Genomic DNA, 115,343 nt, shown 5'->3' on the forward strand with positions numbered 1-115,343 from the left:
TTCCTGATGCCGCTACTGTCAACGCAGTCGCTGTTGCATCGATACAATAGGTCGCCCCTACTGGTGCTGTTGTTATTGCTGTCGCTGGAGTAACCTCTACCGCTACTGCTGCTGAGGTTGCTGGCTTACAGTTACCATTTACAACCACGTAATAATATGTAATACCAACAACTGAAGCGCTTGGCTTGTAAGTAGAAGTCGTTGCCCCGGAAATCAATTCACCCCCAGTATTTGAATTAGTAGTATTGCGATACCACTGATATGAATTGGCTCCTATTCCTGATCCTGTAGCCGTAACGCTCAAGTTGGTCACATTTCCAGGCAAAGTCCCTTGACAATAGGTAGCCCCTACTGGTTGACCAGTAATCACCACTGCGTCCAAGTTATTAGTGTCTGTGATCGTAATCTTATAATCCTCTACCTCTCCATTGTCAGCCGTGCCTCTAGGTGTCAAATTATTGACTGTACTGATTCTTACTCGTAAATAGGAAGTTCCTGGCACTGCGTCACAAGGAACTGATACAACCACAGAATTATTTGTATTTGAACCTGAAACAGATTGGTTAACAATAAACTGCTCACCAACATCCAAAAAATCACCATCACGGTTCCAGTCTATCCAGCCGCTCATAATACCTGTGCCCCGTGTATTCACTCGTATTGTTTTTGTACCTCCTGCATTGAAGGAACCACTTAGAGTAGATCCATCCCCATTGAATACCCCATCCTCATCATCTACATTTCCAATATTTGCTAAATCTACCGATGAGTTATCATCCCCGTCTGCATTTGGTGATGGTAAAGCAACTGGCTCCCTATCTACAATATTCCCAAATCGCGGGGTTGAATTAATATTTGTACTATTTGAAATTAAGTGATTTGGAGCACCATAAGTGACAGGGGCATCACTGTAATCCCCTTCTGCAGGTACAAAACCAGGTATACATAGAACATAAAACGAGAAAAGTCGGTCACTCTGAGTTCCCGAACCAGTACCTCTATAATTAACACCAAACTTCCACTTGAAAGAAGAAACATCTGTAAACTCTATTCGGACCATTCGGTCAAAAACGTTAATTGGAATACCATCAGCCGAGCCCTGCGTCTTATCCTGATACCTGTTTAAAAAAGGTGCCGGGTCGGTCAACGTCTCAATATTCGCTGCTGCACCTTGTCCAAAAGTAGCTGTTCCACCACCCGTGACCGCCTGGAATTCATTCACAGAAGAAACTCCATCCACATCGACCAAATAGGCATTGAAAGCGGGGATCTGAATAGGTGAAAAACCAGTTATTTCGCCTGTTGACGTGTTATAAGTCCCAGTCCCAAATTCAAAGTTGAAAATACCAAAGCCTTGTCCTGAACTCGTACTGGAATTAGGTCTAAAAGATGGCTGCAATGCACTTGGATAACCAGCACTGGTATTGTCAAAAAGCGAAATTTGACCATTTGTCTCTTGCTCAATAGTAACACGGGCGTGAACTACAATATTCCCCGGTAAGGTGACAACATTCCTAAAAGTATAAACATCATTGACTTGATATCGACTTGATAACGAAGAAGAAGACGGATTCCCAGAACCCAAAACCTTTATCCCATTCTCAAAATTCAAATTAAAAATCCCTTGACAAAAATCAGGAAAGTCTTCCAATAACCTCGCATTTGTCTGATTCGAAAGCATCCTCGCTCCCGATCGATTATTCCCCAAATTTTGAAAATCAACATAAGGAATGACATCCTTTTCTCCTTCGGATGATACTAACCCTTTGGTTTGAGCCTGACCTAGCACAGGTAAAACTATCCCTCCCAAAAAAATCAACCAAACAGCTAAAAGTTTGATAATTCCTGAAAAATTTCTAGCCAGAATACTTAATCCTTTTTTATCTAGGCTTGGACTAGTGTGACAATTGGATATAATGTCCATATCGTAAGTTGTTAAAATTTCGATTTTGTAAAATCCTATCAATAATGAATTCTATCAGAATTATAAAACACTGAAATGCCTTTAAACAGAATAAAATTTCTATTCCAAGATCAAAATAAAATTTTATAAAGGTTCAGACCCATGGGTTCCGCTGCTTTCATTAAAACAATTGGCAACAGGTCACCACTATTTTGCCATAAAAATACAACTTATTGTATTTCATATACAAGTAAGTAACAGAAAAATTTATTTGAAATGCATTTTTATGCATACTTTCTATTTCTTAAAATTTATGATTCGGTAGAAAACTAACTTTCTACCCATAGTTTTTAAACCCAAAAAAGGTTGGATTATGACTGGCAAAGAATTCTGTACCTTTATTATCTAACCTAAAATCATTTTTCTATTATGATTGACCAGCAAACGACAATTTCCAAACAAGACAGTGCAAAGGAGATTTTTCAATCCCAGAAAAAAACCGCTTTGGACTGGCGGCTTTCTACCTTTAAAGAAAGAATAGCTAGAATAAAGCTTATTCGAGATTGGGTTAAAGAGAACAAAGTAGATATCCAAAACGCAATTTTCGAAGATTTCAAAAAACCAGCAGCAGAAACAGACCTATCTGAAGTATTTCCAATTACCTCGGAGATCAATCACACCATCAGTAAATTAGGATCATGGATGAAGCCACAAAAAGTGGGAACCCCACTTGCAATGATTGGCACAAGTGGTAAAATAATCTATGAACCAAAAGGAGTTTCGCTGATAATTGGCCCTTGGAATTATCCATTTAACCTGACCATCGGCCCTCTAATATCCGCATTGGCTGCAGGTTGCCCTGTTATTATTAAGCCTTCGGAGCTCACACCACACACGTCTGAGTTGATCCATAGAATGATCTCTGAATTATTCAAACCTTCAGAGGTCATGGTTTTTCAAGGTGGAGTAGATATGGCGAAGTCTCTTCTGGCTTTGCCTTTTGACCATATATTCTTTACTGGTAGCCCAAGTGTAGGAAAAATAGTCATGGAAGCCGCTGCCAAAAATCTTACTTCTGTGACTCTCGAGTTAGGCGGGAAATCTCCGGTTATCATTTCCCCTGAGGCAGATCTAAAAGATGCCGCTGAAAAACTAATTGGGGGTAAGTATATCAACGCAGCTCAAACCTGTGTCGCTCCAGATTATATTTTTGCTCATTCTGAAGTAAAAGAAAGACTCATTCTAGAAATGAAGTCAGCTATTCAAAGAATGTATGACCCAAACTTTGAAGGCATTGAAAAATCCAAGGATCTCGCCAGAATCATCAATGAAAAGAATTTTGATCGATTGAATGCTATGCTTAAGGATGCGATTCAACTTGGAGCAAAGATCGAGTTTGGAGGAAGTGTAAATCAACGGGATCGATTCATTGAACCCACCTTGCTGACTAATATCAATCATTCTATGAAAATCATGCAAGAGGAAATATTCGGGCCACTCCTACCAATACTGGAGTATTCAGAGCTAGATCATGCCATATCCTTTATCAATGCTAACCCGAAGCCACTTGCACTTTATTATTTTGGAAAAAAGGGCCAGGAATCATCCAGAGTTCTAAAAGAAACTAGTTCTGGAAACGCGGTATTAAATGATTGCGTGATACATTTTCTTCACCCAAACCTACCGTTTGGCGGAGTGAATAACAGCGGGATTGGTAGCGCTCACGGACATTTTGGGTTTCTTGCATTTTCTCACCAAAAAGGTGTTTTATCTCAAAGGGTGGGCTATAACAATGTATCCTTAATGAGACCTCCCTACACCACCGCAACTCGAGAATTGATCAGCAAGCTGATCAAATGGCTTTAATCATCTCTAAACTATGAATGGGGTTTTTCAAAAAACAAGTTTAATTGCAGTAGTTGCTCTTTTCCTATTGAGTTGTGACAGGAGTACTGATGCTTTTCCAGATGAAGCAACTGCAATCGATCTGTTAGATCAACCTTATGGGGCAAATCCTCGGCAAAAAATGGATGTGTATTTGCCGGCAGGCAGATCTCAGAAAGACACCCCGCTACTAATCTATATACATGGAGGAGCTTGGATTGAAGGCAGCAAAGAGGAATTTAATGAATTTAGATCAGCCCTTTCTACAGCCTTACCGGAATATGCATTCGCTTCTATCAATTATAGCTTATTCAACTTAAATACTGGTGCTAATAAATTTCCTACCCAAGAAAATGAGATAAAAGAAGCCATCACCTATATCCAAAGCAAATCACTTGAATGGAATATTTCAGACACTATAATACTTGCAGGCGCAAGTGCGGGTGGACACTTAGCTTTATTACATGCCTATAAGCATGCGTCAATAGGAAATATTAAAGCGGTAGTCGCCTTTTTCTCCCCTACAGACTTAGCAGAATTGTATGACTTTAATTTTCTTACCGTCGCTGGACTTAGAGGTTTACTCGGAGGAAATCCATCAGAGAACCCCACTGCTTATGCAGAATCCAGTCCTATTACCTTTGTTGACGAGCAAGCTGTGCCCACCATATTTTTTCATGGGACAGTTGACCAGGTGGTTCCTATTTCACAAAGTGAACTGCTGGCCATAGCACTATCTGAAGCTGGGGTGCCTCATGAATTTATTAAAGTACCCAATCAAGGGCATGGCTTTACGCCCGAAACCTATTCAGCTTTATTTCAGCAAGCTGCACACTTTTTAGCGGAATTTTTAAACTAAAAAACCCTGCAATTGCGGGGTTACCATGCTTTCAGACTCGCTCGAGTCCCGTAGATTTTGCGCTCATCTTGATGGCTCGTACTACTTTTTCTGAAGGTTGAAGCTGGATTTGATCCATTTGCTCTATTGTGCTCAGCATCTCCACATATTCTTGCATCAGTGAGTCATCACTATGCAAGGCTTGCACTAAGAGTTCTTGCTCTACCTCCGGCATTTCTTGGTAAATATACCTTACCAAGTCATTTGGGGTAAATGGTTTTATCATATGCGAAATTTAGTTGTTTCATCTTCTTCCTTAAGTGAATAAGCGCGTATCGCATTCTTCCTAAGGCGGTATTTATACTCACTCCTGTCTGATCTGCTATCTCCTGGAAACTCAAATCCAAGTAATGCCTCATGATCAAAACTTGCTTCTGAGCATCAGGAAGCTCTTCTATCAAGCGCTTCACCAATTCAATATTTTCCTCTCTAACTTGACGGTCTTCTACATTTTCTTCGGCAAATTTCAACGAATTGAAAATGTTCGAACCATCCTCCATCAGAATAGTCGGATATCTCTTGGCTTTCCTGAAATAGTCAATGGCCAAGTTATGAGCTATCCGCATCACCCACGGCTGGAACTTCCCTTCCTCATTGTACTTGTCAGAGTTGAGAGTTTTGACCACTTTGACAAATACATCTTGCAGCAAATCCTCGGCTACCTTCTGATCCTTGACGATCAGAAAAATGGTGGTGAACATTTTACCTTGATATCGATCTACTAATAGATCAAAGGCAGCATCACTACCATTACGATACTGTGCTATCAATTCGCTGTCCTTTGGACCAATTCGTTTACTCATTTTTAGTTGGTTTATTATAAACGTAAAGGTCTAGGCCATAGTATTCAATAAGAGTGAAAGAAAAAGATTATGCTTTAAAAGTAGGACTTCAAAAACAACTGTCCAAAGAAAATTTGAGGATTTTAACTCAAAGAGTGAAGTCAAAAGACAATCCAAATTATATTTCACAAAGTTGACTAAATGCAAATTATAACTAATAGAAATCAACACTCCAGAGCCTACAATTACCAATGTTTATGCCAAAAAGTATTATCATCAACTTCCAAGAGAAAGTAATTTGAAGGGAATCGAGCAGAACAATTCGAGCGCATTACCTATCTTCGCGGTGACAGAAATAAAAAAATACGACAATGGAATTGAGTGGAAAAGTAATTCAAAAACTACCCGAAGTAGGTGGAAATTCAAAAAGTGGAAATGCCTGGAGAAAGCAGGAATTCATCATTGAAACTGGGGGACAATACCCTAAAAAAGTCTGCGTGTCTCTGTGGGGAGATAAAATCGATCAATTCTCAATAGCTGAAGGTGCCAACGTAACTTTGGGCATAGATGTCGAAAGTAGAGAATACAATGGACGCTGGTACACGGAAGTCAAAGCTTATAAGGTAGAACAAAGCGGAGGCAGATCAGCTGCACCTTCAGATATGCCAGAGATGGACACTTTTCACTCTGATGGAGAGGAAGACAAGTTGCCTTTCTAAGACTTAACTGCCATGTGGGACGATGACGATGAGGCTGATTGGGATGAAGATGATGAGTATGATGCGCGCAAGGAGCATGAGAAAATCTATAAACATCCTTTGATGAAGAAAGCCAAAGATATTTTTGCCTTGACCCGAGCTCTGGTAGGAAGTCTAGATGAAGCAAGGAAAGAACTCTATGGCAACATCATGATGGAAGATGCAATGGTAATGAGTGCCAAATTCGCAGGTGCCGAATCGATCTCTGATTACGTATTGAAGATGGAAAAGGCCGTAATCATGAAAGTCCACGCAAAAAGTCTCAACTCTATGACTTATCAATTGGCGATGGAAGAAACCCACGCCGAAGAGCACTTGGAGCTTCTCCGAGAGGCTATTGAAGAATATCGAAAGTTATTTCTCGAGTGGCAGAGAGGTTTTGACCGTTCGGAAAAACTTGATGATGGCTGGGGAATCTTTACAGATTAGCCTCTTCCAAATTGAAAACCAAAATAGGCGCCGAGTACCATCAATACTAGTGTGATCACGCCCAGAAGAACGAGTACATCCAGTGGCACCTCCCAAGGCACATCTCCAATCTTAAATTTTATTATCCTCTTCCAGTTCATGGCAATAAATTTAAAATGCGGCTCCATAGCCGCATTTTCTATTTATTAAGTATTTCTTTCCAACCTTTCGCTTCTAACAAAGCTGCTGATTCTTCTACCTTTTCTTTCAATGTCTTCTTATAGGCGTCCAGATTTTCTCCTACTCTAGTATCAAAAGCTCCTACCATAGAGGCTGCTAGAATTCCAGCGTTTTTCCCACCGTTCAAAGCAACAGTAGCAACAGGAATACCGCCTGGCATCTGTAATATCGACAAAATACTATCCCAGCCATCGATAGAATTCGAGCTTTTAATCGGAACTCCAATCACAGGCAAACTAGTCATAGATGCTACCATCCCTGGCAAATGAGCCGCACCACCTGCACCGGCAACGATTACCTTAATTCCTCGATCACGAGCTGAATGTGCATAATCTATCATCCTCTGCGGTGTACGATGTGCCGAAACTACTGTCAATTCGTACGCAACACCTAGCTCTTCGAGCATTTGTGCAGCCTCAGCCATGATCGGCAGATCTGATTGGCTGCCCATGATTATTCCTACTTGTGGATTCATTGTATCGCTTTGATTTTAATTAATTCTTTGATTCGTTGTGCTTTTTCCTTTAAATCTGAAACCGAATCAGACAATAAGGTGACATGTCCCATTTTTCTAAAAGGCTTAGTGATCTTCTTTCCATATAAATGAATATAAACACCCTGCTCAGCCAGCGCTTCTTCTTGACCTTCCACAAGCACGGGACCCGTGAATCCATCTTCTCCCAGCAAGTTAATCATAGCTGCGGGACATCTTAACTCAGGATTGCCAAGTGGCCAATTCATCACAGAACGTAAGTGCTGCTCAAATTGGGAAGTGAAATTCGCCTCAATTGTATGGTGACCGCTATTGTGCGGACGCGGTGCCACTTCATTGACTAGAACTTCTCCTTCTTTGGTCACAAACATCTCAACAGCTAAAATACCCACCATGCCTAATTTTAAAATCACATCCTTAGCAATCTCCTCTGCTTTTGTGGCGATCTCCTGAGAGATTTCAGCTGGCGCAAAAAGAAATTCCACCAGATTAGCTGTAGGGTGAAAAGCACATTCAACTGCCGGATAGGCAATCAAATCACCCGCTTCATTTCTTGCCACCGTAACAGCTATCTCCCGTTCGAAATCAATCAGCTTCTCAAGCAAGCCTGGCGCATCAAATGCATACTCCAAATCCTTATCACTCCTCAATACCTGAACCCCTCGACCGTCATAGCCTTCCTTTCCAAGTTTATTTACCGCTGGAAGAAAATCAGCATTGTGGATAACTTCAGCCTTATTTTCTGTGAGGATAAAATCAGCTGTTGGAATATTGTGTAGCTGATAGAATTGTTTCTGTTTCCGTTTGTCTTTGATAAGACTAAGAATATGAGGTTGTGGATAAACCTTTTTTCCTTCACGCTGTAATTGCTCAAGCGCTTCAGTATTAACGCTTTCAATCTCCACCGTGATCACATCACATCCATGACCAAAAGCATAAACGGTATCGTAATCTTTCAGCGAACCGACAGAGAAACGCTGAGATAAATCTTTGCAGGGTGCATTTGGATCGGGATCCAAAATGTGGATATCCTGATTGTAGTTGATCGCTGATTGAATAAGCATTCTGCCCAATTGACCTCCTCCGAGGACTCCCAATATGCGTGGTTGAGATGGTATTGCCATAGTGTTTAAGTAATCAAAAATTGAACTAGTATATCTGAATGAGCGTATCCGTGGCTAGTTATTAAAACGAATGCCCATCAATTCCATGAGTTTATGCGCATTAAAACTAGGACATGCTCCTCGTTTTATTTTGTAATCAAAATCAATGGTCTGATCATGAATTTCCGAATGAAAACTGTAATTCTTTACGGTATCCATACGAGTTTCCAAGTCGGCCAACTCAATATCATGTGTACTGATGATACCCATCCCACGAGTGTTATTGACTTGGCTGATGAGCGCTTCCGATCCAGCTATTCGATCTTCTGTATTAGTGCCTTTTAGAATTTCATCTAGCAAAAAGAATATCTCTTCGCCACTTTCTATTCTATCGATAAGCTGTTTGATCCGGCTTAGCTCAGCATAAAACGAACTCACACTTTCACCAAGATTGTCCGTATTTCTCATACTCGTATAGAGTTGAAAATTACTGAATCCAAACTCCTCCGCAAAAGGACTCAAGCCTAGGTTCACCAACACACAATTAACCCCCAGCGTTCGCATGAAGGTCGTTTTCCCACTCATATTTGCGCCCGTAAGTAAAATCAACTGTTGGTTGGCATTGATCATGAAGTCATTCGCTACCGCCACCTGAGGGTGAAGTAGCGGATGAGCAACCGCCCTACCAAGCAGCCCTTTTTCCACGGAAATCACTTTTCCCTTACCCCCAACTTCATATTCGAAAGCCCCCAGGGAAATCATGACTTCCCACTCGGTCAGTTGAGCTGGAAAATGAGCAACCACCTGACCGTGCTTCTTTTTCCAAGAAATCAGCCTGAGAAATAAAAATAGATCTGTCCAAAAAAGTAGGTTCAATGGAATATAAAGGAGGTTAATTCGATTCTCCACCCAAAGCCCCAAGCTATCCAACTGATCAAAAAGTGTGGAAGCTTTGAGCCCATCGGTAAGAAATGGAGCTTGCATTTTTTTTAGAAGAGACGATTCAAACTTTTCACCCTCCAGAATTGCCAGCCAATACCGGTAGGTTTTTAGCTGATTTCTACTTGGCAAAGACTCTGAAGCATTTTTTAATGGGTTAAAAACCAAGCCTAAAAACACCAATCCTATCAAAACCCACACCCCAACCAATGCGCCTGGAATAATGCCTAGAAAACTCAAAACTAAGACCGAAATCCCCCCGAGTGGCCCTACAAATGCAAAAATGGAAATTAAGAAGGTACTTTTCTCCTGCTGATTGAGCCAGTTGACCCAACCTGAATTCACTTTTTCCTCAGTATAAAAAGCTAACCCAATACTTTCCATTGCTTGGAGAACTCTGGGTTTTGTGGACAATTCTGAGGAGGCCATTCGAAGCGGATCTGCTTTCTTCAAATCAAAATCTGCCTTCATTTTGGCTGCAAGCGATTCCTTCCCCTTTTTGGATACCGTATGATTGAGCAGTTGAAACAAAGAATGGTCACCAAACAAGTCCAAGTCATTGGAAAAAGGATGTTTCTTATCTTGAAATTCACTCCCCATTTCCAGGTCATTCAGCTTCCTTTCTACTCGCATTGCCCTGTTAAGATTCATTGTCTCCAGAGCTAAATAAATAGCCTCTTGATCTTTCTGAACATTATATTTCCTGATCAAGCTGATAAAAGCATATGCCGCAGCCAAAAAACCAAAAAATAAATAAGGACTCTCAGAAATAGACAAAACGAACAACGCACCCATTGCAAAAAACACAATCAACCGCAATAATGATAGTGTTGACGCCTTTTTTTTTACCGTTTTCAGCTTCTCTTCGAGACCAGAATTTTCAAAATCAAACCCATTCATGCCCAAAGATAGGAATTGAACCAAGCTTAGTATTGAAATTGGCGCAATCCTTGCCACATATTCAAATTTTAGCCAGGATGAGTCGTTTGTACAGTATCAAAAAGAAAAGGCATGAAAAAGAAAAACGATAAAAAAGAAGCAGAAAAAGAAATTGAAATCGAAGATTGGGAAATGTCTGAAGGAATGGGAATTTTACCTGATGATGTCCCATTTACTCAAAATATCGGCTGCGTAGGTGGAAGTACCAAAGTCCCCACCAAAAAACCTATAAAGAAAAAATCATAAATTAATCTCTCATGAAATCGAGCATGACGAATAACGTTACACACTGGGATGATTATAACCATGCGAGATTCCATATGGCCATTAAAGTTAAAATTATAAACATATGAAAAACACCCCTAAATTTCCATTTTTGGCTTGTGTGCTTATCGCATCAATGCTAGTGTTCAGTTGTGACATGAACGATAGTCCAGAGGCTCCCGTACCTGAATTATCTGTAGTCGAAGAAAATAGTCAGGTAATCAGCACTTTCGAAGACGTCGATTACATCACTCTTTCTGCCTTAAGTAGCTCTGGACTAAACGCCAGAACAACCGTGGATCTTCCTGGAGGCAATCTATGCGAAGGGACTATCATCAAACTAGATAATGCTGCCAAATTGATCACCATTGATTTTGGAGCTGGCTGTACTAATAACTACGGCGTGGTAAGAAAAGGAAAAGTGAAAATAGCCTATACAGCCAACTTGCTTTTTCCTGGCTCAGAAATCACCACAACTTTCGAAGGTTATGAAGTAGATGGCCTGAAAGTAGAAGGAACTAGAAAAATCACAAATAAAGGTGTAAACGGGGGGAACAATAGCATTACCCTGGGCGTCTCCATTCAGAATGGAAAAGTGACTTGGCCGAACGCTACCTTTTTTACAATCAATAGCGAGCAACAGCGGGTTATTACACTTGGAACTCAAGGTGCATACGAAGTTTCTATCACAGGAACTGCCGCTGGAAAGAGCCGAGAAGGGGTTGACTATATTACATCCACCAATGAACCATTGATCTATACAAAAAACTGCATGGATTCTGGCATTACTTATCCTATCGGTGGAATTCAGAAATTTCAATTCTTAGGTATTGAAGTCTCAGTAGATTACGGTGATGAGACATGTGACAAACTCGCCACAGTCTTCTATCCCGGAGGATCAAAAGCGATCACACTAGACTAATTCTCTCTAATATCTTAAATCAAAACGGCTATCTTTCGAGGTAGCCGTTGTTGTTTATGGAAAAGAAAAAAATTGAGGGTTTTGAGCATATTCGGTATGAACGTCCGCAGCTCAGCCAAGAAGAAATGATCCAGCGCTCCGAGCATTTTTATCAAGAAATGGATCAGCGACGAACCGTTCGGGAGTTTGACCCCAGACCTGTTCCACTAGAGGTGATGGAAAATATAATCCTCACAGCTAGTACAGCCCCATCTGGAGCACACAAACAGCCTTGGACTTTTTGCCTTATTTCTGATCCCAGTATCAAAAAGAAAATCAGAGATGCAGCCGAAGAGGAGGAGAAAATTAGCTATTCCACTCGGATGCCGGAAAACTGGAAAGCTGATCTCAAACCTCTAGGTACCAACTGGGAAAAGCCATTTTTGGAAGAAGCTCCCTATCTGATAGTAGTTTTCAAGCAATCTTATGGATTGGAAAACGGCCAGAAGTCGCAGCATTACTATGTCAACGAATCGGTGGGAATCGCCTGCGGTTTCCTGATAGCTGCAATTCATCAAGCTGGGCTGACGGCTGTCACACACACGCCTAGTCCCATGAATTTTCTCAGCGAAATACTTGAACGACCATTCAATGAGAAACCCTATCTATTAATTCCTGTAGGCTATCCAAAAGCAGAAACCTATGTGCCAGCTATTGAAAGAAAGCCGCTTCATGAGGTAATAAAAAGATTCTAAACTAAAAAAGGCGATCAATAGTGATCGCCTTTTCTAGTTTAGAATGAGTTTTTAAGAGTTGGCTTCCTCCTCGGCAGCCTTCTCTTTGATTTGATGTACCACGCGCTGAGGGAAAGGAATTTCTATTCCTGCCTTCTCAAATTCAGTATTTATAGCTTCCATCCCATCAAAATAAACTGGCCACATTTCAGAAGATTTTGCCCAAACTCTCACGACCATATCAAGTGAACTATCTCCAAAATTTTGTAAAGCGACAAATGGAGCAGGATCTTGCAATACCCTAGGATCATTATTGAAGATGTTCAGAATAATTTCTTTAGCTTTTTTAATATTGGTACCATAGGCTACTCCAACTTTGATTTCAGCTCTCCTAGTTTCCTGCGTACTCATATTGACGATATCGGAATTCGCCAGACTACCATTTGGTATGATCACTTCCTGATTATCAAAAGTCATCAGATGGGTATAAAGAATCTGTACTCTGTTCACGGTTCCGGTATGTCCTTGCGCCACGATAACATCCCCAACTCTGAACGGCTTAAATGCTAAAATGAGTAGGCCTCCGGCAAAATTCGATAGTGATCCCTGCAAGGCCAAACCAATGGCTAAACCGGCAGCACCAAATATGGCTAAGAATGAACTTCCCGGTACACCCAAAATCATAAGGACACCCACAATTAGAATAGCATAGAGCAAAATTTTGGCAAAACCATATAGAAACTCATTCAATGAGGGAGAATCGTCTCTTCGCTCCAAAAATCTCCTTAGCCCTATCAGCAATTTTTTGATGATAGCTCTCGCTACAAAATAAAAAATCAGTGCACCAATAATACTCAGTGCGATTGAAACTGCTAGACTTATCCCATCTGCATATAATGCATCAGCTGTTTCTTGAGATATTCCAAAGTCTTCCATTGTAATATATTTTTTGGTTGAATAATGATTTTTAATAGGTATGACTATCCGTAATAATTCCAATAGCTAGTATTCCCCAACTCATCCGGATAGAAGTCCGAAGACAGGGGACCAAAGAGGCCTCAACTCTTAAGTTAAGCAAATCCTATCTAACTTTTTGCCTTAGACATGACTGGTGACAAAGTGGATATACATGCATTAAAATATAATATTCACTTGCCAGCGAAAAGCCCAATGCCAGCTAATTTCATAGTGTTTGATTTGGGCAGCTTTCAAAATCCTTTCCCAATCTGACCTAGAAAAGCTCCTCAATACCGATAAAGAGGCGTCATGCTGGACCATCTTTGATTTGCTAAATACCCGCGTCAGCCATTTGATGCTGTAATACGCAAAAGGATGGCGGTGCAAATCGTTGATCACTATTCCCAGGCGTGATTTTTCTCGTAGGGATTTTAGTAAGGATACTAGCTCGCTATCGTTAAAATGATGTGTAAAGAGCGTACAAGTAGAAATATCTACTTTTTCTTCTGAAAATTCAACGTCAAAAACATTTTGAACCCTCCAGGTAATTTCGGGTAAGTCAGCTAATCTAACCGCAGCAAGTTCAATAATGTTCCTGTTGGCATCGATTCCTGTGAAATTGAGTGCTTTTTGGTGGTTTTTCGCCCAGTCATCCATCACCCGAATCATATCCCCACCTCCACATCCTATATCTGCTATGTAATAAGTTGGTTGTGGAAAACTCTTGAAAACCTTGGCCAGTCCGGAAGTCGTCACATAGTTCCCACCCAGCCAGCGATTGATGGTTTTCAGCTCACGCAAGGTTTGATTTAGCTCTTCACCCGAGCAGTTGAGGTCATCCATGAGTTCTTTTTCCTCACTTCGCTGCGCAAAAATACTCATGACTTATCCAGCAGTAGAGTTTCCAAAGTAAGCCCCGGCCCAAATCCCATGGAGAGTATTTTTCCCTGAATCTCATCATCGTGAAGCATTCGCTCCAGGACAAAAAGTATGGTAGCCGAAGACATATTACCAAACTGATCTAGTACTCGCATCGCATGCGCATTCACGGACTCAGACAAGCCAAAGGCTTCTTGCACCTTATTCAAAATCTGTTTGCCACCGGGGTGAATGGCGAAGTTATCCACAGAGGACAACTGGAACCGCTCTTCGAAGTCTGCCTTTAACTTGCCAATGCCCTGATCCAGAAGGCTAGGAATATACTTGCTCAGCCTCATCTCAAAGCCAAAATCACCGATTCCCCAGGCCATATCTTCTTCGCCTTCCCGTAGGACCTGGCTGAGATAGGAGTGAATTTTCAAGCCAGAATCAGAATTCATCACCAAAGCCGCGGCGGCTCCATCCCCAAAAAGTGAATTAGCCAGAATATTATCTTCCACATACTCCTTCTGAAAATGTAGGGTGCAAAGCTCCACTGAGACCAGCATTACCTTGGCAGCAGGCTCTGCTTTCACTATTTTGTCGGCAAGCTTCAATCCCGTGAAGCCTGCATAACAGCCCATGAAGTGAATACAATACCTCTCCACCGCATCATCCAAATCCAAAAGCTTCATCAATTCCAACTCTACTCCTGGTGCTACCATCCCCGTACAGGAAACCAAAATAAGATGGGTAATTTCTTCGGGTTTGGTTTCAGTTTTAGCGAGGCAATTGGTCACTGCATCTCTGCAAAGCTCTGGAGCCGTTTTCCTGAAAACTTCCATTCTAGCTTTGGTACTGGGAAAAGGCTCAAAGTCTTTACTTTTAGGAAAAAAAGTAAAATCCTCCTGATCAGATTTTTCAAAATCACTCAAAACAGAATGGCGACTGGAGATTCCAGATTTTCTATAAAGAAAACTCAACTTCCTAGCTTCGAGCTCATCCAGTTGATGGGCTTTCTGCATAAAACTAGCAATAGAAGATTGAGCTATTGGTTTTCCGGGATTCGCCAAACCGATACTGACGATTGCTGTACTCATATATAAAAAATTGATCGGTGAGAAAGTATGACCATGGTTTGTTTTTTAGTGGTTTAGGTGAAGTTCAATTTCGAAAAAGATGCCAACTTATCGCTAGATAAGTTCCCGTTGTTTCAATCAAGTTAATCGAATATTTCTAAATTGGCTGAATACAGGTAACCATCTCTCTCCAGAAAAGTTATTCTTCCAACTCACTTACGACATGATTACAACTTCTAGCCTTAGGCATCTCCGCATTCCTTTTTCTCTATTTTTGATGCCTGTCTTCTTTTTTGCGCTAGCACTTACGCCTAATCACAATGAATCCAGAATCTTATGGGTTTTCCTAGCCCTGCATCTTTTTCTATATCCTTCGAGTAACGGCTACAACAGCTATTTTGACAAAGATGAAGAGAGTATAGGTGGACTGAAGCATCCACCAAAAGTCACCAAAGATCTCTATTGGCTTTCCCTGGTATTCTTCCTAGTCGCTCTTGGAATAGGAGCCACGATTAATTTCAGTTTTGCAGGCATGCTGTTGGTCTATGGCTTGGTGAGTATGGCTTATTCTCACCCCAGCATTCGTCTCAAAAAATACCCTTGGCTGAGCTGGTTCATCGCGGGTTTATTTCAGGGATATTTCACGTTTGGGATGGCTTATGCCGGTCTCAGCAATCTAAGTTGGGATGTGTTGACAAAGTCCCATGTGCTGCTACCCGGACTATTGACCAGCTTGATGCTGTGGGGAAATTACCCGCTGACACAGGTCTATCAGCACGGGGAAGATAGCCGTAGAGGAGATCGTACGCTGAGTTTGGTGTTGGGAATCAAAGGCACTTTTCTCTTCGCAGCTTTGGTTTTTATGTGCACCGGAGCTGCTTTTGCTTGGTATTTTTTAGCCAGAAATCAGACTCAAATCCTTTGGATCTACCTTGCCGCCATGACTCCCATCATGCTATACTTTTTGACTTGGTTCAACTTTGTCCGGCTAAATCCTGAGAAATATGCCAATTACTCCTGGGCCATGGGCATGAATTATTTCTCTGCGTTGGCACTCAATGCATTCTTCATTTATTACTTTCTGAAAAACACGCAGATCTTACAGGCGTTGGGAGTTTAAAAAGGTTTTCCATGAGTGTTTTTGATGAGTTGGCCTGCGGCAAAAGGCACGTATTGAATAAGCCTTCGCGCAAAAATCGAAGCCTTTGTAGTTCCAAAAAGCCGTTGTATAGTTCTTCCCAGCCAAAGCCTTTGCTTGAAGAATGAATTCCATGAGGTCTCGTAAAGTGCCTCCACTTCCGCTCTCTCTTTTCCTGACAAAATCGCTTCAGCCGCTAACTTTCCCGATTGAATCGCCATAGCCATGCCATTACCACAAAGAGGCGTGATTAATCCAGCGGAATCTCCAGCCATCAGGATGTGATTCTCCACTGGATTTTTTCGCTCGAAGTTCACCTCATTGATTACTTCAGGCTTTTCAAAAAGAAAATCACTATCCAAAAAATAGTGTCTGAGGTTCGGATTTTTCCACAACACCTCTTTTTCTAATGCTTGTATAGAACCATACGCCCTCAATTGATCTCTGTCTCCCAGATAGCAAAGGTTTACTTTCCCATCCTCTATGGCATTCAGCCCACAATATCCACCGTCAAAATTGTGGAGCGCAACAGAAGAGCTATCAAAATCCGTTTTGATGTGATATTTCACTCCTATATACGGGCTGCGCTTTTGGATAAAACTTCTTTTCAAAACCTTATCCAATTTAGACCTTTTGCCAAAGGCACCAATCACATAGTCCGATTGATACGTATCCCCTCCCGCTACCTCGAGGTGGAAAACCTGACTATTTTCATCAAAATCAACAGACTCCACCTGAACACCCGATTTTACTTCCCCTCCTTTTTCCAAGACCCTCTGAAAGAGATGCTCATCCAGCACGTATCGACTGATTCCAAAACCTCCCAAATCTAAAGGGGTGGATACACTTTTGCCTGTGGTATCCGAAAAAACAAATTTGGTCACCTGGGGAAATGCATAATCCGGTGGCAGCAGATTTTCCCGAGTCAAAAAATCGAGGACTTCATTTGACAGATACTCTCCGCATACCCGGTGAAACGGGTACGCCTTCTTTTCAATCAAAAGAACTTGATGTCCGCTTTTGGCTAGCAAATAGGTAGAAATTAAGCCCGCTAAGCCACCTCCAATTACTATCGTACTGTACTTTTTCTTCACATTTTAACCTTTAAATCCACAATTACACCGCTCATCAAATATGGACACTCCTTACAGATGCTTTAAAGAAATTCACGGTTTAGAAATCAAATAACCAAATAATAACTATGAGAAATACCCTACCCAAATCACTGAGGAGATTGACATTATTCTTAGGTGCGATGGGTGTGATGTTTTATTCTACGGATACTTTTGCTCAGAAAAAGAACAAAAAGGACGCAAAGAAAGAAACAACCACTCCTGCAGCTCCTGCCAAACCAAAAGGTAACGATTCAGATCCAAAACCTTACAAAGAGGTAATCACTGCTAAGGCAAAGTCCAAGGATGGCCTTTTCAAGGTTCACCAGATTGAAAACAAATACTACTACGAAATCCCTGATTCTTTGCTAGGCAGAGACATGTTAATGGTCACTACGATCGCCAAAACTGCCACTGGGATTGGTTATGGCGGTGAGCGTACCAACACGCTGATGCTTCGCTGGGAAAAGAACAACAACGATATCTTCTTAAAAGTTATCTCTGTTAACAACTATGCTGCAGATTCGCTTCCAATTGCATTGGCTGTGAAAAACTCCAACTTGGAGCCATTATTGCAGAAATTCCCTATCAAATCCCTTGGAACGGACTCTACTGGCATCGTCATAGAGGCTACAGATCTATGGGCAAAGGACGTACAAGCGCTTGGTTTGCCAAAAGGACAGCGTACCCAATACAAAGTGAGCCGTTTGGACACAGACAGATCTTACATCGAGCATATCCATACTTATCCGATCAACATCGAGGCAAGATATGTGATGACTTACCTGGCTAGTGATCCTCCTTCAAATAGCTCTACTGGATCTATCACTTTGGAGATGAACTCTTCCATGCTGTTGCTTCCAAAGACACCAATGATGCAACGTCTGGGAGACCAGCGGGTGGGTTGGTTTAGCAGATCTGTGGTAGATTATGGAGCAGATGCTCAGAAAGCTGCTAATCGTACCTTCTTGGATAGATGGAGATTAGAAGTGAAGGATGAGGATATGGCCAAATTCAAAGCAGGTGAGCTTGTAGAGCCGAAGAAGCAGATCGTTTATTACATCGATCCAGCTACTCCTAAGCAGTGGGTTCCTTACTTAATCGCAGGTGTAAATGACTGGCAGGTAGCTTTTGAAGCGGCAGGTTTTAAAAACGCCATTATTGCCAAAGAAGCCCCTACTAAAGAAGAAGATCCAGATTGGAGCCCGGAAGATGCTAGATATTCTGTGATCAGATACTTCGCTTCTGATATTCAAAATGCGTATGGACCGCACGTATCTGATCCTAGGTCAGGCGAAATCCTAGAATCTGATATCGGATGGTATCATAATGTGATGAACCTTTTGAGAAACTGGTTCTTTATTCAGACCGCAGCTATCAACCCAGATGCGCAGAGCGTACAATTCAAAGATGAAGTGATGGGAAGATTGATCCAGTTTGTTTCTTCTCACGAAGTAGGACACACTCTTGGACTTCCACATAACTTCGCTTCTTCTCATGCTTACCCAGTAGAGAAATTGAGGGATGCGGACTTTACCCAAGAATATGGAACTGCGCCATCTATAATGGATTATGCTAGATTCAACTACATCGCACAGCCAGGCGACAAAGGTGTAAGCCTGATGCCAAACGTAGGTCCTTATGATAAGTATTCTATCGCTTGGGGTTATAGACCTATTCCTGATGCTGCTACTCCAGAAGACGAATTAGCGACTTTGGACAAGTGGATCTTGGAAAAACAAGGTGATCCAATTTACAGATATGGACGTCAGGGAAATAGCTATGACCCTACTGCACAAAGCGAAGACCTAGGTGACAACTCCATGAAAGCTTCTGAATATGGTATCGCCAATTTGAAGCGCATCATGCCCAACCTAATGGAGTGGACTGCTGAGGACAATAAGCCTTATAAGGACTTTGATGATTTGAAAGAAATGTATGGTCAGGTGATCACTCAATTCAATAGATACATGGGCCATGTAAAAACCAACGTGGGTGGTGTAGCTGAAGTCTATAGAGCTACGGGTCAGGATCTTCCTGTTTATACCCATACTTCCAAAGACATCCAAAAGTCTGCAATTTCCTTCCTGAACAAAGAACTTTTCACTACTCCTGAGTGGATGATGCAAGATGATATCTTCGCTAGAACAGAAGATTTTGGTGCATTGGAAAGAATCCGTGGCGTGCAAGCAGGTACTTTGAATTCGGTTCTTGACCTGGGAAGACTTGGTCGAGTGATCGAAAACGAAGCTCTTAACGGTGATAAAGCATACAAAATGACGGAGCTATTTGACGACCTGAGAAAAGGCATCTGGTCTGAACTTCCTGCTGGCAAAACCATCGATGTTCACAGAAGAGCATTGCAAAGAGCTTACATTGAGCGTATGGAGTACCTGATGACAAGCGATGGACCGAACATCCCAGCTGCAGCAAGAAGCTTCTACGGCCCTCAAATCAACGCCTCTCAGTCTGACATCAGACCTATGGCTAGAGGAGAATTGAAAATCTTGCAGAAAGACATCAAATCTGCAATCTCTAGAACCTCAGACAGAATGTCTAAGCTTCACTTGGAAGATGCGTTAGAAAGAATAAACGCTATTCTTGATCCTAAGTAAGGATAAAAGCTGGAAGACCGAAAAGGAATGACTGAACTAAGGGTAAACTTAATGTTTTACAAAAAAAGTCTCTTTTAGCCTTGTAGGTTTAAATCTAGATTTATTCAATTAGTTGAATGGGCGCCAGAAAATGGTGCCCATTTTTTTTAAAAAAATCTCTCAACGCCGCAACTGCGTGATCTTTTTTGTTTTAACAGCTGCCTAGAATATTAAATTAAGATTATGCCTAAAGGGTTTTGAAAAGAATATTTTTGAGTTTTTAAAGCTAGGACGCCGGGAGTCTAGTAGTCATGTAATCTGTTTCAAAACGTTGCGCCGTCGCGTCGTTGCGAGAAAGAAATCAATTTTTGATTAGTTTTGTTTCAAACCCATGCCTATGTCATCACCACTAGCTATCCTACAAAGTCACAAACTTCGCATCACAGATTGCCGCCAAGAGATAATTCGTGAATTTTTAGATAAGCAAGTTGCTTTGGCACATTCGGATCTTGAAGAATCTCTGCAAAGCCAGTTTGATCGGGTAACGATCTACCGTACGCTAAAAACTTTTGTGGAAAAAGACGTGGTGCACAAAGTACTAGACGACAGCGGTGCAACTAAATATGCGCTTTGCTCACATGATGAAGAAGTCCATAACCACGAGCACGTTCATTTCAAATGTGAAGTATGTGGGGAAACGACTTGTTTAGAATCAACCAGTTTACCGTCAATCAAACTGCCTAGTGGCTTCAAAAAGAAAGAAGTGAATCTACTAGTGCAAGGGATCTGCAATAAATGCCATTAAAATTCCACCGGCTCATGAATTCTTGACTTGGGCGAATCACTAGGCCACTGCACTCCAGGTGGTAGATCAATTTTTGGAGGAGTAAGATCCTCAATTCCGCCATCACCATCATCCTCGCTGCTCCCCCCTTTTTTTATAGAGTTGTGGGTCATAGTGGCCATGACATAAATCAGAATGACATAAGCCAAACCACAGAGGATCAAATCAATTACTAGACTACTCATCGCTAAAAATTTGAGATAAGATAAATGAATACAAGATTTAAATCAATGGTAATGCCGATTTGTTTCTGGAAAAGTACATTTTTATGAGTTAGGCGGACTTGTTAAATCCCCCGGATAGGTGGATATTTGCGCTCTGAAAAAGACAAGTGATGATCGTAAAAACTAAAAAATATCAACTCCCAACTGGCACCTATATCAAAATGGCCCTCGTAAATGTGCTTAAGGAACAGTGGTGGGTAATTCCAATCGCACTCGTAATAATGTGTGGTTATTTTTGGATTCCTTCCATCTGGTGGATAATCGGCGGATTACTAGCTTACGGCTTATACGTGCTTTTCTGGGCGATTCAATTCACTGGAGTCACCCAAATGGAACAAAATAAGGTGATATTTGATAAGATGGCTTACGAAATCGACAGCCGTCAGATTTTAATGAAAATCAATACAAAGCAAGGCATGCCTGTGCAGTGGAATATGATCAAAAACGCTGAGGTTAGAAAAGACGCCTATGTACTTTACATGTCCAAAGCACAATTCATCCATCTTCCATTCCGAATATTCAATTCAGAAAATGAGCGAAAATTCATGGAAACGATTCTAAAGCGCAAAGAACTGATCAAATAAGTAGATCCCCAATACATAGCAAAAGCCTCCCAAATCGGGAGGCTTTTTGCTTCAATAGAATTTTGAGGGGAGTCGATTGATGTCTTTAAAAATCTTCTCAACCTTGCCAATACCCGACATGTCTAGGCTTTTCCAGACAAAAGACCGGTAACGCTAGCGGCCTCAATTCTTAAGTTGACCAAATCCTATTGTATTATAGGCTCTATATTGGAAAAAAAGCGGATATACATGAAATATAGCTGTGCAACTTTTTGCAGCTTGAGCATCCTGACTAGGGATCTCCTAAAACAAGGCAAAAAAAGCCTGTCCAAATGAACAGGCTTCCTTAATACAAGATAAGTCTTGAATTACATTGATGGCATGATAACCGTATCGATCACATGAACCACACCGTTATCAGCTTCAATATCAGCTGTAGTTACAGTTGCGTTGTTAATCATAGCTTTGCCATCCTTTAATGTTACCTTGATAGAGCTTCCTTCTACTGTCTTCGCCATTTGACCGTTTTTAAGGTCTTTTGACATTACTTTTCCTGGCACTACATGGTAAGTAAGGATTTTAACCAACTGAGCTTTGTTCTCAGGCTTCAATAAATTCTCTACCGTTCCAGCAGGTAGCTTAGCAAAGGCTTCATTTGTAGGTGCAAATACTGTAAATGGACCATCTCCTTTCAATGTACCCACTAAATCGCCAGCCTTCACTGCTGCTACTAAAGTGGACAAGAAATCCTGTGAGATCGCAAGGTCAACAATATCAGCGTCGAATTTCGTCTCATGCACTGAAGTTGTTTTGGTGGTGAAAGAGGATGCTAATACGAGCATCGCTAGCATCATTACTAATCCTAATTTTTTCATGGTTGTTAATAGTTAGTTGTTGTATTTGGTATAATGGGGTAATAACACAGCGGGTGTGTAATTGTTTTCATTTTTCTGAAGCAGCACTACCCAACAGCAACTAGGTCACTCACATAACCTTCTAGGACAAACTCACCTATTGATCTAATCTATACATAGAAATTTTGGATATTTGAACATGCAAATCAAACTGATAGCCATCGGCAAGACGGATAACAAAGCCATCCTCACCTTAATAGAGGAGTATAGCAAGCGATTAAACTTTTACATCAAATTCGATTTTGAAGTCATTCCAGACTTGAAAAACACCAAGTCTCTTTCCGAACTACTTCAAAAAGAAAAGGAGGGTGAGCTGATTCTAAAAAATATCATCCCTTCCGATGAAGTGATTTTACTAGATGAGCGAGGCAAAAGCTATAGCTCGATTGATTTTTCCGAGTTTCTTCAGAAAAAAATGAATGCTGGGCTAAAACAACTGATTTTTGTAATCGGAGGTCCATATGGCTTTTCAGACCAAGTCTATGCTCGAGCAAATGCTAAGCTGTCCATCTCCAAGATGACCTTCTCTCATCAGATGATACGCCCATTTTTTATAGAGCAAGTATATCGTGGATTTACAATACTGAGAAATGAACCGTACCATCATGAGTAAGCAGGTTGCAGTCGCAATGATCAGCACTCAGATTCCAAAGACTGTAAGCTGATCACTGAATCCTAATCTCCTATCATTTCGCTCATAATCTTCGCAGAAAGCAAACAAAGCGGAATTCCACCTCCAGGATGTACAGAACCTCCACAGAAATACAGGTTTTTTATCGAAGAGGAGTAATTTGCATGTCGGAGAAAGGCTGCAAACTTGTTGTTTGAGCTATTTCCATAAAGTGCCCCTTGGGCAGAGGAAGTTTTCGATTCTATAGTTCTAGGATCCAGAATTTCCTCCACTTCGATCAGCGATTCTATGTCTGTTTTGAGTATTCGATTCAGCTTGTGAATGATATTCCGTTTAGCTTCAGCGATCAAATGATCCCAATCCTGCCCTTGATTATTGGGCACATTGATCATCGTAAACCAATTCATTCCTCCCGGGGGAGCATCATCAGCTTTGTGTGTAGAAGTGATATTCACATAGATGGTAGGATCTTCATAGATAGTCCCACGATTGAAAATATGGTCGAATTCTACCGGATAATTAGCTGAGAAGAAAATATTATGAAGATCTAATTCAGGGAAGTCCCGCTTGATCCCCCAATAAAAAATTAACGCAGAGCTGGATTTTGGCTGGCTGAGCAAAAGCTTGGGTTGCTTCTGATCTTTAAGAATGGTCTTGTAGGCATTGACCATATCCATATTATTTACCACCAGATCTGCGAAGCGGTCTTCCCCCTTTACTCGAACTCCTTTTGCCTCGCCGTTTTCAACCAGAACCTTTTCCACTTTCTGCCCGAAATGATACTTGACTCCAAGATCCTTTGAGAGTTTGTATAAGCTCATCGTGATATCGTGCATACCTTTTTTTGGAAAAAAAGCTCCGATGTTGAACTCCAGATGAGGAATGATATTCAGCGTGGCAGGAGTTTCGAAAGGGTTTGACCCGTTGTAAGTAGCGTATCGATTGAAAAGCTGAACCAGTTTGGGGTGGTTAAACTGCTTTTTATTTGCTTCATTCATGGTGGAGAAAATCCCCAGTTTCCCCATTTTCAGATAAGACTTCATCGCCTGGGGATTTGTCCAAGTATTCAACTTGTGCAAAGAGCGATTCATAAAAAGTGGAGCCAGACTATCATAAATGAATGCGGATTTTCGAAGTGCTTCTCGAATATGCCCACTTGGTTCGCCCAATTTTGTTTGTACTTCCTCAGCAAAGAGATTCAGATCAGCAAAAGCTTTGAGCCTTGTCCCATCTTCCCAAAAATAATGACAAGCCACCTCAAGCTTTTCATATTCGAAGTAGTCTTCAGGCTTTTTTCCCGCCAAGCGAAAAAGTGCATCCACCTGCTCGGGAAGTGTGAAAAGTGAAGGTCCTGCGTCAAATCGGTAACCTCCCAAGGTTATCTCGCTAAGTTTTCCACCTGGATAATCATTCGCTTCATACACTTCGACGGCGTAACCTTTTACTGCTAGTCGAATAGCTGAAGCTATCCCTGCGATACCTGAACCTATGATAAGTACTTTCTTTGTCATCTTAACCTTCTTCAACTCAAAACTAGCATATTTAAATATTGTTAGTTTACTTATAGTAATCATCCGTTCGCATTTGTACTGATCTTACAATTGAATCCCTTTTATGAAAAACATTCTACACCTCTTTTTATTAGGATTTATGTTCTTTTCCTGTGAAAAACTCGATGAACCCGAGATCTTAGGAACTTATGTCCATAGGATGGAAGGCTGCGAGCCGAGCGGCGGCCTTATGTTTCCTTGTAGTAGAGTCATCACGTTCGCTGCCGCCGGAGTAGCTGATGTAGTTGGTGGAGATATGATTTCCCGAACTTCCTATAAGATCGAAGGAGATAAAATCAAAGTTGAAAAAAGTGATCAGTTTGGATTGGAGTTTATTTTTAAACAACTGAGTGACGGATCACTCCAAGAGGAAAGTGACAAATCTATCTGGATAAAGCAGTAGAATAAAACACTTAAAATCAAAAAAACTCACAGCTCGTTTTCTGCGGCTAAACTGTGAGACAAAGCATTTCCCTACGGTACATGAAAAAGCCCGTCTGAAGAATTCAAACGGGCTTTTTGCATCGGTCATCGGACATCAAGCGCCCGACCTTAAAGCTTCTCAAACACTCTTCTGAAACTTGTCGCTTCAGCAATTCTTCCATGAAGCTCAGCGATAGAAACTCGCTCCTGCTCAGTTGTGTCACGATGACGGATAGTCACGGTATTGTCTTCTAGCGTCTGGTGATCTACAGCGATACAGAATGGAGTTCCGATCAAATCCTGACGTGCATATCTCTTACCGATGGAAGCCGCATCCTCATAGATGATATTAAAATCATATTTCAACAACTCCACGATCTCCTGACCCTTTTCAGGCAAACCATCTTTTTTCGTGATCGGAAGAATTGCTGCTTTCACAGGCGCGATAGCTGGGTGAAGTTTTAAGAAAGTTCTGCTTTTCTCCTCTGTATTCTCTTCAGTATAGGCGTTGCAAAGTGTCAACAAGAACAAACGATCTGCTCCGATAGAAGTCTCGATCACATATGGAATGTAATTCTGATTCACTTCCGGGTCGAAGTATTGCTGCTTCTTTCTGGAGAATTCCTGATGCGACTTCAAGTCAAAATCAGTTCTGGAGTGAATACCTTCCACTTCTTTAAAGCCAAATGGAAAGTCAAACTCTATATCCATGGCTGCATTTGCGTAGTGAGCTAGCTTCTCGTGATCATGCTTGCGAAGCTTTTCCGCAGGAATCCCAAGTGCCAAGTGCCACTTCATGCGCATATCTGCCCACTTCTGGTACCACTCCAACTCAGTGCCGGGGCGCACGAAGAATTGCATTTCCATCTGCTCAAACTCACGCATACGGAAAATAAACTGACGAGCTACGATCTCATTTCGAAAGGCTTTACCAATCTGAGCGATTCCAAAAGGAACTTTCATCCTGGCAGTTTTCTGCACGTTTAGGAAGTTCACAAAAATACCCTGAGCCGTCTCGGGTCTCAAATAGATAGTCGTAGAATCTTCCGCCACAGACCCCACTTGAGTAGAAAACATCAGGTTGAACTGACGAACATCTGTCCAGTTGGAAGTCCCGGAGATAGGACATTTGATACCTTCGTTGGTGATCAAATCTCTCACGCCATCCAGATCTTCAGCTTCCAGTAATCTCGCCAAAGCTCCTGTCAAAGCATTCGCTTTTTCCACATCTCCTGCTCTTTCAAATACTGCAGCATGCTCTTCGACAAGGACGTCAGCTCTGTATCTTTTCTTAGAATCCTTGTTGTCGATCATCGGGTCGTTAAAGGAATCCACGTGACCGGAAGCTTTCCAGGTGGTAGGATGCATAAAAATCGCTGCATCTATCCCGACGATATTGTCCTGCACTCGAGTCATGGTCTCCCACCACAGACGCTTCAGGTTGTTTTTCAACTCTACGCCATAGGCACCATAATCATAGACAGCTTGCAAGCCATCGTAGATCTCAGAGCTAGGGTAAACAAATCCATACTCTTTGGCATGGGAAATAATATCTTTCAATTGCGCGTTTTCCGCAGGAGTTGCTGTTTTTGCCATAGCGGCAAAATTAAGGAAACTAATTGAAATCTAAGGGCGGTCAAAATTTCAATTTCTTCAAAACATGCTCAAATACTGATTCAAAAAATAAAGGTCAACTCATCGATGAGTTGACCTTTTTGGTTGGTGGTGGTTTTATTTTTTCATCTGAAGGTATATTTTACTCCAATACCCCCTCTGAGGTAGGTATCGTGGTGATTTGCAATTACCGGCGCTGCTTCAATTAAAAAGCCTAAATTCTTGGTATCAAATGGAGTAATCAATACGCCTACTGGTATAGCGACATAGATATCATTGTGATCTTCATGATGCTTGTGGTGCTTGTGGTGATGGTCTCCCAACAGGCCCAATCCTAAACCAACATAGGCATTGACCTCGCTTTTTCTCATGAAATTATAGCCTCCCATCAATTCAAGACCGATATCGTGGCCAATGCCTAGTCTTGCTTCTCCGAAGAATTCATTATTGGGATCAGAGCCTACGGTGATAAACGTATCAGAAGTCTGGAAATTGATACCAACTGCTACTTGCCCTTGAGAAATCGATATACATGCAAAAAGAGCAAATGCTAATAAGAATACTTTTTTCATAATTCAGTTTTTATTCTGAATCGACGTATCCAAAACTTCAGCCAAAAATAGCCAGAATTACCAGCCTCCTTCTTCTCTGGAAATCCTCATACCTAGTTCATTACTCTTGAAAGAGGCCTCAATTATCTTCAAAACGCTGATGGTCTGTGGTATGGTAATGTGTAGGGAACTGCCTTTCAATATAGCGTCGGCAACATTTTGGTAGAGAATTCTATAATCTCCCGGGATTGTTTCGTAAGCTTTGGTTTGATCATTGAGAAACAATTTCCCCCACTTCTCCTCAGTCTCTACACCCCAAGTTGTTCCATGTGGCTGTAGCCCGGCTTTGAAAGCTGCTTCTTGCACATCTAGCCCAAACTTTTGGTAGGAACCTTTTTTCCCTAAAAGCAAAAACTTGGGAGTCGGCACATTGACGAGAACACCCGCAGTCACCCTTGCTTTCAAAGAACCATAATCCAAATTAATATCGAAGTAATCGTCAGCTATAGCTCCAGTTCTCTGCTTGCGAATATCCGCTTGGATCCAATTAGGCAAACCAAAAAGTAAGACAACCTGATCAATCAAATGCGATCCGAGATCGAAAGTTATTCCATTTCCAGGAACTTCTTTTTCCCTCCAATTCTCTGTCACTTCTGGACGGAAGCGGTCAAAATGAGACTCCAAATAAACCAAATCTCCAAGATCACCCTCTCTTACTAACTTCTGCAAAGTCATAAAATCCCCGTCGTAACGGCGGTTATGAAATACCGAACAAATCAAGCCTTTCTTCTCAGCCAATGTATTTAACTCCTCCGCTTCATGGGAGAAAATAGTGACAGGTTTATCTACGACCACGTGTTTACCAGCTTCCAGGCATTTTTTTGCCATCGGGAAATGGAATTCATTAGGCGTTGTGATCACGATCAGGTCTGCTGCATTAGCCTCGAGCAATTCATCCAGGCTTTTAAAAGTGGTGATTCCCGGATAGATCGATGCACATTTGGCAGCATGGCGCTCTACAGTAGCTACTAGCTGAAGTTCAGCGCAGACATCGATTAGTGGTGCGTGCATTTTTTCGGCTACAGAACCGAAACCTACAATGGCTGTTTTGATCGGGTTGCTCATTGGTAGAGGTTCATTTCGTGGGCTTTGTTTACCAGCTCAATCCGGGAACTGACTTGTAGTTTAAGATGGATGTTCTTGCGGTGCGTCTCTACGGTCTGCTTGCTTAGGTTGAGCAAAACCGCAATTTCCTTATTTTGGACTCCGTCTTTGATGAGGTGGATGATTTCAGTTTCCCTTCGGGACAGCTTATATTTTACACGAAAGGCATCAAAATACGCTCCTTGAAGTGCTTGCTTTTTGACTCGGTCGAAATTAAGCACATGGCGACCTTCAAAAACTTCACGAATGGTAAAAATCAACTCGTCTGGATCGGCGTCTTTTAGGATAAAAGCATCTGCTTTCAGATCAATGCATTGTTTGTAGATTTTCTCCTCGTCGTACATGGAGAGCACAACCACCTTCAGCTCAGGGTGAGCTTCCTTGCAGTGATTCAACACGCCAAAACCATCCATTATCGGCATATTCAAATCTGTCAAAACTACATCAATCTGATTTTCAGCTATGTAGTCACAAAGATCTTTGCCGTTAGGAAAAACGCCAACAACCATCAGATCAAATTCTTCTTCCAGAATTCCTTCTATTCCTTTTGCAAATAATTTATGGTCATCAGCCAAGGCAATCCTGATCATTAGTATTAGGGGTTTTGAATTTCGAGGTGAGTAGTCTAAAATTATACTCTTAATTCTAATTAGGCAAGGTTAAATTGATTTCTGTACCTTTTCCGACAACAGACGTCAAGTCAAATCCACCTCCAATCGTCTCCATTCTCTTTTTGAGATTGTACATTCCACTACCATTTGATTTTTGAGTGGAATCAAATCCCTTCCCATCATCTTTAATCAGGATTTGTCTTTTACCATCAATAGATCTCATTTCAATCTTCAGATGATCTGGAGATGCATGTTTTATTGCATTATTCAGCGACTCCTGAATAACCCGAATTAGGACAAGTTTTTGATCCTTGGGCAAATCAACCAAGTCAAATTCTGCCTCTAAGGTAGTTTCACAGAAACCTGTGTTCTGGATTTTTGTGAGCTGCTGTGCTACAAACTCGTTGATGCTGATGGACTCCACCCAATCTAAATTAAGCTGTTTGGATAAGCCGCGCACTTCTTGTATCGCCTGGCTAAGTATATTTTTTCCCTCCTCTTGCTTCTCTGGCTTAATAGAACCAAAATTTAGCTTTGCCAAAGAAAGTAGCTGACCGATGTTATCATGGAGCTCACGACCTATATGAGTGAGGGTCTCTTGTTGAATTTCATTCTCAATATTCAGCAAGGTCTTCTCATGTTCAGACTTGATATGATCGAGTTTCTGCTGGTTTTGAGCTTGCCGCTGCCTATGGATAAAGACCATGGATATCACGAATGTGGACATGATACCACCCAAAAACAACGTAGAAAAGATTATTATGTAAACTTGGCTCTCAACTGAATCCATAAATTGGCTCTCTTTCAAATAGTTTAGGAAGCTTAGGCGAAGCGATTGTCAGCAGTAGGATAATCTTAGTTAAAACTCCCAATACAATATCAATTTGTATAAGAGATCTACCTAGATCTTCATTAAATGTTAAAAAAAATTCCAATGCTATAGAATTAATGTAGGATAAGGAATAGGTAAATAACAGAAATGTCATCTGCCAAAAGGAGATCAACTTCAATGGATTGGAATTTAGAAATGTTTCATCAGTGATCAACCCAATGAAATAAAGTCCGATGCCTATAACCATCATATTCGCACCTATTGCAAATATGATCGGCTGAAATGAATAAACAGGCTCTATATCAGTGATTTGAAAATAAAATGCAACACTTATAAAAACCACAAGCATCCAGGTGATATATTTCTTTTTAGAGGGTTTAAGCCAGGATTTTATTAAAAAGAGATACAAAATTGTACTGATTTGCTTATTGGCAATGTTGTACAACCACAGATTGTATCTAGGATTCTCAGTGTTCCCAAAGAAAGCATTTACTTCCTTATTGAATGCTGTATTATAATTGCAATAGGCCCCCATGTTTTCAAAAAAACATGTGAATAATAATATTACCAAAGGCAGCCAATAACTAGTATTGGCTTTTTGTTCCTTTGGCAACATGCAGAAGTAGATGATTCCAGTTAATGAAAGTATATCTAATACAACTAAATATGGCATTAGAAAAGCTTCGAAAAATCTAGGCTCCATTTTTAAGTATCAGTAGGTTCTGGTTCACAGTGATAAGGACATTGAACCCCATTATTTTGGTATTCATCCTCTTCTCCTAATTCAATTTTCACAAATTTATTATCCTTCAGGTTTGCAGCTCGCATCACTAAAGTCATCTGACCTGTATAGGCAGCTGCCTCTTTAGGATATACTTTCTCTGCAGTTTCTTCTGTGTACTGAGTGAAATAAAACTGAATTCCACCAATACTGGGATCATTGTCAGTTTTAGCCAATAAATTTTCTAAGGTACCTCTGTCAAAAAATATCCAGCCGGTCTGGTTATCCTTGTCTTTGCCATTCTTTCCTTTGCCTGCCTTACCTTTTTTGACTTCCTTGTCATATTTAGCTTTCATGCTTTCGAAGTCTGCTTTGCTGATTTTCATGGAAAAGTGATTTTTTAAAATGTGGATTTTAACTGTGGAAATAATACCCCAAAAGATAAGCATATTATCTACCACTAGGCAATAAAAAAGGAGTGAGATTATGTCTCACTCCTTTATGAAAAATAACAATGTATTTAATTAAGCAACTTTCTTCGCTTCTTTGGATGCATTCTCGTTGTCGATTTCTCTTTTCATCAGATCCACTACGATCGGCGTAGCGATATAAATGGAAGAATACGTACCAACCAGAATACCGATGAACAACGCAAAAGAGAAACCTCTCAATACTTCACCACCAAATATCAGCAACACAATCACTACAATCAAGGTAGTGAATGAAGTGATCAAGGTACGACCAAGCGTCTGATTGATGGCATCATTGAATACTTTCACCAACTTATGAGTTCCTCTATTCTCGATATTCTCACGAATACGGTCAAACACGATCACGGTATCGTTAATCGAGTAACCTATCACCGTCAATACCGCCGCTATGAATACCTGATCAATCTCAAACGTAGCTCCAAATGCACTTGCGATAGCAAAAGCTGCAATCACAAACAAGGTATCGTGAATCAAGGCTATGATAGAAGCCAAAGAGAACTGCCACTTACGGAATCTCAATAAGATATAAAGGAAGATAGCAACTAGAGCTACGATCATCGCTTCGGCAGAAGATGCTTTGATATCATCTGCCACAGTAGCGCCTACCTTGGAAGAACCAGTGATAGCGAATTGTCCAGAAGTTAATGCTTCTGCGTCATCTGTATAGGTCAATCCAGTCACAGAAGCAATTCCTTCTTTCACTTTGCTTTCTACTTCAAGATTTGACTCAGCATCATCCTCATTTACCAAGTAAGATGTAGTCACTTTCAAAGTATTGTTAGCTCCGTAAGTTTTCACCTCTACCGAACCGTCAAACTCTCTATCCAAACCTGATTTCAACTCAGAAGCGGCTATCGGCTCGTCAAATGCAACGATGTACGAACGACCTCCAGTGAAGTCAACACCGAACTTCAATCCATTGACAGCAGCGATGCCTAGACCTACTACGATGATGGCAGAAGAGATCAAATAAGCTACTTTTCTTTTGGCCAAGAAATCAAAATTCAATGTGCTCAATGCGTTCTTAGCAAAAGGAGAAGCAAAGCTAATTGAGCTATTGTCGCCTTTTTTGCTCATCCATGACACTATCACTCGAGTGATAAATACGGAAGAGAAGAAGGAAGATGCGATACCAATCATCAATACGATGGCGAAGCCTTTCACTGGACCTTGTCCCAAAGCAAATAAAATCGCACCAGTAAGGAACGTCGTAACGTTGGAGTCAAGAATAGCAGAGAATGCTTTGTTGTAACCTGCATTGATCGCGGCGATCAAGTTTACTCCATTACGAAGTTCTTCTTTGATACGCTCAAAAATCAACACGTTAGCATCTATCGACATACCAATAGTCAATACTATACCAGCAATACCTGGCAACGTCAACGCTGTTCCTAGCTGGGCTAGAATTCCTAGGATGAAGAAGATGTTGAAAACCAATGCTGCAATAGCGACAAAACCACCCTTAGCATAATACGCTACCATGAACAAAACCACAATAACTAAACCTGCCACCATGGAGATCAAACCTTGGTTCAATGCTTCTTTACCCAAGGTTGGGCCGATAATGCTTTCCTCTACAATCTGTGTAGGAGCTGGAAGAGAACCAGACTTTAGGATGTTTGCCAAATCCTGAGCTTCCTGTAAAGAGAAGTTACCAGAGATTTCCGATTGTCCCGTTGGGATCTCACCATTTACCACAGGAGCAGTATATACATAGTCATCCAGCACTACAGCAATTCTTCTCCCGATATTCTCAGCAGTTAGTTTTCTCCACTTTCTAGCACCTTCTGCATTCATTTGCATAGATACAGCTGGTCTTGATGTTTGATCTAGCGTTTGGCGAGCGTCAGTGACTACATCACCTTCAAGCGGAGCTTCGTCAGTTCCTCTCTCAGCTTGGATAGCATATAGCTCCAATGTCTCCGTTCCATCTTCTGCTTCAAATGGCTTTACACCCCAAAGCAACTTGATATCTCTTGGCAATAGTGACTTATAGTCTGGATTTTTGATGATCCTGTTGATAGCCATGGTATCACGAAGCTCATATGCCAAGCCATAGTTAGGCTTCAACAAGCTAAACAATGGAGAAACGCTATTGTCTCCAGAAGCTGGATCGATCTCTGCCAGTTGTTTTTCAAGCGCATTTCTTAATGAATCTTCTCCCGTAAGCTCTTCTGTAGAAACTGTATCAGCAGCAGCTGGCTCGGAAGATGCATTAGCAGCTACCCAAGCACTGTTTACTGTTTCCAGTGCAGCACCGATTTCATTAATTTCTACTACTTGCCAGAATTGAAGTTTAGCTACACCCTGAAGAAGATTTCTAACTCTTTCTTGGTTGTCCACACCTGGCAATTCAATCTGAATACGGCCAGAACCTTGAATTCTCTGAATGTTTGGCTGAGAAGTACCAAATCTATCGATACGAGTTCTTAGGATGTTGAATGAACGTTCGATCGCATTTTCTACTTCATTATCGATGATCTCAAGGATCTCAGAATCCGATGATTCCAAAGAAATTCGACCTCTGTTAGCAGCAGTAGCGAAAATTGAACTTAGATTCTTACCTGCACTATTTTTCTGCCAAGCGGCATAGAATAGATCCACATATTTGGTGGTGGAAGTTTTTGCTTCTTCACGAGCTTCCTCTACAGAAGCATTGAAAGCAGCATCTTTAGGATTACCAGCCAGTCCTTTTACAATTTCCACTGGGGAAACTGCCAAGGTCACGTGCATACCGCCCTGAAGATCCAGACCCAATCCTAGTTCGGTTTCTTTTACCTCTTGGAAAGTATAATCTGCCCCTAAGAAGCTATACACCGGAGCTCTCCAGATGGAATCCAGATAGCTTTGTCTTTTAGAAAAATCCACGTTGCCAGACGCATCTGTTGCGTACTCTTGCGCATCTTTTTGGATATTATTTGATACAAATGTGAATGACAGATAGTACAGACAAAGTGCTGTAACGATCACTGTCAAAAACACAATGACACCTTTGTTTTGCATGAGAAATTGAAATTATTTATTGATTGTAAATACAGATAAATGGCTTCACTGTGAATCAGGAAGCACTAAGGAAATTCAGAATTGAAGAGAAATCAGGGTCCTTTGGTGGATATTATTCGCTCAAAAAGTATTTCTACGAGCTGATTCGGCTGAAAGACAGAAGTTGATTCGGTGATGAAAGTAGCCCCTTCAAAACGGATAATTTCATAAATAAGGTAGAAGGCGTTATGCGATACGTTTACCACAAAAGGCACTACGGCATCCAACGCTACATTCAAAAAAGTTTGATCCTGGTCGTTAGAAGCAGCTTTGTCTTGATTTTCTACTTTCGCTACTCCACTGTTTTCAGGAATATATTCTACACTGGAAATAAACAAACATAGTAGCAAAGCCAGCACCACCGTTAGGCGTTGTTGGAATAGGTTGCTATTTCGTTTAGTTTGTTTCATGCGGGGCAAATATAGCCAAATATTTAAAAGGAGTGTTTCAACGCTAAGATTTTCTGATAGTCCAACACAAAATCAATAAAGGATATGAAAATGAGCTGACTATCGCTAGTCTGGCTAACTGTTTCAAGCCGTTTTCGCTCTCAGATAAGTACGAATGACCTCGAGTGCTTTGTCAAAATTGTGATTATTTGGCACAATCAAATCGGCATCATTCATAAAAGGCTTGATGTACTTCTCGTAAGTTGGCATCACATGCTGCTCATAGCGATAAAGCACATCATCCAGATCATAGCCCCGCTCCACTTTATCTCGGATGATCCTACGCTTGAGTTTGATATGATCCTTAGCATCGATGAAAATCTTAAGATCAAGCAGATTAGCCAATTCTGGATAATACAACACAAAAATCCCTTCCACCACTACGACGGGTGCTGCTGTGAAAGTTAACAGCTTGGGCGTTTTGGCCGCATTATTAAAAGTGTATTCCTCACGCTGTACAGTCTCTCCAGCTTGGATCTTGCGAATGTCTGAAGCATATTCTTCAAAGTCTATGCTCTCCGGCCTGTCAAAATTATGAACACCATGCTCATCAATCGGTTGTAATTCTCGAGGTCGGTAATAATTGTCCTGGGAAATCAAACAAACCTCGCCTTCATCAAAGGAATTAAGTAATCGCTCTAAAAAAAGTGTTTTTCCGGAGGCCGATCCGCCTGTAATACCGACGATGAATGGTTTTTGCATGGGGCAAAGTTAAACTGATTTTCTGCTTATTACAGAATTATCTATGGTTAAGAAAGGTAATGAGCTCCGCGACAGCTTTCCCCCGATGGGAGATCTGATTCTTTTGCTCCATAGTCAATTCGGCAAATGATTGGGTATATCCAACAGGACGAAATATGGAATCGTATCCAAAGCCTCCATTTCCTGTGCGCATGGTAAGTATCTCTCCCTCTGCTACGCCCTCAAATTTGTATTCATCACCCTCAAGTAGCAGTGCAATGACGGTTTTAAATCGTGCGGTCCGTAACGACGTATCTCCTAGATTTTTTAATAACAAATCAATATTTCGTTCGTCACTTCGAGGCTCACCGGCATATCTACCAGAAAAAACTCCCGGCTCCCCTTGAAGCGCATCTACCTCCAACCCAGTATCATCTGCAAAGCAATCCAACCCAAAATGTTCCTTCACATACCTAGCTTTTTGAAAAGCATTGTGCTCAAGCGTGTCTCCCGTCTCTGGAAGCTCATCCGAGCAGCCTATATCTTTTAGAGAAACTATCTCAAAACTATCTCCCAAGGCAGCTTTTACCTCTTCAATTTTCTTCGGATTGTTGGTAGCAAAACATATTTTCATGATTCAAAAATAGCGTTTAATGAATACTTGCCATGATGCCGTTAATATAATTACCCTAAATGAAGGGCTAACAGACCGAAATCGAGAGACCGAAGCTGCTTCAACAGTAGTGTTTACTATCGATAAAGAGGACCTTCTTGATACTTTTGAACACTTTTTTGTTCAACTCTAAACCAAAACACTATTTCTTCCATAACCATTAAGCTAGTGTAAAAACTTCCTTGAGCCTGTGCATTAAAAAATAGAAACGAGTAATTTCGAATTTAACGTTGAATTAAATCCTATGAAGAAAATCACCATTTACTGCGGTTCACGAAAGGGCGATAATAAAGTCTATGAAGCGGGCGCACGTGCCTTGGCGCAGGAAATGATCAAGCGTGACCAATCCCTAGTTTATGGAGCCGGAAGAGTGGGATTGATGGGCGTGATAGCGGATGAAATGCTAGGTGCTGGCAAACAGGTATTGGGAATAATTCCTCAGAAACTGGTAGATAGAGAAGTGGCTCATCGTGGCTGCACCGAATTGATTATCGTGGAAACGATGCGTGATCGCAAGTGGCTGATGGCCGAGCGTGGTGATGCTTTCATCGCGATGCCAGGCGGTATCGGCACACTGGAAGAACTGTTTGAGATCATGACGCTGAACCAACTTCACTACATTCAAAAGCCGCTGGCACTGTATAATGTGAATGGATATTACAATAAGCTAATCGCTTTTTTGGAACATGCGATGAAGGAAGGATTTATGTATCCGGAGCAGGAAGAGCTATTGATTGTTTCCGATGATCCTGCTGATTTGTTGGATCAAATTGATAAATATGAGGCGAGACGGCCGGCAGATTGGGGATGAGATGCTGGGTGCCAGATGCCCGATGTTGGATGTCTGGTAATTGATGTTTGCCTGAGCGAAGTCGAAGACAGTCTAGAAACCCAAATGAGGATAAAATTTTGATCTTTAATGTCCTGCTTCTGGAGAAGCAGAACAACTGTGAGATTTTTACTAATGAATGTAAAATGTTGGAGTTTCGGAAAGGCACCGGGCATCCGACACCTAACATAATAAACTATTTAAAACCATCTTAAAAAGATAATTTCTTATTTTTGCCCAGGCATGATCCAGAAACTCTTTCCATTAGACAAAAATTACATCCTTCGGCAAGCGCAATCCGTGCTTGAGGAGGAATTAATTGATCGAATGATTTTTGAATTGAAGCGCTCCTATACTTCTCTGTATAATCCGCTTCGGTTGATGGATGCCACCTATGCTCAAATTCTTGACACATTTGATTTTCCTCGAGATCGAGTTCGCATGATTTACCGTCAGCTTTGCGGTATCTATCGTTTTAAACATGGAGATAATCAGCTCGAGATGCTTTTTGATGGGAGAACTCATCTAGAAAAATTCCAAGAGGATTGGTCTGCAGCTCTTGTGGGATATGTGAACGAGCTAGGGATTTACGAGCAATATGTCAAGACAATGCTTCGGATGACCATTCTTTTTGATTCGGATTCTCGCGCTGAATGGGCCGAAAATCATTGCAAAGCTTTTATCAATCAGCACTTCGATCTGAAAGTGGTGAAAAGACATGGCGAACTTCGCCTAAAAGTAGGATAGGTTTTCTCAAGGCGACAGACTACTTCAAATTGATCATTTTATATTGATCCTCTTTCTGAAATCGTTCAGGAATTGACAACAAAATTGATTTTCGAATAGCGTGTATCAAAACATTCTTGGTGAAGTTTTTGGTCACTACTAAGCTGATTTCCCGTACAGGTTCGGGCGAATCAAATCGTTTCAAAACCTCCGATTGTTTCTGATCTATCACCGCCATCTCCGGGACTAGTGTATAACCGACGCCTTTGTCCACCAATCGCTTCAGCGACTCTATGGAGCCACTTTGAAACTCAAATCCGAAGTTATTTTTAGTCGCTTTAGCATTGCAAATAGAGAGAATCTGATCTCTAAAGCAGTGGCCTTCGTCCAGCACTAGGACTTGATTAGGGTCCAACATCGCTGGGATAAGATGCTTCCTTTTCAAAAAAGGATGGCCTTCCGGTAGGTACAAAAGAAATGGCTCGTAAAATAAGGGAACTTCCCGGATGGATTTTTCCTCCAGCGGAGTGGCCAACAGCCCGATGTCTAGCGTTCCGCGTTGCAATTCCTGAATGATTTCGGTGGTCTGCATCTCGCGAATGATCAACTTGGTCTGCGGATTTGCTTTAACAAACTCGGGCAAAAACAGAGGAAGCAGGTACGGAGAAACAGTGGGAATCACACCAAGGGTAAACTCACCTTCTAACGATTCCTTCTCCGTGAGCACGAATTCCTTTAATTCTGAGACTTCTTTAAGAATTTTTCTGGCTTTCATCAGTATCAAATTGCCAGCAACTGTCGGACTGAGTGGTTTTGTGTCGCGATCGAAAATTTTGACACCTATCTCTTCTTCCAATTTTTTCACCTGTGTTGTCAGGTTTGGCTGAGAGACATTACAGCTTTCTGCCGCAGTGACAAAATGCCTGAAATTGTCCAGGGCTACAATGTATTCAAGTTGGGCTATGGTCATATAACCCAAAGTTATAAATAGATAAGAATTATTAATTTGATTGATGAGAAAATGTGGAGCAACTTTGTATAACAATTTTGAAAACTAAACCTTACAATATTATGACAAGCCGTATGCTTGGTTTGGGAGCTGAATTCCCAGCCTTCGAAAAAACCGCAGTAGTATCAAGAGAAAAAGGACAAGAATTCAAGACGATCAGCAATGATATCCACACTGTCGATGGCAAATGGATGGTGATGTTCTGGTGGCCAAAGGATTTTACTTTTGTATGTCCAACTGAAATCGCTGAATTCAACAAAAATGCAGGTGAATTCTCAGACAGAGACGCTGTTTTGGTAGGAGCTTCTACTGATTCTGAATTCGTTCACTTGGCATGGAGAAACAACCACGAAGATCTTCGTGACCTTAAATTCCCAATGCTAGCGGATACTTCTAAGTCTCTTGCAGAAGAACTTGGTATCCTGGAAGCATCTGAGAAAATCGCTTACAGAGCTACTTTCATCATCGATCCTCAAGGAATCGTTCGTTGGGTATCTGCTTACGATCTTTCTGTAGGAAGAAATGTAGAAGAAGTATTGAGAGTACTTGATGCGCTTCAGACTGATGAGCTTTGCCCTTGCAACTGGGAAAAAGGAGAAGCTACGTTGAACCTGAACTAATTCAGATCTCAAAATTATTTGCTGCAAAGGAGGTCTCAGGATCTCCTTTGCTTGTTTCAAACCTTAATCTGACACCATGGAAGTATTAAATATTAATCAATCAGTAGCCGAACTATTAGAAGTAGTTGGCTTGAATGAAGAATTTACCAATGAATCTTTGAGAAATCTGGGCGATGCTGATTCCAGATATGTGAAAGATTTGAAACTTAACTTCAAGACTATCCTCAAAGGCGATAAGCTAAACCAAAAGGAAGTTGCTTTGATGGGCTTGGCACTTGCAGCTAACGCGGCAAACAATCCCCTCCAGATATTTTTTAGAAAATTAGCCGAGGAAAACGAAGCTACTATTGCCGAGATCGGTGAAGCGGTAGCCTGTGCTTCTTTGCTTAGCAGCAATAACGTTTTGTACAGATTCCGCCACTTTGTGGAAAAGGAAAAGTACGGTCAAATCCCTGCCAGACTTCGCATGAACATTATGATGAATCCTGTGTTAGGCAAAGAGTTCTTCGAATTGATCTCTACGGCAGTTTCTGCAGTAAATGGCTGCCAAATGTGTGTGGCTTCTCACGAGAATCACCTAATCGAATTGGGAACTAGTGAAGAAAGAATTTTTGAATCTATCCGTATGGCTTCTGTCATCACGAGCATGGTAAAAGTGATCTATTAAGAATTATAGTCCGGTATATAAATGCAAAAACCTCCTGAGCGATCGGGAGGTTTTTTTGTTGCTTTAACCGCAGAGAGCACAGAGGTTTCGCAGAGAGCACAAGGAGATATTTTGTAGCTGTTGTCCTGCTTTGCAGAAGCTGGAAACCACCAATCTCTAAAACCTATCTTTCATAAACCGAGGTACTTGGAATGAGTAAATTCAAGTTCCGGCTACTACTATCCTAATTTTTATACAGCCAACAGCTCTTTAATGTCAGCTTTTTGCTTCGGTAAATGATTAATAAGAATCGACCAGATGTTTTCATCTGATATATTGTCATAGGCATGAATTACTTGATTTCTAAGTCCAACAATGGATCTTGCAGTTTTGATTTTATCTTCAAAAGAAGGATCTCTTTTCAAAATGCGATTAAATGCTTCACCAATTATTTCAAGATGTCTCTCTACAACTCTTTTTCGCATTGAGTTTTTCCTAAAATCAAAAAAATTCTATTCTTCAGATGGGAAATAACTCTCAATTTCCTGAATCGAAAAATGAATATCATATAGCCATTTTTCAATTCTCTCATCCATATATCTGCTGCTTATTGCGATCGATTGACCTTATTAGTACTGGGTTTTTTAGTGTTTGTTCTTCGACTAAGTCAACTTTTCGTTTGAGCAGCTTCTCCAATTTATTTTTCAGATCTAGGTAATTGTCAAAATAATTGAACAAATCTATCTTTTGGAAGGACACCAGTAGATCAATATCACTTTTGGGATTAAAGGAATCAGATACGACAGAACCAAAAACATAGAGTTTATCTACTTTATGGCTGACACAAAGCTGATTGATCTTATCAATATTGGTTTGGATAATTCCCATGCTTAAAAATACGAAATACTCTGAAATAGACTAAACACAAAAGCTCGCCAATATTTTTAGCGAGCTTTTGCATACTGTGACTGAAAACTGATCACTGACCACTGCCAACTCCTATTTCCCCCATTCCGTATGGAAAATTCCCTCACGATCAGTTCGCTCGTAGGTATGTGATCCGAAGTGATCTCGCTGAGCTTGGATCAGGTTAAGTGGAAGTTTTGTAGAGGTATAGGCATCAAAATAACTCAATGCAGAAGATAGTCCCGGAACAGGAATTCCGTTTTTCGCAGCAAAAGCAACTACCTCACGAACTGCTGGCAAAGTACCTTGTACTTTAGGAACGAAAGAAGGAGAAAGCAGCAAATTTGGAATGGAATTATCCGCAGTGTAAGCTTCCGCGATATCGGCCAACAATCCGGCACGGATAATACAACCTGCTCTCCAGATCTTAGCAATGGTGGACATATCCAAATCGTATCCGTACTCCTTCGAAGCGTACATCAACTGATGCAAACCTTGTGCATAAGCGATGATAAAAGAGAAATAAAGCGCTTGTTCTGCCTGAGCGATCAACTCTTCTTTTGCGATATGCGCTACTTCAGGGCGGGAATACAATTCGTCCGCCTGGACTCTCTCGTCTTTCAACGCAGAAATCTCACGCATACTTACCGCCATATCGATGGTCGGAACAGGAATTCCCAAATCCATCGCATTCTGAGAAGTCCATTTCCCTGTTCCTTTTTGCTTGGCTTTATCTAGAATCATATCCACCAAATCAGCTGAAGTCAACTCATCTTTTTGTGTGAAAATTTCCGCAGTGATTTCTACTAAGAAAGATTGCAAACGGCCTTTGTTCCACGTGTCATAAACTTGGTGAAGTTCTTCATTCGATAGATCACAGGACTTTTTCAGCAGGTCATAGATCTCAGAAGTCAGCTGCATCATGGCGTATTCTATGCCGTTATGCACCATCTTGACATAATTTCCCGCTGATTTCGGGCCCAAGTAAGCGACGCATGGTTCGCCTTTGTATTTTGCAGAAACTGCTTCGAAAATTGGCTTCACATACTCGTAAGCTTCTTTGTCCCCACCTGGCATGATGCTAGGACCTTTTCTAGCACCCTCTGCTCCACCAGATACTCCAGAACCGAAGAAGTGAATTCCCTTCTCTTTCAAGTAAGCTTCTCTTCTGTCGGTATCGGTAAAGAATGAATTCCCTCCATCTATGATGATATCACCTTTGTTCAGAAGAGGCAAAATATTCTCAATCGCATGATCTACGATTTTCCCTGCCGGCACTAAAAGCATGATTTTCCGTGGAATAGACAAAGCCTGAATAAATGTTTTGACATCCGTGGTAGCTTTCACATTATCCATGCCCTCAGCCTCCACTTCCATAGCTTTCACCTGACCTTCGCTGAGGTCATATCCAAAAGCTGTGAAATTATTGTCAGCAACATTCAAAATAAAATTTCGCCCCATCACCCCAAGACCAACTAATCCAAAATCATACTTGCTGTACTCCATCGTTTCTATTTGTTGTTTTTCAAATTTTATTCTAAGCCCATACTGCTTGCAAGGTTAGAAATAAATATGCGTTATTTTTGCTTCTCTGCCTTCCAAAATTAATGGATTGACGGTTGGCATTGTAGTAAGATTGATAAATTTGTGCTCACCCAAAGTCGGGTTTTGATACAAAAACCTTAAAAATAAGTCCCTACCAATGAAAAAAACACAAAACCAGATGCTTATTATTTTTGGAGCATCAGGTGATTTGACTGCACGAAAACTGGTTCCGGCTATTTATAACCTGTACAAGGGTAAACACCTTCCTGAGAACTTCGTGGTTTTGGGAGCAAGTAGAAGCGCGATGACGGATGAGGAATTTCGTTTGAAAATTATTCAGGAAAGTAAATTCTTGATCGATAAAATCAGCAAGGAAGAAAAGGCTTACATAGCTGCTTTTGCTGAAAAAATGTTTTATGAAGATCTTGGCGATGCTTATGACAGCGAGTATAGTGGTCTAGCTAAAAGAATCAAAAAGCTGAATGATGAGAAAGGCTGTGAAGAGAATTATATCTTCTATCTCTCCACCCCTCCTAGCTTATATGAAGTTATCGCTAAGAATCTGTGCGAAGCGGGTCTTACGACGGAAGAAAATGGCTGGAAGAGAATCATCGTCGAGAAACCATTCGGATACAGTCTAGAGACGGCGAAGGAATTAAACGAAGGCTTGCATAAATATTTCAATGAGCAGCAAGTGTATAGAATCGACCACTATTTGGGCAAAGAAACTGTCCAGAATCTATTAGTAACTCGTTTTTCTAATTCGCTTTTCGAGCCTATATGGAATCGTCGATACATTCATCATGTGGAAATCACCAATGCTGAAACCGTAGGTGTAGAGAAGCGTGGAGGCTATTATGACAAGTCAGGGGCTCTTCGGGATATGTTTCAAAGTCATTTGCTACAGGTCGTATCACTCATCGTGATGGAGCCACCGATCAATTCGAGTGCGGAAGAAATCCGTGATGAGAAAGTGAAGGCGCTGAAGTCGCTTCGAATCATGGCTAGTGACAAAGAGCTATCCACGCATACGATGAAGGGACAATATGTCGCATCGACTATAGATGGTCAAAAAGTAAAAGGCTACCGAGAAGAAGATGGAGTTGATCCGGATTCTAAAACGGAGACTTTTGCCGCGGTTAAGTTTTTTGTGGACAACTGGCGTTGGAAGGATGTACCATTTTACGTGCGAACTGCGAAGTACATGCCTACCAAAGTAACTGAGGTGGTGATTCACTTTAAGTCTCCAGCACATGAGGTGTTCAAAAGTCAGGATGTGTACAAGAAAGACAACAAAATCATCATCCGAATTCAGCCTGATGAAGGGATCTTGATTAAGTTTGGGGTGAAAGTTCCTGGCTTGGGCTTCCATGTGGAGCAGGCAAATATGGATTTTTATTACTCGGATCTTGACTCGGCAGAAATCATGGATGCTTACGAAAGACTGCTCTTAGATGCGATGCAAGGCGATGCGACGCTTTATGCAAGAGCGGATGAGGTGGAAGCAGCTTGGAAATTCGTAGATCCTATTTTGAAATATTGGGAAAATGAAGATGTGCCTACCTACGGCTATGCGGCAGGAACTTGGGGACCAAGAAACTCAGACGACATGTTCGATGGACATTTCGGTTGGAGAAATCCCGGTAAGCGGTTGACTGACGAGACCGGATTCTGCATACTCTAACTTATTTTCCTTTCTTTAGTATCAGATATATCCGCTGTATCATCAGTAAAGAAGCAAAAGTAACCTATAAAAAATCAAACTTAAGAGTTGAGGCAGCTTCGGTTACCGGTTTTCACTCTTCCTATAGGATTGGCAAGGAATGCAAGGAGACTGGCATCATTGAGGATAATCAGAATTAGTAAGTAGTATAAATCTCTCACCAATGAATATTATTGTTTCCAATACCAAGGAAAGTCTGGCAGAAGAAGTTGCCTATCTATTAAAAGATATGTCCGATACAGGCGAAAAAATCCACGTGGCGCTGTCTGGTGGAAGCACCCCTAAAGTGATTTTCGATTACATCGCAAGAGAACTGAGCGAAGAGATATTTTGGGATAATATCAACTTTTATTGGGGAGATGAGCGCTGTGTTCCTCCCACTGATACAGAGAGTAACTATAAGATGACGGTGGATCATTTGCTTTCAAAAATCGATATGCCTGAAGAGAACATTTTCAGGATTCAGGGGGAAAATGACCCCGAAGAAGAAGCTATTCGCTATGGTAAGCTACTGAATGAAGAACTTCCTACAGCGAATGGGATTCCTCAATTTGACCTAGTCATGCTTGGGCTCGGCGACGATGGACATACCGTTTCTATTTTTCCAGACTCTATACAGCTATGGGATGCTAAAGCAAACTGTGTAGTGGCAACTCATCCTGAATCCGGCCAAAAAAGAGTAACCATCACAGGAAAGGTGGTCAACAACGCCAAAACAGTTGCATTCCTAGTCACTGGAGCTGCCAAGGCCGAAAAGGTCAAAGAAATCATCAAAAAGGAAAAAGACTTTGCCCTTTATCCTGCTCACCTAGTTCAGCCCTCAGATGGGGAATTGATCTGGTTTTTAGATGAGGAAGCAGCCCGAGGGATTAGCTGAAAAACCAGCTTTTGGTTTGATTAATTTCTTTTACCCCGTAGGATGAATTTTGATAAAAGGATCTTCATTTAGGCCAAGTCGAGATTCAAAAAAATATTTCAGCTCTACTCGATCATATTTTTACTGCCTGCAGACCAAGTGATGGATGAACTTCATTTTCTCCACCACGGCGTGACTCACCACGAAGGGATAGGCATCTGGAATCCCCATGGAGCGATTGAGGCTATTGATGGAAAATGAAATGGGAGCCCAAGCGTTGTAAATAGTAAGGAAGTCTTGAACGGTGTAAGGATCAAAATCAGCAGATCCTCCCAGTGCCATATTCTTCACCTTCGGACGTACAGCTATCCCAAAATAATAAGCAGTCTCGGTCATGTCCATGATGTGCAAGTAATGCGCCCAAGTCTCAGCCCAATCTTCCCAAGGATGAGAGGTGGCGTACTGACTGATACAGCTATCTTGCCAGTTTTCAGGAGCTCCATTTTGATAGTACGTTTTTAGCGAAGCAGCATAATCTGCTTGTTCATTTCCGAAAATAGCCCGAAAATCACCAAGTACTTTTTGGTCTCTATTAATTAGTCTATCCCAAAAGTAATGTCCTACTTCATGCCTAAAATGTCCAATAAGCGTTCGATAAGGCTCTGAAAGCTGCTTGCGCATCTGCTCTCGATGAACCGAATCTGCCTCGGAAAGTAGGATAGTCACTACACCATTGGCATGGCCAGTCATGATTTTGGAATCTCCCTGTCTGGCAATAAAATCAAAGCATAGTCCAATTTCAGGATTCGTCTCCTGCGGCAGTATTTCTAATCTAAGAGCAAGCAGTTGATAGACCAAGCGATGCTTGGCCACTTCTAGCTTTTGCCACTTCGAGAAATTCTCGGAATCACTTAGGTTGGGAATGGTCCGATTGAGCTCACAGGCAGGGCAAAACTCTCGATTATCTTCTGCAGGGATCAGCCAATTGCAAACTCCAAATTCCCGATTTTGGCAATACTTATATGCTATGCCTTTTCTGTCCGAAACTAAAGGATGTGTGTTAGGCTGAAAGGTCAACATCTCCGCACTGAGATGATCGTATCCTGTGAGGTGCCCACATTTCTCACAACTTAAGTTTTCGAAAAAAAGCGTGTGGGAGCAATTTCCGCATTCAAATAGTTTCATTTTTAGCCGACGGTTAGATGAAAGATAAGAAGAAGTTTCACACAGGTATCAGGCCAAATGGATGAATTCTATTTTTAAAAGCATTGTGAAAGCCTCTACCAGTGAAAACAGTATGATGTTAGGTTCAGTGACATAGGTAGTGAAGACATTTGTGTTTTTAACGATTACTCTGAGTTCTACCTATCCCAAATCCCCAGCTGGATTTGATGGATTAGCAATTAAAGTAGTTCATGTGCTGCTACATGTTATCCATATTTCTGTGAGAAATATTTCTGTCAATCCTGCTATAAGCACTTCTCCAGCCATTTTTGCGGGAGGAATCAAGTTAAAACAAGTGTGGTGGTTTTGGCTGGTGTTGGTTATAAATACCACTCCGCAAATGAATAAATTCTTAAAAAAGCTAATATTTGTGAATCGATAATTTCAAACTATTATTTAACCCTTATTAATATGAAGTATTTAAAGATTTTATCTCTAGTGTTGTTTTTTGCTCTAGTTGGTTCACTTGAAAGCCACGCGCAAGAGCTGGGTATTAGATTCGGAAACTTTGCCGGCAACAACGTCGCAATCGACGGAGTGTTTGAGTTAGGACAGTTCAGCAGAGTACATGCTGATGTTAGTTTTGGTAGTAACGGCGTAGGAATTGATGCTTTATGGGATTTCGTTTATAGACCTATTGGTTCTAGTGATTTCGATTATTACATCGGTGCAGGACCTTCCTTATTTTTAGGTGATCCTTTCGGATTGAGTGCAGCTGGAGAAATCGGTGTGGAATATGCTTTTCCTGATGTACCTCTTGCCATTGGATTTGACTGGAGACCTACCTTCAGGATTGTTGAAGACACGGACTTTTTTGTTGATGTCTTTGGATTAAACGTTCGATACGTTTTCGGAAGAGTAACTGGGAATTAAATCTCAAAAAACCATAATTTAGAGCAGGCCAAAACCTGCTCTTTTTTTATGCAGCTGATTGTAGAAGGACCACACATACTCGAAAAATTCCCTGGTAAAGGGGGATGGACTTACGTCAAAATCTCCGGAGAACTCATCACTACAGGCAAGGCCTTTGGTATGATGGAGATCTCCGGATCACTAGACAACATTACTTTTGAGAGTAAACATTTGATGCCTATGGGCAATGGTTATGTTTTTTTGCCTGTAGCCAAACCTATCCGAACAGCTCTAGGTAAAGAAGAAGGTGACGAGGTATTTATTAGATTTTTTAGAAAAGAAATCCCTAACATACTTCCGCAAGAACTAGTCGATTGCCTCAATGATGATCCAGGAAAGCTAGAGTTATTTGAAAAACTACCCAAAGAAAAGCAGCAACACTGGATCGAACACATCTATGAGACAGGAAATATCGAAGCCAGAACTGCCAGAATCATCCGATTACTCGCATCGCTCCAGCACTAGGATCAAAACTCCACAATGATTCCGACTGTGGGAAGAACAGTCCCTGCTGGATTTTCTAAGTAGCGCAAGAGATAGCGACTTGGATCTGATGGATCTACGAGGATATTTCCTTCCATATCCCGCTCAGGCACGAGCGAGGGTGGTTGCTCAGCCTTGAAATTGTAGGCATTTTGGATGTCTATGTACCAATTCAGATTCCATTTTTTGAAATAATATTTTTTATCCAATCTCAAATCGAGTTGATGAAAACCACCCAATCGAACTGCATTGATCTGAGTGTAATCTAGAATTGGCTGATTTCTCAAATCCCAATTCGAAATCAAACTGGACTCGTCATAATCAAAAGGAGTATAAGGCGTACCCCCTACAAAGCGCCATCTGGCTCCCAGTTCCCAATTGTTACCAAAACGTTTTCCGGCAGTGAGACTGACGATCACTCTGTTGTCCCATGAGCTAGCGATGTATCCGTCCGTATTCGGATTGGTAAACTCACTTCTAACCAGCGTAAGGGATGCGATTCCATAAAAGTTATTGAAAAGACGTTGCTGTGCCAAAAACTCCAAACCGTAGGCTCTGCCTTTAGAATTGGATTCTACGGGTTCATTACCAATCACTCCAAAATCAGCCCCCAAATTAGCTAATGAGATCCCATTTCTGATGGATGAGGGGTAATTGCTGTAGTATTTATAAAAAGCCTCCGCAGTAAATCTTCGGTTTTTGGAAGGAGACTGAACCTCAATCCCGGCGATCAATTGGGAATTGCGGATGAATTTCACATCATTATTCTGATTCACCAATTCCCCTCGCTCACGATATCCTAGCACGGTGTAAGGGGGCTTCTGGTAATAAATACCTGCGTTGGCGGTTAGGAAAAGATTGGATCGAAGCTGGTAAGAAGCTGAAAATCTCGGACTGATCTGATTTAGTGGATTTTGGGCTGATTTACCAAAATCCGACCCATCCATTCTAATTCCTCCCGTCAATAACAGTCTTTCGTCGAGTAGAGATTTACTTCCAGAGACAAATGCACCATAGGAATTAAAAAATGAAGTGGATCTTTCTATCACCGTCTCTCCCTGAGAAGCTAATGTAGCTCTGTCAAAATTCCGGATGTAATAGCGAGAGTATTCATAATTCCCCCCGTATTTCAATGTATAGCCATTCCCAAAAATGCTGTTTTCTGCTCGGAATTTATTCTCGGATTCTTGTGAGGTATAGTTGAAAAGCAAATTCTGTTCAGAACTTTCATCATTTCCTGCATACTTCACGGACTCATTATTCAGCATATTTCTACTGAGCACGAAAGTCCAAAACCCATTTTCTCGGAAGCGCTTTAATCGAAGTCCGGTCGTGTAATTCCATTGATTCTGAACAGGTAAGACACCAAGCAAATAGAGCCGATCATCTCGCTCATCCTCCGTCTCATTATCTGGTACGTCCTCATTCAGTACAAACTTATCTATAGCGCCTACACCTATGAAAGTCAGTTCTGTTTTATCATTGATCTTGGTAGTGGTCTTCAGTTGAAAATCATTGAACGTAGGCAAAAAAGGCAAACCAATTACTCTAAATAAACCCTGTAAATAAGAGCGGCGTGCCGAAAGTAGGTAGGTAGTCTTCTCTCCAATGGGACCTTCGTTGGAAAGTGTCAGTTCCGAAGCTCCAACTGTCAGCTGGGTAGCCATCTTATCCCGGCGACCTTCTTTGAGCTGAATCTCAAAAAAGGAACTAAGCGCATTCATCCGGTTAGCTGCAAAGCCACCAGCCACCAAGTCCATGCTTTTGATTAGATTCACATTCAATATCCCCACCGGACCGCCTGACGACCCTTGCGTAGCAAAGTGGTTAATCACCGGAACCTCTATATCATCTACGTAGAACTTATTCTCATTTGGCGCACCTCCACGGATCAAAATATCATTTCTAAAACTTGGGGTACTCGCCACTCCAGGCAATGCTTGAATTACTCTAGAGATATCTCGATTGCCACCAGGATACCGCTCAATTTCGTTAGCAGTCAGCTTTTTCACAGAAATGGGTGTTTCTTCGGATCTAGAAAACTCTGAATTCACCACCACTTCCGAAAGCTCGGACGCATCTTCTTCTAACTCGAAATCCAGTTGCACAGGACGGGCTAAGGTCACACTTATCTCGAAAGTTGTTTTGGGTTTGAACCCTACGAAGCTGGCCCGCACATTGTATAATCCCGTTGGTACATTATTTATTTCATACAAGCCGTTTTCGTTTGAAACTGCTCCTAGTTCTGTTCCCAGTACTAGCACATTAGCGAAAGCGACCGGCTGATTATTTACAGGATTGGTAATTTTCCCACGAATAATTCCTTGCGAAAAAGCATGGAAAGAACAGAACACAAGTGTTAAAAGAAGTATATACGATTTCATTAAAACAAAAGGGATTAAGAAGCAGATTCTTTCACACGCCACAGTCTCCACCACGGAGTTCCTGGAGAATCATGATGTTCGTAATGATAGCCAAAGAAATAACAAGTAATAAATGCCCAAAAGTGGTTTTTCGGCTGAGTAGATGAATGGTGTTTATTGAGATTCTCTCCTTTGTGCGGTATATAAGTACCAAAATAGAAAAGCTGAAATGTGGATAATACGGCAGGGAGCATCCAGAAAAGGATTAAGTTTTCCACAGGAAGGAAAAGCTTCAAAATATTAAAAGTAACCGCCATCAATATGAGCTGCCAGATGCTAACGTACTGTTTGATAAAGCTGAAATACCAAAGGAAGAAGTTGCCCGAGGCATGGTAATCAGGATCTTGGTCAGTGGCGACAAAGCGATGATGCTCATGATGCTTTGGGAAAAGCCTACTGTAGAAATTAAAGGAGAACAACAAAGCAGTGAACCATCCAAAAGCAGTATTTAGCGGTTTGTTAGAAGACACCAAGCCATGCATGGCATCGTGTGAGGTAATAAATAATCCTGTGTAAAGGTGCATTTGTACCAACACTCCCAAATAAACCAATGGATCTGTCCACCTAATCTGGTAATTCAATAAAAAAATCAAGCTAGTAAACCACAATCCTATAATAATCAATGCGATTAAAATTCCTTTCGGGTCAACTGGCAGACGTGCTTTTTCTGAATTCATAGGGACAAGTTGGGAATGTTTTCTCAAAAAGTCAGAATCCTTTCCTTCACTTGCTCCATTAACCACATCGGTGTAGAAGTGGCTCCGCAGATTCCTACGCGATCATTTTCAACAAACCAATCAGGTTCAATCTGATCAGAATTAGATACAAAGTAGGTATTGGCATTAGTATCCTTGCAGACATTGAAGAGCACTTTCCCATTAGAGGATTTGGTGCCACTGACAAAAACAATTTTGTCAAACTTGGTAGCAAAATCCCTTAGCTCTTTATCTCGGTTAGAAACCTGCCTGCATATCGTATCATTGGTATTGACTTCGATATCATTGTCCTTCAACACCTTATTGATTTCATAAAATTTGTCTGTGCTCTTGGTAGTCTGGCTGTAAAGCGTGATGTTTTTCGGGAGTTTATCCAAGTCCAACTCCGAAATATCCTGAAATACTACCGCTTCGTTATTGGTCTGACCCAGCAGACCAATAACTTCTGCATGGGCATGCTTTCCATAGATATAGATGGAGTCGCCCTTATCGAAGGAATTCTTGATCCTATGCTGTAGCTTCAACACTACTGGACAACTGGCATCGATCAAAGTCAGGTTATTTTTGATTGCTAATTCATACGTAGAAGGAGGCTCGCCATGAGCACGTATCAGTACTTTTTCATCCTGCAAATCCTTCAAAACTTCATGGTCAATAATTCTCAGACCCTTTCTTTTGAGTCGATTGACCTCCTCATCGTTATGAACGATATCTCCAAGGCAATACAAATATCCATCTTCCTCTAGCATGTCTTCTGCCATTTCTATGGCATAGACTACCCCAAAGCAAAACCCAGAGTGGGTATCAATATGAACGTGAAGATTCTTCATAAGCTGATAACCTGAAGCCTGTTGAATTGTTTTCTAATTACTAAATATCCTGATTTTGACTCATTTAATGCACCGAAAACCCAATATACATTCATATCCGTCAATTGACAGCTAATTTTAAAACCTGACAGATCAACAAGTGTAGAAAGAGATTTTTGAGAATTTTGAGCCTGAGTAGTTTCATTTCCACTTACTGAAACGGACTTCCTGCAATTTGTGAATGTCAATAGGTCACCACGATTATCGTCCGCTACCTGAATTAGATTTTGAAGAATTACTTTTTGAAAAAAACTTAACGTGTAATCCGTAGGAGAAAAAAAGGATAGAAGAACTTCACGAAGAGTTAAGAGGATTTTACTGGCAGATCTGAAGTCAATCCCAGATAAAGTAGGGAGGAGCAAAAATCTTATGAAAAGTACTCTGCCAGTAGGTGGATGCTTTTCCATAATCAACTTAATCCTAGTTTGCTTCCAAAATAGGTTCCAATTAACAGAGAGAATTTCTGAGAATTGGGGATTCGGATTCGCTCATGCGTAATCGTATCAGCTGAAAGCCCCTTGATTTTGTCAAACAACTTTTGGTAATAAAGGTAAGCTACTTTTACCCCAAGTTTAGCTCCCTCAGGAAGTTGTTTGATTCCTATTAAAGATTCGTCAAAATCATGCTGAATGTCTTGCTCGATAAGAACTTTTTTAGATTTATCAAACTCTTCAAAAGAAACCCCAGGGAAATACACTCTGCCTCGCTCCTCAAAATCGCTTTTGATATCTCGTAGAAAATTGACTTTCTGGAAGGCCGAACCCAACATTTGAGCCGGCTTTTTCAACCGCTGGAACATCCCATCATCTCCTGCCACGAACACTCTCAGACACATCAAACCCACCACCTCGGCAGATCCATAGATGTATTCTGCATAACGGCTATCGTCATACGTGCTAAAATCCAGATCCATAGCCATGCTTTTGAAAAACGCCTCAATAAACTCAAGGTCTATAGCATACTTGTTTACCATCAACTGAAAACCATGCAACACAGGGTTCAGCGATAGTTTGGTTTCTATTGCTTTGTAGGTTTCTAATCTAAATTCTGCTAGGAGCTCAGCTTTGTTGTGCTCGTGAAAAGTATCAACGATTTCATCTGCGTAGCGCACAAAACCATAAATTGCATAGATCGGCGCATGGAATTTTTTGTCCAGTGTTTGGATACCCAGCGTGAAGCTGGTGCTGTAGCGCTGGGTGATCAGCTTACCACAATCCAGACTTGTTTGGTCATATAACCCCTTTGCATCCATAAGTTTTAATATACTATAATCTTAAGAAATTTCCTTAATTACTTCATTGGCAACAACATATCCCGAAATAAGCGAAGGAGGTACTCCTGGGCCTGGAACTGTCAACTGTCCCGTATAGAACAGGTTACTCACTTTTTTATTTTTCAATGAGGGTTTTAAAATCGCTGTTTGCTTCAATGTGTTTGCCAATCCATAAGCATTCCCTTTGAATGCATGATAATCGGACTTGAAATCAGAGTGGGCATAGGACCTTTTATATACCACATGAGAGCGAATCTCTTGACCGGAAAGCTTTTCCAATCTATCCATGATCATCCCATAATACTTCTCTCTAATCTCCTCTGAATCCTCCAAATCCGGTGCAAGTGGAATGAGCAAAAATAAATTTTCCATTCCTTCCGGAGCTACTGTTGAGTCAGTGACAGAGGGTACACAAGCATAGAACAAAGGAGCTTCAGGCCATCGGGGATGGGAGTAGATCGCATCTGCATGAGGTCCCAAAGGTTCATCAAAAAACAAATTATGATGCAGCAAATTAGCTAATTTCTTATCGACACCTAAGTAAAAAAGCAAGCTTGAAGGTGCCAGAACGCGCTTGTCCCAGTAGTCCTCACTATAATTGCTGTACTTTGGATTGATCAAATGCCTATCTACGTGGTGATAATCTGCCCCAGCAATGACTACATCCGCAGTGATTCTTTCACCAGAAATTAACCTAACTCCCTTTGCTTTTCCTTGTTCGATTTCGATTTCTTCTACCTCAGCATTACATCGGATTTTCACACCCTTTTCTTGAGCGAGCTCTACCATACCCGAGATGATCTCGAACATACCGCCCTTGGGATACCAAGTGCCCAAGGCTATATCTGCATAGTTCATCAAGCTATACAAAGCAGGAATGTTTTCGGCCGTTTCCCCAAGGAAAAGAACCGGAAACTCCATCAATCGGATTATTTTATCAGACTTGAAGAATTTGCGAACATGAGCTGACATAGACTGAAAAACATCCATGCGTAGTACATCCTTCAGCAGTCCCAATGAAGCAAACTCCATCAGAGATCGACTAGGCTTCTTGACCAGGTCATTTATTCCTACCTCATATTTGTATTTGGCTTGCGCCAAAAAGTCATCCAATTGAGAGGCTGCCCCTGGTTCTATTCGTTCTAGCATAGCCTTGAATTCATCCAGATTAGCAGGAATATTCAAAACTTCATCCTTCCCATAAATCACCGCATAGGATGGATCCAAGCGAATTAGGTCATAATAGTCAGATGGTTTTTTGCCAAAGTGGGAGAAATAGTCTTCAAAAACATCGGGCATCCAATACCAACTGGGCCCCATGTCGAAAGTAAAACCATCCTTGGTAAATTTTCTCGCTCTTCCTCCAGGAGATTCATTTTTCTCCAAAAGTGTAACTGAGTAATTATTGGCAGCGAGATGTGTAGCAGCAGATAGTCCTGCAAACCCAGATCCTATTACTACCGCATGCTTTTGATTCATTTTATTAATTTACGTGCTTGTAAACACTCAAATCATCTTTGAGGTACTTTCTCGCAATATGAATTCTATTTTTTACCGTTCCAATAGGAATATTAAGACGCTCAGCGATCTCATGATACTTAAATCCTCTGTAATATAGTAGAAACGGCGCACTGAATATCTCATCTAGCCTATCAATAGCACTGTATATATCTTCTATCGCAAAATCTCCATAAGCAGAATTTTCAATTAGACTTCCACTAGAATTGATGAAGTGAAGATTGTCTGTAGTATCTACAAAGGTTGCTCTTCTTACCATCTTCTGGTAGTTGGTAATAAAAGTATTCTTCATAATGGTATAAAGCCAAGCCTTCAGATTGGTGCCTTCGGCAAATTTATCCTGATTGGTATAAGCTTTTACCATGGTGTCCTGAAGCAAATCATTCGCATCATCCTGATCTCTTGTCAACTTCATTGCAAATGGCTTCAGAACACTGGAGAGCTGGTTTAGTGAGTAACTGAATTCTAGTGTGGTCATGATCTAGTGATTTTGTTTAAACAAACTTACATATGGTTAAACGGAAAAACAAAAATTTGTTTAACTTTTTTTCACTATTGATAAACAGAATATCTACAAAATGTATCAGTAACGGCCTAATAAGACTTTTTTAGCACTTTTAGGGCATAAAAAAAGTATTCCGAAGAATACTTTTGTTTAAATTAAATCAATAAAGTCTAAACATTAAGCACTTCCATTTGAACCAAAATGTTCTTGATTTCCTTTGCATAGGTCAACAAACTCACATTGGAAGGAATAGAAAGAGATTCATCCAATACCTGAAGACCAGAGATGAAAATTTCCGAGTTTGCAAACTCTCTTGAAAGGAAGTCTAGGTACCCTTGGATTTTGTCCCCAGAAGGTGAGGTAGTAATAACGGTCAGTAGGTAATCAGGTTTGTGCATAGAATACACGGCAATCAGATCTTGCTTTGGAGTGCTTTGTCCTAAGTAGATGACCTTATGCCCATGCTTTTTGATAAGGTAAGAGCTGAACAATAATGAAATCTCGTGGAGTTCACCTTCTGGCAGAAATAACATAAAGGTCTTTCCATAGGAAGTCCCCACTTGTCCATCTATGGCTACTATGAGTTTCTGACGTATAAGGTTAGAGATAAAATGTTCCTGTGCTGGACTAATCGAGCCTGTTTGCCAGAGGATTCCGATCTTATTGAGAAGGGGATACACAACTTTGAGTATAGTATCCTCAAATCCAAGCTTGATGATATTGGTAGAAAGTACCTTTTCAAAACGGTCCTCATCCATTTCTATCATACAGATGGTCAGGGCTTGGATCTGATCGTTATGATCCATAGACTGGTCGGTGAGTTTGATTATTTCCTGAGAAATATTCTCACTGCTCATCGCAGCAATCTTACTGATTTTCATCCCATTGGCATTCAAGATAGCCACATTGAGGATCAATTTCAGATCGCTATCGTCATAATAACGAATATTTGTATCTGTCCTTTTGGGACTTAGGAGGCTATACCTTTGCTCCCAGATTCTCAGTGTATGCGCTTTGATACCAGACAGTTGCTCTAGGTCTTTTATTGAATAGTTACTCACTTTTCGATGTTTTTAAAATATTTCTTTGGTACCCAAAACAGCCCAAAGGATACTGCTCCCTCTTTCCTTCTACTCTGATGATGCGCTTGATGGGCTTTAAAAATACCCTTTAAAAAATTCCCTCTTGGGCGATCCATCCATTTCACTCTGCGATGAATCAACACATCGTGAAGAAAAAAATAAAGCATCCCATAGACACTGATTCCAATTCCCATCCAAAATCTATAGTCTAATTCCTCTACTCCCAAGAAAATCAATACTAGTGAAATGCTTCCAAACAGGAGTGAAAATAGATCATTCAATTCGAAAAAAGAATCTGAATGCTCGTGATGGGTTTTGTGAATCATCCACAGAGGCCCGTGCATCAAATATTTATGAATAGCCCAACCAGACAATTCCATCAAGACAAAACCCAAAATGGTAAATCCAATCGCTTCAATCATTAGAGACACAACTTACGCTGTTTGTTTATTGTTTAAGATAATTTTGTTAAGCTATCATTTTCAGAGCAAATCACAGCTCAAGGGTGAAGTTAAGTACAGTGAAGAATAGAATCATCGAAACGAGTACCCATACTGCCAAAGGATTATCTCGATCAAAATTCGTCTTTCTATAAATCAGGTGTATCAAAAACGCAACACCAAACCAAGCAAAATAATTTTCCGCAGGAATAATATCCAACTTCCAATACCACATATCCAACGCCACAGCCACCGGCTCCATGATATAATCTATGACAGTCATGGCGGTGGCTCCCAGCAAAGCAGCATAGTAGTCGTTGGATGTGACCTTATAGAAAGCCGCTCCGGTCAAGTAAACCAAAATAAACCAATTCACACCAATGAGTATAGGCACTTCCCAGAGCATGGGGCCCAAAGTAGGTCCATACACGTAATCGCCAAATAAATACCCCGTGTGAATACCAATCAACTCTGCTCCAAATCCTATCCAGAATGCGGCGGCGGCAAAGATCGGAAAGGAATCAGTCCAACCCCGATGAAATCCTAGCAGCAAGCCTAACGTGAGCAGGAGTTGACCTGGAGTAAGCATCAGAAAGTACTCCCGAAATTGCGGTAAACTCAATCCAACCGCTCCAAAGAAGTACAAGGCCACCACCAGAATCTTCGCAATAATCAATCGCCTATTTTGAACTAGTGGGGGAGCTTGAGCTATTTTGTGCATAATTCGGGGAGCTTTGGGTGAAGTAATTCAGATTTTCGGGTTTGGATCCCTAACTTTGAAAGTTCAAATCTGTTTGCAAAAAAACTAAATTCCCGCCAAAATTCCCCGATATGATTCTTTACAACATCACTTTTACGGTTTCAAATGAGATAGAAGAAGACTTTGTCCAGTGGATGAAAGGCACGCACATTCCGGATATTTTCGCCACAGGACTATTTGTAGAGCATAAGTTTTTCCGCCTGCTGAATAGCCCTGATGACAGCGTTACGAACTATTCTGTTCAGTTTTTTGCAGAAGATACCAAGAAGCTTATCGAGTATGAAAGTAGATTTGCACAACAATTGCGCTTTGAGACCCAAGCGAGGTATGGCGAAAAGGCAATGCCATTCAGAACATTGATGGAGTCGGTGGGGTAGAGAGGCAGCTATTTCTTTGAATAAAAGGAGATTTTTAAGAATAGTAATTGGAAAGGTATCCCAACTAGTTTCGCCCCATTCGGGGCTTTCAAGTACATTTTTTCGTTAATACCCCCGGCTTCGCCGAGGGTCATGAATAGTTTCAATCCTTCGGATCTTTTTCGGAAGAAAATATAAACTTAGACTCGGAGAATAGCTCCAAAGGAGCGCTACGATTCATAACCCCGTACGCAGTGAGAGGTAACAGACATGTTGATTTTCCTAAGCCCCGAATGGGGCGAGACAAGTGAGTTTCGCCTTTTCAGGGTTTCCATGTCTGGTAAATTCTACGTTCCCCCAGCTTCGCCGAGGTCATGAATAGTTTCAATCCTTCGGATCTTTTTAATAAGGAAATATATCTTATACTCGGAGTATAGCTCCGCAGGAGCGTTACGATTCATGACCCCGTACGCAGTGCGGGGTAGGTACCAGACATGTTGATTTTCCTAAGCCCCGAATGGGGCGAGACATCTATTTTTCAATCCCCCCTAGAAATCAGAAAGTAAAAAGCTCTAATCATTTACGTTAAGAAAACTTAACTAATATTTTTCTCTATTATTTATTATTTTTCATTCTTAAACTTTCATAGAATGAAAAAAACTCTACTTTTCTTTTGTCTCCCACTATTTTTTTCCTGTGGAGAAAATAGCAACTCTGAAAAAGCCGAATCAGAAAATATCCTAGATAACCTCACGTTCACAGTCGATACACTGATTCTTGATGTAGGTGAGGAGATTTTCAATCCAGGCGCTTACTATGGGAGAGATCTCAACGAAGATGGCGAGATTGCTTATTGGTTTTACGAACCTGAGAAGCAAATCCACGAATATGACCTAGCAAACCTCAAGCTGAAAGCTATTCACTCGTTTGAGACAGATGGTCCTAATGCGATCCCCTCCTATCTCAACAATTTTCAGGCATTACCCAATCAGGAGTTTTTTATGGCAGATTATGCCAAAACAGGTGTTTATTCCTTGGACGGAGCACAAGTACTCAACCTGCGAATCCAATTGGAAAACATCGCTGGCTTTGATCCAGAAGCTACTTTTTCCCTAACAAATAATGTACATCTCAGTCCAGACAAAAAGAAAATCCTCAGCCTACCCAATAACTTCGCTGGTCCTGTGGAAGGTTTTGCCGTGATAGACAGAGAAAAAATGACTGGTAATCTCCGGCAACTTCCAGCTTTGGAGATAACCGATAAATATAACGTTTCATTCGAACAGGGAAATGGTATCTCCCGCTCTGGAGACTTTCAGTCACTTCAGTATCTAAATGAGCTTTTTTTCATTTACAGTGGAGCAACTTCAGACATCTATACATACGATTGGAAGACCGACTCACTCACCCTTCACTCCTTCCCACATCGGCTAGTGGCCAAGTCAAAAACGGGTGATTTCGCCACCCAAGTAGATTCCAATGAGCGAAGATGGGAAGTGGGAAAAGAAATGAGAAAGCAAATTACGTTTGGAAAATTCTATTGGGACGAGTCCCGGTCCATGTATTTCAGATTTGGAAGCATGACCAATGAGAACGATAAAACGACGGTATATCTCTTTGCCTACGATGGTAAGCTGAATCTACAAGGAGAGACGGCAATGGAAGGATTAGAAAACATGTTCTATCAAGCTTTTTTCCGAAAAGGGAAGCTATATAACTATTCGATAGTAGGCGAAGACCCAGCGCTTATTGAATACTCATTTGATTTTTAACAAACTTTGAAAAAACTAATCCCACTTCTATCCCTCGTCCTTCTCGCTGCCTGCGACAAAAAAGAATCTTCTGAATCCGGTGAATCTGAAAATATCCTGGAAAATCTGACTTATACCGTGGATACGGTGGTAGTGGATGCTGGGGATGACTTATTCAACTTAAAATGGGGAATGCGATGGTTTGAGCGATCAGCAGATGGAAAATCACTGTTTCTGCACGACTCTGACCGAAGTCTCTTCCAGGAAATAGATTTGGAGCAAATGACTCTAAAGGAAAATTATCCCTTTGATCAAGTTGGCCCAAACGGCACAGGCAGAGTCAATTCATATCAAATACAACCTGATAGGTCCATTCTCATTCCTTCGTTTCAGAACCCTGGGATATTCAACTTACAAGGAGAGCAGATTAGATCTTTTAATCTAAAACCGATCGAACTGAAAGGAGCGGAAGCGATAAATGGCTTTGCCATTCTCAACCAAATGCGATGGAACACGACGACTGAAAAGCTTTACTCACTACCTGGTGATATTACCACTGGTAAATTTGAGTTTGCGATTACAGATCCTAACGCTCAAACTGTGCAGATCTTTCCCTTGGTGGATATGGAAAAATCCCAAAAGTTCCGCGTCACACAGGTAGAAGGGGATGGTGGAGCGGCTTTTACAGAAATCTATAAGCTTACCCAATTCAAGAATAATTACATTATTACCTGTAGTGTTGGCAGTGGGATTTATCTCTATGATACTTCCTCGGATAGGTTGACCTATGTAGATTTTCCACACAAACTGATTCCCAAAGAGAAATCCGGTGAAATCAAAAACGATGTAAGCTCCTCTCAGGAATGGTATGAGGAATACAGAAAAGTCGTAGGGCAGATTACCTATTGGGAAATGAATTGGGATGAAGCTAGCTCCAAGTTTTATCGATTAGCGAGTCGTTCTCTCCTTGGAGAAAATCGAGATGATCCTTCATCGTATGAGGTCTATCTGCTTATTTATGATGAGAAATTTTCCCTTTTAGGTGAAACCAGACTAGAGGGTTATAATGAATTTCCAAGAAGTTATTTCTTCAAAGACGGCAAGCTATATTCCTATGTCAATATCGAAGACGAGCTTGGCTTCGCAGTATTCACATTTAATATTTAACAAACTATGAAAAAACTACTACCACTCCTATCACTTATCCTACTCGCTTCTTGCGGTGAAAAAGGATCATCGGAATCCAGCGAATCTGGAAATATTCTTGAAAACCTGACTTATACTGTAGATACGCTTGTGGTGGATCCGGGTGAGGAAATCATTGACTTGTCAGGTGGATTGAGAACTTCCAGTCTCTCAGACGACAAGAGCAAACTCTATCTCTACACCCAAAAGGAGCATCAAATCGCCATTGTCAATCTAGACAAATTGGAGTTAGAGGAGTTTCTACCCTTTGAAGTGGAAGGACCCAATGGCATAGGGCAATATGTGGGAACGATGCAGAAGTTGGACGGCGAAAAATTTATGTTTTCAAGTTTTCAGACTTCGGGGATTTATGATCGGAATGGTGTCAAAATTCAAGAACTAAAGCTCAATCCTACTGATTTCGAAGGAATTGACATAGAAGATGATGCCCCGATGAACTACAACCTGACTCAGTCAGCTGATGGTAACTTCCTTTTTTCACTTCCAGGCGATTTCATGGAAGGATCAAGAGATCTGGCCGTTTTAGATCCGGCAAATGGCTCCGGCAAAATCATCGATATACCAGCAATGGACAAAGCGTCAGAGTTTAGGATTATTCTCCAAAGTACCGAGATGATGTCCATCTATATTGAAGAAGTACGTTTGCAGGACATCGGAGGGCAGCTTTACATCAGCGCATCCGCCACTTCGGATATTTATCGCTACGATTACAAAAATGACTCCTTACAGCTTTTCACTTTTCCGCATCTCTTGGTTCCGGTAGCCAAAACAGGAACTATAAAAAACAAGGTGTCCTCTGAAGAAGAATGGAGGAGCGAAATGGAAAAAGCCTCCAGCCAGATAGGCTTTGAGAAATTGCTTTGGGATGATAGCAGCAAGAGATTCTTCAGAATAGGTAGAAAATTACTCCCAAAAGAAAACGACGAAGCTCCCACCAAAGCTGAGGTATATCTCTTCGCCTACGATGCTGAGTTGAATTTGATCGGTGAAAAATTTCTGGAGGATATTGACCAGATTCCTTCCTCTCCTTTCTTCAAAGATGGCAAGCTCTACTCTTATGTCAATGTAGAAGACGAGCTCGGCTTCGCAGTATTCACTTTCGATTTTTAATAGCTATGAGAAAACTACTCCCGCTACTATCCCTCATCCTTCTCGCTGCCTGCGGTGAAAAAGGGTCATCTGAATCTGCCAACTCCAATAGTCTAAACTTGATCGTAGAAATAGACACGGTGCAGATAGACCCCGGCGAGGAGCACTTCATCTACCTATCGAACTACCTCAATACCACTTCAGTGAGTTCCGACAAAAAAACACTTTACAACTTCAACGCCACCGTGCCCGAACTCGAAGTAATTGATCTCGATAAGTTGGCGCTCAGCGAGGTGATCAAACTCGAAAATGAAGGCCCAACGGGAATTGGAGCGGCCAATGCTTATATCCCGATGATGGATATGACCGATAACGGCGACCTATACCTGAATACTTGGTCGTATATGATCAAGCTAAACGCTGCCCGCGATCAGGTGAGCAAGTATTGGTTTACTGCGGACTCTTTGAAAGGAGATCCCATTACCGAAGAGGAAAAAATATATCCTGAGGGACTTATCTCCGATGACGGAAACTTCTTCTTCAGCACTTACGGGCCTGTGAACAATGGTCCCAAGCAAGGCATAGCAATAGTAAATCTCAGCAGCATGGAACTACAGAAAGTGCCGATGGATATTTTTGAGAAAATCGATAAGTTCTCCATCGTATTCAGTCCAGAGCCGAATAGTAAAATGGCTGTGACAGAGTCGGTTTTCTTCGTGCCGTTTGAAAACAAGATTCTCATTTCCTCCACTGCCTACAATGAAGTCTTTACGCTAGATCTCTCCAATGGAACTGTAACACAGAAGTCCTTTCACTCCGAACTGACCGATGATGCCAAGAAAGGCAACTACGAGAAAAGGGCCAATTCCCGGGAAAATCTTTTTGAACTCAACAAGGAGAAATTGAAGGAAGTGACTTTTGGCAAGCTGCACTTTGACGATCAAAATGAGAAATTCTGGAGATTCAGCAGATCATTAGATCGTATGATCGGAGATTCTGCGGCCTACCAATCCGTACTGACCATTTTTGACAAAGACCTTAGCCAGCTCCATGAGCAGCAGGTGAATTACTTCCCGATGAGTTCACTTTCCTTCTTCAAAGACGGATCGCTCTATTCCTACATTAACATGGAAGATGAACTTGGCTTCGTCCGAATCAAACCGACCTATGATTAAACTCAGATTCCTATTTCCAACTATTTTGATTGCCTTAGCTGGCTGCGGTTCTCAAGAAAGTGCTGAGAATACACAGGTCAATGCAATCAATTTTAGCTATGAAATCGACACGGTTTACATTGATGCGAAGGATGAGTTTCTATTTCTGAATATGGGTCTGTATATGTCAGATTACGACCCCAAGTCAGATCTTCTCTATAATCTCAATCCGGAATCCAGCCGGATGGAACTCATCGATATGGAAAAGGAGGAACTTCGAGAACTAATCCAATACGATCAAGACGGCCCCACTGCAGTCAAGGAAATGTTCACTTCTGGAATCAAAATCACAGATTCGGGCGAAAAGTGGTTTACAGATTTTCGATCACTTATTCATCTCAATGCAGCTGATGAAAAAATCGGACAATTAAGTCTTAGTAATACGAGCTTTTCAGGAGATACGCTTCCGGAAAAAATGGAAATCGACGGCATGGGAAAAATCACCCGCTCGGGGAAATACTTCGTCAGTCACTATGGAGATTATCTACTAGATGGCGATGGGCTTCAAGGGCTAGCTATCCTGGACTTAGAGAAGCAAAGCCAGCGACTGATTCCTTTGGACGTATTTCAATCATTAGACAAGTACGAATTGTCATCCCCAGACGGCGAGCGAGCTGGCGCGAGGGCTGGAGAATGGAGTTTTATTACGCTTACGGAAACAGAAATTGTACATTCCAATTCTGCTCAAAACCAACTCCTAAGCCTAAACTTAGCTTCAGGAGAGCAACGTGAAGTAAAGCTTACAAGCGAGCTGCTTTCAGATGAGAAGCCAGGATCTTAACCCAAAAAGGCAAATTCTATAGCCCAGTTCGATGAATTCAATACGTTGAAAAAGCAGGAATTGACTTTGGGCCCTTGGATTCATGATGCTGAGCGAGGCTACTTCTGGCGAATCAGCCGGGAGAAAAAGGGAGGCAGCGTAGCCAATCCTGTCTTCTCCTTAGTGATTACAGTACTGGACAAAGATTTGAATCTGATAGCCGAAACTGAATTGGACGAGGGGGCTACTTTGCCATTTGATGGATTGCCTTCTCTTAGTTTTTTCCGAAAAGGAGACTTGTATATGTATCTGAACATCGAGGACGAACTGGCTTTTGTACGGCTAAAACCTAGCTTCGATTAGAATCAGATTAGATGGTCAGACTCTCTACACAGCATAAAGCTTACGGAAAATAGCTCGCTTATTCTCCCCAAAAATGCGGTAAAAAATATTGCTAACGCCGAGGTTCATGTTTCCACGAGCATTACCCTTTGTTTCCATTAAGTTGGCTTTTTGGATTTTTGAACCTACTTTTTAGGACATGAAGCTTTATAAATCTGCATTTCTTTTTCTCATACTGATCTCCTGCGGAGAAAAAACAGTAGAAGTCCGACTGCCGGTAGCAAATGTATTTCCAGATTTCAACTACGTCCTTGATACCGTATTTATCGATGCTGGCGAAGAGCAAGTTTACTTGGACATGGAGCTAAGCATGTCTGATTTTGCGGTGCATGAGGGACTTCTTTATAATTTAAAACCTGAAAATGGGCGGGTGGAAGTCATTAATTTGAACACACTAAAACTCGACAGCGTGATCAACTTCGATGTTCGGGGGCCTAACAGTGTGAAGCAATATTTCCCTTTTGGGCTCAAGAAAACCCTCTTTGGAGAAACATTTTTCAAAGAATACCGAGTGATCCATAAACTTAATTCGGCTGGAAAGAAAGTGGATTCTTACGAACTCATCAATCGAGAACTCACTGGAGATCGCCTGCCTTTTGATACGGAGATTGATGGTTTAGGAGAGATTTCTACCGACGGTTCTTATCTGGCGAGCTTTTATGGCAACTTCAAAATCGGAGGATCTGTGCTGGGAATAGCCAAAGTAAATCTCCTGGATAAGTCTCTGAAGCTGATCCCTGTTGACTTTTGGGAGCAACTCAGCAAATATACCGTCACGGTGGATTACGATATAGCCCGGAGAAATAGCTCTCCTGAGTTGAAATACCTGCTTCTCAATGGACCCGATATTATTCTCTCTACCTCGGCTAGCAATGAACTGTGGTATTACGATTCAGAATCCGATTCAGTTTTTCATAAGCGATTTCACAGTGGAATAACTGCAGATCAAAAATCAGGAAAGTACCGACAAGACATTACCGATCAGCGACTCTATATGTACTGGGTGAAGCGCAAAAATGACGAGGTGGTTTTTGGCCCGCTAGTCAAAGATCATCAGGCGCAGCGGTTCTATCGATACAGCCGCGAATTGGACAGCAGTGATCCACAGCGACCATATTATGTGTATGTGTTGACTGTTTTTGACGAAAAACTCGATCAAATCCATGAGCAGAAGCTGCAAAACAGCATTCCGATCATGGGCAAATACTTTGAAGGAAAAGCCTTCGTGCATAAAGGCTCGATCTATTCCTTTCTCAAACATCCTAATAAACTGGCCTTCATTCGCTTGAAACCTAGCTTTGGAAATAACTAAGGAACTCTTGCCAACGACAAGTTTTGGCGAGGTTTCCCTTTCTCTATTGAAGTCAATTCGGCCAACACCCAAAAAAACTTCAATTTCCAAATCCAGGGGTTAAAACCTCGAGCTACTCAATGGCCGTCCTTACAAGACCTTTTAACTATCCAAGGGTAGCAATGTCAAACCTTTAGAGCTGCGCCCTCCGCGAAAACTCCGTGTCCACCGCGGTTAAAAAAAACCGTCGATGTGCATGTCTTAACGAATATCAATTTTCCGGTCGTGAGACACGAACGGAGACACGACGCCATCCGTGTTTCTCTCCGTGACGAACGCGGTTCAATAAATCCTGACGATTTCCTGAACCTTCATCTCGCTCACGTGTTCTGAAAATAATGACAGTGAGCAAACAGCAACATCAAACGCTTCTTCAACGCATAGAAAATCTTCACCCGTACGAGACCATGCTTTATTTGGGCATGTTCGGATCTGGATTGATCTTCCTATTTCTCACAGTAGCCTTCCTCTTTTCATCGAGGAATTTACTCGCAGGAATGAACCAAACTGTACCCACAGCTTTTCTTGTTTCCACATTTCTGCTAGTTGTGAGTGGATTATCAGCCACTTCTATCCGCCATGCCTATCAAGAAGAGAATTCAGAAAAACTGCTAGGCTCGCTCAGGGTTACCGTCATTCTAGGATTGCTTTTCACCATCTTGCAAGTAGTCGGCTGGTTTGAGCTGAAGGCAAAAGGGATAGAATTCACCGGGATTCCTAGTGGAAGCTTTCTGTACGTCCTGAGTGGGATTCATATTTTTCACTTGCTAGGTGCCATGATTTTCGCTTTGATTCTCTATGTTCAGCTGGCCAAAAAAAGCAAGGATGTAGTGGACAAATTAATCCTACATACCAATCCATTTGAAAAAATGCGGATTCGCTTGTTCACTTTTTACTGGCATTTCATGGATGCGATATGGCTGATTCTTTTTTTGTTATTTGTACTTAGCTTCTAGAGAAAATGAAAATCAACCTTTCTACCCCTGTCAGACAAGATTACCTTTCGGTTAAAAATGGCTTTGACGAGACGCTGTTTACTAAGCTCAGCCCGCCGTTTCCCCCTGTGAAATTGGCGAGATTTGATGGATCTGAAGTTGGAGATTTAGTTTCTCTAGAATTGAATTTTTTGCTTTTCAAGCAGCGATGGACTAGCGAAATCACAGACAGCCAAACAGATGAACACGAATATTTTTTCGTTGATGAAGGAATTAAACTTCCTTTTTTCCTTAAAAAATGGAGACACAAACACCGGGTAATTAAAGCCGGAAATCAGGCGATTATCAGAGACGAGATTGAGTTCTCGGCACCTTTTGGATTGGCCACTTTGCTTCTATACCCAGCGATTTACCTGCAATTTTTGTATCGCAAACCTATTTATAAAAAGATTTTTTCAATTAAATAGCTGTAGAAAGCAGGGAATTCTACACAGAGCTAACAACTCTTATTTTAAGTTGGGATGAGCTATAAAGCGAATTAAGACTCGCGATTTCCGTGTCTCTCTCGGCGCCCACTGCGGCTAGAAACCGCCTAAATCATCTCTAGATTCTCACAGTTTGCAATTTCGCAATCTCCGTAAAGCACTAAGGAGTGACTCGTGATGGAGGATTTGAATGATTTTCCGATCTCCTCCTTGATCTCATTAATTTTCGGATCGGAGAATTCCCGGATTTTACGGCATTGATTGCACACGTGGTGATCATGATGCTTGTAGGTGAGAGCCTGTTCATAGAGTGCGACTTTATCTTTGAACTGGTGTTTTACGGCCAACCCACTTTCCACCAAAAGGTCAAGCGTATTGTAAATAGTAGCTCTACTGATGGTATAGCCCTTGTTTCTCATACTGAGAAATAGGCCTTCCACATCCATATGTTCATCTTCTGGAAGGGAGTAAAGTTCATCGATAACCGAAAATCTTTCAGGAGTTTTCCTGCTTCCCTGCTTTGAGAGAAAGTTTTCAAAGATCTTCTTAGCCTTTTCTATCAGGGCCTTGTCTGCCATAGGGTCAAAATAATTTCAATTAAAGATGAGTCTTAATCCATTTTTTGACAAGCTTCAGAACCTAATCTCCTTAATTTGGTTTCAATCTAATTAAAACTAAATCGATCAAATCCGTAAACAGAAGTACTGTACGTGCTGGTATTCACGAGAATCCCTCTAATTTTCCTAAATCAGAGTAACTTATTTCTGATATCTCAGTTTTCAACATTCTATGTTTAAAGGCATCACGCTTTTCCTTCTGGTTTACTTCTTGACACAGCTGTTGTCCGTTGGACAAGTGCCGGGATTTTTCATGAAAGAAGAAAAGCGCAAGGTGACTATTCCCTTTAATTCCTCCAATAGTCTAATCATTATCCCCGTCTCGATCAACGGAAGTCCTCCTCTCAATTTTCTGATTGACACAGGTGTGCGCTCCAATATCTTATTTAGTAAAAACTTAGGTGATGCCTTAGAATTGGAATACACGCGGCGGATCAAACTGGTAGGCGCGGATGGGACAGATGATCTATGGGCATCAGTTTCCCCTATCAATCATTTTGATTTAGGACCGGTGGAGGGGATATTCCAAAGTTTGCTCGTCTTGGAAGATGAATTTCTAGAATTAGAATCTGTGGTAGGGGTACCGATTTACGGAATTATTGGACATGAATTTTTCAAGTTTAATCCGATAAAAGTGAATTACGATGATGCGAAGATGCTTTTTTATAGACCTAATGCACTGAAATGGAGGCCTCTTTTATACAGAAAAGTGGATATGACCATCTATGAAAACAAACCATACATTACTACTACAGTAAAGCAAAAAGACGGATCATTTATCTATCCCAAATTACTCATTGACACTGGAGCAAATCATGGATTGCTGCTCAACAGAGAGACATCAGATCAGATTAATATGCCTCCTTTAATTTTGGAGTCATCTTTGGGTCAAAGCTTGGGTGGCGTGCTGTATGGATACATAGGTAGAGTCGATTACATGAAATTTGCGAATTATAAATTAGATGAAGTCCTTACCTCTTATCCAGATGAGACTCCTTTCAGCTACGTCATCAAAGAGTCAGGTAGAATGGGTAGCTTAGGAGCTGAGGTTTTAGGGAGGTCAAGGTTAGTATTTGATTATCCTAGAAACCGTCTTTTCGTGCGAAAGGCAGAGAATTTTTACGCTCCTTTTGATTACGATATGAGCGGAATGGTTCTGAAAAAAATCCCAAACGACGACAACCGTATCTATGTGTCTGAAATTAGACCCGGATCTCCCGCACATCGTGCCGGATTAGCTGTTGCCGATGAAATCCTCACGATCAACAAAGTGCCTACCTTTATATGGGAGCTCTCTGAAATCAACAAATTACTAAGATCTGAGGCAGGGAAGGAGATTCTACTTGAAGTCCGACGCTACGAAGGAAACGACCTCACTCAGTGGAAAGACCAGCAATTCTCCTTCGTTCTGAGAAAGCAGATTTAAGAGTCTTTTGAGCTCATTTCAGATAAAAGCGGTAATTTTGAAAGAAGCAACGGTCAATAGATCGAACCTCTTTTTCTTAAATTCGTCAGTATTCTAGTTTAAAAAAATCAATCCTGAAACATGAAAAAATTCTTAATTCCTATTGGTATCCTGTTGGTGCTCGGTATTTTCATTTACACCAAAGCCGTAGGCACCTACAATACTTTTGTGCAAACAGAAGAAGTGATCAATGGCCAATGGGCTGAGGTAGAGACTCAATACCAGCGTCGATCTGACCTGATACCAAACTTGGTAAATACAGTCAAAGGCTATGCGGATTTCGAGCAGGAAACCCTAACTGCAGTAATTGAAGCCAGAGCGAAAGCAACTTCCATGAATGTAGATGCTTCTAATCTTACCCCAGAGAAATTGGCTGAGTTCCAAGGAGCACAGGACAATCTTTCCGGCGCACTAGGCAGATTATTGGTAAGTGTAGAGCGCTATCCTGAATTGAAAGCGAACCAAAACTTCTTGGAGCTACAAGCTCAACTGGAAGGCACAGAAAATAGAATTGCCGTTGCGAGACGTAATTTCAATCAGTCTGTACAAGACTACAACTCTAACCTCCGCACCTTCCCGAACAATATCTTTGCAGGCTGGTACGGATTTGAGCAGAAAGGCTACTTCGAGGCATCCGCAGGAGCCGAAAATGCACCTTCAGTTCAGTTTTAATACCACTTATCATGGCTGAGAAATTATTCTCAAAAGCAGACCGGAAAGCTATAGTAGCAGCGATCCGGTCTGCTGAAGTTTCCACCTCTGGAGAGATTCAAGTTCACATAGAAAGTCGCTGCAAAGGCGAAGTCCTCGATCGGGCGGTGAAGGTATTTGACACCCTGAAAATGCACCAAACCCAAGATCGAAATGGCGTATTATTCTACCTGGCCGTAGTCGATCATCGCTTTGCGATACTGGGTGACAAAGGCATAAATGAGGTAGTCCCAGTAGATTTCTGGGAAAAAATAAAAGAACACATGACCGGCCTATTCAAGCAAGGTCAATTTACACAAGGTCTGATCGACGGCATTCATATGGCCGGCGAGCAACTTGGAAAGCATTTCCCGTATCAGGGTGATTCAGACATAAACGAACTTCCTGATGAGATTTCTTTTGGATCCTAAGATCCTATTTATATCCTTTATTTTATTGGCTACCACCTTCGGGCTACAGGCTCAGGACTTCCCACCTGCGCCCAATCCTCCGAAGCTGGTAAACGATTTTACCAACACACTTTCCACCGCAGAAGTGGCACAATTGGAAAGTAAGCTGGTGGCCTATAATGATAGCACGTCCACCCAGATTGCTATCGTCATGATGCGGTCTGTGGGTCAGTATGACATTTCAGATTATTCCTTTCAACTAGCGCAAAATTGGGGAATAGGTGGAGCAAATAACGATAATGGGATCCTGATCCTTGCTGCGATGGAGGATAGAGAAGTATTCATTGCAACTGGATATGGAATGGAAGGGGCAGTGCCTGATGCCTTAGCAAAGAGAATCGTGGAGAACTTAATCCTCCCCAATTTCCGTCAGGAAGCCTATTATACCGGTCTCAACGAGGCGACAGATATGATCTTCAAATTGGCTTCTGGGGAATACAAAGCCGAGGATATAGAATCCAAAGGCAATGGTGGTGGCGCGATATTCGTGATCCTATTTTTGATTTTCATCTTTGTGATTCTTCCTCTTTTGAAAAATCGAAATGACAACGATAACCACATGGGTGGTAGAGGGGGAGGAGTAGATCTCTGGACTACCATCATGCTCGCCAATATGCTTGGTGGAGGTAGTAGATCATCTGGCGGCTTCGGTGGAGGTGGAGGATTTGGTGGCGGCGGAGGAGGCTTCGGCGGGTTCGGTGGCGGTGGCTTCGGAGGTGGTGGAGCTGGCGGAAGCTGGTAAGGGCTATATGTCTTATTCAAAATTAAAAACGCTTTCAATAGCGTTTTTTTTTGCGCCAATATGCCAGATTTTAATTGGCCAAATGGGATTTTAGAAGAAGATTTCTTTTTCTCCTAAAAAAAATACGTAGAAAATTAAGTATAAATACGTATTTATTCATAAGTTTAGACTTGACTTTACAAAGAGATGATTTCAGTTTTTGAAGCTTTAGATTTAATTGAAACGCACAGCAGACCACTGCCGCCAATAAAGATGCTACTTAAAGACTCCTATGGATGTTTTTTGGCAGAGGACATGTTGGCGCCCATCAGCTTGCCTCCGTTCAGGCAGTCAGCGATGGATGGTTATGCTTTTAGAGCTGGAGAAATCAGTGAATTGGAAGTGATTGGAGAATGCAAGGCAGGAGATGTCCGGGAATTCGAGCTGCTGAACAATCAGGCAGTACGTATCTTCACCGGCGCGCGAGTACCAGATCAGGCAGATACGGTGATTATGCAGGAGCACGTAGAAGTGCAAGGCAGTAAAATCATCATTCAAAAGATGCCTGAAAAAACTACCAATGTGCGTGCAATAGGCGAACAAGTGTCGGCAGGCGAACCAGTCCTTCCTGCAGGGACAAAAATCAATGATTCCATAATTGGCTTTTTGGCAGGGTTTGGAATCTCTGAGGTTTTAGTCATTAACAAACCCAAAATTACCCTTATTGTCACCGGAAATGAGCTCCAGGAGCCTGGCACTCCACTGAGGCCAGGAGCAATTTACGAAAGCAATGCCATCATGTTGGAATCCGCACTGAAGTCAAGAGGTTTTGATTCGGTGCGGGTTCTGAAGGTAGAAGATAATCTTGAAGCTACCACGCAGATCATTTCCGATGGGCTGAAAAGTGATGTGCTTCTGCTTTCCGGTGGTATTTCTGTTGGAGATTATGACTTCGTCTATGATGCACTGAAGGCAAATGAGGTACAGGAGATTTTTTATAAAGTGAATCAAAAGCCAGGAAAGCCACTTTGGTTTGGCAAAAGAAAAAACACGCTTGTATTTGCGCTACCCGGCAATCCGGCATCTTCGCTGACCTGCTTTCTGATCTACGCACTTTCCGCTTTGAAAATCATGTCCGGCAATCCAGATCCTGACTTAAACTTCCAGACCGGCGTGCTCAAGCACCGCACGTTTAACAAGTTTGGAAAGACACTTTTCATCCTCGGAACAGAGAAAAATGGTGAGGTAGAAATATATCCCAAACAAGCCTCCAGCATGTTGATTTCTTATGCATTGGGCAATGCACTGGTGTTAGTTCCAGCAGATAGAGAAGTTTTGGACGCAGGGGAAACGGTTCATTTCCTCGCGGTAAACAGAAATTAGACATAAAGCTGACGAGGTAAAAGAGCTATGAAAAATTCAGCAAACCTATCAGCTTACATACTCTGCGGAGGAAAAAGTACTAGAATGCGGTCTGAAAAAGGGTTGGTTTTCTACAAAGGTAAACCCTTTATCCGCTGGATTATTGAAGCGATTATGCCTGTTACTTCCAACATCATCTTAGTGACCAGCAATGGGGATTACAGTTTGGTAGGCTTGCCGATGATAGAGGACGTTCACTCCAATATGGGCCCAGTTGGAGGAATTTATACCGCTTTAAAGCACTCGGATACCAAGCAAAATCTAATTCTCAGCTGCGATGTACCAAAAATCACATCCGCTCTTCTTCGGAAACTGGCTGCAGAATCCGAGAAAAAGGATGCTTTGGCTACTTTTTTAACTGATGGAAAAAATGATTATCCACTCATTGGCATGTATCAAAAAAAGGCAGCAAACGCCTTTTCCGAAGCCATTTCTGCGGATAAATTAAAGCTTTGTCCTTTGGTAAATATGATATCCCATCATAAAATAAACATCACCCAAGATGAGAAACCACTCATCAGAAACATCAACAGTAAAGCAGAACTACAGATTCTTAACCAAGGCGACCTATGAAGACTATAACTGGAAAATTACCCAAACTAACCCTTCTCGGAGCCGGTCCAGGAGACCCGGAACTTCTTACGCTGAAGGGTGTCAAGGCTCTAAATGATGCTGATGTGGTGCTTTACGATTCCTTGGTCAATGAGGAAATTTTGCAGCACGCCAATCGGGCATTACTTGTTTTTGTAGGGAAAAGAAAAGGCAATCATAGCCATACACAAGACCAGATCAATGAACTCATGGTGAACTATGCCACAGAATTTGGCCATGTAGTTCGCGTAAAAGGCGGTGATCCCTTCGTATTTGGCAGAGGAAAAGAAGAGGAAAATTATGCATTGGAAAATGGAATCGAAGTGAACGTGATTCCTGGGATATCATCCAGCGTGGCAGTACCTACATCAGTAGGGATTCCGGTGACCGCGAGAGGAGTGGCCGAAAGCTTCTGGGTCATCACTGGTACAACGAGCAAGAGGGAACTTTCCAAAGATCTAAACTTAGCCGCTCAGTCCTCTGCTACGGTAGTCGTGCTGATGGGAATGAGCAAATTGAAAGAAATTGTAGAGATTTACACCTCAGTAGGAAAAGCAGATTTGCCGGTTGCAATCATCCAAGACGGCACCAAAGCGGAGCAAAAAGAAGTAATAGGGACGATTGAGAACATTTTAGAAATCTGCACTAACCAAGGAATCAAATCACCCGCAGTCATTGTTTTGGGCGAGGTAGTACATCTGGCAAGAGTGAAAAAGCAACTCAAGGAAGACTGGATTTTGGAAGATGAGTTTATTTTCCAAAACCTGAATACCTTGCCTTTCAGTAATTAATCCTAGATATCTGTATTATCTTCAAGCTATGATTACAGTAAACTATTTTGGAAATATCGCAGAAGCGGTTCAAAGTGACTCTGAAACCCTAGCGCAAAAATCCATGAGTCTGACAGACTTACTGGCTCTGCTGGATTCAAAGTATGCCATTGGACACTTCCCATTTCAGGTAGCTATCAACCGAAAAATCGTTTCAAAAAACCAAGCCGTGACTATTTCTGAAGCAGACGAAGTAGCGCTGCTTCCACCCTTTGCAGGAGGTTGAGATGGAGAGATTCCAGCGACAAATCATCCTACAGGGAATTGGAATTTCCGGTCAACAAAAGCTAAAAGCTAGTCGTGTTTTGGTGGTGGGAGCAGGTGGTTTGGGCTGTGCTGTTTTACCCTATCTGGCTGCAGCTGGAATCGGCAAAATCGGGATCGTGGACGGAGATAAAATAGAAGAGTCCAACCTTCATCGGCAGATTTTATACTCCACTGAGCAAGTTGGCTTGTACAAAACTTCAGAAGCTGCACAGGATTTAGTCAAGAAAAATCCTGGCCTAGAAGTTTTGGTTTTTGAGGAGTTTTTAACTGCTAAAAATGCCGCAGAAATCTTTTCAGACTTTGACCTAATTATCGATGCCACGGATAATCTGTTTATCAGATATGTCATCGACGATACGTGCATAGCCTGTGGGAAACCCTTCGTCTATGGCTCAATACATCAATTTCAAGGACAGGTTTCCGTTTTCAATTTCGAAGGAGGACCGACTTACCGGGATATTTTCCCGGAGGATAATAAATCAGCTCCGAATTGTGCAGAAGCAGGAGTATTGGGTACGACGGTTGGCTTGATCGGAATGCTTCAGGCAAATGAGGCCATGAAGATCATTTTGGGAATCGGAGAGGTGCTTTCCGGCAAACTTCTGATTTACAATTTGCTGAACAATACACAGCAAGTATTTGAATTTGGTAATGTTCCCAAGCCAAAAAAGCCTCATATTTCTGAATCATTTGAAATAATCTCTCCAGAGGAGGCCCTTTTGGGAGATTCAATTTTGCTCGACGTGCGGGAACTCGGAGAATTGCCCGAGGTGAGTTTGGAGACTGTGCTGCACATTCCGCTTTCCACCTTGGAAAAGGAATTCAGTAGCTTGGATAAAAGTGCAGAAATTCGAATCTTTTGTCAATCTGGAATTAGGAGCAGAAAGGCAGCTGATTTGCTGGCCCGAAAAGGATTTGAGAAGTTGAAGCTAATCCGCGGAGGAGCTAAGGATCTGTTGAATGCAGACAGAAGCCGGAAGACCGAAAAGACGTCATTTTAAAATTTAAACAATTTCTGCTGTAGTTTAAACTGGTAGATTAATTGAGAAACAGATGAAAAAAGTATTTCTTGAGGGAGCGATCTCCCCTGAATTTATAGCTGATTCCATTGCGAAGCATCAAGGCAAGCATAGCATTGGCGCACATAACATTTTCCTTGGACAGGTTCGTGGAGATGAGGTGGGTGAGCAGAAAGTGGTGGCCATAGAATACACTGCCTATGAGGAAATGGCCAATGAGAAGTTACATGAGATTCGAGAGGCAGCTTTTGAGAAATTTGATCTGACTTGCCTCCATATTTACCATAGTTTGGGTACGGTAAAAGTCGGAGAGATTTGCATTTTTGTCTTCGTTTCCTCACCAAGAAGAAAGCAGGTTTATGAAGCCACCGAATGGCTAGTGAATCAAGTGAAGGAGGAGATACCGATCTTCGGCAAGGAGATACTAGACAATGCCGATCATCAATGGAAAGTTAATAGCTAAACAAAAACATATCAATCTGCAACTCCATCAAAAAAAAGACTAATGCGACTTATAGTACGATGAAAGTTATCATTTAGGCAACTTCGATCACCGGTCTTGGGTCTTTCAGCAAATTAAACAATGAAAGTACGTCAAGGGGCATATTTGCAGATAATAAGGTAAACAAATGGTAGATATCACACATAAAGTCACGACACTTCGCACGGCAAAAGCTCAAGCGATTGTACAGGTCAGTTCTGGAGAGACCATTGCAGCGGTAGTGGAAAATCGTGTTCCAAAAGGCAATGTCTTCGAAATGGCTAAGGTGGCTGGACTTTTCGCAGTGAAAAACACGCACATAACCATTCCCGATTGTCATCCGCTTCCTGTGGAATACACCGCAGTGGAATATGAGATTGACGGACTTGAGATACGGATTTACATTACGGTGAAGACCGTTTACAAAACAGGTGTAGAAGTGGAAGCTATGCATGGAGCTTCAGTGATTGCCTTGACGATGTATGATATGCTGAAGCCTATCGATAAGGGAATTGTTATCCGTGAGATCGGGTTGGTAGAGAAGACAGGTGGCAAATCCAGTTTCAAAGACAAAAACCCAAAGTTAATCCAAGCGGCGGTGGTAGTTTGTTCAGATTCTATTTCAAAAGGGATCAAAGAAGATAAGGCCGGAAAAGTGATTGTGGATAAGTTGAAATTGCATGGAGTTGAAGTAGCTTCCTATGAGGTCATTCCGGATGAATTGGAACAAATACGAAACAAGGCTTTTGAGCATACTGAAAAGAATCAGCTTGTAATTTTCACAGGTGGTACTGGGCTTTCAAAACGGGATGTGACTCCAGAGGCTTTGGAGCCAATTTTGGAGCGAAGAATTCCTGGTATAGAGGAAGCAATCAGAAGTTACGGACAAAAAATTATGCCTTTTGCGATGCTTTCCAGATCCGTGGCAGGAACCATTGGTGACAGCATAGTTTTGGCTTTACCGGGATCGACAAACGGAGCAAAGGAATCAATGGATGCGGTTTTCCCGCATGTGTTGCATGTATTTAAAATTTTAAAAGGAGCGAATCATGACCCAATCGGGTAATATTCAGGAGCTGAGAGATAAGTTTGGAAGAGTCCACAATTACCTGCGGATTTCCCTGATAGAGAAGTGTAATCTGCGCTGTAGCTACTGTATGCCTGCCGAGGGAATTCCACTTAGTCCAAAAGCTCACTTGATGAGCGCGGAAGAAGTGCTGGAGTTTGCCCGGATTTTTGTGGGCTTGGGTGTGAATAAAATTCGTCTCACAGGCGGAGAACCTCTGCTGCGCAAAGATATAGGGGTTATTCTCGAGGGCCTTTCACAAATGCCAGTCGATCTTTCCATTACCACGAACGGTTTGCTAATGGATAGGCATGTGGATAACTTCCAAAAACTAGGAATCAGAAAGATCAATTTTAGTCTGGATACGCTAAAAGAAGAGCGCTTTCAAGAACTTACCAGAAGGACAGGTTTCCAAAAAACGCTGGAGAATTTTAAGCTGCTACATGACCACAACTTCGACCTAAAAATCAATGCAGTTCTTATCAAGGGAATCAATGATGATGAGTTGATTGACTTTGTGAAGATGACCAAAAACCATCAAGTTTCGGTTCGCTTTATAGAGTTCATGCCATTCGATGGCAATCGTTGGGACAGGTCAAAGATGGTTTCCGAGCAGGAAATCCTCGATCAAGTAAGTTTTTACTTCGGTGCTAGCCAAGTTACTTCCCTGCCCAACGAAGAGAACTTCACCGCCCGAAAATTTAAGATTGCCGGATACAATGGAGATTTCGGGATCATCTCTTCGGTGACCAATCCCTTCTGTGGAAGTTGCAACCGGATTCGTCTGACGGCAAACGGACGCATTAAGAATTGTCTTTTTTCCAATCAGGAAACCGATTTACTAGCTGCAATGCGTGGGGGTGAAAATGTGGAAAACCTGATTTTGGAATCCATTCTCAACAAAAAAGCCGTTCGTGCTGGCATGGATAGTATGGAAAAATTATCTGATCCTGCCCTGCATTCTGATAACAGGAGCATGATTGCGATTGGAGGGTGAAGGTTGACTTCAAAAATGCCTTTACCTGCGTTTTCAACTGCCATTTAATAATAATCACTGAATACTATCATTGTAGTGTCCGCTTCAATAGTAAATTTTATGCTTTGGTCAAGCGAACCTCCAACCGTGTAATATCCAGCTTGAAGTAATTCAGTTTCTCCATTTGCACGAGTATAAGTTAGCGTATAACCTCCATCCAATTTATTTTTCTCCATTGATAAAAAGTCATTTATCTGTTCTTTTGGCTCAATTCTGTCAATTCTAATTACTTCTAGGTTTTCGGTTGTAGAGAATTCCAAGTTTGTAATAGGCTCGTTGGATTTATTTTTGATCGCTACTTTGATACCGTTTTCACCCAGGAGGTAACACGAATTCAACGTCAGAATTAATAGAATAGGAATTGCTCTTTTCACTAGATTTTTTGTTTGGTTTAGATAGCGATATAAACAAAGTAATGATCTGGTATCTTCCAGAAGTCTCTACCCACTACACTCTTAATTACTGTATTTTGGCAAGTTTGAGCTGTTTCTTTCTCCTCATCAACAGCGTAATATAAACCAGATCCGTCGCAAAAATTATCAAACCGATGTAGAGAATTGGCTCGTGAACTCCTCCTGCTGTTTTGGAACCAATCATACCAAATAAGATGGTCGTAGAGAATGTTCCTATGCATTTGGGAATAGCAATCCACAATGACTGCCCTTGCAGCTTCGGTCTTCTAAAGTACATGCGGATAAAAAGGAAGGACATTAGAAAATTAATCAGATACCCCACGTAAAGTGCTCCATGGATTACCCCAAGCTGCAGGAAAGCAAGATGCTGAACGATCATACAGAAAAGCACCAAAGCTCCAGCTTGAACATAAAAAGTGGTTTTGCTAGTGCGGACTTCCTGATGCCCATACTTGAAGTAGGTGTAAAGAATTCCCACGTCTATCAAAACCCAAACACAATTGACATAAGTAGAGACATGGGATCCAAACTCTAAATATCCTTGATAAGTGTAGTAGATTTCCCATGTGAAATTGAGTGCAAGCGTGATAAAAGGTATGCCATAAGTTTTGTCCCGAAACCCAAGACGCAAAGCTTCCACATAGGCTATGATCCAACCTAATCCACAGAGAGCAATGAAAAATGAACTAACTGTCATAACCAATTTCAATCAGTAAAAGTGAGTGAATGCTAGCAGCGTAAGTTTATCTGAAAGAAGAAAGTCAGACTTGACGCTGCCAAAAGTCCCAAAAAAATAAGGGAATTTAAAACGCTATCTTTACCTAATGTAATAAATGAAGTGCTTCCACGTGATTTTAGTCAGCAAAAGCACTTTTTCCTACCGCTGAGCATTATCTAGGTGGATTTTCTGGAAGATTTCAACGTATTTCACCGAATAAAAATAAAGTTGACGATAAACCCTAAACGGCAACTCACCTATGCAAAACCAATTGAATAGCTTTCTCACCCAATTGCTGGAAAACCAAGCAAATCAGAAAGGGCTGGACTGGCTTCAAAAACAAATCGAGCGAATCAGTTCTGAAAGTCAGCCTCAGAAGTTTTTTCTGGCATTCAGCCAAGCTTCCCGTTATTTTCCGAAGGAAAAACTTGAGGTATCAACAGCGCAAATAAACCAGGCAGATAACCTCATCGCTGGCTTCCAACCGCACTATTGGGATCAACTGCAAACGGCCCGTACGGTTTTACTGCTAAGTTATCCACAGAATAAAGAGGTGTGGTTTACTACTATGAATCAGCTATTTGAAACAGCCGATATGCATGAGCATCAGGCACTTTTCGCCTCCTTGCCTTTAATGCCTTTTCAGGAAGATTTGATTCCTAGAGCGATCGATGGATTACGTACCAATATTTCCTTGGTTTTTGATGCAATTGCATTGAACAATCCATTTGCTGCTAAGTTTTTTCCTGAGGCAAACTGGAATCAGATGGTTCTAAAGTCCATATTTATGCAGCGCCCTTTGTATAGGATTCAAGGGTTGGAAGAAAGAAGAAATCCAACTTTGGCAGCAATAGCACGTGATTTTGCGCATGAGCGTTGGGCAGCAGGCAGAGAAGTAATGCCTGAAATATGGAGATTAATTTCTCCGTTTATCAATGAGGAATACCTCGAAGACCTAAAGAAAGTATTGGCTACTAAAGATGAGCTTCAGATAAAAGCTGCTCTTTTGGCTATCATAACCTCTGCTTATTTACCTGCCAAAGAAATCCTGGAATCCTACCCTACTCAAGTAGCGGCACTAGACTTAGAGGCCGTGGAATGGGAGAAAATTGGAACAGAATTTCAGCAAACCCGCGTTTAAATCCCGATTTTAATTTCATTCATTTTAAATTCAGAACTCATGTATATAGATCCACATATCCACGTCGTATCCCGTACCACAGATGACTATGAAGCCATGCAAAAGGCTGGAATAGTTGCGATCATCGAGCCTGCTTTTTGGTTGGGTCAGCCCAGAACGGAAGTCGGAAGCTTCAAAGATTATTTCAGCACCTTAGTAGGCTGGGAGCGATTTCGAGCCAGTCAGTTCGGGATTGTGCATTATTGCACTATGGGTCTGAACTCGAAAGAAGCGAATAATGAACCCTTGGCTGAACAGGTGATGGAGCTTTTACCGCTTTATGTAGGCAAAGAAGGTGTAGTAGCAATAGGAGAAATAGGTTATGATGATCAGACGGCAGCCGAGGATAAGTTTTATCGGCTGCAATTGGAGTTGGCCAAAGAAGTAGAACTTCCTGTACTTATCCACACGCCACATCGAGACAAGCGAAAAGGTACACTTCGAAGCATGGATGTATCTGAAGAGCATGGAATGGATCCTAAGATGGTGATCGTAGATCATAATAATGAGGAGACGGTGAAGGAAGTTTTGGAGCGTGGCTATTATGCTGGATTCACTATTTATCCACATACCAAGATGGGCTCGGAGCGCATGGTAGAAATAGTGAAGCACTATGGACCAGAGCGAATAATCGTCAATTCTGCTGCGGATTGGGGGATTTCTGATCCCTTAGCCGTGCCAAAAACTGCAGATCTTATGCGTAAATCTGGGATTCCAGAAGAGCATATCAAGTTGGTAACTTACCAAAATGCATTAACCGCATTCGGCCAAAGCGGACAAATGGATGAGCAGGATTGGCTAAATGCAGCACCGCTAGATCAGACCAAAAAAATGAGTGGAAATTCAGTTCTTCGGGGCGGACAAACACCTCGTGTAGAAGGTTCTTCAGATTTTGTAGAAAACTAAACCATGAATACTTCTCGGCTGTTCGCCTATTTACAACTCACCAGACCGGCAAATGTCGTTACAGCCATAGCTGATATCTGGGCAGGATTTGCGATCGCTGGCGCTTGGGCATTCATACTTTCTGATTGGGGCTCTGCATCAAATGAATTCCTAGTAAACTTAGCTTGGCTTTCCTTGAGCACCATTGGATTGTATGCAGGTGGAGTTGCATTCAACGACGTATTCGATTCAGAACTGGATGCAGTCGAAAGACCAGAAAGGCCCATTCCTAGCGGAAGAGCCAGCAAATCTGGCGCAGCTTGGATGTCCTTAATACTTCTTGCAGTGGGTGTGCTTGCAGCAGCTCAAGTGAATTTAATTTCCGCAGGAATAGCTCTTGCAGTTGCCTTATTGGCTGTTCTGTATGATTATTGGGGAAAGCACCAAACCATCCTTGGCCCTATCAATATGGGACTTTGTCGTACTGGAAACTTACTTCTAGGGGTATCAGTCATACCTGAGACTTTAGCTACATTTTGGCCATTGGGATTAATTCCTCTGATTTTCGTAGCTGCGATTACTATGATCAGTAGGGGTGAGGTGCATGGAAAAAATAGAAATGCATTATTCGTAGGGCTAGCCATGTATGTATTCGTGATAGGGATAATTGGCACTATGCCGATCCTCCACGCAACAGCACTCTGGGAAGTATTGCCATTTTTGGCTCTTCTCAGCTACATGATATTTCCTCCCTTAGTAAAGGCCATACGCAGTCAAAACCCCAAACTCATAGGCAAGTCTGTCAAAGCCGCTGTAATTTCCCTAATTATTGTCAATGCTTCCATCGCAGCAGCTTTTGCAGGATGGAAGATTGGAATAATAGTCTTATTGTTGCTTCCAATTTCTCTCTGGCTAGCCAAAAAATTTGCTGTCACCTAAGACAAAGAACTATAAGCCAATTGGAAATGTATTTATTCCAAAGCCTGCTTTAAGCCTATACTTTATTGATTATGAATACGATTATTGAACAATCCTTTTCTGTCCCATTTACCTATCAAGTGTGTTTTTCAGAGGATATATTCTCCGTACAAAACACACTGTTTGTGGATCTTTTGGCTACTAAACGGCACGCAAAAGTTCTTTTTATCATTGATCAAGGTGTTTCAGATGCTCATCCCAATTTGACTAAGCAGATTTTAACCTTCGCAGAGGCGAATTCGGAGATGTTTTCTATTCCCTGTGACCCAATCCTAGTAATAGGTGGAGAGGAATCGAAAAATGATGAATCGTTGTACAAAAAGATTGTTGAAGCGACGCACTTATACGACATAGATAGGCATTCCTATATTGCTGTCATAGGTGGAGGAGCAGTGATCGATATGGTAGGTTTTGCAGCAGCGATTTCTCACAGAGGTATTCGCTTGATCCGAATTCCTACCACAGTTCTATCGCAAAATGACTCCGCAGTCGGTGTAAAAAACTCAGTAAATTTATTTGGTAAGAAAAACTATTTAGGCACTTTCACTCCACCTTATGCAGTTCTAAATGATTTTAACTTTCTTAAAACCTTAGACGACAGAGACTGGAGATCTGGAATCTCTGAAGCCATCAAGGTGGCCTTGATCAAGGATTTGAGCTTTTTTACATGGATTGAGGATCACGCTGCTTCGCTTGCTGCCCGTGATATGACTCCTATGAAAGAGCTGATCATTCGATGTGCACGTATGCATCTAGACCATATTTCTGGTAAGGATCCTTTCGAGTTTGGCTCTTCACGCCCATTGGACTTTGGACATTGGGCTGCGCATAAACTGGAGCATTTGAGTGATTTTAGAATTCGGCACGGAGAAGCAGTAGCTATAGGAATAGCTTTGGATTCCACCTACTCCTACCTGAAAGGATGGATTTCAGAAGATGATCTCTCCAGGATTATTGCTGTTTTTAAGACCTTAGGATTTGAACTTTTTGCTCCAGAATTGGGTGGAGACAATCTCATCAAAGGGTTGAAGGAATTCCAAGAACATCTTGGAGGTCAGCTTACTATTATGCTTTTGAAAGATTTAGGCAAAGGCGAGGAAGTACATGAAATGAATCATGAACTTATCTGGAAATCAGTAGATCTCCTCAAAAATTTTAACAAAGAGGAAAATCTAGTTAACAGTTAAATATGCTCTTATCATGAAAGTCCAAGATTTTCACCTTAGTTATTGCAGCAATATTCACCCAGGAGAAAGTTGGGAGGCGACCTTTGAAAACCTGAAGAAATATATCCCAGAAGTAAAGGAGCGATTGAAGGTGCAGCAGGCTTTTGGCATTGGGTTAAGACTTTCACATGAAGCAAGTTTGGTTTTGGAAAAGCCAGATCAACTGACTCAATTCAAGAAGTGGCTTGAATCAGAAAATGCCTACGTTTTTACGCTAAATGGCTTTCCATACGGAGATTTTCACCGAACTACCGTCAAAGATCAAGTTCACTTTCCTGATTGGACTACTACAGATCGACGGGATTATACCATTCGATCTTTTAAAATTTTAGCTGAGCTGTTGCCAGACGGAATGGACGGTGGCATCTCCACTTCGCCTATTTCCTACAGACATTGGTTCAAAAACGATAGGGAGCTAACTACGGGAATGGAAACAGCGACCAAGCATTTGCTGGAGGTGGTAGCAGTATTGGCAGAGATCAAATCCCATACAGGTAAATCACTTCATCTGGATATTGAACCGGAGCCAGATGGGATCTTGGAGAATTCTGATGAAATGGTGTGGCTATTTTCAGAGTGGTTGCTGCCAATTGGAAAACCATGGCTTGTTGAGAAATTGAAGATTTCAGAAGAAGATGTCGAAGAGGCTTTGAAAGAGCACATTCAGGTTTGTTACGATGTCTGTCACTTTGCAATTGTCTATGAAAAGCCAGCTGATACATTTGCCAAATTTGAGAAAGCAGGAATCAAAATCGGAAAGATTCAAATTTCCGCAGCGCTAAGAGTAGTTATCCCCCATGAGCCAGCAGCTCGAGATTTGCTCAAGGTAAACTTGCTTCCTTTCGAAGAATCCACCTACCTCCATCAAGTAGTGGCGATGAAGAAAGATGGAATGCTTCATTCCTACTCAGACTTACCTGAGGCACTGAAGGTTCTTGAATCAACCGAGGAAAAAGAATGGAGGATTCACTTTCACGTACCGGTTTTCTTGGATAACTATGGTGCTTTAGCCTCTACTCAAGATCAGATTTCAATTGTGCTCAATGAAATTTTAAAAAATCCTTCTTTGACTAATCACCTGGAAGTAGAAACCTATACTTGGGAGGTTTTGCCGGAAGATTCCAGACTTAACTTAGGTGAATCCATTTCCAGAGAACTAGCCTGGGTCATCGGAAAATTAAATTAAAATGAAGAAAACCGTCGTCTTAGATATTGTAGCCTTATCTCCTAGAGTAATCGGTAAGTACACTCCTTTTTTGAAAAAGTGGATAGAAAAGGGTAAGCGAGCGGTGGTAGAGCCAGTTTTGCCAGCTGTCACTTGCTCAGCCCAATCCGTTTATCTTACTGGAAAAATGCCTAATGAGAACGGCATCGTAGGAAATGGCTGGTACTTCCAGGATGAATGTGAAATCAAATTTTGGCGTCAGTCAAATAAGCTAGTACAAGCTCCGAAAGTTTGGGAAACTCTTAGAAAAGAGAATCCCGATTTTACTGTGGCTAATATGTTTTGGTGGTATAATATGTATTCCAGCGCTGACTTTGCGGTGACCCCACGACCACTTTATCTTGCAGACGGGCGTAAGGAACCTGATTGTCACAGTCAACCTATGGAGCTTCGGGATAGGCTTCAGAAAGAATTGGGTCAGTTTCCTCTTTTCTCTTTTTGGGGCCCAAACGCAAATATTGCCTCAAGCAAGTGGATCGCAGAAGCTTCGAAGAAAGTCGATGAGTGGCACAATCCAACTTTAAACCTGATTTACATTCCACATTTGGATTACTCCCTTCAGAAGTATGGGATTGATTTTGACAAAATCGGAAAGTATTTGAAAGAAGTGGATGAGCTAGCCGAGGATCTGATCACCTACTTCGAAAATCAAGGTACACAGGTGATTCTGCTTTCAGAATATGGGATCACTTCCGTAAGCAAGCCTGTACATTTGAATCGGCTATTTAGAAAGCAAGGCTGGATTCAAGTTAAGGATGAACAGGGTCTGGAGACGCTTGATGCGGGAACTTCTAAGGTTTTTGCGGTAGCTGATCATCAGGTTGCGCATGTACACGTGAATGATCCAAGGCTACTGCCTGAAGTGAAAAAGTTGCTGGAAGAAACTCCTGGAGTGGAACTGGTACTGGATGAAGAAGGAAAAAAGCAACATTTCATCGATCATGAGCGATCTGGAGATTTGGTTGTAATGGCAGATAAAGATTCTTGGTTTACTTACTATTTCTGGCTGGATGATGCCAAAGCTCCCGACTATGCCCGCTGTGTGGATATTCACAAAAAGCCTGGGTACGATCCTGTAGAGCTTATTTTGAACCCAGAGATCAAAGTCCCCATGCTTACAGTTGGGTCAAAAGTTCTAAAGAAAAAACTAGGCTTTCGCTACCTGATGGATGTAATTCCTTTAGACGCAACATTGGTGAAAGGTGCTCATGGACGGCTGAGCGAAGATGACTTGGATAAGCCTCTGCTGGTATCTCAGGACAAAACCTTGGTGAATTCAGAGGCGATTAAGCCTACTGAAGTTTATGATGTTTTATTGAAAGCGGTGCGGGGAAAATAATTTGAAATTCGAGGTTTGAAATGCTTAAGGCTAACTCCATCTCAATGCTTATTTTTGTAAAAAATTCTACATGATTCATTTTACTCGCCGATATCTTTTCTTTTCACTTTTTCTGATTTTAGCCTTTGCCTGCGGCAAAAAGGAAACCCCTTGTGAGCTTTCATCAGACATTTTGAATCAGGATGTGAATCTTCAAATCACCAGAATAGATAAGGAGTTTTTTGATGCGAAAAGCACCGGGGATTTCAAATTCTTGATGGAGGAGCACCCAGAATTCACGAAAGAATACTTGCAGTTAGACCTTTACCCTAGCCCTGATAGTTTGGCAGCAGAGCTTTTGGCCATACATCAAGACTCCAGCATGCAAGTTCTATTTGATTCTGTCCAGCAGGTTTATGCAGATTTTTCTGACATTGAAATAGAGTTAGAGACAGCATTCAAATCCATAAAATACTATTTCCCTGAGTTTCAAGTACCCAAAGTGTACACCTTCGTATCCGGATTCAACTCAGATCTGATCGTCACAGATGAGATAATCGTCATCGGATTGGATTATTTTCTACCGCCAACGCATGCTTTTCAGCCCGAACTTCCTCGGTACATGGCTGAGCGCTATGACAAGCCCTACATCGTCCCTATGATTGTGATGGCGATTTCTGCTAGATTCAATGAAACAAACCCGCTGGACAACACGCTGCTGGCTGAGATGATTTATTACGGCAAAACCTATCACTTTACCAAGGCAATATTACCCTGCACTTCAGACCAATACATTATTGGATATACCCCTGAGGCAATTTCTGAAAGTTTTGACAACGAGGAACTGATCTGGTCCCACTTCGTGGAAAACGAGTTGCTGTATGTCACAAACCCTTTTGAAATCAGGAAATACATAGGTGAGGCACCCTTCACGGACGCCATCAGCACGAATGCGCCAGGACGCTTAGGTAGATGGCTTGGTTGGAATATCGTCGATGATTACCAGATGAATCAAGGTGTCTCGCTGCAGGACCTTATGGCAGAACCAGATGCAGAGAAAATCTTCAGAGAATCTGCTTATAGACCACGACCAGCCGGTTCATAGCCTCTGAAAAAAGTATCAAGAGCGGGACAGCTGAAAATGCCCCAACCCCAAAAATCGAGACTTCTACTCAGCACTTTCCTGATTAGTATGACTTAAAGAAAAAAAAGGCGAACTCCTTTCGAAGTTCGCCCGAACACTAAACCGACTAAAAATTATTCTGGAAGTAATACTTGATCAATCACGTGGATCACTCCATTTGTAGCATGAATATTCAGCATAGAAGGAACTAATCCGCTGTCGTTAATCTCCAAATTTGGAAGATCAACTGATAAAGTTTTACCTGTCAAAAGAGTTGGAAGGTTAGCCCCATTTCTCAAATCTTGAGAAAAAGCTCTAGCGGGTACTACGTGATAAAGAAGCACGTTAGTCAAGGTTTCTAAAGGGATATCATTGATACCTGACACACCAAGCGCATCGTATAGTGCTTCAAAAGCAGCATCTGTAGGGGCAAATACTGTTAAGTTGTCAGAGTCACCTCCACTTACCGCACCTACTAAGTCAGCTCTTACAAGAGCAGCCACTAGCTGTGTGAATTGAGGAGTTGAAGATGTACTTAGACCTACCGCTATCTCAGCTATATTTTGAGTGGGTTCTGTAATCACATAATTCAATGTGTGGATTACACCGTTACTTGCCATTTTATCCACAGCTGTTACCCTTGTATTACCATTGATCCAAACTCCACCGTTAGGATCTATACTCACATAGAATTTGCTTCCTTCCAGAGAAGTCACCGGACCGGCAGCTACTTGTCCTGAAGTTACATTTGCAGGTACTACGTGATACGTCAAAATGGTCGCCAAAGCAGGGCTTGCCAGAAGGCCACTCGCTGTCAAATTATTGGCCGCAAGAAAATCATTAAAAGCAATGTTATTAGGAGCGAAAACTGTAAAAGGACCGTCTCCACTTAGTGCATCAGCTAGACCGGCAGTGGTTACAGCAGTAGTAAGTGTAGAAAAATTAGAATCCTCTAACAACACATCTACTACAGTGTTTGTCTCTGGCATAGGCACTTCTACGATATCTTTACATGAAGAAAATCCTAAAAGTAGTGCGAAAGGGAGGGAAAGACCCAACACCCTTTTGGTGATAATGTGTGACTTTTTCATTCGAGTTGGTTTTTGGTTAAGAATTGATAATTGAGGAAAATCAACAAAATTGTAGGAAACAATAGGGTATATGGAGTAGGAGAATTTAAAAAAACAAGCCTAAAAGTTAGGCTTGCTTTCCACAATTAACCCTTCCTAATTATTCTGGCAGTAATACTTCATCGATTACATGGATCACGCCGTTAGTAGCATGAATATTTAACAAAGAGGCTACTAATCCACTGTCGTTGATTTCCAAATTTGGAAGATCTACAGCTAGTGTTTCACCTGTCAATAGAGTTGGCAAATTTGCTCCGTTTCTCAAATCTTGAGAGAAAGCTCTAGCTGGTACGACATGATAAAGAAGTACGTTGGTCAACGTTTCCAAAGGAATATCATTCACTCCTGACACACCTAAGGCATCGTATAAAGCTTCAAATGCAGCATCTGTAGGAGCAAAAACAGTAAGGTTATCAGAATCATCACCGCTAACAGCACCTACCAAATCTGCTCTAGTCAAGGCCGCAACTAGCTGCGTAAACTGTGGAGTAGAAGATGTACTTAAACCCACCGCTATTTCAGCAATATTTTGAGTTGGCTCAGTGATCACGTAGTCAAGTGTATGGATTACACCGTTACTTGCCATTTGATCCACTGCGGTAATTCTTGTATTTCCGTTGATCCAAACGCCTCCTGTTGGATCTACACTCACGTAAAACTTGCTTCCTTCCAAAGAAGTGACAGGACCGGGAGTCACCTGACTTGAAGTTATACTTGCAGGTACTACATGATACGTCAATGTACTTGCCAAACCTGAACTAGCTAGAAGCTGATCAGCTGTAAGACCATTATCAGTTAGGAAATCTCCAAAAGCTGCATCTGTAGGCGCAAAAACAGTAAAAGGACCTGGTCCCATTAGTGCCTCATCTAGATCCGCTGTGCCCACAGCTGTCAGCAGAACTGAGAATTCGCCGTCTTTTTCAAGTACATCTACGACGTCATCTGCCTGCGGCATTGGATCATCATCGTCATCGCATGAGGAGAAACTGGCTAGCGTAGCGGCAGCTAAGGCAAGCGTAAAGAGTCGTCTGGTGTTTAATTGAAAATTTTTCATATAGTTGGTTTTGTTGGTTGAGTAGGGTGAACAGGCTGATAGCAAAAAAGTTTTTGGAAACTTCAATTTTTTTGTTTATTGAATTTTAGAATAGAAATCGAATTCAATCGATTGAATGATCACTTTTAAAGAAAAAATGTTGGTTTAAATAGTCCTAGAAGAAGAAATTACCACTATTCATCCCAAAAAAAATGGATGAAAATTTCTATAAAAATTTTTTGAAAAAGGGGATCAACCGGTGATCATAAAGGTATCCTCTTCGGAATTTTCCACAGATTTATTCGGCTCAATTACCTTACATAAATGAGCAATCGCCAATTCTTTGTGAAAATATTGTTCCGCCAACTTCCGAGAATTATTGCCCATTTTCTCCAGTTCCCTGGCATCACTTTCGATTTTTTCCAGCTTCGCAAAAGCTGAATTTATCTTAGAAGGCAAACAGGAAATCCCAAGCTGGTGGGTCTTCACCAAATCATATACCCAGCCCTTATGATTGACCAGAATCGCTTTCCCAGCAGCCAATCCATCAAAAAATTTATTCGGACTATTGGTTTTCAAAACCGGCAGATGCGCAAAAGATATCCAGGCAAAGTCTGCTAGACTGAGCACTTCATTTACTTTTTCTTTGGCTCCAAAAGGTATGAAGTGAACATTGGTTAGAGATTTTTGACGTGCAGACGCCTTGAGTTCATTCTCATGACTTCCTTCTCCCATGATCAGAAACTGCCAGTTTTTCCCTTTCCGGTTTGCCATTTCAGCTAGGTTCAGCAATTCATCCACGGCATTCACTTGACCCAAAGCACCAGTATAAGCAATAGTCAGCTCATCATTCAACCCGTATTTTTGAAGTAGGCTACGCTTTTTTTCCATTGGGAAAAAGCTATGTAAATCTGAGAAGTTTGGGATCAAATGAATTTTCTGACTTGGTGTGACCTGACGCAGATGATCAGCTATCCCTGGAGAAAGCGCCACCAAACTCATGGCACGCTGATAAATCCTTTTCTCCAACCTTTTCAAACCGCTTTTCAACAGGGGGTTTTTGATAGCTCCAACTTCTATAGGAGCCTGCGGCCAGAGGTCACGAACTTCAAAAATATAAGGAATCGCGAGCACCTTCTTAGCCCAAAGCCCAAGCAAACCTGTAGTCAACGGCGTAGATGTCACATACAGCAAATCTGGCCTGGTTAGTTTCTTGATCAGTTTTTTGGCCAGATGAATGTAGCTCAGGAAAGATACTACTCGCTTGACAAACCCAAACTTCTGATCATAACCCACCGGCAGGTAATGAACCTTAATCCCTTCTATCCATCGCTGATCGTATCCATCTTCAGCCCCACCAGTGATCATTTCCACTTCATGCCCGGCATCCACCAGTCCTTTGGCCAAATGGAAGGAACGCACCGCGCCCCCTTCTGTTGGAGTTTTGAAATATTGATGGATGTAGATGATCCTCATAGCTTGTGCAATTTCACCCATTCTGCGAGAAGAAACAGATTGTAAAGAATCAAAAAGTGATCCTTCGCACTAAGCTCCGGCCTGCTCGCTAGCTTTCTCATTTCATCCGGGAAAAACTCGCCATGGGTATTCTCAAAAGTTCTAATGGAACTGAACACACGCTTCGCAAACTTCCCCTTTTCCGCAAACCATTCCTGCAAAGGCAATCCAAAACCCATCTTTTTTCGCTCAGTGACCCATCTGAGGTCAAGTTCTTTCAATGCTTGCTTGATCCATGGCTTCCCTTTTACCAGCGCTTCGTCTCCTACTCTTTTCCACATTTCCACCATAGAAATATCTAAATATGGAGACCTTCCTTCGATAGAATGCGCCATCAACGCATTATCCTGAATCTTCAGTACGTCTTGCACCAAATATACTTGTCGGTCAAAGTCAAGCATTTGGGTATATTCAGGAAGATTAGTGTCGAAAATCCTGACATAATCCTCCACCAAATCCGCCGGTATTCTATCTAATCCGGAGAAATTGAGGAAGGTATTTTGAGGGGTTGGATCAATTGCCGAAATGAACTTTTGGAAACTTCTACCCAGCGGAAAGTTTCCCAAAACCCCTTTAAACCTCAGCAGTAAATCCTTTCTCTTTTGGTAAATCGCAAACGCCTTATGTCGCTGATATCCTCCCCAAAGTTCGTCAGCTCCAGCCCCTGAGATTAGCACTTTAACAGACTTTTTGGCCTCTTTTCCGATCATCCAAGTTAGAAATCCAGCCGAATCGCCGATAGGCAGATCCACGCTCATGAGATACTCGTTCCAGTTTTCCCAGAAAACTTCCTGAGTGATTTCTATCAAGTGATGACTTGATGGAATTTGCTTTGCCAAACGACTTGCAGCATCTCCATCCGAATATTTTCTCCTATACTTTTCTTCTACCTGAATGGTATAGGAAGGCAGCATTTGGCCTGTTGATTTGTACCAAAGCGCATAGAGAAGCGAGCTATCTGCACCACCACTGAGCTGAACTCCTACGGGTACATCTGCGTGAAATTGCCTTGAGATCACATCGCCTAATGTCTTTTTGAATCCATCGAAAGTTGGTTCAGACTCGTTCTTTCGAAGGATAGAAATCGTATTCCAATGGAAGGCCGAATGACTCAAAAGCTTGCTGTATCGCTCAGGCTTCCATTCATGAATGCCTTTGAAAAAAGTATTTCCTAGAAGTGGCGCTCGCAGGTAGAAATAGGATTCTAGCTGCCTGCCGTCAAACGCCGAATCTTTGAGTCTTTGAATGCTTCGGCATTCGGAGGAAATGATCAAAGTATCAGGACTTTGAGCGTAATAAAGTGGTTTTTCTCCATTGGGATCTCGGGCGACCAGTACAGATTTTTCGCTGACATCCACATAGATTAGAGCAAACATTCCCTGAAGCCTCTCCAAGCCTTTTTCCCCAAAAACTCGAAGAAAATGCAAAACCACTTCAGTATCTGATTGAGTGATAAAAGTGATCCCCAAACCTTGAAGTTGCTTTCGCAACACTTGATAATTGTAAAGCTCACCATTCCAAATCAAGAGTGATCTTCCGTCGGGACCCCATAAAGGCTGGTCGGCTTCCGATCCTGTATGCAGGATTTTTAGGCGATTCACTCCTACCCAAAGTCCAGGCCAAGGACTAAAACTGCCCTGCTGATCCGGTCCACGGTGCTGGCTTTGCTGAAGCATAGTATCTATTGCTTCTTCATTAGCTCCCTTGCCCCAGATCAGATGAATTCCACACATTATTCCTCGACTTTGGAGATTTTTCCCTGATTCTTTTCAAAATACTTGCACAGGTGGGTCAATGTGCACTCTTCACACTTTGGCCTGCGAGCCAGGCAAACATATCTTCCATGCAAAATCAGCCAATGATGCGCGATGTGCACATACGCTTTCGGGATGTGACGAATGAGTTGTTTTTCCACTTCCAGTGGAGTTTTGGCTGTCTGAGATACCAATCCGAGTCTTTTCGAAACTCGGAAAACGTGGGTATCGACAGCCATATTGGGCTGATTCCAAACGACCGAAGTGATCACATTTGCTGTTTTCCGCCCCACGCCTGGAAGCTTGATCAATTCTGGAATTGTAGAAGGAACCTCACCGCCAAAGTCTTCCACCAGCATTTTTCCCAAACCCAACAAATGCTTGGTTTTATTATTCGGGTAAGAAACAGTCTTGATGTAAGGAAAAAGCTCATCAAAATTAGAAGCTGCCAAAAACTCCGGTTCAGGGAATTTCTCAAATAAGGCTGGCGTCACCATATTGATCCGCTTGTCTGTGCATTGCGCTGAAAGTACTACCGCCACCAAAAGCTGGAATGGATTCTCATACTCAAGCTCCGTCTCTGCGATAGGCATATTTGTACGGAAATGGTTGATGATGGCTTCGTATCGTTCTTTTTTGAGCATGACTTCAGAAATATTTTAGGCTTTGAAGATAGTTAAATTGAAAAATTTGAAACATGATAATTGAAATATTAGGTGGAATTTCTTGAAAGTTTAAAACAAGGCATTTCTGAACTCAAATCTATGATGACTAAAAAGTAAATTATTTTTTTCTAGTACCGTATTCACAACTTAGCTTCCAGAACAAAAAGAAATAAGCCTCTTTTCTTCAATTAAATGCTTATCAATTTATATAGGAGAAAAAGGCTGAAAATGCGACTAACTAACTGATTTACAATTAATTCTAAAACTGCAAATCGAAATCCTATTTATGCACGATTAGTAAAATAAGGCATTTGCCTTATTTAAACTAAAGTTTACTCCCCACAAATTTGAGGACTTAACCTATAAAATTATGAAAAATTTACTATTCGTATTTCTCCTCCTATGTGTAGGGTTTGTACCCAACTCAGTATTGTCCGAAAAAGACATCAAGATTACCAGCTATGAAAAAAAGAAGCAAGGATCTAAGGCTCCCAAAAAAGTCTTCATCCGAGGATTCAATGCGCTTTTTGAAGTGTATGAGGAAGCTTCAGCCAAGACTTCAGGCTCCAAAAATGAAAGAGCAAACCGCACCACATTCACTTCCGGCACCTCCACTAGTTTAGGGGTTCAAATCTCCGGAGTCGATGTAGACGATTTCCAAAAAATGATTGACGATGCCTATGCCTCATTTACATCACAGCTGGAGAGTCAAGGCTATGAAATAATTTCCGCTGACGAAGCCAGTACCTATGAATATTTCGAAGGATGGACAAAAGTAAAAGGAGGGGCATCTTCTGATGCCCAGGCTCAAGGGTATGTGATGGTTACCCCTCAAGGATTTGAATACTTGGTAAAGAGTATCAGCAGCAAGGGAAAAGAAAAAAATGGAGGTAGCTTCTTAGACCCCACCCCTAAAATGTCCAAAGCCTTGGATGATATGTTTATAGCCGATGTGAATTTTGTGTTCCCATTTGTCACTTTGGATGCAGATGCTTCCACTTGGACCAATTCCACCTCTGTCAAAGCAAAAATCAATTATAGAATCGATCCGATGGTTGATCCAGGAGAAAACAACAAGTCTCTAATTGGTAGTGGTCCAAACATGCTTTCGCAGGTAAGATTTGTTTCTGGGCTGGATATCGGAAACAACCCTCTATTTCATGCCAAAGTGGAACCAAAAAAAGCTGTTTCTTTTGAAGGAGTTTTCAAAGACAAAAAGATTACAGAAACTACCCAAGCCCAATCTGATATGTTTTCAAAAACCGGCTACACCCAATTGGTCATGACTTCCGGAGACCAAAAAACAGTTGCTTCTCACTTTGCGGAATGCGATCACGATGCCTATGTCAGTTCGGCCTCAGGTGCCATGAAAGACTTGATTGATACTGGAGTCAACAATTTCCTTGAAATGACAAAACAATAAGAAATCGTTAAAAACTCGATTAATTCAAATTGGAAAGGTCTGGCGATGTCAGGCCTTTCCTTTTTTTTGTCTCAAAAAGTTAAGCTTAATTTAAATGTGAACTACCCACTCGTTAAATTTGACTTAGCCACATGAAACACGTTATCTCTACATTTCTCTTAATTCTTTTTGCTATCACTGCTTCTCTGGCCCAAACCAGGCCCAGGCAAGCAGGAATCCACTTTGGTATTTTGCCTACAGGTTCGCTCAACGCCATCACCGACGTACCAGGTGTAAAAGTGGGTCATTTCACCAAGATAGAAGGAGAAAATATACGTACAGGAGTCACGGCAATTCTACCTCATGGAGGCAATATTTTTCAGCAAAAAGTGCCCGCGGCCGTTTACGTGGGAAACGGTTTTGGAAAACTAGCTGGGGTAACTCAAGTGCAGGAATTGGGAAATATAGAAACTCCCATTATTCTCACTAATACGCTTAGTGTGGCAGCAGGAATCGAGGGAGTAGTTCGGTATTCCTTGGAACAAAAAGGAAATGAAAATGCCCAATCCGTAAATGCGGTAGTCGGAGAAACTAACGACGGCTATCTGAATGATATACGTGGCATGCATATTTCTCCCGAAGAAGTAATTCAATCAATTACCTCAGCAAAGTCAGGAAGAGTCGAAGAAGGAAATGTGGGCGCTGGCACAGGAACGGTATGCTTTGGATGGAAGGGTGGAATAGGAACTGCTTCGCGCAAGCTACCTGAGAGCTTGGGAGGATATACTATCGGCGTATTAGTTCAGACCAATTTCGGTGGAAATCTACAGGTAGCCGGAGTGGCGGTCGGCGAAGCGCTAGGGAAGTACCCCTTCCGAGACGCCATGGAGAAATCTGACGGGAGCTGTATGATCATCGTAGCTACTGATGCGCCAGTACTGGAACGGAACTTGGAACGGATGGCTAAGCGCGCGATGATGGGTCTAGCAAAAACAGGGGGAATCGCTTCCAATGGATCCGGAGATTATGTGGTCGCATTCAGCACGGCAGAGGGACTTCGGATTCCCTATTCAGCTCAATCGGGAACATTCGAAAACGCCGAATTTATTCGAAATGACGATATGAGTTCTTTATTTATGGCAGTGATCGAGGCGACCGAAGAGGCGATTATTAATTCACTTTTCGCAGCGGAAAGCATGGAGGGAAAGGACGGTCATGTAGTAGAAAAGTTGCCGTTGGATCAGGTGATGAACTTGATGAAAAAAAACTAAACCAGATTTATGGGGAGTACCAAAAAAACCCAAGTTGAAAGTGATTGCTGTTCGGTGGAGGAGAATGTAAATCATGTCCACACGGAGGAAGACGGGCATGATCACGATCATTCTGTTGCCGAAGAGGAGAGCATGCTAAGATTCTTTGCGCCTGCTATCTTTTCTTTTTTGGTGATGATGATCGGGCTTGGGTTAGATTATCTTTTTCCGCAGGAATGGTTTCAAGGGTGGATTCGATTTGTCTGGTATTTCGTAGCTTATTTGCCAGTTGGTTTCCCCGTTTTAAAGCAGGCATGGAAAAGTATCTTGAAAGGTGATCTTTTCTCAGAGTTTTTTCTAATGGGGATTGCAACACTTGGCGCTTTCGCAATCAGAGAATATCCGGAAGGTGTGGCAGTGATGTTGTTTTATTCCGTGGGGGAAGTTTTTCAAGCTATGGCTGTTACCCGAGCGAAAACCAATATCAAGGCTTTGCTAGATCAACGACCCGATGAGGTGACGATTGTGGAAGGGAATTCTACCAAAACAATCAAAGCTGAAAATGCCAAGATTGGCGATATCATTCAATTGAAAGCTGGAGAAAAACTTGGTTTGGATGGAGAGCTACTTTCGGAGAAAGCCTCATTTAATACCTCAGCTTTGACTGGAGAGAGCAGTCCTACCTCCAAGGAAAAAGGCGCCGAAGTCCTGGCTGGCATGGTCAACCTGAATACCGTATCTCAAGTCAAAGTGACTACAGCGTACACCGATAGCAAGCTATCAAGAATCTTGGAATTGGTGCAGAATGCAACTGCCCAAAAGGCTCCTACGGAATTATTCATCCGGAAATTCGCCAAAATCTATACGCCTATTGTCGTTTTTCTGGCGATTGGAATTTGCTTTCTTCCTTTACTATTTGTGGACAATTACGAATTCAGTGACTGGCTCTATCGCGCACTGATTTTCTTGGTGATTTCCTGCCCTTGTGGATTAGTGATCAGTATTCCCCTAGGATACTTTGGAGGCATCGGTGCTGCGAGCAAGAATGGAATTCTTTTCAAAGGAAGTAATTTTCTTGATAGTCTTGCTGAGATCAAGGAAGTGGTGATGGACAAGACAGGCACCATGACAGCAGGTGTCTTCGACGTTCAGGAAGTACACCTACAGCCAGAATTTGAAGATTCCCGAATACTTCATTTTGTCAATGCGCTGGAAAGCAAAAGCACGCACCCAATCGCCACAGCTATCAAAAATCATGTAGGCGAGATAGATACCAGCATTCTCTTGGAAAATGTAGAAGAGATTGCCGGGCATGGTTTGAAAGCTCAGGTAGAAGGCAAAGAATTGCTTGTGGGGAATTTCAAGTTGATGGATAAATACTCCATACCCTATTCCATCGATCCTTCTGGTATAGTTTACACCTTGGTGGCAATAGCCTATGATGGAAAATTTGCTGGCTATTTGACAATTGCAGATAGTATAAAAAGTGATGCGCAGTACACCATAACCCAGCTGAAGTCTATGGGCGTGGGCATCACGATGCTCAGTGGAGATAAAAGCAATGTGGTCAAGTTTGTCGCAGACAAGCTAGGCATTCCCAATTCATTTGGTGACTTACTTCCGGAGGATAAAGTAGAAAAAGTCAAAGAGATCAAAGCTCAAAAAGGAACGGTAGCTTTTGTCGGAGATGGAGTAAATGATGCTCCCGTTGTTGCCATTTCTGATGTAGGAATAGCAATGGGTGGATTGGGAAGCGATGCAACTATTGAAACAGCCGATGTAGTGATTCAGGATGACAAGCCAAGCAAAATCCCGATGGCGATCTCCATAGGAAAAAAGACCAAGAAGATTGTCTGGCAGAATATAGGATTCGCTTTTGGGATCAAAGTCGTGGTGCTAGTTCTAGGAGCACTAGGTATGGCGACGATGTGGGCAGCAGTCTTTGCTGATGTAGGCGTGGCATTATTGGCCATTTTGAATGCGATAAGAATTCAGAAAATGAAGTTTGATTGAAAAAGTAAGATGTTGGGTGCCGGATGACCGGTGAAAATTAACTTAACCATGAACTCCTCCAAAAATAAAGAAAACGCGATTGCTTTTTATAAGACCGCTTATGAAGGTAATCCGCGTAAAGCTGTAGAATTATTCACAGGAGCAGATTACATTCAGCACAATCCAGCCGTAGGTGACGGAAAAGAAGAATTCATCGCATACTTCGAGCGAATGCAAAGGGAATATCCAGACAAGTCAATTTCGTTCGTCAGAGCAATAGCTGAAGGCGATTTAGTTGCCCTTCATACACATCAAATTTGGCCGGGAAATGATCAGTATGTGACCATGGACTTTTTTAGATTTGACGAGTCTGGTAAAATCGTCGAACATTGGGATTCCATTCAGCAGATTCCTGATACTACAGCCAATGGCAACACCATGTATTAAATAAGCTTATGGAAAAAGTAAATATTAACGAGAAATTTGGCTTGATAAAGGAGCTTTGGACGCCAAAGATTATCGGAGAACTAAACGGTCAGGATGTGAAACTGGCGAAAGTGAAAGGTGAATTTGTTTGGCATAATCATACCGATGAGGACGAGCTTTTTCTACTAGTGAAAGGCTCATTAAAAATTGAGTTTGAAGGAGAAAGCGTCACTCTGAACGAAGGGGAAATGCTCGTCGTTCCGCGTGGAGTAGAACACAGACCAATAGCTGAAGAGGAAGCTTGGATCTTACTTTTTGAGCCTCAAAACACCAAGCATACTGGCAATGTCAAATCCGATTTGACTGTGGATAAGTTTGAAAAAATATAGGTTTACTTCTACTAGTTAAAGCCTTATTTGATAAGGGGTTAATGGCTATTTTTCAAGCAAATATATATATTCTATTACCCTATTAATTTACTAGGATTTACCGTAAAATTGCAGCTTAATTAGCCCCATTGAAAGCAGTTGCATTTTCCTCCCTTTTCTTATTCCTGAGTTTTTGGCCAAAATTAACATTTGCCCAAAAGGATGTCACCCATCAGCAACTCATCTGGTATGGTTATTTTCTCACTGTGCCAATAGATGAAAATTGGTCCGTGGTAGCGGAGATTCAGGAGCGACATTTTGTTCACCCTTTCGCGCAGCATCAATGGTCTCTAAGAAGCCACCTTCACAGAAAATTGGGAGAAAGTGGCTGGGAAGCATCAGCAGGTTTTGCTTTGTTTTTCCAGAGTGCAAACAACCCTCGCTCTGAGCTGGGCCTAGTGGAGCCCGAACTGAGAGGACACTTAGAAATGGCGTATAAGCAGAAGTTGGGCAAGTTGACTTTTGATCACAGATACAGGGCAGAAGCGCGGTATTTCCACAACTTGAACTTACTAAAAACAGAACTCACAGATGGCTACTTTTTTGGAAGTTTCAGATTTCGGTACCGCATCATGGCTTCCTATCCTATTTGGCAGAGAAAGCAAAATCAAGTGCTCAAGGTGATCGCAGGGGATGAACTGATGGTGCAGTCCGGAGAAAAAGTGGACTATGTCTTCGATCAAAACCGGCTGATCGCAGGATTCAATTATGCTTTCTCTCCAAATCTGAACGTAGAAGTAACCTATCAAAAGTGGATAAATCAACGTCAAACAGGAGGATATTTCAATCGAGATATCCTCAGAATCACTGCGAATCACAGATTAACTAACTAGTCCTCAAAAAAGGTTTCTTACATATTCCCGCCGAGAGCCAGATAGAGATTAATTCTCTGCGTGATCTTCTCTCCCCGCACTCTCAGCAAGCTAATCTGGGTGGAAAACAAATCCATTTGCTGACGAATGACATCTCTCATATCAGTTTTCCCTACTTCAAAAAGTTGCTGCTGTAGCTCAAATGCTTTCTGATTGCTAGTGACTGCCGCTGCGAGAAATTCCTCTCTGCTATCTACCGTTTGTACCGCATCTAGTGCATTCTCCACATCTCCGATGGCATTCAAAACAGTTCTGCCATAGACTTCAGCCGCCTCTTTTTGCTGGGAGTTACGGATTTCTACATTCGCTTTCAACGCACCGCCTTGGTAAATCGGAGCAACTAATTCTCCGCCAAAATTTCGGATAGGATTGGAGAAATCTGGCCTTAGCGTGATTACTTGGCTATTGATTGCACCAAAACCTGCCGTCAGAGATAATCTTGGTAATCGGGCAGCTTTTGCTTCCCCCACCAAATAAAATGAGGCGTTGAAGCGCTGCTGAGCAGCCAATACATCCGGGCGCCGTTCTAGAATCTGAAATGGAATTCCTGCTGGGATGACTGTGGAAATCTCCATCAATTCACTGTTCACCTGTACTTCAGCGGCCGGATATCTTCCTAGCAAAATTTCCATTGCTCGAAGTTGATTTGCATAAGCCAATTCCAACTGCAATAGCCCGTCTTTCAGGTTATTTAGGTTTGCCTGAGCTACAACCAAATCTATCTCTGTTCCTATGCCGATCTCCAGCCTTTTGGTGGACACATCTACCATCATCTGTGAAATGCGAATCATCTCCCTGGCCAACTCTGCTTCCAGATAAATTTCCGTGGCCAGATAGTAGGATCTGGATATCATGGCGGCGATGGAAAGGTGCGCAAAGGAAACCTCGCTCTCGAGTGCAAGTAAATTTGCCTCCGCAGCATTTCTGGCATTTCTCAACCTTCCCCAAAGATCAAGCTCCCAGGACGCTGAAAAGACAGCCCCGTTCAGTCCTCCTCCCAAATCGCCACCAAGCTTGGTATTCTCTCTTCCAAAAATAGAAATTGCAGGTCTTAACGCTGCCTGAGCTACTTTTACATAGTCCATTGACTGATCGATCCGTAGGCAACTAATCTTGAGATCATAATTATAAATCAGCGCTTCAGCGACTAAAGAATCAAGTTTTGGATCATTGAAACTGCTCAGCCAGTTGCCAGTGAGCTGAGTGGAATCAGATTGACCAGCGCTACTTTGCTGCCAGGTAGAGGGTAAGATAAAGTTGGTAAATGCCTGCTCCTGCAATTCCTCACTTGCAGGTGGAGCTTTCACTGCACAGCCTGCAATACCTGCACTGGCAATTGCTAGAATGAAAAACGATTTAATAACTGAGTAAAATGCTCGCATCTTAATTAATGGAGTTTTAGTACAAGCCAATCCATCTTAGTACCTACCCGAAGGATTACTTTCCGCACCAGATGGATTATCCTGCCATGCTCGGTATAGATTGCTCCTTGTCCCACTGCACCTGAAGCGAGAAATAAATCCTGATCTTCCTCAGAAATAATCAACCGCACCGCAAATCTGCCTTCGTGGAATTCTGTCTGCTGCGTGTCGGGAATCATCCCGCTAGCTGTGAGCTGTCCCTGCGCATTTGCCCAGACGATATGATCTACTTCGCACTTGATGATTCTGTTTGGATAAGTTTTCAGGGCGATTTCAGCCTCGTTTCCATCTTCTACCAAGCGCAATTCATTCTGATGAAAAAGTGCAGTCACCCATTGTTCATCCTCCACAAAACTCATCACCGGCTTGATAGGAAATTGAACTGCCATGGCTCCTGGCCGGAGTTGTAAGTTAATCACCCGGCCATCCGCAGGAGCATAAAAAGTAGTCTGGCTCAGATCCCACTCAGCTTGCGCCACCTGAGCTTTTGCCTGCTCCAGATCTGCTCTAGCCTGGGCAATCTCAGACAATTCCCCGTCTGAGGATGTGGCAGACATTTTTTGTAAAACCTGTGATTTTTCTGCTTCTGCCACAGCAATTTGAGCCTGGAAATTGGCCAGATTTGTTTGGGCCTGCTCGTAGTCAAACTTGGAACCAGCGCCTGATTCTGCCAGCACTTTATTTTGTTCCAACCGCTTTATCGCTAAATCCAACTGGGATTGAATCACCTTTATCCTACTATTTGCAGTAGCAAGCTGAGATTCCAATTCCCGATCATACGCCCGAGCGCTAATCACTTTGGCCTCCAGCATAGGGATGCGGGCTTCCAGATTTTTGATCTTCAACTCGAATGGTTCTGGATCTATTTTGAAGAGCACATCACCTTTTTTGACATGCTGATTAGGCTCTACCGGGACCTCGATCACTTGTCCTGTCACGGTGGGCACGATCTCTACGGTGTAGTTCATTACCCGCACGTCATGAGAAGATGGGGCATAAATATTCAGAAGCAAGATCAGCATGGTGATAGCCACCACGGGAATTGTGATGACGATCACCTGCGAAACCGTATTCCAAGGCAATAATTTGAACTTGAAAAATATCAGCCAGACAATTCCGCTGTAAATAATGAGTAATAATATTTCCATGGAAGTATAGTTTCAAATGAAGAAAGTCTTTTTGCGGAGGGGTAGAAATTAGCTTTTTATAGAATCCTCATTCCTAGCTTTTTCCTTCTCCAAATCCTCCATAGTTTGTTCGTGATATTCACCTTTATCCGTACCATAGGCCATTTTATAAAAAACGGGCTTGGAATAGGTCCAGAGCCAAGCTAAAGGCCAAAGTAGCCCTCCAAAAAACAAGGAAAGTATGCAAAGAGTTTTGATCGCTTCAGCTTGGGGATGATTTCTCTTCTCTGCTATTTTTTCAGGTAGTACGTGAACCATCAGAAATACGATGATTATTCCGATAGGTGCTACAATAATGGCAATCCAAGATACCACATCTGCCATTCCATCTTCGAAATCACTGGCGTCAGCGGGTCTAGATAGGAGAAGAAGAAAACCAAGAATAACCAATGGTATCACCGATTTCATTTTTGGTGAAAGAAATTTAGTGGGCATTTTAAGTGAGGTTTTGAAGTACGTATCCTAACAAATATAAATGTTAATGAATGATAATTAGCTATTTACCACTAAGAGGATCTTTTCCCATTTTAAGAATATCAACAAGGTTTTCTATTTTGCCTCATTAGCATAAGTTGACTTTTTATGGTTAATTCATCCCATGAGCCTTATTCCCCATCTCTCTCTAGAATTCATTCTTTCAAATAGTAGCAGGTCTCTACCAAATTTCACTAACCTCTTTTGAAAAATCAACCCCATGAATAAAAAGATAGAATTCACTTTTCTCATTGCGTGTTTTATCCTATTTCCCTTAGGAATCACTTCAGTCCATGCCCAAACTTACGCGCAAAACGGCATGGTCGTATCTGACCATGTGATTGCCTCTCAAGTAGGAGTGGATATTTTGAAAAAAGGCGGAAATGCCATCGATGCTGCAGTTGCCACCGCCTTTGCCTTGGAAGTAACTCATCCCGAAGCTGGAAATATTGGCGGCGGAGGTTTTATCGTTTTCCTGAATGCAGAAGGTAAAGTGACGACTTTTGATTTTAGGGAAAAAGCTCCACTTGCTGCCAGTCCCACTATGTTTTTGGATAAAGATGGAAATATCAAGGACAATTCCAATCACCAGGGATTGCTGGCTGTGGGTGTTCCTGGGACTGTTGCCGGGCTATATCAGGCGCATCAAAAGTATGGGAAATTACCATGGGCTGAGCTGGTAGAACCCTCCGTGAAACTGGCCGAAAATGGCTTCACCATGTCTTGGGGTCTATACAATGCTGCTGTAAATGTGACCGATCAAGATCCCGGTGAGGACATCATGAAAAACTACTTCAAAGGTCCCAACGGAGAAATCGTAAAACCTGGAGAAACCTGGAAACAACCTGCCTTAGCAAAAACACTAAAAGAAATCCAACAACACGGTCGGGATGGATTCTACAAAGGCTGGGTAGCTCAGGAGATCGAAGATTACATGAAGGCCAATGGAGGAATTATCACTAAGGAAGATTTGGAGAAATATGAAGCTGTGGAGCGTGAGCCTGTAAAGGGAACCTTCAATGGCTATGATATCTACTCCATGCCTCCACCAAGTTCCGGCGGAGTCGCGCTAATCGAAATGATGAACCTGATGGAAGAGGCAAATATTTCAGCAATAGAATTCAACTCTACCGCTTATGTTCACTTGGTCGCTGAAGCCATGAGAAGAGCTTTTGCCGATAGAGCAGAGCATCTAGGAGATCCAGATTTCAATTTGGATATGCCCTTGGATAAATTGCTTTCCAAGGATTTTGCAAAAAAGCGCTTTGAAAACCTCGATATGAGCAAAGCCTCCACCTCTGATCCGGCACAATTTGGACACCCTTATGATGGAGAAAATACGACGCATTTTTCAGTGGTGGACAAGGATGGCAATGCTATTTCCATGACTTACACACTGGAAAATTCCTATGGAGTCAAAATGGGCTCAGAGAAATTGGGTTTTATTTTCAACAATGAAATGGGAGATTTCAACCCTGTTCCTGGAAAAACCACCAGTACCGGCCAAATCGGATCTAATCCGAATTTGGTAGCTCCAGAGAAAAGAATGCTGTCCAGCATGACACCTACCATCGTAGCTAAAGATGGCAAGCCTTATTTGGTCATCGGCAGTCCGGGAGGAAGAACTATTATCAACACCGTTTTTCAGACAGTTTTAAATGTGTTGGCTTATGACATGCGTATTGACCGAGCTATCGAAGCGATGAAAATCCACCATCAGTGGCTTCCTGATCGCATTTTGTATGAGCGAAATTTGCTTTCTCCTGATACGAGAGATGCATTAGAGAAAATGGGACATACACTCACTCCAACTACAACTATTGGTGTACTCATGGGAATCACCTATGATGCTTCCAAAAAGCTTTACACTGGTGCGGCTGATTCTTCCAGCGAAGATGGGGGAGCTAGAGGGTATTAAGTAGGATTTAGAAATTTATGGAAAAAGACACCGAGTTAAAACGGGAAATCGGGCTGTGGGGGCTCTCAGCTAATATTGTAAATATCATTGTCGGTGCAGGCATCTTTGTTTTGCCAGCTATTGTAGCTGAGATAATGGGCTCCTCAGGAGTAATCGTTTACTTGTTTTGTGGATTTTTGATAGCGCTGGTAATGCTGTGCTTTGCAGAGGCAGGAAGTAAAGTAGCGAGGTCTGGCGGCGGATATGCGTATGTAGAGACTGCCTTTGGGCCCTATCCGGGTTTTCTCGCAGCGGTATTTATGGTGATAGGAAGCGCCTTGTCTGATGCCGCTGTGGCCAATGCCCTGGTGCAATTGATGGGGCTAGCATTCCCTTCATTTACCCATCCATTAATACGAGTGCTCGTCTTGCTCTTGATTTTCTCAGGATTGGCATACCTCAATGTGATCGGGGTAAAGCAGGGAATAGGCTTAGTGAAAATAAATACCGTGGCCAAACTTACCCCTCTGGTACTTCTGATATTTTTCAGCTGGAAGGATGTTTCCTTCAGCAATTTATATTGGGAGACTGCACCTACATTTGAGAATTTTGGTGCGGCTTCGCTGATCTTATTCTTTGCATTTCAGGGAGGAGACGCTGGTCTTACCGTAGGCGGTGAGATCAAAAACCCTCAGAAAACCGTCCCAAAGGCTATTTTCATAGGAATCACTTTTGTGCTGTTCCTTTACATCCTTATCCAAACTGTATCTCAGGGAGTATTGGGTGATGAGCTACCGGCCAATACAGAAGCTCCACTAGCGGCGGTAGCCAACATCGTTTTCGGGCCTATTGGCTACAGTCTATTACTCATCACCGCTGGAGTGTCCATGTTTGGTATGCTCAGTGGGGAGATCTTAAATATGCCTCGGGTAGTATTTGGATTGGCAAGTGATAGAATTATTCCATTAGATAGATTGGCTGCTATTCATCCCAAATTCAAAACTCCATATTTATCAATTTTGCTCTATGCAGGGATCGGATTTACGCTGGCGGCGGTAGGCGGATTTCGACAGCTGGCAGTGATAGCTTCAGCCAGTATGCTGTTGGTATATTTTGGAGTAACTTTATCTGTGATCAAACTGAGAAGGATGGACAAAGGCAGTGGTGAAAGCTTCAAGATTCCATTTGGATACACGGTACCTATCCTTGCCGCGGGAATTATTCTCTTTTTTCTTTCTAATTTGACAGGGTATGAGAAGACAGGCATTCTGATTTTCATTGCTGTTCTTACCACTATTTACTTTTTGGTGAAGTTATTACCAAAAAAATCCAACTAGACTAATAACCCTTTCAATCCAAAATACTATGGGACTCTTTTGGGATCTAATCCAACAAAGCCAAATCCAAGACCATAAAAGCAAAGCCGAGAGCCTAGAGGTCAGGGTCAGGAATCTTGAGTGGGAGTTGGCACAGACGAGAGAATTGCTGATCAAAACACTAAAAATCCTCGAAGAGCAATCAGGTAAGGATATAGATGGTGATGGGAGAATAGGTTGAGTTGAATTGATTGAGTTAGGTCAAAAGCTACAGATCAGCTGGCGTTCAAGTTGTCTTAACTAATAGACCAGCGATCCTCTTTTGAAAATATTCTTATTTTGCCTTTCGCTAAGTCACAATTTTTAAAATTTCCTCTGCATCCATGGATTTTATACTACTGATCATTGCCTTTCGATTTTTGCAAAGGCATCCACTTACCAAACAGGAATATCCTGAATGGCAAAGTATTTTCATGAAAGCCCTTATTGCAGCCTGTTGCTTTTTGGCTATTCAGCTCATTTTTGATAGAACCGATGGAATCATACGTTGGATTGCACATGGTATCAATGTGTATGTCTTATATGCCACTTATAATCGGCCGGTTTTTTATCCGTTGAAGCCCTACGTTTATGCTTTTTTCCCTGTAGTCCTCGTTCACATCGTCCAGGATCTGGCGAGACTTATCATGCCGGAATTTTACCGGAGTTGGAATGAAATATTCGAAACTGCAGAGCTTTTCGCCTGGATCTGGCTCGTAGCTCAGTTTATAATCAACCACCGACAGCGAAAGGCTCTGGAGGTGGAGAGAATCAAGGCTATTCAGAAGGAAATAGAATATAAAAAATCTCAAAAACTCAAGGACGCCCTTGAAGTACAAGTCGCCGAGCGAACCGCCGAGATTATGGCACAAAAAGAGGAACTACTCCAGACTATCACCGAACTGAAATCCACCCAATCACTTTTGATCCAATCCGAGAAAATGGCCTCCCTGGGCGAGCTGACAGCAGGAATTGCTCATGAAATCCAAAATCCATTGAATTTTGTCACCAATTTTTCTGAGCTGAATAAAGAACTTCTGGAGGAACTGAAAATAGAACTTGCAAAAGGAGACTTGGAGGAAATTAAACTCCTGGTAGGAGACTTGGAGGCAAATGAGGAGAAAATCCTACATCACGGAAAACGGGCAGATGCTATCGTCAAGGGAATGCTTCAGCATAGTCGCTCCAGCTCTGGTGTGAAAGAAGCTACTGATATTAATGAGCTGGCAGATGAGTATTTGCGCCTATCTTACCATGGCTTGCGGGCAAAAGATAAGTCTTTCAATGCGAGCATAGAAACAGACTTTGACGAGAAAGTAGGAAGTGTACAGGTGGTCTCTCAAGAGATCGGACGAGTGATACTGAATTTGGTCAATAACGCCTTTTATGCAGTATCAGAGAAGAAAAAGCAAGTGGATGAGTTGGGCGACTCCTCTCAACTAAGCACCTATACACCAACTGTTTGGCTGAGCACCAAAAGAACCCACAAAGGCGTAGAAATCCGGGTGAAAGATAACGGAACGGGTATGCCCGAGGCGGTGAAGGATAAGATATTCCAGCCGTTTTTCACTACCAAACCTACAGGGCTCGGGACTGGTCTTGGGCTTTCGTTGAGTTATGACATCGTCAAATCCCACGGAGGTGAATTGACTGTTTCCAGTAATCAGGCAGCTAGTAAGAGCAGTGAAAATTCCTTTACTGAATTTGTTGTTTTCATAGCTTCCTGAGCTGATTTTTCTTAGGCTCCTAGAAGCAGGCTCTGCCTGTCAAATTGTATTTTTCAAATTTACCTTTTGTGAAAAAATTTGAATTTAGGTGAAATAGCGCCTTTCTGAACAATCAAACTTTCTAGGTAATTATTGAAAAAGTGCAAAAATTGTTTTGTGTAAAGCATTTTATCTGGAGCAAAATATATCTACCTTTTAGAAATCTTTTTTGATCTACTAGGCCTACAGCGTTACACCAACTACAGTTTTACGATGAGAATTTTTCTCTTTTTTGTGGGGAGCATTTTATTTCTTTTTTCCTGTCACACGCCACAGGAAATCAAAACCGTACCTTCTACTACCACTGTTTCACTCCCCGAACAAATTTCTCTAAGCGAGTTACCAGATTCTCTGCAGCCAATTCATGTGGCTCTAGCTGATGTAGGGCCAGCCCTGCGAATCAAGATCCCAACTCAATCCACAGGTTCTTACACCCATCTGAATGAATCTGGAATGCTGACTAGGGTAAATTTAGAAGTTCCAATTACACAGCATTTACCCTATCTGCTAGATGAGAATGGCCAACTGGTAAAAGATGCTCAGGGCAAACCTTTTCTTCAAGGTGATGGGGGACTTTCACAATTCAAAAACTACAGTTCAGATAATGGTCTTGCCCTAGATGCAGTGAATAGTGCGGTTTTGGACAGTAGAGGCCATCTCTGGTTCGCGACCAATGGTGGGGGAGTCAGTAGGTACGATGGAGTTATTTTCACCAACTATACCACTTCACAGGGATTAGCTGGTAACACCGTCAGAGTAGCGCTAGAAGATAGCCGAGGTGTACTTTGGTTTGGCACGGTGGGAGGAGGGGTGAGTAGCTATGACGGCAATGTGTTCATCACCTATACCACAGAAAATGGCCTAGCTAATGATGATATCCTCAGCATTATGGAGGATTCAGAGGGCAATATTTGGTTTGGTACCTATGGTGGAGGAGTGAGTCGATTTGACGGAAAAAACTTCACAACCTATACCACTGAGCAGGGCTTGGCGGATGATGTAGTCATTAGTATAGCTCAGGATACTTCAGGTAAAATTTGGTTTGGAACTAATGGTGGCGGAGTGAGTCAATTTGATGGAAACTCCTTCGTCAATTTCACCATGACCGAGGGTCTGCCATCGAATAGAATAAGGAGTATAAAGCAGGATCAATCGGGAAATATCTGGTTTGGTACGATTGGCGGGGGAGTGAGCAAATATGATGGGAAAAACTTCAGCACCATCGGGTTGAGTGATGGGCTCGCAAGTCTAGTCATACGCACGATCGTAGAAACGAGCGACGGAGTACTCTGGTTTGCTACAGAAAATGGCGCTAGCCGCTATGAAGGCGATCAAATGACTACCTACACCCGTGAGCAAGGCCTGTCCAGCAACAGCATTTTGGATATCGTAATAGGCGTGAATGGCAAACTATGGTTTTGTACTGATGGTGGAGGCGTGAGCAGATTTGAAGGCAGAAGTTTCACGAATTTCACTACAGCTCAAGGCTTAGGGGGAAATATAGTATTGAGTACTGTGGAAGACCAGGCAGGAAATCTTTGGTTCGGTACAGCCGGAGGAGGAGTTAGTCGATTTGATGGGGAGAAATTTACTGGATTCACCACAGCCCAAGGCCTGGCTGGAGACATCGTAAGCAGTAGCCACCGAGATCAAAAGAACCAGCTTTGGTTTGGTACTGGTGGCGGAGGCGTAAGCAGGTATGACGGTGAAGCATTCACCACTTATACCATAGACCAAGGCTTAGCCGCAAATGAAGTCTATAACATTGAGGAAGATCACCAAGGAAATTTATGGTTTGGAACGGATGGTGGCGGAGTTAGCAAATTTGATGGTGCTGGATTTACTACCTATACAGCACAGCAGGGCTTAGCTGGGGATGTGATTTTAGGCATTGCAAAGGATAACTTCAACAACCTTTGGTTCGGTGCTGCAGATGGGGGATTGAGCAGATTTGATGGCGATACATTTACGAATTTCACCATAGACCATGGGTTGGCAGACAATGCCGTGATACGTCTGGTAAAAGATCAGCAAGGAAACTTATGGGTAGGTACAGAAAATGGATTAAGCATCTTAAGCGCTAATCGGATCAACCAAATCGAAAGCACTACCTCAGCTGAAGACTTCAAATCACTTTTCCAAGATTCTATATCTTTTATCCAAACCTTCACGAAGGTAGATGGACTGCCAGATAATGTAATCCTACAAATAGCCGAATTACCGAATGGAAAAATGGCCGTTGGGACTAATCTTGGCATTGCCATTTTTGATGGAGCCACTGATGGACAGTCACTAGCTTCACTGAGAAACTTGGAGATTTTTAACTCAGAGACGGGATTCCCGGTAAAGGACCTCGTGGATGGGCAAAATGGCATGTATGTGGACAAAAAGGGCATACTGTGGGCAGGAACTGGAAACACCAAAACAGCACTCGTTCGATTTGATTATAGTAAACTAAAAAGGAACTCACTTCCTCCATCCGTGCTCATCAAGGAACTACGGCTCAGTGAAGAGATTATTTCCTGGCATAGCTTGAGCAAAGAATATCAGAGCGATACGGCAAATACTTTCTCCCGGACTATGGATGAACTGGTGGTCTATGGGAAAGAATTGAGTGATTCGGAGAGAGAAAATTTGCAGATAAAATTCAAGGGAATAGAATTTAGCCACATCTCAAGCTTTTATCCTTTACCACAAAAACTGGTTCTCCCTTATAAAAACAATGATATTAACATAGATTTTGGTTCTAATGAACTTGCTAAACCTTACCTGGTAGAGTACCAATACATTTTGGAAGGATATGATGAGAAATGGAGCCCTGTTTTGAAAAAAACTACTGCCAACTTCGGTAACATCCAAGAAGGTACTTACACGTTTAAGGTAAAAGCCCGATTTACGGGTGAAGTAGAAAATGCCGCCGGAGCGTGGACTACCCCGATCAGTTATAGCTTTGAAGTGCTACCTCCTTGGTATCGTACGTGGTGGGCTTATCTATTTTACGGTTTATTGTTCATTTCTCTGATCTACCCTATCACTATTTATCAGAAAAATCAAGTCCTCAAAGCCGAAAACGAGCGAACCAAAGAACGTGAGCTGCAGCATGCAAAGGCGATAGAAGTAGCCTATACAGAGTTGGCTACCACACACGAAAACTTGAAAGACACCCAGGCTCAATTACTACATTCTGAGAAAATGGCCTCCCTAGGTGAGTTAATGGCAGGAATAGCCCATGAGATTCAGAATCCTTTGAACTTCGTGAACAACTTCTCCGAAGTGACCAACGAATTGGTCAAAGAAATCAAAGAAGAAAGAGCCAGACCTGAGGCAGAACGAGATCCAGGCCTGGAAGATGAAATTCTAGAAGATATTGAGAGCAACCTGGACAAAATCACCAAGCATGGCAAACGTGCAGGAGCTATCGTAAAAGGCATGCTTCAACACAGCAGGAGTGGAAAAGGATCTAAGGAACCTACAGACCTCAATGCGCTTGCAGATGAATATTTAAGGTTATCTTATCATGGCTTACGTGCCAAAGACAGCTCATTCAACTCAGACTTTGAAATGGACTTTGATGCTGACCTTCCACTATTGCCGCTGGTGAGTCAGGATATCGGTAGGGTTCTGCTCAACTTGTACAACAACGCCTTCTATGCCGTCAATGAACAGAAGAGTGAAGCTGGAGAAGGCTATAAGCCACTGGTGGCAGTTAAAACCTCGAAAATTGCATTGCCCAATGATAAACAAGCCATTCAGATCAAAGTAAGTGACAATGGAAAGGGAATGCCCAAGTCTGTGGTGGACAAGGTTTTTCAACCCTTCTTCACCACAAAACCAACGGGACAAGGTACTGGCTTGGGCCTCTCGTTGAGTTACGATATCATCAAAGCACACAATGGTGAGATTCAGGTTGAATCGCTAGAAGGAAAAGGTACCGTCTTTACCATTACCTTACCCATATCACCCTCCAATGCAGGCTAATTATGAAGAAAAGCTACCTCCATATCTTTACTTATTTTCCCATTTTCTGTATGCTAATGCTTGTCACTTCATGCCAGAATGGGGATGAGGTTGCTTTTCCAGAGAATCCATCAAACTATCAGATTCCCAGCACCAACCCCTTTGAGCTACCGGCCGGCAAACCGCTTACTTGGAATAAAATTCCTTCTGAGAAAGTCCCCAAAGCAGTAAATCACCGCATAGATTTCAGCAAACTCCCTTCAAAACCCTTTGACATTTTAGACTTCAAACCCATAAATGAAGCTCCTTCAGCTATTCCTATTTCATGGCAGGATGAGCAGGAAATCAGTTTGGATACCATACCAGGGATAACTATTCCTGTCAAAAAACAACTTCTACTCGAGCCACAGATTACCAAACTGGCTTTTCTCTCCAAGTCTGACCTTACCAACTCGGGGGTTTTAAGAATTGGGCAGACCGAGGGATTAATTGGAAATAAAGTTTTTGCCATGGTAACTGATCTGAATGGCATGATTTGGATTTCCACGGAGCGAGGACTTTCCAAGTTTACAGGCGATCAATTCGAAAATTACAACGTGCTGCCAAGAAATCCTGATGGGCTCATTGACAACATAGTTGACCTGGAGATAGGAAACGATGGCAGTTTGCTGATTTTATCTCAATTATCCGGCGTTTATGTGTTGGATATCAATCACAGCTTGCTCACCAACTATCAAATAGGAACTCAGTTTGCGAGAATATATCAGGATAAAACAGGCCTATTCTGGCTAGGAAATCTCAATACTGGGGTACATTTTCTAGATCCCAATTCCAAAAAGCTACATTCCTTGAAGTTCCTAAGTCCTCCCAATAAGCTAACTGCCGCTGGAATTCATTTGGATAAAGCCAACAATCTTTGGTTTGGACTAAGAGGCAAAATTGGAGTTTTAAATCCCGAGCGTAAGTCTGTCAGATTTATCAGTGAAAAGGCGGGTATCGGTTCTACCTCGTTTTTCTATGAATTTACCGAAAACTCAATTGGTGAAGTGTGGGCATCTTCAGTAGAAGAAAAACCTATAGCTTTTTCCTTGGAGGAAAATACACTTACGAGACTTGGACCAGACCAGGGCTTTTTTGGCAAATCCATGTCAGTGACCTTTGATCTGCATAATCGAGCCTGGATTACCACTAATGACACGGTCAGCCTGTATGATCCAGAAATTCAAAAAATCAAGAAAATCCATACCGGAGCTGACTTTTACGGAACTGGCTTTCCTTCTGCTACCATGACCGATGCCAAGGGAAATATATGGATCGGCACAGAAAATACAGGGGTGCTTCTAATCAATCCAGAAGGAATGCTAGCCCAGCACTTCAATGCTTCCAGCGGCTTGGTAAACGACGAAGTTTGGGGAATTCAGGAAGGTCCAAACGGGATGGTTTGGATGGCTACTTATGAAGGAATCAATATTTATGATCCGGAGCAGGAGCGCATCTATCTACTGAAGTTCCCTGGCAACCCCAATACCAATAACCATCGGTCTGTCTCCAGACTATCCGATCACGAATTGCTTTTCGGAAGTTTCGGTGGTTTTACGCTCATTGACCTGAATAGTAATATAGCGTCTGTGTATGAGCTAGACCCTGCGGTGTCCCGTATCGCCTGGAAATCCATCCGCGATTCCAAGGGTAATGTACTGTTAGGAACCGTGGATGGAGTACTCAAATTCAATTCAGACCTGAGCGCTCTCGAGAAAACGGATGAATCTTCAGGACTGGCGTCCAGCCGAGTATGGCTGATAGAAGAGGATAAAAATGGACGATTATGGTTTGGCAACGATATAGGAGTGGATGTAGTGGACCCATCTACGAGCCAGGTGAGCTATCTCAATGGAAGCTCAGGATTGACGAGCGACTATACTTCTATGATGATCAAAACAAAACGAGAGGAAATAGTAGTCGGAAGTGATGCAGGGATCTCCATCATTGATTTGACCACAAATACCATCACTAATCTCACTCCCGCTCAAGGTCTAAATCCTCCTGTGGTCTATGACATGGTGGAAGTAGGAAACGACCTGCACTTCGGGTCGGATAATGGCATAATAGTAGCCAAACGACCTATTTCGGACAATCCTAATTCTATTTGGCATTTTTATAACTATGGAAAAAGAGAAGGTTTTCCATTCAATGACTACAATCAAGCCACAGCCACATATACCTCCAACGGCAACGTCTGGTGGGGAGCCGCACCCATTATGTCTGTCAATACCCAGATCCCTCGAGTGGACACACTACCTCCAGTGGTGGTACTCACCAAGATCAATATCATGGATCAAAACCCTGATTTTCTGGGGACCAATTTCATCAAAAGTCTATTCACAGAAGAAGACTCTATTTGGAATACAGATCATACTGAATTTTATACCAAAAAAGACATACCTAACGACAGCAGCTATTTGGTGCAGAATCAGATCTACTGGGACAGTGTCAATTTGGTGAGTAAGATGCCTGTGGGCTTAGTCCTGCCTTTTGATCAGAACTCGATGAATTTTTCCTTCATGAATCAGGATGTATTGGGTAGGGACAAAATAGTGTACCGTTACATTTTGGAAGGGGAGGACGATGCCTGGTCCGAAATAAACAGTAGAAGCACCACACAAAACTACTACAACCTTCTACCTGGAGACTACACCTTCAAGGTAGCCACACGTGGCTTTAATGGGGTATGGAGTGAGCCCGCAAGTATTAAGTTTACTATTTCACCCCCTTGGTGGCAGACATGGATAGCATACTTGGTTTTTGCTTCCTTGCTGGCCGCATTTATCTACGCCATCGTTCAGGTACGTTCCAAATACCTGCAAAAGGAAAACCGCATCTTGGAGGAGCGAGTATCTCATAGAACCGCCCAGCTCAAAAAGAGCATTGATGAGCTGAAAAATGCCCAAAGTCAACTGGTCCAATCTGAGAAAATGGCTTCTCTGGGTGAACTGACGGCTGGAATAGCACATGAGATTCAAAACCCACTGAATTTTGTGAATAATTTCTCAGAGGTGAGTGGTGAGCTGCTGGAAGAAATGCGCGAGGAACTAGACAAAGGCGATATAGAGGAGGCCAAAGCTATCAGTGTGGACATTCAGCAGAACCTGGATAAAATTAATCAGCATGGCAAGCGAGCAGATGCCATAGTAAAAGCCATGCTACAACACAGCAGAATCAGTGGCGGCAATAGAGCAATGACAGATATCAATGCCTTGGCAGATGAATACCTGAGATTGGCTTATCACGGCTTACGAGCAAAGGACAAGTCTTTCAATGCCACGATGAAGACTCACTATGACCCCTCGGTAGGACAGATACAGCTAGTCGCCCAAGAACTGGGGAGAGTCTTACTTAATCTGATCAATAACGCCTTCTATGCCGTGACAGAGCAGAAAAATGTAAGTAAAAGTGAGTATGAACCACTCGTTCAGATCAGTACCCAGCGCTTAGGTAAGTGGGTGGAAATAAAAGTAAAAGACAACGGCAAAGGAATGCCTGCCTCTGTCAAGGAAAAAATATTCCTTCCATTTTTCACCACAAAGCCAACTGGTCAAGGGACGGGCTTAGGTTTGTCAATAAGTTACGATATTGTAAAAGCACATGGAGGTGAAATTCTGGTGGAGAGCACAGAGGGAGAAGGAACAGAGTTTTGTATTCGATTACCAATAGATACCCAAAACTATGGATAAGGTACAAGAAGAATGGAGTGAGAAAAATAAGGAGCTGAAGCGCTTGCTCGCTGCACGAACACTAGAACTGGAGAAATCTCTTAAGGATTATCAGGAACTTCAGAAGCAATTACTCTTGCAGGAAAAACTCGCGAGCCTAGGTCAGCTCTCCGCAGGAATAGCGCACGAAATCAAGAATCCCATCAATTTCATCAACAACTTCTCGGAGCTGAGTATAGAGTATGTGGAGGAAATCGAAGAGGAGCTTCAAAAACTTGCTCAAAATGATACCCTCGCTGACATCGATAACTTACTCCAAGACATAAAGGCAAACCTTGAAAAAATCCTTCAACATGGCAAGCGGGCAGATGGCATCGTGAAGTCTATGCTGATGCATTCCCGAGGTGGACAAGGGGAGTTTTCCCCAGCCAATATAAATAGTCTGCTCCAAGAGTTTGTCAACTTGGCTTTTCATGGAATGCGAGCTGGGAAGCATCCCATCAATGTAAGTTTTGAGTGGGAGTTAGACCAGAACCTTGGGCAAGTGTCTCTTATAGCAGAAGACTTTAGCCGAGTGATCGTCAATCTCTGCAACAACGCCTTTGATGCTATGCGCGCAAAACTCGATCTACTGGCAAACACAGATGCCAAGCATGACTATCAGCCTAGGCTATTGATCAAAACCAAACAAAAAGGAAATCAGCTCATCGCCCAAATAGAAGACAACGGCGCGGGAATACCCGAACCTATTCTAAATAAAATTTTAGAACCATTTTTCACCACTAAAAAAGG

At 42.0% G+C, this 115,343-nt stretch carries 111 protein-coding genes and 2 pseudogenes (1 of these 113 running past the window's edge); 62 read left to right on the forward strand and 51 right to left on the reverse strand.

The genetic code is table 11. The features are described 5' to 3' along the window. Positions 1-1,924 (reverse strand): GEVED domain-containing protein (locus ABJH64_RS06100; RefSeq protein WP_348358151.1); only part of this gene is annotated, 1,924 nt, incomplete at its 3' end. A 408-nt stretch (positions 1,925-2,332) separates the two neighbouring features. On the opposite strand from ABJH64_RS06100, the gene ABJH64_RS06105 reads away from it, so the two are divergent. Together ABJH64_RS06105 and ABJH64_RS06110 are read left to right on the forward strand one after the other, a co-directional pair. Continuing rightward, positions 2,333-3,769 carry an aldehyde dehydrogenase family protein gene (locus tag ABJH64_RS06105; RefSeq protein WP_348276154.1) on the forward strand — a complete coding sequence of 479 codons (1,437 nt, stop codon included), beginning with the start codon at positions 2,333-2,335 and terminating at the stop codon, positions 3,767-3,769. 13 nt (positions 3,770-3,782) lie between these two features. Then, the gene (locus ABJH64_RS06110; protein WP_348276153.1) at positions 3,783-4,646 is read left to right on the forward strand and encodes an alpha/beta hydrolase; all 864 of its coding nucleotides are present in this window, start codon (positions 3,783-3,785) and stop codon (positions 4,644-4,646) included. A gap of 31 nt (positions 4,647-4,677) precedes the next feature. On the opposite strand, the gene ABJH64_RS06115 is transcribed toward ABJH64_RS06110, so the two are convergent. Further along, entirely contained in the window at positions 4,678-4,911 is a 234-nt protein-coding gene (locus ABJH64_RS06115) for a hypothetical protein (protein ID WP_348276152.1), read from the reverse strand. Beyond that, complete coding sequence (locus ABJH64_RS06120; RefSeq protein ID WP_348276151.1) at positions 4,886-5,488, reverse strand: sigma-70 family RNA polymerase sigma factor; 603 nt, start codon at positions 5,486-5,488, stop codon at positions 4,886-4,888. Before ABJH64_RS06120 ends, ABJH64_RS06115 begins: the two co-directional genes overlap by 26 nt. A 350-nt stretch (positions 5,489-5,838) precedes the next feature. On the opposite strand from ABJH64_RS06120, the gene ABJH64_RS06125 reads away from it, so the two are divergent. Both ABJH64_RS06125 and ABJH64_RS06130 read left to right on the forward strand, forming a co-directional pair. After that, positions 5,839-6,186 carry a DUF3127 domain-containing protein gene (locus tag ABJH64_RS06125; RefSeq protein ID WP_348276150.1) on the forward strand — a complete coding sequence of 116 codons (348 nt, stop codon included), beginning with the start codon at positions 5,839-5,841 and terminating at the stop codon, positions 6,184-6,186. A 12-nt stretch (positions 6,187-6,198) separates the two neighbouring features. Continuing rightward, the gene (locus ABJH64_RS06130) at positions 6,199-6,654 is read left to right on the forward strand and encodes a hypothetical protein (RefSeq protein ID WP_348276149.1); all 456 of its coding nucleotides are present in this window, start codon (positions 6,199-6,201) and stop codon (positions 6,652-6,654) included. On the opposite strand, the gene ABJH64_RS06135 is transcribed toward ABJH64_RS06130, so the two are convergent. The 4 genes from ABJH64_RS06135 to ABJH64_RS06150 are packed head-to-tail and all read right to left on the reverse strand — an operon-like array spanning position 6,651 to position 10,332. Beyond that, the gene (locus ABJH64_RS06135) at positions 6,651-6,794 is read right to left on the reverse strand and encodes a hypothetical protein (RefSeq protein ID WP_348276148.1); all 144 of its coding nucleotides are present in this window, start codon (positions 6,792-6,794) and stop codon (positions 6,651-6,653) included. The two genes, ABJH64_RS06130 and ABJH64_RS06135, sit on opposite strands and share 4 nt — an antisense overlap. A gap of 38 nt (positions 6,795-6,832) precedes the next feature. Beyond that, the gene (gene purE, locus ABJH64_RS06140; RefSeq protein WP_348276147.1) at positions 6,833-7,348 is read right to left on the reverse strand and encodes a 5-(carboxyamino)imidazole ribonucleotide mutase; all 516 of its coding nucleotides are present in this window, start codon (positions 7,346-7,348) and stop codon (positions 6,833-6,835) included. Continuing rightward, on the reverse strand, positions 7,345-8,490 hold the full coding sequence (locus ABJH64_RS06145; protein WP_348276146.1) for a 5-(carboxyamino)imidazole ribonucleotide synthase: 1,146 nt from the start codon (positions 8,488-8,490) through the stop codon (positions 7,345-7,347). The genes purE and ABJH64_RS06145 overlap by 4 nt, the downstream gene beginning before the upstream one ends. 54 nt (positions 8,491-8,544) lie before the next feature. Beyond that, complete coding sequence (locus ABJH64_RS06150; protein WP_348276145.1) at positions 8,545-10,332, reverse strand: DNA mismatch repair protein; 1,788 nt, start codon at positions 10,330-10,332, stop codon at positions 8,545-8,547. An 87-nt stretch (positions 10,333-10,419) separates the two neighbouring features. Between ABJH64_RS06150 and ABJH64_RS06155 the strand changes: the two genes are divergently transcribed. From ABJH64_RS06155 to ABJH64_RS06165, 3 genes are all read left to right on the forward strand, one after another. Next, a complete protein-coding gene (locus ABJH64_RS06155; RefSeq protein WP_348276144.1) occupies positions 10,420-10,593 on the forward strand; it encodes a hypothetical protein in 174 nt (57 codons plus the stop codon). Positions 10,594-10,696: 103 nt separating this feature from the next. Beyond that, positions 10,697-11,533, forward strand: a complete 837-nt coding sequence (locus ABJH64_RS06160) for a hypothetical protein (protein WP_348276143.1) — start codon at positions 10,697-10,699, stop codon at positions 11,531-11,533. A 56-nt stretch (positions 11,534-11,589) separates the two neighbouring features. Further along, positions 11,590-12,267: a nitroreductase family protein gene (locus ABJH64_RS06165; protein ID WP_348276142.1), complete on the forward strand. Its 678-nt coding sequence runs from the start codon at positions 11,590-11,592 to the stop codon at positions 12,265-12,267. Positions 12,268-12,318: 51 nt separating this feature from the next. Here the strand turns inward: ABJH64_RS06165 and ABJH64_RS06170 are convergent, their stop codons facing one another. From ABJH64_RS06170 to ABJH64_RS06180, 3 genes are all read right to left on the reverse strand, one after another. Continuing rightward, on the reverse strand, positions 12,319-13,182 hold the full coding sequence (locus ABJH64_RS06170; RefSeq protein WP_348276141.1) for a mechanosensitive ion channel domain-containing protein: 864 nt from the start codon (positions 13,180-13,182) through the stop codon (positions 12,319-12,321). Positions 13,183-13,380: 198 nt separating this feature from the next. After that, on the reverse strand, positions 13,381-14,085 hold the full coding sequence (locus ABJH64_RS06175; RefSeq protein WP_348276140.1) for a methyltransferase domain-containing protein: 705 nt from the start codon (positions 14,083-14,085) through the stop codon (positions 13,381-13,383). After that, positions 14,082-15,161: a type III polyketide synthase gene (locus ABJH64_RS06180; RefSeq protein ID WP_348276139.1), complete on the reverse strand. Its 1,080-nt coding sequence runs from the start codon at positions 15,159-15,161 to the stop codon at positions 14,082-14,084. The genes ABJH64_RS06175 and ABJH64_RS06180 overlap by 4 nt, the downstream gene beginning before the upstream one ends. Before the next feature lie 202 nt (positions 15,162-15,363). Here ABJH64_RS06180 and ABJH64_RS06185 point away from each other — a divergent pair, with 202 nt between their 5' ends. Then, the gene (locus tag ABJH64_RS06185; protein ID WP_348276138.1) at positions 15,364-16,260 is read left to right on the forward strand and encodes a UbiA family prenyltransferase; all 897 of its coding nucleotides are present in this window, start codon (positions 15,364-15,366) and stop codon (positions 16,258-16,260) included. On the opposite strand, the gene ABJH64_RS06190 is transcribed toward ABJH64_RS06185, so the two are convergent. Further along, a complete protein-coding gene (locus ABJH64_RS06190) occupies positions 16,257-17,372 on the reverse strand; it encodes an NAD(P)/FAD-dependent oxidoreductase (RefSeq protein ID WP_348299525.1) in 1,116 nt (371 codons plus the stop codon). The two genes, ABJH64_RS06185 and ABJH64_RS06190, sit on opposite strands and share 4 nt — an antisense overlap. A 107-nt stretch (positions 17,373-17,479) precedes the next feature. Here ABJH64_RS06190 and ABJH64_RS06195 point away from each other — a divergent pair, with 107 nt between their 5' ends. Together ABJH64_RS06195 and ABJH64_RS06200 are read left to right on the forward strand one after the other, a co-directional pair. Next, positions 17,480-20,005 (forward strand): zinc-dependent metalloprotease, encoded by a 2,526-nt coding sequence (locus tag ABJH64_RS06195; protein ID WP_348273868.1) that lies wholly within the window; start codon positions 17,480-17,482, stop codon positions 20,003-20,005. Between the two features lie 376 nt (positions 20,006-20,381). After that, complete coding sequence (locus tag ABJH64_RS06200; RefSeq protein WP_348273867.1) at positions 20,382-20,789, forward strand: transcriptional repressor; 408 nt, start codon at positions 20,382-20,384, stop codon at positions 20,787-20,789. On the opposite strand, the gene ABJH64_RS06205 is transcribed toward ABJH64_RS06200, so the two are convergent. Then, positions 20,786-21,013 (reverse strand): hypothetical protein, encoded by a 228-nt coding sequence (locus ABJH64_RS06205; RefSeq protein WP_348273866.1) that lies wholly within the window; start codon positions 21,011-21,013, stop codon positions 20,786-20,788. The two genes, ABJH64_RS06200 and ABJH64_RS06205, sit on opposite strands and share 4 nt — an antisense overlap. Positions 21,014-21,162: 149 nt before the next feature. Between ABJH64_RS06205 and ABJH64_RS06210 the strand changes: the two genes are divergently transcribed. Next, the gene (locus ABJH64_RS06210) at positions 21,163-21,636 is read left to right on the forward strand and encodes a YcxB family protein (RefSeq protein ID WP_348273865.1); all 474 of its coding nucleotides are present in this window, start codon (positions 21,163-21,165) and stop codon (positions 21,634-21,636) included. A gap of 347 nt (positions 21,637-21,983) precedes the next feature. Here ABJH64_RS06210 and ABJH64_RS06215 read toward each other — a convergent pair whose 3' ends face one another. Next, positions 21,984-22,490 (reverse strand): fasciclin domain-containing protein, encoded by a 507-nt coding sequence (locus ABJH64_RS06215; RefSeq protein ID WP_348273864.1) that lies wholly within the window; start codon positions 22,488-22,490, stop codon positions 21,984-21,986. Positions 22,491-22,668: 178 nt separating this feature from the next. Between ABJH64_RS06215 and rlmH the strand changes: the two genes are divergently transcribed. Beyond that, positions 22,669-23,142 (forward strand): 23S rRNA (pseudouridine(1915)-N(3))-methyltransferase RlmH, encoded by a 474-nt coding sequence (gene rlmH, locus ABJH64_RS06220; protein WP_348273863.1) that lies wholly within the window; start codon positions 22,669-22,671, stop codon positions 23,140-23,142. A 62-nt stretch (positions 23,143-23,204) separates the two neighbouring features. Here rlmH and crtD read toward each other — a convergent pair whose 3' ends face one another. Further along, positions 23,205-24,671 (reverse strand): 1-hydroxycarotenoid 3,4-desaturase CrtD, encoded by a 1,467-nt coding sequence (gene crtD, locus ABJH64_RS06225; RefSeq protein WP_348273862.1) that lies wholly within the window; start codon positions 24,669-24,671, stop codon positions 23,205-23,207. A 103-nt stretch (positions 24,672-24,774) separates the two neighbouring features. On the opposite strand from crtD, the gene ABJH64_RS06230 reads away from it, so the two are divergent. Continuing rightward, positions 24,775-25,113 carry a hypothetical protein gene (locus ABJH64_RS06230; RefSeq protein WP_348273861.1) on the forward strand — a complete coding sequence of 113 codons (339 nt, stop codon included), beginning with the start codon at positions 24,775-24,777 and terminating at the stop codon, positions 25,111-25,113. Positions 25,114-25,262: 149 nt separating this feature from the next. Here the strand turns inward: ABJH64_RS06230 and ABJH64_RS06235 are convergent, their stop codons facing one another. From ABJH64_RS06235 to ABJH64_RS06285, 11 genes are all read right to left on the reverse strand, one after another. After that, on the reverse strand, positions 25,263-26,729 hold the full coding sequence (locus ABJH64_RS06235; RefSeq protein ID WP_348299523.1) for a glycine--tRNA ligase: 1,467 nt from the start codon (positions 26,727-26,729) through the stop codon (positions 25,263-25,265). Between the two features lie 143 nt (positions 26,730-26,872). After that, positions 26,873-27,319 carry an outer membrane insertion C- signal gene (locus ABJH64_RS06240; protein ID WP_348275310.1) on the reverse strand — a complete coding sequence of 149 codons (447 nt, stop codon included), beginning with the start codon at positions 27,317-27,319 and terminating at the stop codon, positions 26,873-26,875. 57 nt (positions 27,320-27,376) lie between these two features. Continuing rightward, positions 27,377-28,423, reverse strand: a complete 1,047-nt coding sequence (locus ABJH64_RS06245) for a Gfo/Idh/MocA family oxidoreductase (RefSeq protein WP_348275309.1) — start codon at positions 28,421-28,423, stop codon at positions 27,377-27,379. After that, a complete protein-coding gene (locus ABJH64_RS06250) occupies positions 28,420-29,052 on the reverse strand; it encodes a response regulator transcription factor (protein ID WP_348275308.1) in 633 nt (210 codons plus the stop codon). Before ABJH64_RS06250 ends, ABJH64_RS06245 begins: the two co-directional genes overlap by 4 nt. Before the next feature lie 55 nt (positions 29,053-29,107). After that, positions 29,108-29,863 carry an ATP-binding protein gene (locus ABJH64_RS06255; RefSeq protein WP_348275307.1) on the reverse strand — a complete coding sequence of 252 codons (756 nt, stop codon included), beginning with the start codon at positions 29,861-29,863 and terminating at the stop codon, positions 29,108-29,110. Further along, positions 29,850-30,440: a histidine kinase gene (locus ABJH64_RS06260; protein ID WP_348299521.1), complete on the reverse strand. Its 591-nt coding sequence runs from the start codon at positions 30,438-30,440 to the stop codon at positions 29,850-29,852. The genes ABJH64_RS06255 and ABJH64_RS06260 overlap by 14 nt, the downstream gene beginning before the upstream one ends. A 170-nt stretch (positions 30,441-30,610) precedes the next feature. Beyond that, positions 30,611-31,012: a molecular chaperone DnaK gene (locus tag ABJH64_RS06265; RefSeq protein ID WP_348275305.1), complete on the reverse strand. Its 402-nt coding sequence runs from the start codon at positions 31,010-31,012 to the stop codon at positions 30,611-30,613. A gap of 138 nt (positions 31,013-31,150) precedes the next feature. Further along, entirely contained in the window at positions 31,151-34,120 is a 2,970-nt protein-coding gene (gene secDF, locus ABJH64_RS06270; protein WP_348275304.1) for a protein translocase subunit SecDF, read from the reverse strand. 92 nt (positions 34,121-34,212) lie between these two features. Continuing rightward, positions 34,213-34,569 carry a hypothetical protein gene (locus tag ABJH64_RS06275; RefSeq protein ID WP_348275303.1) on the reverse strand — a complete coding sequence of 119 codons (357 nt, stop codon included), beginning with the start codon at positions 34,567-34,569 and terminating at the stop codon, positions 34,213-34,215. A 123-nt stretch (positions 34,570-34,692) separates the two neighbouring features. Then, complete coding sequence (locus ABJH64_RS06280; RefSeq protein WP_348275302.1) at positions 34,693-35,310, reverse strand: uridine-cytidine kinase; 618 nt, start codon at positions 35,308-35,310, stop codon at positions 34,693-34,695. Between the two features lie 37 nt (positions 35,311-35,347). Then, on the reverse strand, positions 35,348-35,923 hold the full coding sequence (locus ABJH64_RS06285; protein WP_348275301.1) for a non-canonical purine NTP diphosphatase: 576 nt from the start codon (positions 35,921-35,923) through the stop codon (positions 35,348-35,350). A 283-nt stretch (positions 35,924-36,206) separates the two neighbouring features. Here ABJH64_RS06285 and ABJH64_RS06290 point away from each other — a divergent pair, with 283 nt between their 5' ends. Both ABJH64_RS06290 and ABJH64_RS06295 read left to right on the forward strand, forming a co-directional pair. Next, entirely contained in the window at positions 36,207-36,773 is a 567-nt protein-coding gene (locus ABJH64_RS06290; protein ID WP_348275300.1) for a TIGR00730 family Rossman fold protein, read from the forward strand. A gap of 261 nt (positions 36,774-37,034) precedes the next feature. After that, positions 37,035-37,538: a hypothetical protein gene (locus tag ABJH64_RS06295; RefSeq protein ID WP_348275299.1), complete on the forward strand. Its 504-nt coding sequence runs from the start codon at positions 37,035-37,037 to the stop codon at positions 37,536-37,538. Positions 37,539-37,557: 19 nt separating this feature from the next. On the opposite strand, the gene ABJH64_RS06300 is transcribed toward ABJH64_RS06295, so the two are convergent. Beyond that, positions 37,558-38,487, reverse strand: coding sequence for a hydrogen peroxide-inducible genes activator (locus ABJH64_RS06300; RefSeq protein ID WP_348275298.1), 930 nt, complete (start codon positions 38,485-38,487; stop codon positions 37,558-37,560). Positions 38,488-38,588: 101 nt separating this feature from the next. Between ABJH64_RS06300 and ABJH64_RS06305 the strand changes: the two genes are divergently transcribed. Further along, a complete protein-coding gene (locus ABJH64_RS06305; RefSeq protein ID WP_348275297.1) occupies positions 38,589-39,146 on the forward strand; it encodes a peroxiredoxin in 558 nt (185 codons plus the stop codon). 76 nt (positions 39,147-39,222) lie between these two features. Then, on the forward strand, positions 39,223-39,813 hold the full coding sequence (locus ABJH64_RS06310; protein WP_348275296.1) for a carboxymuconolactone decarboxylase family protein: 591 nt from the start codon (positions 39,223-39,225) through the stop codon (positions 39,811-39,813). A gap of 230 nt (positions 39,814-40,043) precedes the next feature. Here ABJH64_RS06310 and ABJH64_RS06315 read toward each other — a convergent pair. The 3 genes and pseudogenes from ABJH64_RS06315 to gndA all read right to left on the reverse strand — a co-directional run. Further along, positions 40,044-40,286 (reverse strand): annotated as a pseudogene (locus ABJH64_RS06315) (HepT-like ribonuclease domain-containing protein); the annotation flags it as partial. Between the two features lie 94 nt (positions 40,287-40,380). Beyond that, on the reverse strand, positions 40,381-40,680 hold the full coding sequence (locus ABJH64_RS06320) for a nucleotidyltransferase domain-containing protein (protein ID WP_348275295.1): 300 nt from the start codon (positions 40,678-40,680) through the stop codon (positions 40,381-40,383). A gap of 111 nt (positions 40,681-40,791) precedes the next feature. Next, a complete protein-coding gene (gene gndA, locus ABJH64_RS06325; protein WP_348275294.1) occupies positions 40,792-42,204 on the reverse strand; it encodes an NADP-dependent phosphogluconate dehydrogenase in 1,413 nt (470 codons plus the stop codon). A gap of 196 nt (positions 42,205-42,400) precedes the next feature. Here gndA and zwf point away from each other — a divergent pair, with 196 nt between their 5' ends. Beyond that, positions 42,401-43,927: a glucose-6-phosphate dehydrogenase gene (gene zwf / locus ABJH64_RS06330; protein ID WP_348275293.1), complete on the forward strand. Its 1,527-nt coding sequence runs from the start codon at positions 42,401-42,403 to the stop codon at positions 43,925-43,927. Positions 43,928-44,129: 202 nt separating this feature from the next. Further along, entirely contained in the window at positions 44,130-44,843 is a 714-nt protein-coding gene (gene pgl / locus ABJH64_RS06335; protein ID WP_348275292.1) for a 6-phosphogluconolactonase, read from the forward strand. Positions 44,844-44,963: 120 nt separating this feature from the next. Here the strand turns inward: pgl and ABJH64_RS06340 are convergent, their stop codons facing one another. Beyond that, the gene (locus ABJH64_RS06340) at positions 44,964-46,007 is read right to left on the reverse strand and encodes a putative zinc-binding peptidase (protein WP_348275291.1); all 1,044 of its coding nucleotides are present in this window, start codon (positions 46,005-46,007) and stop codon (positions 44,964-44,966) included. Between the two features lie 450 nt (positions 46,008-46,457). Between ABJH64_RS06340 and ABJH64_RS06345 the strand changes: the two genes are divergently transcribed. Together ABJH64_RS06345 and ABJH64_RS06350 are read left to right on the forward strand one after the other, a co-directional pair. Next, on the forward strand, positions 46,458-46,919 hold the full coding sequence (locus ABJH64_RS06345; RefSeq protein ID WP_348275289.1) for an outer membrane insertion C- signal: 462 nt from the start codon (positions 46,458-46,460) through the stop codon (positions 46,917-46,919). 48 nt (positions 46,920-46,967) lie between these two features. Then, positions 46,968-47,423 carry a YdeI/OmpD-associated family protein gene (locus ABJH64_RS06350; RefSeq protein WP_348275288.1) on the forward strand — a complete coding sequence of 152 codons (456 nt, stop codon included), beginning with the start codon at positions 46,968-46,970 and terminating at the stop codon, positions 47,421-47,423. 2 nt (positions 47,424-47,425) lie between these two features. On the opposite strand, the gene ABJH64_RS06355 is transcribed toward ABJH64_RS06350, so the two are convergent. From ABJH64_RS06355 to ABJH64_RS06400, 10 genes are all read right to left on the reverse strand, one after another. After that, a complete protein-coding gene (locus ABJH64_RS06355; protein WP_348275287.1) occupies positions 47,426-49,825 on the reverse strand; it encodes a TonB-dependent receptor in 2,400 nt (799 codons plus the stop codon). Between the two features lie 14 nt (positions 49,826-49,839). Further along, a complete protein-coding gene (locus ABJH64_RS06360; RefSeq protein ID WP_348275286.1) occupies positions 49,840-50,541 on the reverse strand; it encodes a fatty acid desaturase in 702 nt (233 codons plus the stop codon). Positions 50,542-50,564: 23 nt separating this feature from the next. Continuing rightward, positions 50,565-51,410 (reverse strand): 4-hydroxy-3-methylbut-2-enyl diphosphate reductase, encoded by an 846-nt coding sequence (locus ABJH64_RS06365; RefSeq protein ID WP_348275285.1) that lies wholly within the window; start codon positions 51,408-51,410, stop codon positions 50,565-50,567. Next, on the reverse strand, positions 51,407-51,856 hold the full coding sequence (locus ABJH64_RS06370; RefSeq protein WP_348275284.1) for a hypothetical protein: 450 nt from the start codon (positions 51,854-51,856) through the stop codon (positions 51,407-51,409). The genes ABJH64_RS06365 and ABJH64_RS06370 overlap by 4 nt, the downstream gene beginning before the upstream one ends. Before the next feature lie 2 nt (positions 51,857-51,858). Beyond that, positions 51,859-52,701 (reverse strand): phytoene/squalene synthase family protein, encoded by an 843-nt coding sequence (locus ABJH64_RS06375; RefSeq protein ID WP_348275283.1) that lies wholly within the window; start codon positions 52,699-52,701, stop codon positions 51,859-51,861. Between the two features lie 21 nt (positions 52,702-52,722). Next, positions 52,723-54,201, reverse strand: a complete 1,479-nt coding sequence (crtI, locus tag ABJH64_RS06380) for a phytoene desaturase family protein (protein ID WP_348275282.1) — start codon at positions 54,199-54,201, stop codon at positions 52,723-52,725. 4 nt (positions 54,202-54,205) lie between these two features. After that, complete coding sequence (locus ABJH64_RS06385) at positions 54,206-54,718, reverse strand: RNA polymerase sigma factor (RefSeq protein ID WP_348275281.1); 513 nt, start codon at positions 54,716-54,718, stop codon at positions 54,206-54,208. A gap of 197 nt (positions 54,719-54,915) precedes the next feature. Further along, entirely contained in the window at positions 54,916-55,806 is an 891-nt protein-coding gene (locus ABJH64_RS06390; RefSeq protein ID WP_348275280.1) for a MerR family transcriptional regulator, read from the reverse strand. Further along, positions 55,803-56,249, reverse strand: a complete 447-nt coding sequence (locus ABJH64_RS06395) for a sterol desaturase family protein (RefSeq protein WP_348275279.1) — start codon at positions 56,247-56,249, stop codon at positions 55,803-55,805. The genes ABJH64_RS06390 and ABJH64_RS06395 overlap by 4 nt, the downstream gene beginning before the upstream one ends. Positions 56,250-56,319: 70 nt before the next feature. After that, positions 56,320-56,988 (reverse strand): carotenoid biosynthesis protein, encoded by a 669-nt coding sequence (locus ABJH64_RS06400; protein WP_348275278.1) that lies wholly within the window; start codon positions 56,986-56,988, stop codon positions 56,320-56,322. A gap of 110 nt (positions 56,989-57,098) precedes the next feature. Here ABJH64_RS06400 and ABJH64_RS06405 point away from each other — a divergent pair, with 110 nt between their 5' ends. The 9 genes and pseudogenes from ABJH64_RS06405 to ABJH64_RS06445 all read left to right on the forward strand — a co-directional run bounded on the left by ABJH64_RS06405 (position 57,099) and on the right by ABJH64_RS06445 (position 66,558). After that, entirely contained in the window at positions 57,099-57,404 is a 306-nt protein-coding gene (locus ABJH64_RS06405; RefSeq protein ID WP_348275277.1) for a DUF4286 family protein, read from the forward strand. A 629-nt stretch (positions 57,405-58,033) separates the two neighbouring features. Next, positions 58,034-59,155: a DUF4221 family protein gene (locus ABJH64_RS06410; RefSeq protein ID WP_348273617.1), complete on the forward strand. Its 1,122-nt coding sequence runs from the start codon at positions 58,034-58,036 to the stop codon at positions 59,153-59,155. 6 nt (positions 59,156-59,161) lie between these two features. Next, complete coding sequence (locus ABJH64_RS06415) at positions 59,162-60,301, forward strand: DUF4221 family protein (protein ID WP_348273618.1); 1,140 nt, start codon at positions 59,162-59,164, stop codon at positions 60,299-60,301. Between the two features lie 6 nt (positions 60,302-60,307). Beyond that, entirely contained in the window at positions 60,308-61,450 is a 1,143-nt protein-coding gene (locus tag ABJH64_RS06420) for a DUF4221 family protein (RefSeq protein ID WP_348273619.1), read from the forward strand. A gap of 5 nt (positions 61,451-61,455) precedes the next feature. Beyond that, positions 61,456-62,604: a DUF4221 family protein gene (locus ABJH64_RS06425; RefSeq protein WP_348273620.1), complete on the forward strand. Its 1,149-nt coding sequence runs from the start codon at positions 61,456-61,458 to the stop codon at positions 62,602-62,604. Continuing rightward, positions 62,597-63,766, forward strand: a pseudogene (locus ABJH64_RS06430) (DUF4221 family protein). Before ABJH64_RS06425 ends, ABJH64_RS06430 begins: the two are co-directional and overlap by 8 nt. 178 nt (positions 63,767-63,944) lie before the next feature. Further along, on the forward strand, positions 63,945-65,117 hold the full coding sequence (locus ABJH64_RS06435; RefSeq protein WP_348273621.1) for a DUF4221 family protein: 1,173 nt from the start codon (positions 63,945-63,947) through the stop codon (positions 65,115-65,117). A 377-nt stretch (positions 65,118-65,494) separates the two neighbouring features. Beyond that, entirely contained in the window at positions 65,495-66,112 is a 618-nt protein-coding gene (locus tag ABJH64_RS06440) for a cytochrome c oxidase subunit 3 (RefSeq protein WP_348273622.1), read from the forward strand. A gap of 5 nt (positions 66,113-66,117) precedes the next feature. Next, positions 66,118-66,558, forward strand: coding sequence for a hypothetical protein (locus ABJH64_RS06445; protein WP_348273623.1), 441 nt, complete (start codon positions 66,118-66,120; stop codon positions 66,556-66,558). Positions 66,559-66,683: 125 nt separating this feature from the next. On the opposite strand, the gene ABJH64_RS06450 is transcribed toward ABJH64_RS06445, so the two are convergent. Next, on the reverse strand, positions 66,684-67,154 hold the full coding sequence (locus tag ABJH64_RS06450; protein WP_348273624.1) for a transcriptional repressor: 471 nt from the start codon (positions 67,152-67,154) through the stop codon (positions 66,684-66,686). 211 nt (positions 67,155-67,365) lie between these two features. Here ABJH64_RS06450 and ABJH64_RS06455 point away from each other — a divergent pair, with 211 nt between their 5' ends. The 12 genes from ABJH64_RS06455 to moaA all read left to right on the forward strand — a co-directional run bounded on the left by ABJH64_RS06455 (position 67,366) and on the right by moaA (position 77,212). After that, positions 67,366-68,619, forward strand: a complete 1,254-nt coding sequence (locus ABJH64_RS06455; protein ID WP_348273625.1) for an aspartyl protease family protein — start codon at positions 67,366-67,368, stop codon at positions 68,617-68,619. A 120-nt stretch (positions 68,620-68,739) separates the two neighbouring features. Continuing rightward, entirely contained in the window at positions 68,740-69,330 is a 591-nt protein-coding gene (locus ABJH64_RS06460; RefSeq protein ID WP_339866971.1) for a LemA family protein, read from the forward strand. Positions 69,331-69,341: 11 nt separating this feature from the next. Continuing rightward, the gene (locus ABJH64_RS06465; protein WP_348273626.1) at positions 69,342-69,779 is read left to right on the forward strand and encodes a TPM domain-containing protein; all 438 of its coding nucleotides are present in this window, start codon (positions 69,342-69,344) and stop codon (positions 69,777-69,779) included. Next, the gene (locus ABJH64_RS06470; RefSeq protein ID WP_348273627.1) at positions 69,757-70,560 is read left to right on the forward strand and encodes a TPM domain-containing protein; all 804 of its coding nucleotides are present in this window, start codon (positions 69,757-69,759) and stop codon (positions 70,558-70,560) included. Before ABJH64_RS06465 ends, ABJH64_RS06470 begins: the two co-directional genes overlap by 23 nt. Before the next feature lie 186 nt (positions 70,561-70,746). Then, on the forward strand, positions 70,747-71,922 hold the full coding sequence (gene glp / locus ABJH64_RS06475; protein ID WP_348273628.1) for a gephyrin-like molybdotransferase Glp: 1,176 nt from the start codon (positions 70,747-70,749) through the stop codon (positions 71,920-71,922). A 27-nt stretch (positions 71,923-71,949) separates the two neighbouring features. Next, positions 71,950-72,534, forward strand: coding sequence for a molybdenum cofactor guanylyltransferase (locus ABJH64_RS06480; protein ID WP_348273629.1), 585 nt, complete (start codon positions 71,950-71,952; stop codon positions 72,532-72,534). Continuing rightward, the gene (cobA, locus tag ABJH64_RS06485; RefSeq protein ID WP_348299448.1) at positions 72,531-73,343 is read left to right on the forward strand and encodes a uroporphyrinogen-III C-methyltransferase; all 813 of its coding nucleotides are present in this window, start codon (positions 72,531-72,533) and stop codon (positions 73,341-73,343) included. Before ABJH64_RS06480 ends, cobA begins: the two co-directional genes overlap by 4 nt. 28 nt (positions 73,344-73,371) lie before the next feature. Next, entirely contained in the window at positions 73,372-73,608 is a 237-nt protein-coding gene (locus ABJH64_RS06490) for a MoaD/ThiS family protein (RefSeq protein ID WP_348275065.1), read from the forward strand. Continuing rightward, positions 73,595-74,650, forward strand: a complete 1,056-nt coding sequence (locus ABJH64_RS06495; protein ID WP_348337588.1) for a HesA/MoeB/ThiF family protein — start codon at positions 73,595-73,597, stop codon at positions 74,648-74,650. Before ABJH64_RS06490 ends, ABJH64_RS06495 begins: the two co-directional genes overlap by 14 nt. 52 nt (positions 74,651-74,702) lie before the next feature. Continuing rightward, positions 74,703-75,131, forward strand: coding sequence for a molybdenum cofactor biosynthesis protein MoaE (locus ABJH64_RS06500; protein ID WP_348275063.1), 429 nt, complete (start codon positions 74,703-74,705; stop codon positions 75,129-75,131). A 166-nt stretch (positions 75,132-75,297) separates the two neighbouring features. Continuing rightward, positions 75,298-76,215, forward strand: coding sequence for a bifunctional molybdenum cofactor biosynthesis protein MoaC/MoaB (moaCB, locus tag ABJH64_RS06505; RefSeq protein WP_348275062.1), 918 nt, complete (start codon positions 75,298-75,300; stop codon positions 76,213-76,215). Next, positions 76,199-77,212 (forward strand): GTP 3',8-cyclase MoaA, encoded by a 1,014-nt coding sequence (gene moaA / locus ABJH64_RS06510; RefSeq protein WP_348275061.1) that lies wholly within the window; start codon positions 76,199-76,201, stop codon positions 77,210-77,212. The genes moaCB and moaA overlap by 17 nt, the downstream gene beginning before the upstream one ends. A gap of 44 nt (positions 77,213-77,256) precedes the next feature. On the opposite strand, the gene ABJH64_RS06515 is transcribed toward moaA, so the two are convergent. Then, the gene (locus ABJH64_RS06515; RefSeq protein ID WP_348275060.1) at positions 77,257-77,625 is read right to left on the reverse strand and encodes a hypothetical protein; all 369 of its coding nucleotides are present in this window, start codon (positions 77,623-77,625) and stop codon (positions 77,257-77,259) included. 85 nt (positions 77,626-77,710) lie between these two features. Continuing rightward, a complete protein-coding gene (locus ABJH64_RS06520) occupies positions 77,711-78,361 on the reverse strand; it encodes a hypothetical protein (protein WP_348275059.1) in 651 nt (216 codons plus the stop codon). A gap of 280 nt (positions 78,362-78,641) precedes the next feature. Between ABJH64_RS06520 and ABJH64_RS06525 the strand changes: the two genes are divergently transcribed. The 7 genes from ABJH64_RS06525 to gldB all read left to right on the forward strand — a co-directional run bounded on the left by ABJH64_RS06525 (position 78,642) and on the right by gldB (position 86,299). Continuing rightward, positions 78,642-79,523: an EboA domain-containing protein gene (locus tag ABJH64_RS06525; RefSeq protein WP_348275058.1), complete on the forward strand. Its 882-nt coding sequence runs from the start codon at positions 78,642-78,644 to the stop codon at positions 79,521-79,523. 39 nt (positions 79,524-79,562) lie between these two features. Continuing rightward, on the forward strand, positions 79,563-80,468 hold the full coding sequence (locus tag ABJH64_RS06530) for a TatD family hydrolase (protein WP_348299446.1): 906 nt from the start codon (positions 79,563-79,565) through the stop codon (positions 80,466-80,468). Between the two features lie 3 nt (positions 80,469-80,471). Then, positions 80,472-81,386: a UbiA-like protein EboC gene (gene eboC / locus ABJH64_RS06535; RefSeq protein WP_348275041.1), complete on the forward strand. Its 915-nt coding sequence runs from the start codon at positions 80,472-80,474 to the stop codon at positions 81,384-81,386. A 71-nt stretch (positions 81,387-81,457) separates the two neighbouring features. Further along, positions 81,458-82,612, forward strand: coding sequence for a 3-dehydroquinate synthase (locus ABJH64_RS06540; protein WP_348275042.1), 1,155 nt, complete (start codon positions 81,458-81,460; stop codon positions 82,610-82,612). Between the two features lie 13 nt (positions 82,613-82,625). Continuing rightward, a complete protein-coding gene (gene eboE / locus ABJH64_RS06545; protein WP_348275043.1) occupies positions 82,626-83,837 on the forward strand; it encodes a metabolite traffic protein EboE in 1,212 nt (403 codons plus the stop codon). 1 nt (position 83,838) lies between these two features. Next, positions 83,839-85,215 (forward strand): nucleotide pyrophosphatase/phosphodiesterase family protein, encoded by a 1,377-nt coding sequence (locus tag ABJH64_RS06550; protein WP_348275044.1) that lies wholly within the window; start codon positions 83,839-83,841, stop codon positions 85,213-85,215. Between the two features lie 70 nt (positions 85,216-85,285). Beyond that, complete coding sequence (gene gldB / locus ABJH64_RS06555; RefSeq protein ID WP_348275045.1) at positions 85,286-86,299, forward strand: gliding motility lipoprotein GldB; 1,014 nt, start codon at positions 85,286-85,288, stop codon at positions 86,297-86,299. 152 nt (positions 86,300-86,451) lie between these two features. Here gldB and ABJH64_RS06560 read toward each other — a convergent pair whose 3' ends face one another. From ABJH64_RS06560 to nth, 5 genes are all read right to left on the reverse strand, one after another. Next, positions 86,452-87,408 (reverse strand): fasciclin domain-containing protein, encoded by a 957-nt coding sequence (locus tag ABJH64_RS06560; RefSeq protein WP_348275046.1) that lies wholly within the window; start codon positions 87,406-87,408, stop codon positions 86,452-86,454. A 139-nt stretch (positions 87,409-87,547) separates the two neighbouring features. Beyond that, positions 87,548-88,501 (reverse strand): fasciclin domain-containing protein, encoded by a 954-nt coding sequence (locus tag ABJH64_RS06565; RefSeq protein WP_348275047.1) that lies wholly within the window; start codon positions 88,499-88,501, stop codon positions 87,548-87,550. A 231-nt stretch (positions 88,502-88,732) separates the two neighbouring features. Then, on the reverse strand, positions 88,733-89,956 hold the full coding sequence (locus tag ABJH64_RS06570; RefSeq protein ID WP_348275048.1) for a glycosyltransferase family 4 protein: 1,224 nt from the start codon (positions 89,954-89,956) through the stop codon (positions 88,733-88,735). Beyond that, the gene (asnB, locus tag ABJH64_RS06575; protein WP_348275049.1) at positions 89,953-91,728 is read right to left on the reverse strand and encodes an asparagine synthase (glutamine-hydrolyzing); all 1,776 of its coding nucleotides are present in this window, start codon (positions 91,726-91,728) and stop codon (positions 89,953-89,955) included. The genes ABJH64_RS06570 and asnB overlap by 4 nt, the downstream gene beginning before the upstream one ends. Beyond that, positions 91,728-92,393: an endonuclease III gene (gene nth, locus ABJH64_RS06580; RefSeq protein ID WP_348275050.1), complete on the reverse strand. Its 666-nt coding sequence runs from the start codon at positions 92,391-92,393 to the stop codon at positions 91,728-91,730. The genes asnB and nth overlap by 1 nt, the downstream gene beginning before the upstream one ends. A gap of 391 nt (positions 92,394-92,784) precedes the next feature. Here nth and ABJH64_RS06585 point away from each other — a divergent pair, with 391 nt between their 5' ends. The 6 genes from ABJH64_RS06585 (at position 92,785) to ABJH64_RS06610 (ending at position 98,745) form a co-directional block, all read left to right on the forward strand. Continuing rightward, complete coding sequence (locus ABJH64_RS06585) at positions 92,785-93,837, forward strand: hypothetical protein (RefSeq protein WP_348275051.1); 1,053 nt, start codon at positions 92,785-92,787, stop codon at positions 93,835-93,837. A gap of 131 nt (positions 93,838-93,968) precedes the next feature. Next, entirely contained in the window at positions 93,969-95,087 is a 1,119-nt protein-coding gene (locus ABJH64_RS06590; RefSeq protein WP_348275052.1) for a P1 family peptidase, read from the forward strand. A 9-nt stretch (positions 95,088-95,096) separates the two neighbouring features. After that, complete coding sequence (locus ABJH64_RS06595; protein WP_348275053.1) at positions 95,097-97,079, forward strand: heavy metal translocating P-type ATPase; 1,983 nt, start codon at positions 95,097-95,099, stop codon at positions 97,077-97,079. Between the two features lie 48 nt (positions 97,080-97,127). Further along, positions 97,128-97,505 (forward strand): nuclear transport factor 2 family protein, encoded by a 378-nt coding sequence (locus tag ABJH64_RS06600; RefSeq protein WP_348275054.1) that lies wholly within the window; start codon positions 97,128-97,130, stop codon positions 97,503-97,505. Between the two features lie 8 nt (positions 97,506-97,513). After that, the gene (locus ABJH64_RS06605) at positions 97,514-97,873 is read left to right on the forward strand and encodes a cupin domain-containing protein (RefSeq protein ID WP_348275055.1); all 360 of its coding nucleotides are present in this window, start codon (positions 97,514-97,516) and stop codon (positions 97,871-97,873) included. A 128-nt stretch (positions 97,874-98,001) separates the two neighbouring features. After that, entirely contained in the window at positions 98,002-98,745 is a 744-nt protein-coding gene (locus ABJH64_RS06610; RefSeq protein ID WP_348275056.1) for a DUF2490 domain-containing protein, read from the forward strand. Between the two features lie 17 nt (positions 98,746-98,762). On the opposite strand, the gene ABJH64_RS06615 is transcribed toward ABJH64_RS06610, so the two are convergent. From ABJH64_RS06615 to ABJH64_RS06625, 3 genes are read right to left on the reverse strand one after another with little or no spacing between them, the layout of a single operon-like run. Continuing rightward, positions 98,763-100,166, reverse strand: a complete 1,404-nt coding sequence (locus ABJH64_RS06615) for a TolC family protein (RefSeq protein WP_348275057.1) — start codon at positions 100,164-100,166, stop codon at positions 98,763-98,765. 5 nt (positions 100,167-100,171) lie between these two features. After that, positions 100,172-101,353 (reverse strand): HlyD family secretion protein, encoded by a 1,182-nt coding sequence (locus ABJH64_RS06620; protein ID WP_348299442.1) that lies wholly within the window; start codon positions 101,351-101,353, stop codon positions 100,172-100,174. A 48-nt stretch (positions 101,354-101,401) separates the two neighbouring features. Then, positions 101,402-101,827 (reverse strand): DUF3302 domain-containing protein, encoded by a 426-nt coding sequence (locus ABJH64_RS06625; RefSeq protein ID WP_348274310.1) that lies wholly within the window; start codon positions 101,825-101,827, stop codon positions 101,402-101,404. A gap of 259 nt (positions 101,828-102,086) precedes the next feature. Here ABJH64_RS06625 and ggt point away from each other — a divergent pair, with 259 nt between their 5' ends. From ggt to ABJH64_RS06660, 7 genes are all read left to right on the forward strand, one after another. Next, the gene (gene ggt, locus ABJH64_RS06630; RefSeq protein ID WP_348274311.1) at positions 102,087-103,784 is read left to right on the forward strand and encodes a gamma-glutamyltransferase; all 1,698 of its coding nucleotides are present in this window, start codon (positions 102,087-102,089) and stop codon (positions 103,782-103,784) included. Positions 103,785-103,801: 17 nt separating this feature from the next. Beyond that, a complete protein-coding gene (locus ABJH64_RS06635; RefSeq protein ID WP_348274312.1) occupies positions 103,802-105,100 on the forward strand; it encodes an amino acid permease in 1,299 nt (432 codons plus the stop codon). A gap of 28 nt (positions 105,101-105,128) precedes the next feature. After that, complete coding sequence (locus ABJH64_RS06640; protein WP_348274313.1) at positions 105,129-105,320, forward strand: hypothetical protein; 192 nt, start codon at positions 105,129-105,131, stop codon at positions 105,318-105,320. A gap of 142 nt (positions 105,321-105,462) precedes the next feature. Then, on the forward strand, positions 105,463-106,845 hold the full coding sequence (locus tag ABJH64_RS06645; protein WP_348274314.1) for an ATP-binding protein: 1,383 nt from the start codon (positions 105,463-105,465) through the stop codon (positions 106,843-106,845). Between the two features lie 252 nt (positions 106,846-107,097). Next, positions 107,098-110,862 (forward strand): two-component regulator propeller domain-containing protein, encoded by a 3,765-nt coding sequence (locus ABJH64_RS06650; RefSeq protein ID WP_348274315.1) that lies wholly within the window; start codon positions 107,098-107,100, stop codon positions 110,860-110,862. A 2-nt stretch (positions 110,863-110,864) separates the two neighbouring features. Continuing rightward, on the forward strand, positions 110,865-114,572 hold the full coding sequence (locus ABJH64_RS06655) for an ATP-binding protein (RefSeq protein ID WP_348299439.1): 3,708 nt from the start codon (positions 110,865-110,867) through the stop codon (positions 114,570-114,572). Beyond that, positions 114,565-115,343: the 5' portion of a HAMP domain-containing sensor histidine kinase gene (locus ABJH64_RS06660; protein ID WP_348277118.1), read on the forward strand. Its footprint extends 139 nt past the window's final position; only the first 779 of its 918 coding nucleotides appear in the window; its start codon is at positions 114,565-114,567; its stop codon lies off the right edge, out of view. Before ABJH64_RS06655 ends, ABJH64_RS06660 begins: the two co-directional genes overlap by 8 nt.

The organism is Algoriphagus sp. (genome assembly GCF_039969895.1).
Lineage (GTDB): Bacteria > Bacteroidota > Bacteroidia > Cytophagales > Cyclobacteriaceae > Algoriphagus.

Bases quoted from the DNA above. Each gene is read 5' to 3' on its own strand.
- ABJH64_RS06105 (WP_348276154.1), top strand. From the start codon at position 2,333: ATGATTGACCAGCAAACGACAATTTCCAAACAAGACAGTGCAAAGGAG.
- ABJH64_RS06110 (WP_348276153.1), top strand. From the start codon at position 3,783: ATGAATGGGGTTTTTCAAAAAACAAGTTTAATTGCAGTAGTTGCTCTT.
- ABJH64_RS06115 (WP_348276152.1), bottom strand. From the start codon at position 4,911: ATGATAAAACCATTTACCCCAAATGACTTGGTAAGGTATATTTACCAA.
- ABJH64_RS06120 (WP_348276151.1), bottom strand. From the start codon at position 5,488: ATGAGTAAACGAATTGGTCCAAAGGACAGCGAATTGATAGCACAGTAT.
- ABJH64_RS06125 (WP_348276150.1), top strand. From the start codon at position 5,839: ATGGAATTGAGTGGAAAAGTAATTCAAAAACTACCCGAAGTAGGTGGA.
- ABJH64_RS06130 (WP_348276149.1), top strand. From the start codon at position 6,199: ATGTGGGACGATGACGATGAGGCTGATTGGGATGAAGATGATGAGTAT.
- ABJH64_RS06135 (WP_348276148.1), bottom strand. From the start codon at position 6,794: ATGAACTGGAAGAGGATAATAAAATTTAAGATTGGAGATGTGCCTTGG.
- purE (WP_348276147.1), bottom strand. From the start codon at position 7,348: ATGAATCCACAAGTAGGAATAATCATGGGCAGCCAATCAGATCTGCCG.
- ABJH64_RS06145 (WP_348276146.1), bottom strand. From the start codon at position 8,490: ATGGCAATACCATCTCAACCACGCATATTGGGAGTCCTCGGAGGAGGT.
- ABJH64_RS06155 (WP_348276144.1), top strand. From the start codon at position 10,420: ATGAAAAAGAAAAACGATAAAAAAGAAGCAGAAAAAGAAATTGAAATC.
- ABJH64_RS06160 (WP_348276143.1), top strand. From the start codon at position 10,697: ATGAAAAACACCCCTAAATTTCCATTTTTGGCTTGTGTGCTTATCGCA.
- ABJH64_RS06165 (WP_348276142.1), top strand. From the start codon at position 11,590: ATGGAAAAGAAAAAAATTGAGGGTTTTGAGCATATTCGGTATGAACGT.
- ABJH64_RS06170 (WP_348276141.1), bottom strand. From the start codon at position 13,182: ATGGAAGACTTTGGAATATCTCAAGAAACAGCTGATGCATTATATGCA.
- ABJH64_RS06175 (WP_348276140.1), bottom strand. From the start codon at position 14,085: ATGAGTATTTTTGCGCAGCGAAGTGAGGAAAAAGAACTCATGGATGAC.
- ABJH64_RS06180 (WP_348276139.1), bottom strand. From the start codon at position 15,161: ATGAGTACAGCAATCGTCAGTATCGGTTTGGCGAATCCCGGAAAACCA.
- ABJH64_RS06185 (WP_348276138.1), top strand. From the start codon at position 15,364: ATGATTACAACTTCTAGCCTTAGGCATCTCCGCATTCCTTTTTCTCTA.
- ABJH64_RS06195 (WP_348273868.1), top strand. From the start codon at position 17,480: ATGAGAAATACCCTACCCAAATCACTGAGGAGATTGACATTATTCTTA.
- ABJH64_RS06200 (WP_348273867.1), top strand. From the start codon at position 20,382: ATGTCATCACCACTAGCTATCCTACAAAGTCACAAACTTCGCATCACA.
- ABJH64_RS06205 (WP_348273866.1), bottom strand. From the start codon at position 21,013: ATGAGTAGTCTAGTAATTGATTTGATCCTCTGTGGTTTGGCTTATGTC.
- ABJH64_RS06210 (WP_348273865.1), top strand. From the start codon at position 21,163: ATGATCGTAAAAACTAAAAAATATCAACTCCCAACTGGCACCTATATC.
- ABJH64_RS06215 (WP_348273864.1), bottom strand. From the start codon at position 22,490: ATGAAAAAATTAGGATTAGTAATGATGCTAGCGATGCTCGTATTAGCA.
- rlmH (WP_348273863.1), top strand. From the start codon at position 22,669: ATGCAAATCAAACTGATAGCCATCGGCAAGACGGATAACAAAGCCATC.
- crtD (WP_348273862.1), bottom strand. From the start codon at position 24,671: ATGACAAAGAAAGTACTTATCATAGGTTCAGGTATCGCAGGGATAGCT.
- ABJH64_RS06230 (WP_348273861.1), top strand. From the start codon at position 24,775: ATGAAAAACATTCTACACCTCTTTTTATTAGGATTTATGTTCTTTTCC.
- ABJH64_RS06235 (WP_348299523.1), bottom strand. From the start codon at position 26,729: ATGGCAAAAACAGCAACTCCTGCGGAAAACGCGCAATTGAAAGATATT.
- ABJH64_RS06240 (WP_348275310.1), bottom strand. From the start codon at position 27,319: ATGAAAAAAGTATTCTTATTAGCATTTGCTCTTTTTGCATGTATATCG.
- ABJH64_RS06245 (WP_348275309.1), bottom strand. From the start codon at position 28,423: ATGAGCAACCCGATCAAAACAGCCATTGTAGGTTTCGGTTCTGTAGCC.
- ABJH64_RS06250 (WP_348275308.1), bottom strand. From the start codon at position 29,052: ATGATCAGGATTGCCTTGGCTGATGACCATAAATTATTTGCAAAAGGA.
- ABJH64_RS06255 (WP_348275307.1), bottom strand. From the start codon at position 29,863: ATGGATTCAGTTGAGAGCCAAGTTTACATAATAATCTTTTCTACGTTG.
- ABJH64_RS06260 (WP_348299521.1), bottom strand. From the start codon at position 30,440: ATGGGGGCCTATTGCAATTATAATACAGCATTCAATAAGGAAGTAAAT.
- ABJH64_RS06265 (WP_348275305.1), bottom strand. From the start codon at position 31,012: ATGAAAATCAGCAAAGCAGACTTCGAAAGCATGAAAGCTAAATATGAC.
- secDF (WP_348275304.1), bottom strand. From the start codon at position 34,120: ATGCAAAACAAAGGTGTCATTGTGTTTTTGACAGTGATCGTTACAGCA.
- ABJH64_RS06275 (WP_348275303.1), bottom strand. From the start codon at position 34,569: ATGAAACAAACTAAACGAAATAGCAACCTATTCCAACAACGCCTAACG.
- ABJH64_RS06280 (WP_348275302.1), bottom strand. From the start codon at position 35,310: ATGCAAAAACCATTCATCGTCGGTATTACAGGCGGATCGGCCTCCGGA.
- ABJH64_RS06285 (WP_348275301.1), bottom strand. From the start codon at position 35,923: ATGAAAATATGTTTTGCTACCAACAATCCGAAGAAAATTGAAGAGGTA.
- ABJH64_RS06290 (WP_348275300.1), top strand. From the start codon at position 36,207: ATGAAGAAAATCACCATTTACTGCGGTTCACGAAAGGGCGATAATAAA.
- ABJH64_RS06295 (WP_348275299.1), top strand. From the start codon at position 37,035: ATGATCCAGAAACTCTTTCCATTAGACAAAAATTACATCCTTCGGCAA.
- ABJH64_RS06300 (WP_348275298.1), bottom strand. From the start codon at position 38,487: ATGACCATAGCCCAACTTGAATACATTGTAGCCCTGGACAATTTCAGG.
- ABJH64_RS06305 (WP_348275297.1), top strand. From the start codon at position 38,589: ATGACAAGCCGTATGCTTGGTTTGGGAGCTGAATTCCCAGCCTTCGAA.
- ABJH64_RS06310 (WP_348275296.1), top strand. From the start codon at position 39,223: ATGGAAGTATTAAATATTAATCAATCAGTAGCCGAACTATTAGAAGTA.
- ABJH64_RS06320 (WP_348275295.1), bottom strand. From the start codon at position 40,680: ATGGGAATTATCCAAACCAATATTGATAAGATCAATCAGCTTTGTGTC.
- gndA (WP_348275294.1), bottom strand. From the start codon at position 42,204: ATGGAGTACAGCAAGTATGATTTTGGATTAGTTGGTCTTGGGGTGATG.
- zwf (WP_348275293.1), top strand. From the start codon at position 42,401: ATGAAAAAAACACAAAACCAGATGCTTATTATTTTTGGAGCATCAGGT.
- pgl (WP_348275292.1), top strand. From the start codon at position 44,130: ATGAATATTATTGTTTCCAATACCAAGGAAAGTCTGGCAGAAGAAGTT.
- ABJH64_RS06340 (WP_348275291.1), bottom strand. From the start codon at position 46,007: ATGAAACTATTTGAATGCGGAAATTGCTCCCACACGCTTTTTTTCGAA.
- ABJH64_RS06345 (WP_348275289.1), top strand. From the start codon at position 46,458: ATGAAGTATTTAAAGATTTTATCTCTAGTGTTGTTTTTTGCTCTAGTT.
- ABJH64_RS06350 (WP_348275288.1), top strand. From the start codon at position 46,968: ATGCAGCTGATTGTAGAAGGACCACACATACTCGAAAAATTCCCTGGT.
- ABJH64_RS06355 (WP_348275287.1), bottom strand. From the start codon at position 49,825: ATGAAATCGTATATACTTCTTTTAACACTTGTGTTCTGTTCTTTCCAT.
- ABJH64_RS06360 (WP_348275286.1), bottom strand. From the start codon at position 50,541: ATGAATTCAGAAAAAGCACGTCTGCCAGTTGACCCGAAAGGAATTTTA.
- ABJH64_RS06365 (WP_348275285.1), bottom strand. From the start codon at position 51,410: ATGAAGAATCTTCACGTTCATATTGATACCCACTCTGGGTTTTGCTTT.
- ABJH64_RS06370 (WP_348275284.1), bottom strand. From the start codon at position 51,856: ATGGAAAAGCATCCACCTACTGGCAGAGTACTTTTCATAAGATTTTTG.
- ABJH64_RS06375 (WP_348275283.1), bottom strand. From the start codon at position 52,701: ATGGATGCAAAGGGGTTATATGACCAAACAAGTCTGGATTGTGGTAAG.
- crtI (WP_348275282.1), bottom strand. From the start codon at position 54,201: ATGAATCAAAAGCATGCGGTAGTAATAGGATCTGGGTTTGCAGGACTA.
- ABJH64_RS06385 (WP_348275281.1), bottom strand. From the start codon at position 54,718: ATGACCACACTAGAATTCAGTTACTCACTAAACCAGCTCTCCAGTGTT.
- ABJH64_RS06395 (WP_348275279.1), bottom strand. From the start codon at position 56,249: ATGATTGAAGCGATTGGATTTACCATTTTGGGTTTTGTCTTGATGGAA.
- ABJH64_RS06400 (WP_348275278.1), bottom strand. From the start codon at position 56,988: ATGCACAAAATAGCTCAAGCTCCCCCACTAGTTCAAAATAGGCGATTG.
- ABJH64_RS06405 (WP_348275277.1), top strand. From the start codon at position 57,099: ATGATTCTTTACAACATCACTTTTACGGTTTCAAATGAGATAGAAGAA.
- ABJH64_RS06410 (WP_348273617.1), top strand. From the start codon at position 58,034: ATGAAAAAAACTCTACTTTTCTTTTGTCTCCCACTATTTTTTTCCTGT.
- ABJH64_RS06420 (WP_348273619.1), top strand. From the start codon at position 60,308: ATGAAAAAACTACTACCACTCCTATCACTTATCCTACTCGCTTCTTGC.
- ABJH64_RS06425 (WP_348273620.1), top strand. From the start codon at position 61,456: ATGAGAAAACTACTCCCGCTACTATCCCTCATCCTTCTCGCTGCCTGC.
- ABJH64_RS06435 (WP_348273621.1), top strand. From the start codon at position 63,945: ATGAAGCTTTATAAATCTGCATTTCTTTTTCTCATACTGATCTCCTGC.
- ABJH64_RS06440 (WP_348273622.1), top strand. From the start codon at position 65,495: ATGACAGTGAGCAAACAGCAACATCAAACGCTTCTTCAACGCATAGAA.
- ABJH64_RS06445 (WP_348273623.1), top strand. From the start codon at position 66,118: ATGAAAATCAACCTTTCTACCCCTGTCAGACAAGATTACCTTTCGGTT.
- ABJH64_RS06450 (WP_348273624.1), bottom strand. From the start codon at position 67,154: ATGGCAGACAAGGCCCTGATAGAAAAGGCTAAGAAGATCTTTGAAAAC.
- ABJH64_RS06455 (WP_348273625.1), top strand. From the start codon at position 67,366: ATGTTTAAAGGCATCACGCTTTTCCTTCTGGTTTACTTCTTGACACAG.
- ABJH64_RS06460 (WP_339866971.1), top strand. From the start codon at position 68,740: ATGAAAAAATTCTTAATTCCTATTGGTATCCTGTTGGTGCTCGGTATT.
- ABJH64_RS06465 (WP_348273626.1), top strand. From the start codon at position 69,342: ATGGCTGAGAAATTATTCTCAAAAGCAGACCGGAAAGCTATAGTAGCA.
- ABJH64_RS06470 (WP_348273627.1), top strand. From the start codon at position 69,757: ATGAGATTTCTTTTGGATCCTAAGATCCTATTTATATCCTTTATTTTA.
- glp (WP_348273628.1), top strand. From the start codon at position 70,747: ATGATTTCAGTTTTTGAAGCTTTAGATTTAATTGAAACGCACAGCAGA.
- ABJH64_RS06480 (WP_348273629.1), top strand. From the start codon at position 71,950: ATGAAAAATTCAGCAAACCTATCAGCTTACATACTCTGCGGAGGAAAA.
- cobA (WP_348299448.1), top strand. From the start codon at position 72,531: ATGAAGACTATAACTGGAAAATTACCCAAACTAACCCTTCTCGGAGCC.
- ABJH64_RS06490 (WP_348275065.1), top strand. From the start codon at position 73,372: ATGATTACAGTAAACTATTTTGGAAATATCGCAGAAGCGGTTCAAAGT.
- ABJH64_RS06500 (WP_348275063.1), top strand. From the start codon at position 74,703: ATGAAAAAAGTATTTCTTGAGGGAGCGATCTCCCCTGAATTTATAGCT.
- moaCB (WP_348275062.1), top strand. From the start codon at position 75,298: ATGGTAGATATCACACATAAAGTCACGACACTTCGCACGGCAAAAGCT.
- moaA (WP_348275061.1), top strand. From the start codon at position 76,199: ATGACCCAATCGGGTAATATTCAGGAGCTGAGAGATAAGTTTGGAAGA.
- ABJH64_RS06520 (WP_348275059.1), bottom strand. From the start codon at position 78,361: ATGACAGTTAGTTCATTTTTCATTGCTCTCTGTGGATTAGGTTGGATC.
- ABJH64_RS06525 (WP_348275058.1), top strand. From the start codon at position 78,642: ATGCAAAACCAATTGAATAGCTTTCTCACCCAATTGCTGGAAAACCAA.
- ABJH64_RS06530 (WP_348299446.1), top strand. From the start codon at position 79,563: ATGTATATAGATCCACATATCCACGTCGTATCCCGTACCACAGATGAC.
- eboC (WP_348275041.1), top strand. From the start codon at position 80,472: ATGAATACTTCTCGGCTGTTCGCCTATTTACAACTCACCAGACCGGCA.
- ABJH64_RS06540 (WP_348275042.1), top strand. From the start codon at position 81,458: ATGAATACGATTATTGAACAATCCTTTTCTGTCCCATTTACCTATCAA.
- eboE (WP_348275043.1), top strand. From the start codon at position 82,626: ATGAAAGTCCAAGATTTTCACCTTAGTTATTGCAGCAATATTCACCCA.
- ABJH64_RS06550 (WP_348275044.1), top strand. From the start codon at position 83,839: ATGAAGAAAACCGTCGTCTTAGATATTGTAGCCTTATCTCCTAGAGTA.
- gldB (WP_348275045.1), top strand. From the start codon at position 85,286: ATGATTCATTTTACTCGCCGATATCTTTTCTTTTCACTTTTTCTGATT.
- ABJH64_RS06560 (WP_348275046.1), bottom strand. From the start codon at position 87,408: ATGAAAAAGTCACACATTATCACCAAAAGGGTGTTGGGTCTTTCCCTC.
- ABJH64_RS06565 (WP_348275047.1), bottom strand. From the start codon at position 88,501: ATGAAAAATTTTCAATTAAACACCAGACGACTCTTTACGCTTGCCTTA.
- ABJH64_RS06570 (WP_348275048.1), bottom strand. From the start codon at position 89,956: ATGAGGATCATCTACATCCATCAATATTTCAAAACTCCAACAGAAGGG.
- asnB (WP_348275049.1), bottom strand. From the start codon at position 91,728: ATGTGTGGAATTCATCTGATCTGGGGCAAGGGAGCTAATGAAGAAGCA.
- nth (WP_348275050.1), bottom strand. From the start codon at position 92,393: ATGCTCAAAAAAGAACGATACGAAGCCATCATCAACCATTTCCGTACA.
- ABJH64_RS06585 (WP_348275051.1), top strand. From the start codon at position 92,785: ATGAAAAATTTACTATTCGTATTTCTCCTCCTATGTGTAGGGTTTGTA.
- ABJH64_RS06590 (WP_348275052.1), top strand. From the start codon at position 93,969: ATGAAACACGTTATCTCTACATTTCTCTTAATTCTTTTTGCTATCACT.
- ABJH64_RS06595 (WP_348275053.1), top strand. From the start codon at position 95,097: ATGGGGAGTACCAAAAAAACCCAAGTTGAAAGTGATTGCTGTTCGGTG.
- ABJH64_RS06600 (WP_348275054.1), top strand. From the start codon at position 97,128: ATGAACTCCTCCAAAAATAAAGAAAACGCGATTGCTTTTTATAAGACC.
- ABJH64_RS06605 (WP_348275055.1), top strand. From the start codon at position 97,514: ATGGAAAAAGTAAATATTAACGAGAAATTTGGCTTGATAAAGGAGCTT.
- ABJH64_RS06615 (WP_348275057.1), bottom strand. From the start codon at position 100,166: ATGCGAGCATTTTACTCAGTTATTAAATCGTTTTTCATTCTAGCAATT.
- ABJH64_RS06620 (WP_348299442.1), bottom strand. From the start codon at position 101,353: ATGGAAATATTATTACTCATTATTTACAGCGGAATTGTCTGGCTGATA.
- ABJH64_RS06625 (WP_348274310.1), bottom strand. From the start codon at position 101,827: ATGCCCACTAAATTTCTTTCACCAAAAATGAAATCGGTGATACCATTG.
- ggt (WP_348274311.1), top strand. From the start codon at position 102,087: ATGAATAAAAAGATAGAATTCACTTTTCTCATTGCGTGTTTTATCCTA.
- ABJH64_RS06635 (WP_348274312.1), top strand. From the start codon at position 103,802: ATGGAAAAAGACACCGAGTTAAAACGGGAAATCGGGCTGTGGGGGCTC.
- ABJH64_RS06640 (WP_348274313.1), top strand. From the start codon at position 105,129: ATGGGACTCTTTTGGGATCTAATCCAACAAAGCCAAATCCAAGACCAT.
- ABJH64_RS06645 (WP_348274314.1), top strand. From the start codon at position 105,463: ATGGATTTTATACTACTGATCATTGCCTTTCGATTTTTGCAAAGGCAT.
- ABJH64_RS06650 (WP_348274315.1), top strand. From the start codon at position 107,098: ATGAGAATTTTTCTCTTTTTTGTGGGGAGCATTTTATTTCTTTTTTCC.
- ABJH64_RS06655 (WP_348299439.1), top strand. From the start codon at position 110,865: ATGAAGAAAAGCTACCTCCATATCTTTACTTATTTTCCCATTTTCTGT.